This window comes from Streptomyces sp. NPDC048197, from assembly GCF_043202395.1.
GTDB classification, from domain to species: domain Bacteria; phylum Actinomycetota; class Actinomycetes; order Streptomycetales; family Streptomycetaceae; genus Streptomyces; species Streptomyces siderophoricus.
This window is the reverse complement of record NZ_JBIDAJ010000011.1, coordinates 111019-225099: the sequence shown is the minus strand read 5'-3', so window position 1 is coordinate 225099 and position 114081 is coordinate 111019. Positions and strand designations below refer to the sequence as shown.

The 114081-nt window shown below is 73.6% G+C and carries 94 protein-coding genes, 1 pseudogene and 1 riboswitch (2 of these 96 cut by a window edge); of the genes and pseudogenes, 41 read left to right on the top strand and 54 right to left on the bottom strand.

Going from position 1 to position 114081, the window contains the following annotated elements:
• Positions 1-467: the 5' portion of a universal stress protein gene (locus ACGF4C_RS17815; RefSeq protein WP_393567227.1), read on the bottom strand. Its footprint begins 415 nt before the window's first position; only the first 467 of its 882 coding nucleotides appear in the window; its start codon is at positions 465-467; the stop codon falls past the left edge of the window.
• A 179-nt stretch (positions 468-646) separates the two neighbouring features.
• Here ACGF4C_RS17815 and ACGF4C_RS17810 point away from each other — a divergent pair, with 179 nt between their 5' ends.
• Together ACGF4C_RS17810 and ACGF4C_RS17805 are read left to right on the top strand one after the other, a co-directional pair.
• Positions 647-1408, top strand: coding sequence for an HAD family hydrolase (locus tag ACGF4C_RS17810; RefSeq protein WP_393567225.1), 762 nt, complete (start codon positions 647-649; stop codon positions 1406-1408).
• Positions 1408-3810: a glycoside hydrolase family 65 protein gene (locus tag ACGF4C_RS17805; RefSeq protein ID WP_393567223.1), complete on the top strand. Its 2403-nt coding sequence runs from the start codon at positions 1408-1410 to the stop codon at positions 3808-3810. The genes ACGF4C_RS17810 and ACGF4C_RS17805 overlap by 1 nt, the downstream gene beginning before the upstream one ends.
• Positions 3811-3825: 15 nt before the next feature.
• On the opposite strand, the gene ACGF4C_RS17800 is transcribed toward ACGF4C_RS17805, so the two are convergent.
• The 11 genes from ACGF4C_RS17800 to ACGF4C_RS17750 form a co-directional block, all read right to left on the bottom strand.
• Positions 3826-5388: an AMP-binding protein gene (locus tag ACGF4C_RS17800; protein WP_393567221.1), complete on the bottom strand. Its 1563-nt coding sequence runs from the start codon at positions 5386-5388 to the stop codon at positions 3826-3828.
• Positions 5385-6038 (bottom strand): 4'-phosphopantetheinyl transferase family protein, encoded by a 654-nt coding sequence (locus ACGF4C_RS17795; protein WP_393567219.1) that lies wholly within the window; start codon positions 6036-6038, stop codon positions 5385-5387. Before ACGF4C_RS17795 ends, ACGF4C_RS17800 begins: the two co-directional genes overlap by 4 nt.
• A 32-nt stretch (positions 6039-6070) precedes the next feature.
• The gene (locus ACGF4C_RS17790; protein ID WP_393567217.1) at positions 6071-7177 is read right to left on the bottom strand and encodes an acyl-CoA dehydrogenase family protein; all 1107 of its coding nucleotides are present in this window, start codon (positions 7175-7177) and stop codon (positions 6071-6073) included.
• Positions 7170-8351, bottom strand: a complete 1182-nt coding sequence (locus tag ACGF4C_RS17785; protein WP_393567216.1) for an acyl-CoA dehydrogenase family protein — start codon at positions 8349-8351, stop codon at positions 7170-7172. Before ACGF4C_RS17785 ends, ACGF4C_RS17790 begins: the two co-directional genes overlap by 8 nt.
• Complete coding sequence (locus tag ACGF4C_RS17780) at positions 8348-8518, bottom strand: acyl carrier protein (protein WP_393567215.1); 171 nt, start codon at positions 8516-8518, stop codon at positions 8348-8350. The genes ACGF4C_RS17785 and ACGF4C_RS17780 overlap by 4 nt, the downstream gene beginning before the upstream one ends.
• A gap of 128 nt (positions 8519-8646) precedes the next feature.
• Entirely contained in the window at positions 8647-9804 is a 1158-nt protein-coding gene (locus ACGF4C_RS17775; RefSeq protein WP_393567214.1) for a hypothetical protein, read from the bottom strand.
• A gap of 32 nt (positions 9805-9836) precedes the next feature.
• Positions 9837-11108, bottom strand: a complete 1272-nt coding sequence (locus ACGF4C_RS17770) for a pyridoxal phosphate-dependent aminotransferase (RefSeq protein WP_393567213.1) — start codon at positions 11106-11108, stop codon at positions 9837-9839.
• Positions 11105-12487, bottom strand: a complete 1383-nt coding sequence (locus ACGF4C_RS17765; protein ID WP_393567212.1) for a KamA family radical SAM protein — start codon at positions 12485-12487, stop codon at positions 11105-11107. Before ACGF4C_RS17765 ends, ACGF4C_RS17770 begins: the two co-directional genes overlap by 4 nt.
• Positions 12487-14250, bottom strand: coding sequence for a carbamoyltransferase C-terminal domain-containing protein (locus tag ACGF4C_RS17760; RefSeq protein ID WP_393567211.1), 1764 nt, complete (start codon positions 14248-14250; stop codon positions 12487-12489). Before ACGF4C_RS17760 ends, ACGF4C_RS17765 begins: the two co-directional genes overlap by 1 nt.
• Positions 14247-16715 carry an ATP-grasp domain-containing protein gene (locus ACGF4C_RS17755; RefSeq protein ID WP_393567209.1) on the bottom strand — a complete coding sequence of 823 codons (2469 nt, stop codon included), beginning with the start codon at positions 16713-16715 and terminating at the stop codon, positions 14247-14249. Before ACGF4C_RS17755 ends, ACGF4C_RS17760 begins: the two co-directional genes overlap by 4 nt.
• A 192-nt stretch (positions 16716-16907) precedes the next feature.
• The gene (locus tag ACGF4C_RS17750) at positions 16908-18197 is read right to left on the bottom strand and encodes a condensation domain-containing protein (RefSeq protein ID WP_393567207.1); all 1290 of its coding nucleotides are present in this window, start codon (positions 18195-18197) and stop codon (positions 16908-16910) included.
• 337 nt (positions 18198-18534) lie between these two features.
• Between ACGF4C_RS17750 and ACGF4C_RS17745 the strand changes: the two genes are divergently transcribed.
• The 5 genes from ACGF4C_RS17745 (at position 18535) to ACGF4C_RS17725 (ending at position 24303) form a co-directional block, all read left to right on the top strand.
• Complete coding sequence (locus tag ACGF4C_RS17745) at positions 18535-20154, top strand: AMP-binding protein (RefSeq protein WP_393567205.1); 1620 nt, start codon at positions 18535-18537, stop codon at positions 20152-20154.
• Positions 20155-20177: 23 nt separating this feature from the next.
• A complete protein-coding gene (locus ACGF4C_RS17740; protein ID WP_393567203.1) occupies positions 20178-21413 on the top strand; it encodes an MFS transporter in 1236 nt (411 codons plus the stop codon).
• 40 nt (positions 21414-21453) lie between these two features.
• A complete protein-coding gene (locus ACGF4C_RS17735; RefSeq protein WP_393567202.1) occupies positions 21454-22695 on the top strand; it encodes an ATP-grasp domain-containing protein in 1242 nt (413 codons plus the stop codon).
• A 78-nt stretch (positions 22696-22773) separates the two neighbouring features.
• Complete coding sequence (locus ACGF4C_RS17730) at positions 22774-23481, top strand: pyridoxamine 5'-phosphate oxidase family protein (protein ID WP_393567201.1); 708 nt, start codon at positions 22774-22776, stop codon at positions 23479-23481.
• A gap of 21 nt (positions 23482-23502) precedes the next feature.
• Positions 23503-24303, top strand: coding sequence for a uracil-DNA glycosylase (locus tag ACGF4C_RS17725; protein WP_393567200.1), 801 nt, complete (start codon positions 23503-23505; stop codon positions 24301-24303).
• Positions 24304-24403: 100 nt separating this feature from the next.
• Here ACGF4C_RS17725 and ACGF4C_RS17720 read toward each other — a convergent pair whose 3' ends face one another.
• Together ACGF4C_RS17720 and ACGF4C_RS17715 are read right to left on the bottom strand one after the other, a co-directional pair.
• On the bottom strand, positions 24404-25897 hold the full coding sequence (locus ACGF4C_RS17720; RefSeq protein ID WP_393567198.1) for a DEAD/DEAH box helicase: 1494 nt from the start codon (positions 25895-25897) through the stop codon (positions 24404-24406).
• Between the two features lie 232 nt (positions 25898-26129).
• Complete coding sequence (locus tag ACGF4C_RS17715) at positions 26130-26744, bottom strand: PadR family transcriptional regulator (protein ID WP_393567252.1); 615 nt, start codon at positions 26742-26744, stop codon at positions 26130-26132.
• Positions 26745-26857: 113 nt separating this feature from the next.
• On the opposite strand from ACGF4C_RS17715, the gene ACGF4C_RS17710 reads away from it, so the two are divergent.
• Positions 26858-29050, top strand: coding sequence for an FUSC family protein (locus ACGF4C_RS17710; protein ID WP_393567196.1), 2193 nt, complete (start codon positions 26858-26860; stop codon positions 29048-29050).
• A 152-nt stretch (positions 29051-29202) separates the two neighbouring features.
• Here ACGF4C_RS17710 and ACGF4C_RS17705 read toward each other — a convergent pair whose 3' ends face one another.
• Together ACGF4C_RS17705 and ACGF4C_RS17700 are read right to left on the bottom strand one after the other, a co-directional pair.
• Entirely contained in the window at positions 29203-30684 is a 1482-nt protein-coding gene (locus ACGF4C_RS17705) for an aminotransferase class I/II-fold pyridoxal phosphate-dependent enzyme (RefSeq protein WP_393567194.1), read from the bottom strand.
• 13 nt (positions 30685-30697) lie between these two features.
• Positions 30698-31357 carry a UdgX family uracil-DNA binding protein gene (locus ACGF4C_RS17700; protein WP_310727864.1) on the bottom strand — a complete coding sequence of 220 codons (660 nt, stop codon included), beginning with the start codon at positions 31355-31357 and terminating at the stop codon, positions 30698-30700.
• A 313-nt stretch (positions 31358-31670) separates the two neighbouring features.
• On the opposite strand from ACGF4C_RS17700, the gene ACGF4C_RS17695 reads away from it, so the two are divergent.
• From ACGF4C_RS17695 to ACGF4C_RS17680, 4 genes are all read left to right on the top strand, one after another.
• Positions 31671-34235 (top strand): ATP-dependent Clp protease ATP-binding subunit, encoded by a 2565-nt coding sequence (locus ACGF4C_RS17695; protein WP_393567193.1) that lies wholly within the window; start codon positions 31671-31673, stop codon positions 34233-34235.
• A gap of 64 nt (positions 34236-34299) precedes the next feature.
• The gene (locus ACGF4C_RS17690) at positions 34300-34803 is read left to right on the top strand and encodes a DUF6328 family protein (protein ID WP_362149433.1); all 504 of its coding nucleotides are present in this window, start codon (positions 34300-34302) and stop codon (positions 34801-34803) included.
• Positions 34804-34887: 84 nt separating this feature from the next.
• Complete coding sequence (locus tag ACGF4C_RS17685; protein WP_393567190.1) at positions 34888-35058, top strand: hydrophobic protein; 171 nt, start codon at positions 34888-34890, stop codon at positions 35056-35058.
• A gap of 47 nt (positions 35059-35105) precedes the next feature.
• The gene (locus tag ACGF4C_RS17680; protein WP_393567189.1) at positions 35106-35456 is read left to right on the top strand and encodes a PRC-barrel domain containing protein; all 351 of its coding nucleotides are present in this window, start codon (positions 35106-35108) and stop codon (positions 35454-35456) included.
• Positions 35457-35541: 85 nt separating this feature from the next.
• Here the strand turns inward: ACGF4C_RS17680 and ACGF4C_RS17675 are convergent, their stop codons facing one another.
• Entirely contained in the window at positions 35542-36669 is a 1128-nt protein-coding gene (locus ACGF4C_RS17675) for a hypothetical protein (protein ID WP_393567187.1), read from the bottom strand.
• A 296-nt stretch (positions 36670-36965) separates the two neighbouring features.
• On the opposite strand from ACGF4C_RS17675, the gene ACGF4C_RS17670 reads away from it, so the two are divergent.
• Entirely contained in the window at positions 36966-37157 is a 192-nt protein-coding gene (locus tag ACGF4C_RS17670; RefSeq protein ID WP_393567185.1) for a DUF6381 family protein, read from the top strand.
• Between the two features lie 80 nt (positions 37158-37237).
• On the opposite strand, the gene ACGF4C_RS17665 is transcribed toward ACGF4C_RS17670, so the two are convergent.
• The gene (locus ACGF4C_RS17665) at positions 37238-38044 is read right to left on the bottom strand and encodes a caspase family protein (RefSeq protein WP_393567184.1); all 807 of its coding nucleotides are present in this window, start codon (positions 38042-38044) and stop codon (positions 37238-37240) included.
• A gap of 209 nt (positions 38045-38253) precedes the next feature.
• Here ACGF4C_RS17665 and ACGF4C_RS17660 point away from each other — a divergent pair, with 209 nt between their 5' ends.
• The 6 genes from ACGF4C_RS17660 to ACGF4C_RS17635 are packed head-to-tail and all read left to right on the top strand — an operon-like array spanning position 38254 to position 46494.
• Positions 38254-39150: a DNA/RNA non-specific endonuclease gene (locus tag ACGF4C_RS17660; protein WP_393567182.1), complete on the top strand. Its 897-nt coding sequence runs from the start codon at positions 38254-38256 to the stop codon at positions 39148-39150.
• A gap of 18 nt (positions 39151-39168) precedes the next feature.
• The gene (locus tag ACGF4C_RS17655; RefSeq protein WP_393567180.1) at positions 39169-40131 is read left to right on the top strand and encodes an alpha/beta fold hydrolase; all 963 of its coding nucleotides are present in this window, start codon (positions 39169-39171) and stop codon (positions 40129-40131) included.
• Between the two features lie 7 nt (positions 40132-40138).
• Positions 40139-41266 (top strand): hypothetical protein, encoded by a 1128-nt coding sequence (locus tag ACGF4C_RS17650; RefSeq protein WP_393567178.1) that lies wholly within the window; start codon positions 40139-40141, stop codon positions 41264-41266.
• Complete coding sequence (locus ACGF4C_RS17645) at positions 41247-44246, top strand: ATP-binding protein (RefSeq protein ID WP_393567177.1); 3000 nt, start codon at positions 41247-41249, stop codon at positions 44244-44246. The genes ACGF4C_RS17650 and ACGF4C_RS17645 overlap by 20 nt, the downstream gene beginning before the upstream one ends.
• Positions 44243-45373: a trypsin-like peptidase domain-containing protein gene (locus ACGF4C_RS17640; protein WP_307811067.1), complete on the top strand. Its 1131-nt coding sequence runs from the start codon at positions 44243-44245 to the stop codon at positions 45371-45373. The genes ACGF4C_RS17645 and ACGF4C_RS17640 overlap by 4 nt, the downstream gene beginning before the upstream one ends.
• A gap of 32 nt (positions 45374-45405) precedes the next feature.
• On the top strand, positions 45406-46494 hold the full coding sequence (locus tag ACGF4C_RS17635; protein ID WP_393567176.1) for a trypsin-like serine peptidase: 1089 nt from the start codon (positions 45406-45408) through the stop codon (positions 46492-46494).
• 42 nt (positions 46495-46536) lie between these two features.
• Here the strand turns inward: ACGF4C_RS17635 and ACGF4C_RS17630 are convergent.
• From ACGF4C_RS17630 to ACGF4C_RS17620, 3 genes and pseudogenes are all read right to left on the bottom strand, one after another.
• Positions 46537-47565: pseudogene (locus ACGF4C_RS17630) on the bottom strand (ABC transporter substrate-binding protein); the annotation flags it as partial.
• Positions 47566-47617: 52 nt separating this feature from the next.
• Positions 47618-48493 carry an ABC transporter permease gene (locus ACGF4C_RS17625; protein WP_393567174.1) on the bottom strand — a complete coding sequence of 292 codons (876 nt, stop codon included), beginning with the start codon at positions 48491-48493 and terminating at the stop codon, positions 47618-47620.
• Positions 48483-49298: an ABC transporter ATP-binding protein gene (locus tag ACGF4C_RS17620; protein WP_393567172.1), complete on the bottom strand. Its 816-nt coding sequence runs from the start codon at positions 49296-49298 to the stop codon at positions 48483-48485. Before ACGF4C_RS17620 ends, ACGF4C_RS17625 begins: the two co-directional genes overlap by 11 nt.
• 225 nt (positions 49299-49523) lie before the next feature.
• Between ACGF4C_RS17620 and ACGF4C_RS17615 the strand changes: the two genes are divergently transcribed.
• The 7 genes from ACGF4C_RS17615 to ACGF4C_RS17585 all read left to right on the top strand — a co-directional run bounded on the left by ACGF4C_RS17615 (position 49524) and on the right by ACGF4C_RS17585 (position 58055).
• Positions 49524-51239: an ATP-binding protein gene (locus tag ACGF4C_RS17615; RefSeq protein ID WP_393567170.1), complete on the top strand. Its 1716-nt coding sequence runs from the start codon at positions 49524-49526 to the stop codon at positions 51237-51239.
• 101 nt (positions 51240-51340) lie between these two features.
• Entirely contained in the window at positions 51341-52033 is a 693-nt protein-coding gene (locus ACGF4C_RS17610) for a response regulator (protein ID WP_030415036.1), read from the top strand.
• A gap of 277 nt (positions 52034-52310) precedes the next feature.
• Positions 52311-52946: a GNAT family N-acetyltransferase gene (locus tag ACGF4C_RS17605; RefSeq protein ID WP_393567168.1), complete on the top strand. Its 636-nt coding sequence runs from the start codon at positions 52311-52313 to the stop codon at positions 52944-52946.
• A gap of 208 nt (positions 52947-53154) precedes the next feature.
• Complete coding sequence (locus tag ACGF4C_RS17600; RefSeq protein WP_393567251.1) at positions 53155-53856, top strand: FadR/GntR family transcriptional regulator; 702 nt, start codon at positions 53155-53157, stop codon at positions 53854-53856.
• Positions 53857-54029: 173 nt separating this feature from the next.
• Entirely contained in the window at positions 54030-55262 is a 1233-nt protein-coding gene (locus ACGF4C_RS17595; RefSeq protein WP_393567166.1) for an asparaginase, read from the top strand.
• A 219-nt stretch (positions 55263-55481) separates the two neighbouring features.
• Positions 55482-56891, top strand: a complete 1410-nt coding sequence (aspA, locus tag ACGF4C_RS17590) for an aspartate ammonia-lyase (RefSeq protein WP_393567250.1) — start codon at positions 55482-55484, stop codon at positions 56889-56891.
• 369 nt (positions 56892-57260) lie between these two features.
• Positions 57261-58055: a carbon-nitrogen hydrolase family protein gene (locus ACGF4C_RS17585; RefSeq protein ID WP_393567165.1), complete on the top strand. Its 795-nt coding sequence runs from the start codon at positions 57261-57263 to the stop codon at positions 58053-58055.
• A 175-nt stretch (positions 58056-58230) separates the two neighbouring features.
• Here the strand turns inward: ACGF4C_RS17585 and ACGF4C_RS17580 are convergent, their stop codons facing one another.
• From ACGF4C_RS17580 to ACGF4C_RS17545, 8 genes are all read right to left on the bottom strand, one after another.
• Complete coding sequence (locus ACGF4C_RS17580; RefSeq protein WP_393567163.1) at positions 58231-58605, bottom strand: ArsR/SmtB family transcription factor; 375 nt, start codon at positions 58603-58605, stop codon at positions 58231-58233.
• Positions 58606-58687: 82 nt separating this feature from the next.
• A complete protein-coding gene (locus ACGF4C_RS17575) occupies positions 58688-60244 on the bottom strand; it encodes a GMC family oxidoreductase (RefSeq protein ID WP_393567161.1) in 1557 nt (518 codons plus the stop codon).
• A 28-nt stretch (positions 60245-60272) separates the two neighbouring features.
• Positions 60273-61901 carry an APC family permease gene (locus tag ACGF4C_RS17570; protein ID WP_393567160.1) on the bottom strand — a complete coding sequence of 543 codons (1629 nt, stop codon included), beginning with the start codon at positions 61899-61901 and terminating at the stop codon, positions 60273-60275.
• Between the two features lie 12 nt (positions 61902-61913).
• Positions 61914-63380, bottom strand: coding sequence for an aldehyde dehydrogenase family protein (locus tag ACGF4C_RS17565; protein ID WP_393567159.1), 1467 nt, complete (start codon positions 63378-63380; stop codon positions 61914-61916).
• Entirely contained in the window at positions 63373-64503 is a 1131-nt protein-coding gene (locus ACGF4C_RS17560; protein ID WP_393567157.1) for an aromatic ring-hydroxylating dioxygenase subunit alpha, read from the bottom strand. The genes ACGF4C_RS17565 and ACGF4C_RS17560 overlap by 8 nt, the downstream gene beginning before the upstream one ends.
• Before the next feature lie 128 nt (positions 64504-64631).
• On the bottom strand, positions 64632-67088 hold the full coding sequence (locus tag ACGF4C_RS17555; protein WP_393567155.1) for an FAD-dependent oxidoreductase: 2457 nt from the start codon (positions 67086-67088) through the stop codon (positions 64632-64634).
• A complete protein-coding gene (locus ACGF4C_RS17550) occupies positions 67085-68170 on the bottom strand; it encodes an S-(hydroxymethyl)mycothiol dehydrogenase (RefSeq protein ID WP_393567153.1) in 1086 nt (361 codons plus the stop codon). The genes ACGF4C_RS17555 and ACGF4C_RS17550 overlap by 4 nt, the downstream gene beginning before the upstream one ends.
• Before the next feature lie 187 nt (positions 68171-68357).
• The gene (locus ACGF4C_RS17545) at positions 68358-69161 is read right to left on the bottom strand and encodes an IclR family transcriptional regulator (protein ID WP_393567152.1); all 804 of its coding nucleotides are present in this window, start codon (positions 69159-69161) and stop codon (positions 68358-68360) included.
• A 168-nt stretch (positions 69162-69329) separates the two neighbouring features.
• On the opposite strand from ACGF4C_RS17545, the gene ACGF4C_RS17540 reads away from it, so the two are divergent.
• The 3 genes from ACGF4C_RS17540 to ACGF4C_RS17530 all read left to right on the top strand — a co-directional run bounded on the left by ACGF4C_RS17540 (position 69330) and on the right by ACGF4C_RS17530 (position 72321).
• Positions 69330-69650, top strand: a complete 321-nt coding sequence (locus tag ACGF4C_RS17540) for a bifunctional 3-phenylpropionate/cinnamic acid dioxygenase ferredoxin subunit (RefSeq protein WP_030411057.1) — start codon at positions 69330-69332, stop codon at positions 69648-69650.
• Positions 69647-70810: an NAD(P)/FAD-dependent oxidoreductase gene (locus tag ACGF4C_RS17535; protein ID WP_393567150.1), complete on the top strand. Its 1164-nt coding sequence runs from the start codon at positions 69647-69649 to the stop codon at positions 70808-70810. The genes ACGF4C_RS17540 and ACGF4C_RS17535 overlap by 4 nt, the downstream gene beginning before the upstream one ends.
• Positions 70811-70902: 92 nt before the next feature.
• Positions 70903-72321, top strand: a complete 1419-nt coding sequence (locus tag ACGF4C_RS17530) for an aldehyde dehydrogenase family protein (RefSeq protein ID WP_393567148.1) — start codon at positions 70903-70905, stop codon at positions 72319-72321.
• 123 nt (positions 72322-72444) lie between these two features.
• Here the strand turns inward: ACGF4C_RS17530 and ACGF4C_RS17525 are convergent, their stop codons facing one another.
• Both ACGF4C_RS17525 and ACGF4C_RS17520 read right to left on the bottom strand, forming a co-directional pair.
• The gene (locus ACGF4C_RS17525) at positions 72445-73299 is read right to left on the bottom strand and encodes a bifunctional 5,10-methylenetetrahydrofolate dehydrogenase/5,10-methenyltetrahydrofolate cyclohydrolase (protein WP_393567146.1); all 855 of its coding nucleotides are present in this window, start codon (positions 73297-73299) and stop codon (positions 72445-72447) included.
• A 21-nt stretch (positions 73300-73320) separates the two neighbouring features.
• Positions 73321-73408: riboswitch (ZMP/ZTP riboswitch) on the bottom strand.
• Positions 73409-73471: 63 nt separating this feature from the next.
• Positions 73472-74638 (bottom strand): hypothetical protein, encoded by a 1167-nt coding sequence (locus ACGF4C_RS17520; RefSeq protein WP_393567144.1) that lies wholly within the window; start codon positions 74636-74638, stop codon positions 73472-73474.
• A gap of 162 nt (positions 74639-74800) precedes the next feature.
• On the opposite strand from ACGF4C_RS17520, the gene ACGF4C_RS17515 reads away from it, so the two are divergent.
• The gene (locus tag ACGF4C_RS17515; protein WP_393567142.1) at positions 74801-75118 is read left to right on the top strand and encodes a hypothetical protein; all 318 of its coding nucleotides are present in this window, start codon (positions 74801-74803) and stop codon (positions 75116-75118) included.
• Between the two features lie 84 nt (positions 75119-75202).
• On the opposite strand, the gene ACGF4C_RS17510 is transcribed toward ACGF4C_RS17515, so the two are convergent.
• Positions 75203-75982: an SDR family oxidoreductase gene (locus ACGF4C_RS17510; RefSeq protein WP_393567140.1), complete on the bottom strand. Its 780-nt coding sequence runs from the start codon at positions 75980-75982 to the stop codon at positions 75203-75205.
• Positions 75983-76158: 176 nt separating this feature from the next.
• On the opposite strand from ACGF4C_RS17510, the gene ACGF4C_RS17505 reads away from it, so the two are divergent.
• A complete protein-coding gene (locus ACGF4C_RS17505) occupies positions 76159-76578 on the top strand; it encodes a PPOX class F420-dependent oxidoreductase (RefSeq protein WP_030411064.1) in 420 nt (139 codons plus the stop codon).
• Between the two features lie 37 nt (positions 76579-76615).
• Here ACGF4C_RS17505 and dacB read toward each other — a convergent pair whose 3' ends face one another.
• From dacB to ACGF4C_RS17490, 3 genes are all read right to left on the bottom strand, one after another.
• Positions 76616-78253, bottom strand: coding sequence for a D-alanyl-D-alanine carboxypeptidase/D-alanyl-D-alanine-endopeptidase (gene dacB, locus ACGF4C_RS17500; RefSeq protein ID WP_393567137.1), 1638 nt, complete (start codon positions 78251-78253; stop codon positions 76616-76618).
• A 102-nt stretch (positions 78254-78355) separates the two neighbouring features.
• Positions 78356-78796 carry a hypothetical protein gene (locus ACGF4C_RS17495; RefSeq protein ID WP_393567135.1) on the bottom strand — a complete coding sequence of 147 codons (441 nt, stop codon included), beginning with the start codon at positions 78794-78796 and terminating at the stop codon, positions 78356-78358.
• A gap of 243 nt (positions 78797-79039) precedes the next feature.
• Positions 79040-79645: a TetR/AcrR family transcriptional regulator gene (locus ACGF4C_RS17490; RefSeq protein ID WP_393567133.1), complete on the bottom strand. Its 606-nt coding sequence runs from the start codon at positions 79643-79645 to the stop codon at positions 79040-79042.
• Positions 79646-79762: 117 nt separating this feature from the next.
• Between ACGF4C_RS17490 and ACGF4C_RS17485 the strand changes: the two genes are divergently transcribed.
• Both ACGF4C_RS17485 and ACGF4C_RS17480 read left to right on the top strand, forming a co-directional pair.
• Positions 79763-80953 (top strand): cytochrome P450, encoded by a 1191-nt coding sequence (locus tag ACGF4C_RS17485; protein WP_393567132.1) that lies wholly within the window; start codon positions 79763-79765, stop codon positions 80951-80953.
• Between the two features lie 8 nt (positions 80954-80961).
• Positions 80962-81177 (top strand): ferredoxin, encoded by a 216-nt coding sequence (locus ACGF4C_RS17480; RefSeq protein ID WP_393567130.1) that lies wholly within the window; start codon positions 80962-80964, stop codon positions 81175-81177.
• Positions 81178-81249: 72 nt separating this feature from the next.
• On the opposite strand, the gene ACGF4C_RS17475 is transcribed toward ACGF4C_RS17480, so the two are convergent.
• Entirely contained in the window at positions 81250-82098 is an 849-nt protein-coding gene (locus ACGF4C_RS17475; RefSeq protein ID WP_393567248.1) for a virginiamycin B lyase, read from the bottom strand.
• Between the two features lie 301 nt (positions 82099-82399).
• Here ACGF4C_RS17475 and ACGF4C_RS17470 point away from each other — a divergent pair, with 301 nt between their 5' ends.
• Complete coding sequence (locus tag ACGF4C_RS17470; protein ID WP_393567128.1) at positions 82400-83155, top strand: PE-PGRS family protein; 756 nt, start codon at positions 82400-82402, stop codon at positions 83153-83155.
• Between the two features lie 185 nt (positions 83156-83340).
• On the opposite strand, the gene ACGF4C_RS17465 is transcribed toward ACGF4C_RS17470, so the two are convergent.
• Complete coding sequence (locus ACGF4C_RS17465; RefSeq protein ID WP_393567126.1) at positions 83341-83640, bottom strand: zf-HC2 domain-containing protein; 300 nt, start codon at positions 83638-83640, stop codon at positions 83341-83343.
• Positions 83641-83689: 49 nt separating this feature from the next.
• Here ACGF4C_RS17465 and ACGF4C_RS17460 point away from each other — a divergent pair, with 49 nt between their 5' ends.
• Entirely contained in the window at positions 83690-84283 is a 594-nt protein-coding gene (locus tag ACGF4C_RS17460) for a sigma-70 family RNA polymerase sigma factor (RefSeq protein ID WP_393567124.1), read from the top strand.
• A gap of 31 nt (positions 84284-84314) precedes the next feature.
• Here ACGF4C_RS17460 and ACGF4C_RS17455 read toward each other — a convergent pair whose 3' ends face one another.
• From ACGF4C_RS17455 to ACGF4C_RS17445, 3 genes are read right to left on the bottom strand one after another with little or no spacing between them, the layout of a single operon-like run.
• Positions 84315-84827, bottom strand: coding sequence for a copper chaperone PCu(A)C (locus tag ACGF4C_RS17455; RefSeq protein ID WP_393567122.1), 513 nt, complete (start codon positions 84825-84827; stop codon positions 84315-84317).
• Positions 84824-87124, bottom strand: coding sequence for a heavy metal translocating P-type ATPase (locus tag ACGF4C_RS17450; RefSeq protein WP_393567121.1), 2301 nt, complete (start codon positions 87122-87124; stop codon positions 84824-84826). The genes ACGF4C_RS17455 and ACGF4C_RS17450 overlap by 4 nt, the downstream gene beginning before the upstream one ends.
• Entirely contained in the window at positions 87121-87402 is a 282-nt protein-coding gene (locus tag ACGF4C_RS17445) for a hypothetical protein (RefSeq protein ID WP_393567119.1), read from the bottom strand. Before ACGF4C_RS17445 ends, ACGF4C_RS17450 begins: the two co-directional genes overlap by 4 nt.
• 269 nt (positions 87403-87671) lie before the next feature.
• On the opposite strand from ACGF4C_RS17445, the gene ACGF4C_RS17440 reads away from it, so the two are divergent.
• Both ACGF4C_RS17440 and ACGF4C_RS17435 read left to right on the top strand, forming a co-directional pair.
• Positions 87672-89003 (top strand): cytochrome P450, encoded by a 1332-nt coding sequence (locus ACGF4C_RS17440; RefSeq protein WP_393567117.1) that lies wholly within the window; start codon positions 87672-87674, stop codon positions 89001-89003.
• Positions 88997-89971 carry an L-tyrosine/L-tryptophan isonitrile synthase family protein gene (locus ACGF4C_RS17435; RefSeq protein ID WP_393567115.1) on the top strand — a complete coding sequence of 325 codons (975 nt, stop codon included), beginning with the start codon at positions 88997-88999 and terminating at the stop codon, positions 89969-89971. The genes ACGF4C_RS17440 and ACGF4C_RS17435 overlap by 7 nt, the downstream gene beginning before the upstream one ends.
• A gap of 56 nt (positions 89972-90027) precedes the next feature.
• Here ACGF4C_RS17435 and ACGF4C_RS17430 read toward each other — a convergent pair whose 3' ends face one another.
• The 8 genes from ACGF4C_RS17430 to ACGF4C_RS17395 form a co-directional block, all read right to left on the bottom strand.
• Positions 90028-90816, bottom strand: coding sequence for an ABC transporter ATP-binding protein (locus tag ACGF4C_RS17430; protein WP_393567113.1), 789 nt, complete (start codon positions 90814-90816; stop codon positions 90028-90030).
• The gene (locus tag ACGF4C_RS17425; protein WP_393567111.1) at positions 90813-91910 is read right to left on the bottom strand and encodes a FecCD family ABC transporter permease; all 1098 of its coding nucleotides are present in this window, start codon (positions 91908-91910) and stop codon (positions 90813-90815) included. The genes ACGF4C_RS17430 and ACGF4C_RS17425 overlap by 4 nt, the downstream gene beginning before the upstream one ends.
• Positions 91907-92974, bottom strand: coding sequence for an ABC transporter substrate-binding protein (locus tag ACGF4C_RS17420; protein WP_393567109.1), 1068 nt, complete (start codon positions 92972-92974; stop codon positions 91907-91909). Before ACGF4C_RS17420 ends, ACGF4C_RS17425 begins: the two co-directional genes overlap by 4 nt.
• A 156-nt stretch (positions 92975-93130) precedes the next feature.
• Positions 93131-93589 (bottom strand): cyclic nucleotide-binding domain-containing protein, encoded by a 459-nt coding sequence (locus ACGF4C_RS17415; RefSeq protein ID WP_393567107.1) that lies wholly within the window; start codon positions 93587-93589, stop codon positions 93131-93133.
• Positions 93590-93700: 111 nt separating this feature from the next.
• Positions 93701-96583 (bottom strand): NHLP bacteriocin export ABC transporter permease/ATPase subunit, encoded by a 2883-nt coding sequence (locus ACGF4C_RS17410; protein ID WP_393567105.1) that lies wholly within the window; start codon positions 96581-96583, stop codon positions 93701-93703.
• Complete coding sequence (locus tag ACGF4C_RS17405) at positions 96584-98866, bottom strand: NHLP family bacteriocin export ABC transporter peptidase/permease/ATPase subunit (protein WP_393567104.1); 2283 nt, start codon at positions 98864-98866, stop codon at positions 96584-96586.
• Positions 98863-99669 carry an HlyD family efflux transporter periplasmic adaptor subunit gene (locus ACGF4C_RS17400; RefSeq protein WP_393567102.1) on the bottom strand — a complete coding sequence of 269 codons (807 nt, stop codon included), beginning with the start codon at positions 99667-99669 and terminating at the stop codon, positions 98863-98865. Before ACGF4C_RS17400 ends, ACGF4C_RS17405 begins: the two co-directional genes overlap by 4 nt.
• 202 nt (positions 99670-99871) lie before the next feature.
• Positions 99872-100084 (bottom strand): hypothetical protein, encoded by a 213-nt coding sequence (locus tag ACGF4C_RS17395; RefSeq protein WP_030800074.1) that lies wholly within the window; start codon positions 100082-100084, stop codon positions 99872-99874.
• A gap of 775 nt (positions 100085-100859) precedes the next feature.
• Here ACGF4C_RS17395 and ACGF4C_RS17390 point away from each other — a divergent pair.
• The gene (locus tag ACGF4C_RS17390) at positions 100860-101888 is read left to right on the top strand and encodes a PHP domain-containing protein (RefSeq protein ID WP_393567101.1); all 1029 of its coding nucleotides are present in this window, start codon (positions 100860-100862) and stop codon (positions 101886-101888) included.
• A gap of 12 nt (positions 101889-101900) precedes the next feature.
• Here the strand turns inward: ACGF4C_RS17390 and ACGF4C_RS17385 are convergent, their stop codons facing one another.
• The 5 genes from ACGF4C_RS17385 to ACGF4C_RS17365 all read right to left on the bottom strand — a co-directional run bounded on the left by ACGF4C_RS17385 (position 101901) and on the right by ACGF4C_RS17365 (position 107111).
• Positions 101901-103298 carry a chloride channel protein gene (locus ACGF4C_RS17385; RefSeq protein WP_393567100.1) on the bottom strand — a complete coding sequence of 466 codons (1398 nt, stop codon included), beginning with the start codon at positions 103296-103298 and terminating at the stop codon, positions 101901-101903.
• A 100-nt stretch (positions 103299-103398) separates the two neighbouring features.
• Positions 103399-104307 (bottom strand): LysR family transcriptional regulator, encoded by a 909-nt coding sequence (locus tag ACGF4C_RS17380; RefSeq protein WP_030411089.1) that lies wholly within the window; start codon positions 104305-104307, stop codon positions 103399-103401.
• Between the two features lie 31 nt (positions 104308-104338).
• Positions 104339-105538 carry a glycine C-acetyltransferase gene (locus tag ACGF4C_RS17375; RefSeq protein ID WP_393567099.1) on the bottom strand — a complete coding sequence of 400 codons (1200 nt, stop codon included), beginning with the start codon at positions 105536-105538 and terminating at the stop codon, positions 104339-104341.
• Between the two features lie 56 nt (positions 105539-105594).
• The gene (gene tdh, locus ACGF4C_RS17370) at positions 105595-106623 is read right to left on the bottom strand and encodes an L-threonine 3-dehydrogenase (RefSeq protein WP_030411091.1); all 1029 of its coding nucleotides are present in this window, start codon (positions 106621-106623) and stop codon (positions 105595-105597) included.
• 188 nt (positions 106624-106811) lie between these two features.
• Complete coding sequence (locus tag ACGF4C_RS17365) at positions 106812-107111, bottom strand: DUF6506 family protein (RefSeq protein ID WP_030411092.1); 300 nt, start codon at positions 107109-107111, stop codon at positions 106812-106814.
• 302 nt (positions 107112-107413) lie between these two features.
• On the opposite strand from ACGF4C_RS17365, the gene ACGF4C_RS17360 reads away from it, so the two are divergent.
• Together ACGF4C_RS17360 and ACGF4C_RS17355 are read left to right on the top strand one after the other, a co-directional pair.
• Complete coding sequence (locus ACGF4C_RS17360) at positions 107414-108925, top strand: S1 family peptidase (protein WP_393567246.1); 1512 nt, start codon at positions 107414-107416, stop codon at positions 108923-108925.
• A gap of 273 nt (positions 108926-109198) precedes the next feature.
• Positions 109199-111985 carry a hypothetical protein gene (locus tag ACGF4C_RS17355; protein WP_393567098.1) on the top strand — a complete coding sequence of 929 codons (2787 nt, stop codon included), beginning with the start codon at positions 109199-109201 and terminating at the stop codon, positions 111983-111985.
• Positions 111986-112029: 44 nt separating this feature from the next.
• Here the strand turns inward: ACGF4C_RS17355 and ACGF4C_RS17350 are convergent, their stop codons facing one another.
• On the bottom strand, positions 112030-112818 hold the full coding sequence (locus ACGF4C_RS17350) for a VOC family protein (protein ID WP_393567096.1): 789 nt from the start codon (positions 112816-112818) through the stop codon (positions 112030-112032).
• 160 nt (positions 112819-112978) lie between these two features.
• Here ACGF4C_RS17350 and ACGF4C_RS17345 point away from each other — a divergent pair, with 160 nt between their 5' ends.
• Positions 112979-114081, top strand: the 5' end (the start) of a protein-coding gene (locus tag ACGF4C_RS17345; RefSeq protein WP_393567095.1) for a SpoIIE family protein phosphatase. It continues 1324 nt past the right edge of the window; 1103 of the gene's 2427 nt are visible here — the first part of the coding sequence; its start codon is at positions 112979-112981; its stop codon lies off the right edge, out of view.

Here is a 114081-nt window from a genome sequence, read left to right as displayed (position 1 = left end):
CCGAGCAGGATGCTGCGGTGACTTCCCGCGAGCCCCGCCCGGTCGCCGCGCACCACAACCACGGGGCAGCGGGCCCGGGCGGCGACCGCCACCCCGACGGAGCCCAGCAGCCGGCCGAGGATCTCGCCGCGCCCGCGGGAGCCCAGGACCAGGGCGTAGGCGTGGTGGGCCTCGCGCAGCAGGGCATCGACCGCCTCCTCGGGCAGCACCTCGGACACGGTCTCGACGTCCGCGTGGCGGCAGCGGGCGCGTTCCACGGCGGCGCCGGCGACGGCCTCGGCGAGCACCTGTTCACCGGGCGGTTCGCCGGCGTCCGGTCCGGACTCCGGGGGCTCGTAGTGCTCCCAGGTGGAGGCGTGCACGATCCGCAGCGGCAGCCCGTGGAGGGCGGCCTCGTCCACCGCCCAGTCCAGGGCCCGCAGGGCGGGGTCCGAACCGTCGACACCCACGACCAAGGGCCGTTCCATGGCCGCCACCGCCCTTCTCACGGTCGTCCGGCTCCCGGTGCGCCCTCCCATCGTCACCCCGCGTACGGGCGCCCGCCAGGTCCGGACGCGCCCGTGGCTGCCGGGCGTGGTGCCATGGAAAGGACACCGATGCCGGACCCGACAAGACCGGCGACGGACAGCGACGAACGGATGTCACGATGACCGGTGCGCCGTTGCTCGCCACGGCCCTGCGCTCGCTGCGGGCCGTGGTCCTCGACACCGACGGAGTGATCATCGACTCCGCCCGGTTGCACGCCGCGGCCTGGAAGGACGCCTTCGACCCGTTCCTGGAGGCCACCGGCGGCCAGCGCCCGTTCGACCTGGTGGAGGACTACCTCCGGCACGTCGACGGCCGGTCGCGGCTGGACGGGGCGAGTGCCTTCCTGGCGTCCCGGGGCCTGGACCTGCCGCCGGGCGACCCGGACGACGCCCCCGGCTCCGGCACGGTCCGGGCCCTGGCCGCCCGCAAGGAGCAGCTCTTCACCGCCGGCCTGAGGACCCACACCATCGAGGCCTGGCCCGGCTGTGTGCGGCTGCTGGACGCGCTGCGGCGGGCCCGGGTGCCGTGCGCGGCGGTCTCGGCGTCCCGGCACGCGACCGAGCTGCTGTCCGCGGCCGGGGTGCTGGCGCTGTTCCAGACCGTGGTGGACGGCAACGAGGTGCGCCGGCTGGGCCTGCCCGGCAAACCGGACCCGGCGCTGTTCGTGGAGGCGGCCCGGCGGCTGGACGTGCCGCCCCGGGACACCGCCGTGGTGGAGGACGCGCTGGCCGGTGTCGAGGCGGGCCGGCGGGGCGGGTTCGGGCTGGTGGTGGGGGTGGACCGGACCGGCGGGCGGATCAGCGCGGCGGCCCTGCGCCGGCACGGCGCCGACGTGGTCGTGGCCGACCCCGGCGAGCTGCTGGTGGCCGGGGAGGACTGATGGCGCGCCCCTGGACCTGGTCGTACGAGGGCTATGACCCGGCGGGCGAGCGGCTGCGGGAGACGCTGTGCGCGCTGGGCAACGGCTACTTCGTCACCCGTGGTGCGGCATGCGAGGTGCTGGGTGACCTCGTGCACTATCCGGGGACGTACGTGGCCGGCTGCTACAACCGGCTCACCTCGACCGTGGCGGGCCGGTCGGTGGACAACGAGGACATGGTCAACATGCCCAACTGGCTTCCGCTGCGGTACCGGATCTGCCCCGCCGACGCCGCTCCCGGCCCGTGGCTCTCGCCCGACCATCCCCATCTCGGCGAGCACCGGCAGACGCTGGACCTGCGCGGCGGCACGCTGACCCGCTCCTCGGCGTACACCGACGAGGCGGGGCGGCGGCTGGGGGTGGAGGAGCGCCGTCTGGTGCACATGGGCGAGCCACATCTGGCCGCGCAGCGCCTGTCGTTCACGGCCGACGGGTGGGCCGGTGCGGTCGAGGTGGAGGCGGCGCTCGACGGCGGGGTCCGCAATGCCGGTGTGGCGCGCTACCGGGGGCTGGCCGATCAGCATCTGCGCGGCTGGGAGTCGGGCTCGGAGCGGCCCGACACCATGTGGCTGACCTCGCGCACCACCGACTCGGACATCCTGGTGGCGCTGGCGGCTCGGCTGCGGGCCACGCCGGCCCGGGGCGTGGCGCACCAGACCCGGCTGACGGTGCTGCGGGCCTTCCAGACCGTGGTGCTGCCGGTCGGCCCGGGCAGCACCGCGGTCGTCGACAAGACCGTGGCGCTGTACACCTCCCGCGACCCGGCGATCGAGAGTCCCCGGCGCGCGGCGGTCGACTGTGTGATCCAGGCGCCGCACTTCCGGCAGTTGCTGGCGTCGCACCGCCGCGCCTGGGCGGACCTGTGGCGGCAGGCGAAGCTGGAGGTGCCCGGGGAGGCCGGCCAGATCCTGCGGCTGCACCTGTTCCATGTGCTGCAGACCCTGTCGCCGCACACCGCCGAACTCGACGTGGGGGTGCCGGCCCGCGGGCTGCACGGCGAGTCGTACCGGGGGCACGTCTTCTGGGACGAGCTGTTCGTGCTGCCGTTCTTGAACCTGCATCTGCCGCAGGTCTCCCGGGCGTTGCTGGAGTACCGCTACCGGCGGCTGCCGGCCGCCCTGCACGCGGCGCGGGAGACCGGCCGGAGCGGTGCGATGTATCCGTGGCAGAGCGCCGGGGACGGCCGGGAGGAGACCCAGCAGCTGCACCTCAATCCGCGCTCGGGCCGCTGGCTGCCCGACTACTCGCGGCTGCAGCACCACGTCGGCTCGGCCATCGCGTACAACGTCTGGCAGTACGGGCAGGCCAGCGGGGACAGCGACTTCCTGGGGACCAAGGGCGCGGAGATGCTGCTGCAGATCGCCCGTTTCTGGGCCTCGGCCACGGCCTGGGACACCCGGCTGGGCCGGTACCGGATCCGCGGGGTGGTCGGCCCCGACGAGTACCACGACGGGTATCCGGGGGCGGCGCAGCCGGGTGTGGACGACAACGCCTACACCAATGTGACCGCGGCCTGGGTGCTGATGCGGGCCCTGGAGCTGTGCGAGACGCTGCCCGAGGCGCACCGCCGGCAGCTCTTCGAACGGATCCAGCTCACCCCGGACGAGCCGGAGCGCTGGGAGGACATCGCGCACCGGCTGCACGTGCCGCACCACCGCGGCGTCATCAGCCAGTTCGCCGGGTACGGGGACCTCGCCGAACTGGACTGGGAGGGCTACCGGCGGCGCTACGGCGACATCCGGCGGCTGGACCGGATCCTGGAGGCGGAGGGCGACACCGTCAACCGCTACCAGGCGTCCAAGCAGGCGGATGTGCTGATGCTCGGCTATCTGTTCTCCCCTGCCGAACTCGTCGCGGTGTTCCGCCGGTTGGGGTATCCGCTGGACGAGGACCTCTGGCACGCCACCGTGGACTATTACCTGAGCCGGACCAGTCACGGCTCGACGCTGAGTGCGCTGGCCCATGCCTGGGTGCTGGCCCGGGTCCAGCGGCCCGACGCCTGGGCGTACTGCGAGGAGGCGCTGACCGGGGACGTGGCCGATGTCCAGGGCGGTACGACCGCGGAGGGCATCCACCTGGGCGCGATGGCCGGCACTCTGGATCTGGTGCAGCGCGGTCTGACCGGGCTGGAGACCCGGGAGGAGGCCCTCTGGCTGGATCCGGCCCCGCTGCCGCAGCTGTCGAAGTTCGCGGTGCGGATCCGTTACCGCCGGCACTGGGACGTCGATCTGCGGATCCGGGCCGAGCAGGTGGGCATCGCCGTGCCGGAGTCGGACCTGCCGCCGGTCCGGGTCCGGCTGCGGGACCGTTCCTTCCTCATCGCGCCCGGCACGGCCCGCCGCCTCGACCTGCCCGACCCTTGACGGCCGGGTGCCTGGTCACGGAGCGCGGTCCGGCGCCCCGGGGAGGAGCGCGTCGAGCGCGGCGCGGTCGGTCTTGCCGTTGGCGTTGAGCGGGAGAGTTTCGAGGGCGGTGAGGGTGGCCGGGACCATGTAGGCGGGGAGCCGGTCGCGCAGGGCCGCGTGGAGGGTGTCGGCGGTGGTGCCCGCGGTGCCGGTGTAGGCGGCGGTGAGTTCGACGCCGCCGGGCGTGGTCCGGGGCAGCACGGCGGCCTCCCGGACCCCGGGCAGGGCCCGCAGCGCGGCCTCGACCTCGCCGAGTTCGACGCGGTAGCCGTGCACCTGGACCTGCTGGTCGCCGCGGCCGAGGTGGACCAGCGGCCGGTGGTCGTCGCCGGCCGGGGCGGCGGACGCGTCCAGCGGGGTGACGCGGTCGCCGGTGCGGTACCAGTGGTCGTCGGTCAGCGGGGCGGCCGGGTCGTGGGGGGAGCCGTCGGGTGCCAGGAAGCGGCCGGTGTTGTCCGCCGGGTCGAGGTAGCCGGGGAAGCGCTGGGCGCCGCGGACGCACAACTCGCCGTGGTGGTCGCGACGTTGGAGGCCGGGGTAGAGGGTGCCGATGGGGACGGTGCCGTTGGCCGGGGACGGCCAGTCGGCGGGGTCGGGCGGCAGGCGGTAGGCGGTGCAGGTCACGGTCAGTTCGGTGGGGCCGTAGGCGTTCTCCAGCCGGCTGTGCGGGGCGGCGCGGTGCCAGGCCGCGGCCTGCTGGAGGGTCAGCGGTTCACCGCAGAACATGCTGTGCCGCAGGGTCGGCATGCTGTCCGGTTTCAGGGCGCGGAACCGCTGGGCGAGGGAGACCACCGACGGTACGGAGTTCCAGTGGGTGAGGGCGTGCCGGGCCACGAAGCGGACCGGGGCGAGCAGGTCGTCGCGGGACGGGACGACCAGGGTGGCGCCGCTCCCCCAGGTGGTGAACATGTCGTGCACGGACGGGTCGAAGGTGAGGTCGAAGGTCTGTGAGCAGCGGGCGCCGGGGCCGGCGGCGGCGCGCGGGACGGCGTGGGTGAGGTAGGCGCAGACGTTGCGGTGCCGGATGGGGACGCCCTTGGGGACGCCGGTGGAGCCGGAGGTGAAGAGGAGGTAGGCGAGGTCGTCGGGGCGGGCGGCGGGCAGGGCGGGGAGCGGTGCGGCGGGGAGCTGCGGCAGTTCGGCGTCGGTGCGGGTGACCAGGGGCACGTCCGGCGGTGTGGGCCGGGCGGCGGTCCCGTCGGAGAGTACGGCGTCGAGCCGGGCGGCGCGGACGATGCGGGCGTTGCGTTCGGCCGGGAAGGCGGGGCCGAGCGGGACGACGGTGGCGCCGAGGCGCAGTACGGCGAGGTATCCGGCGTAGGCGACGGCGGTACGGCCGGCCAGCAGGCCCACCCGGCGGGGCGGTGTCCCGCCGAGGCGGTCGAGCAGCGCGGCCGCGAGGGCGTCGGCGCGGGCGGCGAGACGGGCGTAGGTCAGCGTGGTGTCGCCGGTCTCCAGCGCGGGCCGGTCCGGGTGAGCGGCGGCCGTGGCCGCGAACCAGTCGAGGAGGGTGTGCCGTGCGGCGGGGATGCTCACCGTGCGCCTTTCCAAGGAGTGGGGCGGGGGGTTGGGGCCGGGGTGTCGGGCCTGCCTGCGGGCGGGTCCGGCGCGTCTGCGGCCAGGGCGAACGCGCAGCTCAGCGGGGTGCTGGAGTGGTCGCGCAGGCTCAGCCAGCGGTAGCCGCGCCAGCGGCCCGAGCGGGCGCCGGGCGGGACGTCGATGGTCCAGGGGCGCCCGGCGAGCCCCCGTCCGGCGGCCTTGACGCAGGCTTCCTGGGCGGTCCACACCCAGGCGACCTCCTCGGCGGCGAGGGCCGGCGGCAGTGCGGTGAGCCGTCCGGCGTGCGTACCGAGCAGCCGCCGGGCGAAGGAGGCGCGGACGGCGGGGTCCGGGCGCTGGACGTCCACGCCGACGGCGCGCCCCAGCGCCACCCCGGCGGCGAGCGCGCCCCGGCTGTGGGACACGCTGATGCCGAGGTCGGGGTGCCCGCGCAGCCACGGCTTGCCGCGCCGGTCGGGGACGATCTCGGCGCCGGCCGGGCCGGGCCCTACGGTGGCCAGCAGCTGCCGCAACAGCCCGCGGCCGGCGAGGAATTCACGGGCCCGCCATTCGGGCAGGGCGGCCGCGCGGCGCCGGTCGTCCCGGTGGGTGCTGGCGGCGGCGCGGTCCGCGGTCGTGAGGGTCACCCAGACTCCACCGGCCACCTCGATCGGGGCCGTCACGGCAGGGTGCCCGGCCGTTCGAGGGCGGCCAGCAGGTCCTCGGCGGCGTCCGCGAGGGTGCCGAGGACGACCTCGTCGGCGCCACCGCCGATGCCGAAGAGCGCGGCCTGGGCGCGGACTTCCTGGATTCCTCCGGTGGTGAAGCCGGCCGCGCCCCACAGCTGGGCGCAGTCGCCGAGGACGTGGTGGACGGTGGCGCCGGCGGCCGCTTTGAGGGTGGCGGCCGCCGTGGCGTCGTGCCGCAGCGCCACCTGGTCGGCCAACTCACCGCCGAGCGCGTGCAGTTCGCGGACCCTCAGCAGGCAGGACGCGAACCGCTGCCGGACCGGGTCAAGGTCCCACAGGGTGCCGTCGCCGTGCGGGCGGCCGGTGAGGTGGCGGTGGGTGTCGGCCAGCACCCGGCGGCACAGTGCCACGCCCCATTGGGCGCCGGCCAGCCGTTCGGTGCCGATGTGGCGGGCGAAGAGCGGCAGTCCGAAGCCGACGCGGCCGAGCACCTGGTCCCGGCCGAGCCGTACCCCGTCGAAGGTGACGTGGCCGGCGCCGGAGTCGGCGAACAGGGCGGAGTCGGCGGGGCGCACGGTGACGCCCGGTGCGTCGGCCGGTACCAGGACCCAGGTGAAGTGGGTGAAGTGCCGCCCCGGGCGGTGCCGGGCGAGGACGAGGAAGTGGGTGGCGGTGGTGGTGTTGGCGATCCAGTTCTTCTCGCCGGTCACCTCGAGGGCGTCATCCTCGATGCGCAGTTCCGTGCGGAGGGCGGTGAGGTCGGTGCCGGCGGTGACGTCGGTGGCGGCGAGGGCGAGGGTGGCCCGGCCTGTGAGCGCACCCGCAAGGGCCTGCCGGGCGGCCGGTGCCCGGCCGGTGGCGAGCAGGGGCAGCGCGGTGGCCAGCTGGACGCTGACCGACAGGGTGGCGGCGACGGAGAAGCGGGCGTCGACGGCGGTGAGCAGGTCGGCGAGGCCGGCCGGGTCGATGCCGGTGCCGGGCTGCCGGTCGCGGTAGGCGCCGGCGGTCAGGCCGGCGCCGCCGAGTGCGGCCCAGACCTGGGCGCCGGACGCGGTGCGGGGCAGTGCGTCGAGCGGGGCGTAGCGGGGGTCAGGCAAAGCTCACCGCCTGGTCGCGCAGTGCCAGTCGGCCGTCGGCGAGGTGCAGCCGGTCGTTGCTGTAGTTGAGCGGCGCGGAGCGCAGGTCGCGCAGGGCCTGTTCGAGCCGGGTGGGTGAGTCCTTGAGGTAGCCGTGGCGCAATCCGAGCGCGGTGATCAGGTCGTCGACGGCCGCCAGGCACTCCTCGGAGGCGGTGATCTTCAGCGCGTTGAGCTGGAGCTGGCGGGCCGGTGCGGACAGGTCGGCGCCGGACTCCACGGTGTGCAGGGATCGTTGGAGCAGGGCGTGCACGGTGTCGAGGCGCTGCCGGGACCGGGCGATCCGGGTGAGGAGGAGCTCGGAGGTGAGGTCGAAGCGGGCCCGGCCGGCGGGGCTGCGCAGCAGGCGCAGTACGCGGGAGAGCGCCCCGGCGGCGGTGCCGAGCCAGACCGCGGACCAGCCCAGGTGGGCCAGCGGTCCGAAGACCGTGGTGGCGATCCGGTGGAATTCCCCTGCGTCGCCGACGACTTGGTCACCGGGGACGCGTCCGGTCAGGGTGAGTGCGGCGCTGTGGCCGGCGCGCATGCCCATCGGCTGCCAGTCGCCGGAGGCGGTGAGCTCGAGCTGGTCGCGGTCGGCGTAGACCAGCGTCACCTCGTGGGCGGAGGCGTCGGCCCCGGGGCTGCGCATGGTGATCAGGAAGCCGTCGGCGTGGCCGCCGCCGGTGACGATGGGCGCGAACCGCTCCACCACCAACTCGCCTTCTTCGGCTTGTAGTTGGGCCTGGGCGCTGAGCAGATGGCCGCCCTTGCCGGCCTCCGTGGTGACGGAGGCGAGATAGCACTCGCCCGCCGCGATCCGCGGCAGCACCTCCTTGCGCAGCCGCTCGTTCCCGTACCGCACCAGGGCCGCCGCCTGCTGGCAGTGCATGGCGAAGATCATGCCGACGGACATGTCGCTGCGCCCGAGGGTCTGAGCGGCGGCCGCCAGGTCCCGTACGGTGCCGCCGAGGCCGCCGTGGGCTGCCGGTACGAGCAGTCCGAGCAGGCCGGTGCGGCGCAGCGCGTCCAGTGCGGCCACCGGGAATTGCGCGGCGCGGTCGGTGCGGGCCAGGTGTTCCTCGGTGGCCTCGGTGACGGCCGCCAGACGGTCGGTCAGGTCCAGCGGGGGGCGGGTGGCGGGCTCGGTGGTCATGCGGTCTCCTGGCCGGCCGGTACGTCGCCGGTGCCCTGGGGCAGCTGGGCGGCGATCACGTTCCAGAGGCTGCCGGCGGTGGCGAAGGTGGTGTCGTTGAGCTCCTCGTCCGGCAGCGAGATGCCGAAGGTGTCCTCGACGGCGAACAGCAGCTCGATGGCCTGCATGGAGTCGACGCCGAGTTTGCGCAGGTCGGTGTGGGGGGGTGAGGGCGGTGCCGCCGGGGCCGGCGGGCTTGAGGAAGGGCTGCAGCAGGGCGGTGAAGCGGGCGTCCATGGTGTCTCTTTCGGTGCGGTCAGCGGGCGATGCGGCACAGGTCGTCGACCCGGCGGAGGTTTTCCGGTACGAGCGCGTCGGCGTCGAGTTCCCGGCCCAGTGCCGTCTCCAGCCGCTCGATGATCTCGATCAGCCGGAAGGAGCTGAAGGAGGGGAAGGAGTCGAAGGGTGCGCCGCCCAGGAGGCCGGCCACCTCCACGCCGAGCACGTCCGCGGCGACCGCGGCCACCTGGTCGCGGAGCGCGTCGTCGGCGGGCGGGGCGGCCGCCGGGGCCGGGATGCCGGGCGGGGTGCCGAAGACGGTGAGGTCGGCGGTGAGCACGTCCCGCAGCCGGTCGACGATGCCCGGCGGCTCGGCGCGGCCGCGGGACAGCCGGCGGTGGGCGAGGTAGGTCTGCTCGACGACCTTGTCCCAGGCCCGCAGGTGCGCGGCCTCGGCCGCCCGCCGTGCGTCGTCGGCGTGGTCGGCGAAGAGTGCGCGGTAGGCGGCGTGCAGGGTGCGGGAGCGGGCCAGCAGCCAGGTCTCGACGGTGAGTTGACCGATCGCCCGGGCGCGGTCCGGGCAGGCGTCGTACGCGTCGAGGTAGCCGGCGACCGCGCTCTCGTCGACGGACACCAGCGGGGGCGGCCCGGCGGCCGGGCGGGCGGTGTCCGGGACGACCTCGACGACCTCGGCGGACGCGATGCCGGCCAGTTCGTCCTCGGTGAGCACCCAGGTGCCGGGGGCGGCGGTGCCCCAGGAGGTCTCGCTGCGGTAGGCGTCGGTGATGTGCCAGCCGCCGGGCCCGGCGGCGAGCAGGAAGCTGTGGTCCATGTGGGCCTGCCCGTGGTACGGCAGCCAGGGCAGGTGGAAGGCGTCGGCGACGACGTAGCGCGCGGCGTCGGCCCGGCGGACCGCGGCGAACATGGCGGTGCGGGTCATCCGCTCGCTCCGGACGACGCGGAGCCCCAGAAGGCCCGGTGCCAGCCGGAGTTGTTCGGCCAGCGGCGGATCGACGGTCGGCAGTCCGTCGGGGCGTGCCCAGGAGCGGAAGCCCAGGGGTGCGCCGAGCCGGAGGTGGGCCCCGGGTCCGTGGTGGTGGTCCGCGAGGACCGCCAGGTTGACCTGGATGCAGTCGAGCAGACCGCTGTGGACGGAACCGAACGCGAACTGCTCCGGTTCCCCTGTGACGGCCATGGCCGGTGTCCTTCCGTGCGGGGTGGTGGGGCTCATGCCGCTCCCGTCAGCCGGGCGAAGCCCTCGGCGATCCGGGTGAGTTCGGCGGTGATGTGCGGCAGGCGGGTGGGGTCGTCGGCGCCCAGCGCCTCGTGCTGCTGTCGTTCGTCGCCGTAGAGCAGGCTGGTGGCGGCCTTGAAGCGCAGTGCCTGCGGGTCGTCGCCGAGGAGGTGTCCGGCGAGGACGACGATGCCCGAGTCGTCCAGGAGGCGGGCGGCGAGCGCGGCTGCGTCGGTGATGCCGCGGGCGGCCAGCCGGTCGCGCAGCGGCGCGAAGTCCGGGTAGACGTAGAAGCCGCCGGTGGGCGGGCGGCAGACCGCGCCCGCCTCGATGGCGGTGCGGTGCACGGCCCGGGCCACCGCGCCGTGCAGGTGGGCGCTCGCCCGGATCCGTGCGGTGATCTCCGGCGGCTCGGCGTAGGCGTACTCGGCGACCTGCTGCATGGGCCCGGCGAGGGTGGACCAGATCTCGCTGGCCGCGGCGACGGTGGCGTCCCGGAGCAGGGCGCCGGTGTCGCCGGCGGGGAAGCGGGCCACGCCGATCCGCCAGCCGCCGAGGCCGAGGGTCTTGGACAGTCCGCTGGTGACGACGGTGCGTTCCGGGGCGACTTCGGCGGGGCTGAGGCAGGGGGTGGCAGCGGGGTCGTGGACGAGGTCGCGGTAGATCTCGTCGGAGACGATCAGCAGGTCCTCGGCGCGGGCCAGCGCACCCAGGTCGCGGATCAGCGCGGGCGGGGCCACGGTTCCGGTGGGGTTGTCGGGGAGGGTGAGGACCAGCAGCCGGGGGTCGGCGCCGGCCGCCCGGGCCCGGTGCAGGGTCGCGCGCAGCGCGTCGGGGGCCGGGACGCCGCCGCACTCGGCGGGGACGGGCACGCCGAAGACCTGCTTGCCGGCGTAGCGGGCCTGCGGGGCGTAGCTGTTCCAGGCGGGCCGGGGCAGCAACAGGTCGCCGGGGACGACGAGTTGGAGCGCCATCAGCAGCGGTTTGCTGCCGGGGGCGACCATCACGCGGTCGGGTTCGGTGGGCAGCCGGCGGCGGGTGAAGTAGCCGGCCACGGCGCGGCGTACGCTCTCGGCGCCGGCCACCGGCCCGTACGCGGCGCGGTTGGCGCCGGCCGCCAGCTGGGCGGCGAGTTCGGGCAGGACCGGCAGCCGGGCCTCGCCGAATGCCAGGTGGACCAGCGAGGCCCCTTCGGCGCGGCGCCGGTCGACGAGCTGGTTGAGCGCCAGGTTCGGGGAGGGCGGGGCGGCGGTGACGGCGGTCATGCGGGGTTCCTCTCCGCGCGGCCGGTGCGGCGGGCCGCGCCGGGGCCGGCCGGGGCGGGTCCGGCCGGTGCGCCGCCGCGCAGGGCGGCGGCCAGGTCGGCCGGGGTGGCGGGGTCGGGTTCGAGTTCGTCGAGCCAGGCGGCGTCGGCGGACCAGCGGGCCCGGAACGGCCGGCCGACCAGATCGGGGTTGCGGGCCTGGAGCATCCGCAGCCGGAAGTACGGCCCGTCGGGGGTCTCCTCGACGCCGTCCACCACGACCTTGCCGGGGGTGGCGGACATCACCGGGCCGCGCACGGTGCGGGCGAGGCCCGGCAGGGTGCGGTAGGCGTCGCTGAAGATCTCGACGGCCCTGGCCAGCGGCACCTTGAAGTAGTCGTGCGGGCCGGTGTCGCGCTCGACGAACAGGTAGTAGGGCACCGCGCCGGCCGCGAGTTCGGCCCGCCACAGTTCGCTCCAGACCCGGGCGTCGTCGTTGACGCGGGCGATCAGCGGCGCCTGGCAGTAGACCACCGCGCCGGTCGCGCGGATGCGGGCCAGCGCCTGCCGGGCGAGGCCGGTCGACAGTTCCCGCGGGTGGCTGAAGTGCGCCATCACCGCGAGCTGCCGCCCGGAGGCGATCACCCGCTCGAAGAGCCGCAGGACGCCGTCGGCGTCCGGGTCGGTGACGAAGCGCTGCGGCCAGTAGGCGACGGACTTGGTGCCGAGCCGGATCGTACGGACCGTGTCGACGCCGAGCAGCGGCTCCAGGTGGCCGCGCAGCCGCTCGGTGGACATCACCATCGGGTCGCCGCCGGTGACGAGGACGTCGTGGACCTCGGGGTGGTCGGCGAGGTAGCGGATCAGTCCGCCCGGGTCGGGGGCGGCGAACCTGAGGTCGGCGTCGCCGATGAACTGGGCCCAGCGGAAGCAGTAGGTGCAGTAGGCGTGGCAGGTCTGGCCCTGGCCGGGGAAGTAGAGCACCGTCTCGCGGTATTTGTGCTGCAGGCCGGGGAGCTGGACGCCGTCCTGGGTGGGGACGTTGAGCTGCTGCTGTCCGGAGGGGTGGGGGTTGAGCCGCCGGCGGATGTCCTGGACGGTCTCGCGCAGCAGCGGGGTGTCGGCGGGGTCGGCGGAGAGCTTGGCCAGACGGTCCTCGTCGGCGGGGGCGAGCATGCCGCGCTGCGGGAAGGTGAGCTGGAACATCGGGTCGTCGGGGACCCGGTCCCAGTCGATGAGTTCGCCGAGCACGTACTCGTTGACCCGGAACGGCAGCACCAGCGACACCCGGCGCACGGTGTCGCGGAGGTCGTCGGGCAGGTGGTGGCGGCGGGCGATCTCGTCGAGGTGGCGGGGGCCGAACGCCCGGAAGCGGGCGGTTTCCGGCAGGCCGGACGGCATCAGCGCGCACCTCCGGTCCGGTGCGGTTTGCGGTAGAGGTCGTCGCCGAGGACCAGGAAGTCGAGGTCCATGGCGCGGAAGGCGCGCAGCGCGTCGGCGGCGGTGTTGACGATGGGTTCGCCCTTGTCGTTGAAGGAGGTGTTGAGCAGGACCGGGGGCGCGCCGTGCCGTTCCAGGGCGTCCAGGGCGGCGCCGACCGCGGGCGCCTCGTCGCCGTGCAGGACCTGCGGCCGGGTGGTGCCGTCGACGTGGACGACGCCGGGCGCGACCCGCCGGCCGAGCTCGGTGGCCTTCGCGGCGCCGAGCATGTAGAGGCTCAAGTACTCCTGCCGTTCCCAGAGTCGGTCGCCGTAGCCGGGCCGGGTGACACCGGCGAAGGGCCGCCACTGCTCGCGGTTCTTGAGGGTGTTGACCCGTGTGTTGACGTCCGCGGTGTCCGGCACGGCGATGATCGAGCGCCGGCACAGCGCCCGCGGCCCCACCTCGGCCCGCCCCTGGGCGACCGCCCCCACCTGCCCGTCCAGCAGCAACCCGGCCAGCTCGTCGATGTCCAGATCCGCCCGCACCAGCCCCGAGAGATCCAGCCCCTCGGCCCCGCGCCGGCCCCGCCCCGGAACACCGCCCCCCGAAGCGCCCGCCCCGGAACCCCGAGCCCCCGGAATACCCTCCCCCGCCCCGCCGTTGAGGCGATCAGGGGCCCACACATCCACCCCCAGATAGGGCCGCAGCGCTCCCGCCCGCCTCCTGGGCGGCCGCACCGTCCAGGCCGCTCCGAGGGCGACGCCCGCGTCGTGCGGTACGGGCGGTACGTACAGCGGGCCGGGCAGGGTGCCGTTGGTGCTGCAGTTGAGGGCGACGCCGCCGCTGAGGCACAGCTCCTCGACGCCGGCCGCCTTGCGGGTCAGCGCGGCGAGATGGGTCACGGTCTGTTCGATGAGGCGCTGGGCGGTGTACGCGACGAGGACGGCGTTCGGGTCGTCGGTGAGCCGCTCCTCGGGTACGCGGGGCCCGTCGGCCCCGGCGATCTTGGTGTAGCGCTCCCGCCAGCGGCCGACGGTGTCGTCGTACTGCGCCTTGATCTCGTCGGCGGTGGCTCTCCCCCGGCTCTCCGCCAGCGGTTCGACGGCCAGGCCGAAGTCGTCGGCGGTGAGGTCCACCAGCGGCTCGACGGCCAGGTGGGCGGCGCGCCCGTAGGCGGCCAGGCCCATGGTCTTGCCGGCGTTGAGGAAGGAGAAGCCGAGCCAGGTGGAGGCGGCGTCGTAGGCGTAGCCGAGCGAGGCGGTGCGCTGCCAGCTGCGTTCCAGGCGTGGTTCGGCGCCGTCCTGGTAGGTCCAGATGGTGGAGGACTCGTTCTCGCCGTGGCCGTCGACGACCAGCACCCCGGCCTTGGGGAACGGCGAGGCGTAGAAGGCGGAGGCGGCGTGCGCCTGGTGGTGGGGGACGCGGACGACCTCGGGCGTGCGGGCGCCGAAGTCCAGTCCGACGGCGTAGGCGAGGAACTCGGCGTCGGTGGCGAAGCGCCGCGGGTAGAGCTGTTCGCTGTCCCAGCCGAGGGCGACCACGTCGATGTCGGCGGCGGTGATGCCGGCCTGTGCCAGGCAGAAGCGGGCGGCGCCGAACGGCTTGCGGTAGAGGGAGTGGCGGTGGCGGTTGACGCGCTCCTCTTCGGTGAAGGCGATGACCTCGCCGTCGCCGTTGACGAGGCAGGCGGCGCTGTCGTGCCAGCCGGTGGGCGGTGCGTTGACACCGAGGATCCAGGTCATGGGCGGTTGTCCTTGGTCGGGATGGACGGTCGGTGAAGCGGGGTGAGCCAGTGGCGTACGGCGTGCCGGGCGGCGGCCAGCGCGGTGGCGCACTCCTCGGGGGTGTCGCCGACGGCGATGAGGGCGGCGAGGCGGGGCACGATGCCGCGGGGCGGCAGCCGCAGTGTGGTGCCGGGCGCGGCGAGCGGCACGGCCCGGACGACGCCGGGCACGGCCCGGGCGGTGGTGAGGTCGAGGGAGCGGACGGTGCCGTCGTGCTCCGGGTAGACGAAGCTCACCTCGGCGCAGCGGTCGTGGTGCGGGGTGAGGTCCGGGGCCCGGCCGAGTGCGAGATCGGCGGCGGCCGCGACCGGGTCGACCCCGGTGGCGAGGGTGACGAGGAGCGGGATGAAGTCGCCGCCGAGCCGGCCGTTGACCTCGACGACGCGGGGCCCGGTGGGGGTGAGGCGGAGTTCGGTGTGGGTGAGGCCCGTGCGGACGCCGAGGGCGGTGTGCGCGTCGGCGACGACGGAGCGCACCTCGTCGGCCCACGGCTCGTGCCGCCAGGGCGCGACGAGGTGCCCGGTCTCCTCGAAGTACGGGGCGAAGCCGAGGCGTTTGCGGGCCACGCCCACGATCCGGGCGGTGCCGTCGGCGACCGCGCAGTCCACGCTGATCTCGGGTCCGGTCAGGTATTCCTCGACGATCGCGCCGGCGGTCGCGGGGATGCCGGGGAAGGCGGCGGTGCGTGCCTGGTCGAAGGCGTACCGGACCTGTTCGGGGTCGCCGGCGAGGGTGACGCCGATGCTGCCGGCCAGGGCCCGGGGTTTGACGACGACCGGCCGGCCGAGTTCCTCCGCGGCGGCGAGCGCCTCGTCGTGGGTGTGTACCTCGTGGAAGCGTGCGGAGGGCACTTGGGCGGCGGCGAGCAGCCGGCGGGTGGCGAGTTTGTCGCGGCAGCGGCGGGCGGCCTCGGGGCTCATGTGCACCTGGCCCAGCCGGCGGGCGGCCTCGGCGGTGGTCTCCAGCAGGGTCTCGTCCCAGGTGAGGACGGCGCCGGGGCCTCGGTGGCCGGCCAGCAGTGCGGCGATCGCGCGGGTGGTGTCGGTGGCGTCGGAGGTGTCCGCGGTTCGGAACCGGTCGGCGATGTGCCGGCGTTGCCAGTCCGGTTCGGTGCGCTGGACGAGGGCGGTGGTCACCCGGCCGGCGACGGTGTCCAGGGCGTAGGCGCGGTAGGGCGGGTTGCCGCAGCCGACGAGGACGAGCCGGGCGGGTGCCGCGGGGTCGACGGGGGTGCAGTCGAGCCGGGCGGCGCGCAGGGTGCGGTGGAGGGCGGCGGTCACCTCCGCGCTGCTGCGGCCGCGGAAGCGGAACCGCGCCCCGGCGTGTTCGTAGCCGCCACCCCGCATCAACGCGCCCCGTTCCGGGAGGACTTGGGCGTACGGTCCGTCGTCGCCAGGGTATCCGGTGGCGTGGTCCACGCGGCAGGGGGCCGGGACGGAGGGCGGGAGGAGCAGCCAGCCGGCCACCTCGGCCGGTGCGGGGTCCGCGGTGGGGGTCGGGTCGGGGGTGCCGGTCTGGTGGGCGAAGGCTGCGGCCATCAGGTCGATGCCGTGCACCTCGCGCCAGACGAAGGGGACTTCGGCGCCGCCGGGGCGGGCGCCGATCTCCAGGACGGTCAGTTCGCCGTGCTCGCTCTCGAAGAGTTCGAGGTGGAAGACGGACCGGCCGGTGAACAGGGCCCCGGTGGCGGCGGCGGTGATCTCGCCGATGCGGGCGAGGAGTGCGGGGTCGTCGATCTCCACCGAGCCGAGCGCCGCGCCGGTGGTGAATTCCAGGCAGGTGTGGAGGTAGCGGGAGGCCCGCCAGGGGCCGAGGCCGTCGCCGGTGTGCACGCCGTCGACGTGCAGGACCCGGTCGGGGCGCCACTGCTGGACGAGCATGCCGGTCTCCGCCGGGAAGGCGTGGCGCCCGAGGTCGTCCGGGGAGTCGAGGCGGGTGATGCCGGCGCTGGCGGTGCCGCGCCGTGGTTTGAGCAGGACCGGCCAGCCGTGCCGGGCGGCGAAGGCGGCCACCGCGTCGGGGCCGGTGGCCGCGGCGGTGGGCGGTACGGGGAGGCCGGCGGCTTCGAGCCGCTGGGCCATCAGCAGTTTGTCGCGCAGCGGCAGCAGGTCCTCGGCGCGCTGTCCGGGCAGGCCGAAGGCGTCCCGCAGGTCGGCGGCGAGGTCGAGGTCGGTTTCCTGGAGGGCGACGATCCGGGTGGGCGGGCCGAGCCGTTCGACCAGGGCGTCGAGGGCGGCGCGGACCTCTTTGACGTTCTCGGTGCTGTCCAGAAGCCGTACCGCGGCGGCCTGTTCGACGGGGAGGTGGCGGGCGGCCCGTTCGGTGGTGAGGTAGCTGACGCGGTGGACGGAGTGGTCGAGGTAGGCGGCGTAGTCGGCGTAGCGGTCGGTCCAGCGGTGCAGGACCAGGACGTGTTCGGGCACGGGCGGCCTCCTGGAGGCAGGAACGAGCGCGGTGGGGTGGGGCGGGCGGCGGGGCCGGCCGGGGTGCGGCCGCGCGGCGTCGGCGGCGCGCGGTGGGGTCCGGCCGGTCGGGCGCGGGGCCGGCCCGTGTGGCGGGCGGGATCCGCCGGGCCGCGGCGTCTGCCGGGGCCGGTGTGGGTGGGCGGTGCCGCCTCAGGGCCGCCCGGCGGCGGTGAGCAGGCCGTCGTGCAGGTCCAGGAGCAGTTCGGCGCACTGCTCGCGGCCGAGGTCCGTCGCGGCGAGCCGGATGGAGAGCCCGGTGTCGGTCTCCAGGGCGCGGGCGTAACAGCGCGGCCCGATGGTGGTGAAGGGCTCCTCCCAGGTGAGGGTGGGCGGGCGGGTGTCCTGCGGGTCCTGTGGGGGCAGGGCGTCGAGCGGCGAACCGCCGGGTACGGCCACGTAGTTGAAGGCGCAGGCCGGTTCGGCGGCGTCGGGTGTCCGGGCCCGTAGGGCGGCGACCGCGGTGACGTCGTGCATGCCGTGCCGGAAGGCGGTCAGGCCGCTCCAGTGCACCGCGTCCGCGAGGGTGACCAGGTCGTCGGTGCGGGCCTGTTCGACGAGCGCGGGGACCCACTGGTTCATCGAGGTGACCACGGTCTTCCAGCGGCCGGCGAAGCGGTTGGCGCTCATCAGGTGGACGAGCAGGGTGTCGGTGCCGCACCGTCGGGCGACGCTGCGGACGTAGGCGGCGAGGACGACGCTGGCGACGGAGACCCGGGCGCGTGCGGCGAGGGTGTGTGCGGCCGGGCGGGCGGCCGCGGAGTGCAGGGTGGCCTGGACGGTGCCGCCCGGCGCGCCGGTGTGGGGCAGGGCGGCCGGCGGGGCGTGCGAGAGCAGGTCGGCCCAGTGGTCGAGGGCGGCGGCCTGCCGGCGGAGTCCGGCGGGGCCGTACTGGTCCGCGGCGAGGTCGGCGGGGCCGGGCGGAGTGGGGCCGAGGCCGTCGGGGTCGGTGAGCGCCTGCCGGAATTCCCGGTGCAGGAGTTCCTGAGCCCAGGCGTCGGCGGTGATGTGGTGTTTGACGAACAGCAGGTGGGTGGGGGTGCCGTCGCGGGTCAGCAGCCGGGCCCGCCAGCCGTGTTGCCGGCCGAGGTCGAAGGGCTCGTGGGCCAGTTCGGCGGCGCGGCGGTCGGGTGGGGTGCCGTCGTCGGGTACGGCCGGCACGGTGTCGCCGATGTCGGTGTCGGCGTCGGCGTCGGCGTCGGGCGTCAACTGCCGTGGCGCTTCGGGGTCGTTGAGGTCGTAGCGGGTGCGCAGCGAGGGGTGCCGGGCGGCGAGGGTACGGAGCGCGGTGCGGACCTGAGCGGTGTCGGTGCCGCGGGGCAGCGGCCAGGCGGCGGCGTTGTTCGGCTCGTGCCGCCGGTGGGCCGGCAGGTCGCGGATGTCGTGCCACACCGAGAGCTGGCCGAGCGAGAGCGGTCCGGCCGCGAGCATATGTTCCCCCATTTGCTACACTTCCATCATGCGGAAGGTGAATTCCGTGCACGGCTGACGCTGCCACAAGCCGTTGAGGTCTGTCCAGGTTGATCGGGCAGCGAAGGCCGCCAAACGTGACCCACCTCACACGCCGACCCCGCCATGTGCATGAGAGCCTGAGTATCACTTCCCGAAAGTCAACTTCCGTTCTACGGAAGCCTGTAGGGCGCTCCGGCCGTCGGCCGGGCGCTTCCCGGGGCACCGCCAGGCACGCCCGTCCGCAGCCGACGGATCGTCAGATCCGTCCCGGCTGCCCCGGATTCACCGTTCCCGTACACCACGAGGGGTCTTCCGCACCGTGCGCACCGTGAGTCAGCCGCCGTCCTCCCCCGCCGGTCCGGCCGGGGAGTTCCTCCACGACTTCCTGCTCGCCGCCGCCCGGCACACCCCCGACGCCCCCGCCGTCATCGAGTCCGACCGGCCCGGTGCGACCACCGTGACCACCTACGCCGAACTCGCCGCCCTGGTGGACGCGTACGCGGACGGCCTCGGCGCGCTGGGCATCGAGACCGGCGCGCGGGTGGTCCTGGAGTCCGACACCACCGCCCGGGCCGTCGCGGCGCTCCTCGCCTGTTCCCGGACCGGCCTCACCTTCGTCCCGGTGAGCCCCGACACCCCGCGCCGGCGGCTGGAGTCGATCCTCGCCACCGCCCGGCCCGCGCTCCACCTCCAGACCGTGGACGGCTCCCGGACGAACCTCCCGCCGGCCCTCGGCACCGCCCGGTTCGGCCCGGACGGACTGACCGTCGAGCGTGCCCCCGCACCCCACCGGCCCCGCCGCCGGGTGCCCTGCGTCACCGACCCCGCGTACATCGTCTTCACCTCCGGCACCACGGGGCGGCCCAAGGGCGTGGTGATGAGCCATCGCGCGGTGCTCGCCTTCTACCGGGGCATGCTGGCGCACCGGATCGCCACGCCCGAGGACCGCATCGCCAGCACCTCACCGCTGCAGTTCGACTTCTCGCTGCTCAACATCGGTCTGGCGCTGGGCAGCGGCGCCGCCGTCGTCCCGGTCCCGCCGCACCTGGTGCGCTGGCCCCGGCATCTGCTGCGGGTGCTGCGGGAGACCGGCGCCACCCAGGTCAACGGCGTCCCGTCGATCTGGCGGCAGTCGCTGCGGTACGAGCCGGAGCGGCTGGCCGCCCTCGACCGGCTGCGTTCGGTCCTGTTCTGCGGTGAGGAGTTCCCGCTGCCCGAACTGCGCCGGCTCCAGGAACTGCTGCCCGCGGCCCGCATCATCAACTGCTACGGCGCCACCGAGTCGATGGCCTGCTCCTTCGAGGACGTCCCGCGCCCGCTGCCGGACGACGTGCAGCGGCTGTCCATCGGCGTCGCCCACCCCGGCGCGGAGATGCTGCTCGTCGACGCGTCGGGGGCGGTCGTCGACCGGCCGGGGGTGCCCGGCGAGATCCATCTGCGCAGTCCCGCGCTGTTCTCCGGGTACTGGGACGACCCGGAGGCCACCCGCGCCGCACTGGTCCCCGACCCGCTGTGCCCGGAGTCCGGCCAGGTGGTCCTGCGCACCGGCGACCTGGCCGTACGGGGCGAGCGCGGCGAGCACTACTTCTGCGGCCGGACCGACTCCCAGGTACAGATCAACGGCAACCGCGTCGAACTCGCCGAGGTGGAGCGGCGGTTGACGGAATTCCCCGGTGCCGCCGCCGCGACCGCACTGGCCCTGCCCCTCTCCGGCGGCGGCCTCGAACTCACCGCCTTCGTGGTCCCCGGCGCCGGCCGGACCCCGCCGGACGCCGGCGCGCTGCGGGAGTTCTGCGCCGAGGCCCTGCCGGCGTACATGGTCCCGCAGCAGATCCAGCTGCTGGACGCGCTGCCCGTCACGGCGAACGGCAAGGTCGACCGGGCGGCCCTGGCGGACGCCGCCGCCCGGGGCGCGGCCCCGGCCGTACCCGGCGGCGGCCCGCAGTGACCGACCACCCGCAGGAGAGAGCCGTGAGCGCAACCGACGCCCCCGCACCAGCGGCCGGTGCGCCCGCCCCCGGCCGGCTGCGCCGCTACGTCCGGGTGCGGGCGGGCGGCCTGCCCGGCGCGTTCTGGGTGCTGTGGGGCGGCTCGCTGGTCAACCGGCTGGGCTCGATGGTCAATCCGTTCCTCAGCCTCTATCTGACCGGCGTCCGCGGCGTCCCGCTCGCCGAAACGGGGCTGATCCTCGCGGTGGTCGGCATCGGCTCGGTGGTCTCCCAGCCGCTGGGCGGCTTCCTCGCCGACCGGTTCGGCCGCCGGGTGGCGCTGACCGGCGGGATGCTGGCGAACGGCGCGACCCTGCTCGCCCTCGGCCACGCCCAGGGCCTGACCGTGCTGATCGCCGCGTGCTTCACGCTCGGCGTCACCATCGACCTCTTCCGCCCCGCCGCCCAGGCCCTGGTCGCCGACGCGGTGCCCGCCGCCGACCGCACCCGCGCCTTCGGGCTGCTGCTCTGGGCGATCAACCTCGGCTTCTCCCTCGCCATGGTGCTGGGCGGCCATCTGGCCTCCCACGGCTACCGGTTGATCTTCTGGATCGACGCGGGCGCCTGCACGTTCTTCGGGGTGCTGGTGTGGCTGGCGGTGCCGGAGACCCGTCCGGCCGCCCGGGACCGCACCGCCGGCAGCTACCGCACCGTCCTCGCCGACCGCACCATGCTCGCCTTCGCCGGGATCATCGTGGTCTACGCGGTCGTCTTCCAGCAGGCGTTCGCCACCCTGCCGCTGGCGATGCGCGGCACCGGCCTGTCCAGCGGCGCGTACGGCCTGGTGATGGGCGTCAACGGCGCCGTCGTGATCGCCCTGCAGCCGCTGATCGGCCACCGGCTGGCCGCCCACGACAAGAGCCGGGTGCTGGCCGCCGGGTTCGCCCTGGCGGCGGGCGGCAACGCGGTGGCCGCGACCGCCTCCGCCACCGCCGGATACGCGCTGGCCGTCACGGTCTCCACGGTCGGCGAGATCCTGGTCTTCGCGGTCACCGCGGCGGTCGTCGCCGATCTGGCGCCGGCCCCGCTGCGCGGCCGCTACAACGGCGTGATCGGCATGGCCTGGGGCACCGGCTTCCTGATCGCCCCCGTCGCCGGCACCCACCTGCTCACCCTCGGCTCCCCCGTCCTCTGGCTGACCTGCGCCGCGCTGTGCCTGCTCGCCGCGGCCGGCCAGCTGGCCCTGGCACCGGCGCTGCGCCGCCGCGTCACCGGCTGACCGGCCGACCGGCCGACCGCGCACCGGAAGGAACCGCACCGTGAAGAAAGTCCTGCTGATCGAGCCCGACGTCGCCGCGGGCGAGGACCTGCTGACCGCGGCCGCCGGCCTGGGCCTCACGGCCTACGCCGCCACCCACGAGGACGTGTACGCGGGCTACCGCCCCGAGTTGAAGGCGCGGATCGCCGCGCCGGTCTTCACCGACTTCGCCGACCCCGCGGCCGCCCGCGCCCAACTGGCCGCCTTCTGCCGCGCCCACGGCGTGGCCGCCGTCGTCCCCTGCTGGGAGTTCCTCACCCCGCTCGCCACCCGGCTCGCCGCTGACCTGGGCCTGCCCGGCCACCGGCCCGAACTCGCCGACGCCGGGCGGAACAAGCGCCTGATGGCCGAGGCGTTCGCGGCCCGCGGCGTACCCGCCCCGCGCACGGTGGCGGCGCCGGACGCCGCGGCCCTGGCCCGCCGGATCGCGGACGCCGGGCTGACCTTCCCGCTCGTCGTCAAACCGGCCGGGAACGCCGCCTCGATCGGGGTGTCCGTCGTCCGGTCGGCCGCCGGCCTCCCGGCCGCCGTACGCCTCGCCCGCGCCGAGACGCACAAGCCCTCGCACGGCATCGCTCTGGACCGCACGCTGCTGGCGCAGGAGTACGTGCCCGGCGAGGAGTTCAGCGTCGAGACGATCCTGGCCGGCGGCGAGCCCCACCACCTCGCCGTCACCGAGAAGTTCACCACCGACGGCACCCACCGCGCCGAACTGGGCCACACGGTGCCCGCCGAACTCCCCCACGACGTCCGGGCGGCCGTCCTCGCGGCGGCCACCGCGGCCTGCACGGCACTGGGCCTGCGCCACGGTGTCGCGCACACCGAGGTGAAGATCGACCCCCGGGGCCGCCCGTACGTCCTCGAAGTGGGCGCCCGGCCCCCCGGCGACCACATCATGACGCTGGTCGAGGAGGCACTCGGCATCGACATGGCCCGCGCCTGCCTCCAGGCCGCGCTGGGCGAACGCCCCGATGTGACGCCGCGCCGGTCGGCGGCCGCCGCGATCCGCTTCCTCACCGCGCCGGAAGCCGGCACCCTGCGCTGGGTCAGCGCCCTCCCCCGCGGCGGGCAGATCGTCGCCACCGCCCTGTCGAAGCTGCCCGGCGAGGAGGTCGGCGGGCCGCACGACAACCTCGGCCGGATCGGCCGGATCATGCTCCGGGCGGACACCTCAGCCGAGGTCAACAAGGCGGCGGCCGCGGCGCTGGAGTCCGTCACGGTGGAGCTGGCGACCCGCTGGTGAGTGACCGTGCAGACCTACCGAATCCGTCGCCCCAAAAGATCTGGACAACGAATTCCACCGCCCTGTAGACAAGAGGCCATGGAATCAGAAGCCGATGACCCCATGACGGCCCAGCCCACCCGGGGCCTGTCGGGGACCGCGCGCACCCGCCACCGCCGGCTGCGCGAACAGGGCCGCACCGACCGCGCGGCGCTCGACGCCGTCCTGGCCGAGGGCTTCCTCTGCCACCTCGGCGTGCTGGTGGACGGTACCCCGCTGGTCGTCCCCACGGTCTACGGCACGGACGGCAGCACGCTCTACGTCCACGGCTCGGTCGCCAGCCGCAGCCTGATCGCCTCGCCCGGGGCCGAGGTCTGCGTCACCGTCACCCATGTCGACGGCCTGGTGCTGGCCCGTTCCGTCTTCGAACACGGCGTCAACTACCGCAGCGCGATGGTGTTCGGCACCCCGCGCCCGGTCACCGACCCCGAGGAGAAGCTGGCCGGGCTGCGCTGCCTGACCGAGCAGGCCGCGCCGGGCCAGTGGGACTACGCCCGCCGCCCGAACCGCAAGGAGCTCGCCGCGACCGCGCTGCTGGCGCTCTCCCTCGACGAGGCGTCGGTGAAGGTCCGTACCGGACCGCCGGACGACGGTGACGGGCCCGACGCGGCGCTCGGCCTGTGGGCGGGGGTGCTCCCGCTGCACACCACCTGGGGCCCGCCGGAGGCCGACCCGCTGCTGCCCGCCGGCCTCACCCCGCCCGCGCACCTCACCGCACGGGCCACCGGGGCGCCACGGAACGGGTGACGGGTCCTCTAGCGTGGAGGGATGGACGAGACGGGACCCGCCGGGCCGCCGCCGGACACCGGCGAGGTGAACTTCCCCGCCCATCAGGCGGCGCGGTGCCGCGGACTTGCCGAACTTGACGGCCAGATCGCCCGCTGCCGGGCCTGCCCCCGGCTGGTGGCCTGGCGCGAGCAGGTCGCCGCGCACCCCCGTGCGGCGTTCCGGGACTGGGAGTACTGGGGGCGGCCGGTCCCCGGCTTCGGGCCCGAGGACGCCGCGCTGGCGGTCGTCGGCCTGGCGCCGGCCGCGCACGGCGGGAACCGCACCGGCCGGATGTTCACCGGGGACGCCTCGGGGGACTTCCTGTTCGCCGCGCTCCACGCGGTGGGCCTCGCCTCACAGCCGACCGCCACGCACCGGGACGACGGCCTGGAGCTCTACGGGGTGCGGGTGACCGCGCCGGTGCACTGCGCCCCGCCGGAGAACAAGCCGACCCCGGCCGAGCGGGGGACCTGCCGGCCCTGGCTGGCCGCCGAACTGGAGCTGCTCGCCCCGACGTTGCGGGCGGTCCTGGCGCTCGGGGCCTTCGGCTGGCAGGCGCTGCTGCCCGTGCTCGGTGAGGCGGGCTGGCCGATCCCCCGCCCGCGCCCGGTGTTCGGGCACGGCGCCGAGCTGACCCTGCCCGCCACCGGCCGGCGCCCCGCACTGAAGGTCCTGGGGAGCTACCACCCCAGCCAGCGCAACACCTTCACCGGCAAGCTCACCTTCGACATGCTCGTCGACCTGCTCAGCCGCGCCGCCGAACTGGCCGAACTGCCCAGCTCCGCACCCCCGCGGCCCTGAGACCCGCCCAACTGCCCGCGGCCGTACCGGAGATGACGTCCCGTACGGCCGCGATGCTTCGAGGTGGGTGGCCCGGCGGTGCGGCCGTACCGTGCCGCGGCTACTGCGCGACCGGGCGGCGGCCCCCGCGGCCACGGCCCCGGCGCGGCGGGCGGCCCGCCCGGGACCGGGTGCGCGCGGCCGGCGCCTTCGCGGCCATGGCCTGGGCCGGAACCTCGATGGTGACCGCGACGCCGGACGGCTCGCGCGCACCCGTGAGGCGGACCAGCTCCTCGTCGCTGGACTTGAGGCGGGTGGTGGCCGGGGTGATCCCGGCGTCCCGCATCAGCCGGGTCATCTCGCGCTTCTGGTCGGGCAGCACCAGCGTGACCACCCGGCCGGACTCCCCGGCCCGGGCGGTGCGGCCGCCGCGGTGCAGATAGTCCTTGTGGTCGGCCGGCGGGTCGACGTTGACGACCAGGTCGAGCGCGTCGACGTGGATGCCGCGGGCCGCGACGTTGGTCGCCACCAGCGCGGTGACCTGGCCGTTCTTGAACTGGTCCAGGGTGCGGTTGCGCTGCGGCTGGGTGCGGCCGCCGTGCAGCGCCGCCGCGCGCACCCCGCTCGCCAGCAGGCGCTTGGCGAAACGGTCGGCGGCGCGCTTGGTGTCCACGAAGAGGATCACCCGGCCGTCGCGGGCCGCGATCCGCAGCGCGACGGCCTTCTTGTCGGTCTCGTCCGCGAGGTGCAGCACATGGTGTTCCATCGTGGCGACGGCGCCCGCCGACGGGTCGACGGAGTGCACCACCGGGTCGGTCAGGAACTGCCGGACGAGCCGGTCCACGTTCCGGTCCAGGGTGGCCGAGAACAGCATCCGCTGCCCGCCCGGCTCGACCTGCGCGAGGAGCGCCGTGACCTGCGGCAGGAAGCCCATGTCGGCCATCTGGTCGGCCTCGTCGAGAACGGTCAGGCGCACCTGTCCGAGCTCACAGTCGCCGCGCTCGATGAGGTCCTTGAGCCGCCCGGGGGTGGCGACCAGCACCTCCGCGCCGCGGCGCAGCGCGCCGGCCTGCTTGGTGATCGACATACCGCCCACCACGGTCGCGATGCGCAGCTGTACGGCGGTGGCGTACGGCAGCAGCGCGTCGGTGACCTGCTGGGCGAGTTCGCGGGTGGGCACCAGGACCAGGGCGAGCGGTGCGCGCGGGCCGGCCCGCAGCCCGGCGGTGCGGGCCAGCAGCGACAGCCCGAAGGCGAGCGTCTTGCCGGAGCCGGTGCGGCCGCGGCCGAGGAGGTCGCGGCCGGCGAGCGAGTTGGGCAGGGTCGCGGCCTGGATGGGGAACGGCTCGGTCACGCCCTGTGCGGTGAGCGTCTTCTGCAGGGCCGCCGGCAGGTCGAGCTCCGCGAAGGACGCGACGGCGGGCAGCGCGGGGACCACCGGCTCCGGCACGGTGAATTCCTGCGGCGGGGCGGCCTTGCGGGCCGTGGCCTTGCCACCCGCCGCCTTCCCGCCGGACGTGCCCGCGGCCTTGCCCGGGGAGTTCCTGCGCCGGGGGTTTCCGGATCCGGCGGGCCGGGGCGTACCGGTGCGGTGCGGGCGTGCGGAGCGAGCCAATGGGGTTCCTTTCCAGGGCCTGGGACAGTACGGGGCCGGGGCCCGACGAGCCCCCATCCGGAAAGGCGTGAACCGGCCGGAAAACAGCAAGTGCGCCTGCGGATCATTCCCGTCAGGCGCACATCATGATCATGGGTACCGAACTGCAACCCTGGCACCCTAGCACGCCGGCCGCTCACAGCAGTTCGGTGATCATGCCGGAGCCGTTCGGGCTCCCCTGCGCGCCGGGCCCCTACGTGTGCCCGCGGTCCCGTTCCTCCAGGTCGGCCAGCATCGCATCGGCGAGGTCGCGCTCGGCGGCGTAGAACCGCTCGGACCACTTCAGCACCAGCGCCGGCCCCGACCGGGCCTCCGCGTCGCGGGCGGCCGCCGCGTCGGCCTCGGCGCGCTGCCGCATCGTCTCGGCGAACTCCCGGTGCCGGCCCAGGACTTCCCGCATCCGGTCGTCCTCCAGCAGATGGCCGAGCCACAGCCGCAGCATCACGCCGTGTTTGAGGACCGGGGGTTCCACCGGCGCCTCGCGGGCCCAGCGGCGGACCGCCGCCATCCCCTCGTCGGTGATCACATAGACCCGTTTGTCGCGGTGGCCGGTCTCCTGGGCGACCGTCCGTGAACTGACGTAGCCGGCCTTCTCCAGGCGCTTGAGCTCGCCGTAGATCTGGCTGAAGGACGGGCTCCAGTAGAAGAAGCGCAGCGACCGGTCCGACCACTTCTTCAGGTCGTAGCCGGACAGCTCCTCGCCGAAGGAGAGCAGTCCGAGCACCGCCCAGCCGGTGGCCGGCAGCTCCGGCCGCTCCGCGTCGCCGGCGTCCGCCCCGTCCGGCTTCCTGTCCGTCACGTTCCGCAGTCTACGGTCCGGCGCCGCCACGGCCGGGTCCGGAAGGCGCCAACTCCCTTGCGCCGGGGCCCCCGGCCGCGGCGCGCGGTGCGGACCGCGGCCGGTCGGCCAATAGTGGAAAGGTGAGCATCCAGGGCCTGCGCGGGCACCGCTCGGTGGTCGGCAACGCGGTCCGTGTGACCACCGCGGCCTGCGTCGGCTTCTACCTCTGCCGCTACGGGCTCGGCCTGACCGCGATGGCGGTGTACGCGGCCTTCACCGCGGTGTCGCTGGGCGCGCTCGCCCGCATCCCCGGGTCCGGGCGGCAGCGCGCCGCGACCGTGCTCACCGCGGTCCCGGCCGGTCTCCTGCTGCTCACCCTGGGCACACTGCTGGCCGTACGGACCTGGGCCGCGGTCCTCGGCATGCTCGTCGTCGGCTTCGTCATCGCGTACGCGGGGACGACCGGGCCGCGGATCGCCGGGGCGGCTCCCGGTATGCAGCTGCTCTACATCCTGCCGTGCTTCCCGCCGTACGCCCCTGAGCTGCTGGGCCAGCGGCTGGCCGGTTTCCTGCTGGGTGCGGCCCTGCTCGCGGCCGCCCAGCGGTTCCTGCTGCCCGAACCGGACACCCCGCCGTTCCGCCGGCTGCTGGCCGGGGCCGCCGACGCGGCCGCGGACCTCGCCGAGCTGCACGGCGCCCCGGCTCCCGGGCCGCTGCTCGACCGGGCCCGGTCCGCCGCCGACGCGCTGCGGCCGTCCCGGGTCCCGCCGGCCGACCGGCCCGCGTCCCCCACCGTCGCCCACAAGGCCATGCAGCACGCCGCCGAGGCGGCCCGCACCCTGCTGGCCCGGCTCGACGCCCTGCACACCGCCGAGGGCGCGCACCGCGCCTACCGGCCCGAGACGGTCGCCCTGCTGACCGGCATCGGCGATGCCGCCCGCGGGGCGGCGCGGGCGCTCCGCGACGGCCGGCGGCTGCGGCCCGGGCAGGGGCCGCAGGCCACGGAACTGGAGCGTGAGCTGGGGCCCGTGCGCACCCACCAGGCCCTGGACACCCTGGAGCGGCTGGACGCCGACGACCGGCTGGTCTATCTGCGCCGCCGGTCGCTGGTGGTGCAGGCCGCGGACGCCACCGTCGTACTGGTGCTGGCCACCCGGCTGCTGTTCGGCGACCGCAGCGTCGACCGGGACACCGCCGGGCACGCCTTCGGCTACGCCCGGGCGCGTGCCCCCGCGCTGTGGTGGCTCCGGCTGACCAGCCATCTCACCCCGCGTTCGGTGATCTTCCAGAACGCCTGCCGGTTCGCGCTCGGGCTGGCCGCGGCCCGGGCGGTCGCCGGGGTGCTCGACCTCCAGCACGGCTTCTGGGTGCTGCTGGCGACCCTGACGCTCACCCGGACGACGAGCCTGGAGACCCGCTCCGCGATCCGGCAGGCGCTGCTGGGCACGCTGGCCGGCGCGGTGCTGGCCGGTGGGCTGCTGGCCCTGGTGGACGACCGGGCGGCGGTGTACGCGGTGCTGCTGCCGCCGGTGATGCTGCTGGCGTTCACGCTGGGGCCGCTGCGCGGGCTCGCCTGGGCGCAGGGCGGGTTCACCCTGGTCGTCGCCACGCTGTTCGCGCAGGTCTCCCGGGTCACCTGGCACCTCGCACCGGTCCGGCTGACCGACGTCCTGACGGGCAGCGTCATCGGGCTGATCTGCGGTCTGGTGGCCTGGCCGCGCGGGGCGGGGAGAGAGGTGCGGCGCAGCATGGCGGCGCTGGCCGCGGCGATCGCCGCGTCCATCGGGCGCACCGCCGCCCGGGTCGTGGACCGTACCGGTGCCGGCCGGGCGGGCGGCACGGCGGCGACGGGCGGGCCGGGCGGCGCGGGGCGCGACGCCGAGGCGGACCTCGGGGCGATCAACCGAGCGCTGGCGCTGGCGCGGGAGAGCCTGGCCCAGTACCAGTGCGAGCCGCGGGAGCGCACCGCCCGGCAGCCGGACTGGCCCGCGGTGCTGGTCGCCGCGGCGGACGCCCGGCGCGGCGAACGGCTGCTGCCCGGCCGCCCGGGCCGGATCACCCACCGGGAGACCGGGGACTGGCTGCGGCGGGCGGCGGACGACACCGCGGCCGGCTACCGGGCGCTCGCCCGGCGGCTGGACACCGACCACACCGCGCCGCCGGACCGCAGCCCGCCGCTGGACGTCCGCGGCCTGCTGGCGGTCGTCCAGCGGATCCCACGGGACAGCCCGGACCGGGACGCCCGGGCGCTGGCCGCGGCACTGCTGCTGGACTCGGTCATCTGGCTGGACGGGCTCACCACGGATCTGACCCGCATCCAGGAGGAGATCTGACACCGGCCCGGCCCCGCGGCCCGGCTCTGCCCGGATCTGCCCGGACAACGCGGAGCCCGCCCGCCGGGCGCTGCGGCAGCCGGCCCTCCCGATCGCCGAGGTCATCCCGGCTACGACGGACGCCGGGGGAAGTGGGTGGGGTTCCGGCCCGGTCAGCCGGCGGGGTCCGATGCGGCCAGCACGCGGACCGTGCCGAGGCCGGGGTCGGTGGCGTCGGGCAGGTTCATGCCCGCCTCGACACCGGAGCACAGATAGCGCAGGACGGGTTCGGTGAGCCGCTCGCCGGGCAGCACGGCCGGGATTCCGGGCGGGTACGGGGTGATCATCTCGGCCGCGACCCGGCCCGCGGCGTCCGCCGGCGGGATGTCCTCGGTGTCGCCGAAGAAGGCGTCCCGCGGCAGACAGGTCTGTTCCATGCGCAGCCCCGCCGGGTCCGGCACCTGGACGGTGGGCGCGGGCCGCAGGTCCGCCGCCGCGTGGGCGAGGTCCTTCAGCGCGGTCAGCAGGGCGCCGGTGGTCTCCGCGTCGTCGGCGTGGGTGAGCTGGGTGGAGATCCGGCGGTGGTCGGCGAGGTGGGCGTCGAGGTGACGGTGTTCGCGGAGCCAGTCGGCCGCGCGGTAGCCGGTCGTGCCCAGGCCGCTGACGTCGATGACGACGGGCAGCGGGTCGAAGTCGTCGGCCAGTCCGGGGCCGCACAGGTCCGCGCGGTCGTTGACGTGCAGGCCGTCGATCGCCTCGACGGCGGTGCGGACCTCGGCGGCCAGGTCCAGGGCGCGGCCCAGCAGTTCCCGGCCGTGCAGGGCCATCTGGCGGCGCCAGCCGTCCAGCCCGGCGTAGATCAGCACCGACGGGCTGGTGGTGCCCAGCAGATCGGCCCTGATCTTGAGCTTGGCCGGGTCGATCAGGTCGCCCTGGAGGTGGAAGACCGAGCCCTGTTCCAGACCGCTGCCCATCTTGTGGATGCTGGTGACGCAGACGTCGGCCCCGGCGTCCATCGCCCACGACGGCAGGCCCGGGTGGAACGGCAGGTGGGCGCCCCACGCCTCGTCCACGATCAGCGGGCGGGACCGGCGGTGGCAGACGTCGGCGAGGGCCCGCAGGTCGGTGCAGGTGCCGTACGGGGTGGGGCTGGTGACCAGCGCCCCGCGGGCGTCGGGGTGCGCGGCGAAGGCCCGCTCGTACTCCTCGGCCGACGGGGCGTGGGCCAGGTGCCGCTCGGCGTCCCAGCGGGGCTCCACCCACACCGGCCGGATGCCGGACAGGATCAGGCCGGACACCACGGATTTGTGGGCGTCCCGGCCGATCAGCAGTTTCTCGTGCGGGCCGGCGACGGTCAGCATCGCGGCCTTCACCGACAGGGAACTCCCGCAGGTGGAGAAGAAGGTGTGGGCGGCGTGCACCGCGTCGGCCATCAGCCGTTCGGCGCGCTCCAGCACCTCTCCCCTGGTGCGCCGGTCGTCGAGCCCACCGGAGGCGAGGACGTCGCCGAGGAAGACGGCGTCGCCGAGCACCGCCCGTACCTCCGGGTCGGCGCCGCGGGCCTGTTTGTGGCCGGGCGGCGTGAAGGGCACCCGGCCCTTGGTGTGGTGGTCGGCGAGGGCCTGCAGTACGGGGGCGCTGGTGTGGTCGGTCATTTCTGCTCCAGGTCTACTCCAGCAGCCCGGCCACCACGCGCAGGTCCGAGACCAGGCCGGCGTAGGCCTCGGCGCGGTCGTCGGAGCGCAGCACGGACGACGGGTGGACGGTGGCCACCACCAGCCCGCGCTCGCTCTCGATCGGTGCGCCCCGCTCCTTCGTCACCCTGAACGAAGAACCGAGGAGGGTCTTGGCCGCTGTGGCGCCGAGCACCACGATCACCTCCGGGTCGAGTTGGGCCAGTTCGGCATTGAGCCAGGGGCGGCAGGCGGTCATCTCCCGCAGGCTCGGGGCCTTGTGGATGCGGCGTTTGCCGCGCGCGGCGACGGTGAACTTGAAGTGCTTGACGGCGTTGGTGAAGTACGCCTGCCGCTCGTCGAGCCCGCCTTCGTTCATCGCCTTGCGCAGCAGCCGGCCGGCCGGGCCGACGAACGGCTCGCCCTGCCGGTCCTCCTGGTCGCCCGGCTGTTCCCCGACGAACACCGTCCGGGCCGAGGCGCTGCCGGCGCCGAAGACCGTCTGCGTGGCGTCGCGGAAGAGCGGGCAGCCCCGGCAGTCGGCCGCGGCCCGCCGCAGCGCCGCCAGACCGCCGCGGGCGGGCAGGTACGGCGTGGCGTCGTACCCCTCCCCCGCCTCCGTAGGCTCCTCCACGAGCGGCACCGCCTTCCCCATCGTGCGGCCGCCGTGCTTCCGGCGGCCCACCGCAACGGGTTCCCGGACCGGGGCGCGGTTAACGCCCGGGCAGCGGTTTTGCACCCGATGCGCGGTGGCCGGCGGGTGCCCGCCCGGGTGCGGATGGCCCGGCCGGAACCGATCCTGAAGCAGTGGAGTGGCGTGTCACGTGTGACCTCCCGCCGCTCGGGCACCCGCCGGGGCAGGAGCCCGAGGGCGACCGCAGCGGGCCCGGCCCCCGGGGCCGGGCCCAGGAACGAACCCGACCAAGGCAGCGTGTCGCGGTACGGCCGTGACAGCGGAACGGACACACATGAGCAATGGATTCATGGGTCCGGAGGGTTACGGCCCGGACCCGTTCGGTGAATTCCTCGCGCGCTTCTTCGGCAGCGCCGCGAAGTCGGCGGGCGGGGAGGCGGGGCAGCCACTGCCCCGGCAGGCGGACATCGCGCGCCTGATGAGCGGGCCCGCCCGGGACCTGGTGACCTCCGCCGCCTCGTACGCCGCCGAGCACGGCAGCACCGAGCTCGGCACCGAGCACCTGCTGCGGGCGGCGCTGTCCGCGGAGCCCACCCGGAGCCTGCTGCGGCAGTCGGGGGCGGACCCGGACGCGCTGGCGGCCGAGATCGACCGGAGCGCCGGCAGCGGGCCGCGGCAGTCCAGCGTGGCGGTGACGCCGGCGGTGAAGCGGGCGCTGCTGGGCGCGCACGACCTGGCCCGGGACCACGGCGCGTCGTACATCGGCCCGGAGCACGTGCTGGACGCGCTGGCCGCCAATCCGGACTCGGCGGCGGGCCGGATCCTCAACCTCGCCCACTTCGACCCCAACGCAGCCCCCCAGGGCGGTCACGGCCCGTCCTCGCACCACTCCGGGGGCGAGCACGGCGCCGCGCCCAAGCACGACACCCCGACCCTCGACAAGTACAGCCGTGACCTGACCGACATCGCCCGGGCCGGCCGGATCGATCCGGTGATCGGCCGCGAGGAGCAGATCGAGCAGACCATCGAGGTCCTCTGCCGCCGGGGGAAGAACAATCCGGTGCTGGTGGGCGACGCGGGCGTGGGCAAGACCGCGATCGTGGAGGGGCTGGCCCAGCGGCTGGCCGACGGCGACGTGCCGGACATCCTGGCGGGCCGCCGGGTGGTCGCCCTGGACCTGACCTCCGTGGTGGCCGGTACCCGCTACCGCGGGGACTTCGAGGAGCGGATGAACGGGATCATGGAGGAGGTCCGGGCCCACCCGGACTCGCTGATCATCTTCATCGACGAGCTGCACACGGTCGTCGGGGCCGGCGGCGGCAGCGGCGACGGCGGTTCGCTGGAGGCGAGCAACATGCTCAAGCCCGCCCTGGCCCGCGGTGAGCTGCACGTGATCGGCGCGACGACGCTGGAGGAGTACCGGCGGCACATCGAGAAGGACGCCGCGCTGGCCCGCCGCTTCCAGCCGATCCTGGTGCCCGAGCCGACGGTCGAGGACACGGTGGCCATCCTGCGCGGACTGCAGGACCGCTACGAGGCCCACCACCAGGTGCGGTACACCCCCGAGGCGCTGCGTGCCGCCGTCGAGCTCTCCGACCGCTACATCGCCCACCGCTTCCTGCCCGACAAGGCCATCGACCTGCTCGACCAGGCCGGTGCGCGGGTGCGGCTGCGCTCGGGCACCAAGACCACCGATGTGCGGGCGCTGGAGCGCGAGGTGGAGCAGCTGGCGGTGGACAAGGACCAGGCGGTGGCGTCGGAGCAGTACGAGCGGGCGACCGAACTGCGGGACCGGCTCGCGGAGCTGACCGCGCGGATCGAGGCCGCCCAGGGGTCGGCGCCGAGCGGGGACGGCCGGATCGTGTCGGTCACCGGCGAGGACATCGCCGAGATCGTGTCCCGGCAGACCGGGGTGCCGGTCAGCAGCCTGACCCAGGAGGAGAAGGAGCGGCTGCTGGGGCTGGAGGAGCGGCTGCACACCCGGGTGATCGGGCAGGACGACGCCGTCACGGCGGTCTCCGAGGCGATCCTGCGCTCGCGGGCCGGGCTCTCCGACCCGAACCGCCCGATCGGCAGTTTCCTCTTCCTGGGCCCCACCGGGGTGGGCAAGACGGAGCTGGCCCGGGCGCTCGCCCAGGCGCTGTTCGGCAGCGAGGACCGCATGGTGCGGCTGGACATGAGCGAGTACCAGGAGCGGCACACGGTCAGCCGGCTGGTGGGCGCGCCGCCCGGATACGTCGGCCACGAGGACGCCGGCCAGCTGACCGAGGCGGTGCGGCTGCACCCGTATTCGCTGCTGCTGCTCGACGAGGTGGAGAAGGCCCACCCGGACGTGTTCAACATGCTGCTGCAGGTCCTCGACGACGGGCATCTGACGGATTCCCAGGGCCGCACCGTCGACTTCAAGAACACCGTCATCGTGATGACCAGCAACCTGGGCTCGGAGGCGCTCAGCGGCGGGCGCGGGGTGCTGGGCTTCGGCCCGGACGTGGCGGGGCCGGAGGCCGGTGACGGGGCCCGGGAGCGGGCGCTGGCCAGTCTGCGCGAGCACTTCCGCCCGGAGTTCCTCAACCGGCTCGACGAGATCATCGTGTTCCGCCGGCTCACCGACGAGCAGCTGCGGCAGATCACCGGACTGCTGCTGGAGGGCACCCGGCGCCGGCTGCACGCGCAGGACATCTCCGTGGAGTTCCGCCCGGAGGCCGTGGACTGGCTCACCCACCGCGGCCACCAGCCCGAGTACGGGGCCCGGCCGCTGCGGCGCACCATCCAGCGCGAGGTCGACAACGCGCTGTCGCGGCTGCTGCTGGACGGTGCGCTGTCCGCGGGTGACGAGGTGTGCGTGGAGGTGGCGGACAAGGAGCTGAGGTTCCGCATCAACCAGCCCGAGAGGACGTAGCGGGGCGGGGCAGAAGCAGGAGAGGAGCCGTCGGGAACGGGCGGACGGACGAAAGGGAGGACCGGTGCGGGCACTGGGGCCGCGTCAGACGTCGTCGGGCCGCGACGAGTCGCCCGAGGAACGGGCCGACCGGCGCTGGATCGAACTGCTCCAGGAGGTGCGGGTCATCCAGACCGGGGTGCAGATCCTCTTCGGCTTCCTGCTCACCGTGGTCTTCACCCCGCGGTTCCCGACGCTCAGCCACACCGACCAGCTCATCTACGTGGTGACGGTGCTGCTGGGCGCGGCCACCACGGGCGCGCTGATCGGCACGGTGACGTTCCACCGGCTGGTCACCGGTCACCGCCTCAAGCCGGAGACGGTGGTGTGGGCGTCGCGGCTGGCGCTGGTGGGGCTCGTGCTGTTGCTGGCGACGGTGGCCTCGGCGCTGCTGCTGATCCTGCGGCTCGCGATGAGTGACGCGTTCGTGCCCTGGATCGTGGTGGGGATGGTCGTCTGGTTCGCGCTCTGCTGGTTCGCGCTGCCCGCATGGGCCCTGCGCCGGTACTCGTCGAAGGAGAAGGAGTGAGCCGCCGCTCCGGGCGCCCGTCCGGGCCGCCGGGGGCATGATGGTCACAAGGAGGGGAAGCCGCGAAGACGGAGGTCGAACGCCATGGTTCCGTTGCTTCTGGTCCTGCTCATCGTCCTGATCTTCTTCGGGCTGGGCTTCGTGCTGAAGGCACTGTGGATCGTCGCCCTGGTGGCGCTGGCGATCTGGCTGGTCGGCTTCCTCGTCCGCTCGTCCGGGCCGGGTGGCGGGCGCGGCCGCTGGTACCGCTGGTAGCGCCGGCCCGGCCGGCCGCCGTCCGGCAGGCGCAGGGGAGGTTTTCCGTGACGCAGAACATCTGGGGTTACCAGGACAGCGTGGGATACGTGTCCGGGACCGATCTCACCGGTTTCGCCGTCGAGGCGATCGACGGCACCGTCGGGTCGGTCGACGAGCACTCCGACGAGGCCGGGGCCAGCTATCTGGTCGTCGACACCGGAGTGTGGATCTTCGGCCGGGAGATCCTGCTGCCGGCCGGGCTCATCTCCTCGATCGACATCGGCCGCAGCACGATCTACCTCGCGTGCACGAAGAAGGACATCGAGGACGCCCCGGAGTTCGAGCGGGAGAAGCACATCGGGGACGACGAGTACCACCGGATGCTGGCCGGTCACTACGGCGCCCCGCACACCTGAGCCGGCCCCCGGCGGACGCCGACGGGCGCGGGCCGGGACCCGATCGGGGTCCCGGCCCGCGCCCGTGGCCGGCTTCTGCGGCCGGTTACGCTCCGGCCGGTGCCGGACCTACCCGGCGGGGACGGCTGAGCAGCGCCGCCCCGGCCAGTCCCGCACTGACGATCGCCAGGGCCACCGCCAGCAGTTCGGGCCACATCCCGGTCTCGCCGAGACCGCTGCCCAGGGGGGTCAGCACGCCCGCCCGGGACAGCGCGTGCAGCGCGATGATGACCATGGCCGCGGCGGCACTGACCGTCCAGACCAGAGCGGTGTCCCGCATCGCCAGCCAGCCGGCCAGCAGCAGGTAGACCACGGCGATGGCCATCGACAACCCGGCGGCCGCCTGGGCGCCCTGCATGTGCCCGGCGTGCACCGGCAGGTGGCTCAGCCCGCAGAGCGCCAGCGCGGCCGCGGCCGGCCAGCGCAGCGCGGACCGCAGCACACCGGGGAACGCGTAGCCCGGCTGCCGGGGCTCGTCGTGCCCGGCGTGCTGCTGGGCCCACGCCGGCTGCCCGCCCTGCTGCTGGTTGGCGGCGGGGCGGGACCAGGGGGTGTGCTGCGGCGGCTGCTGGTGCGGGGCGTTGTCGTACCGGCCGCCGGCGCCGACCGGCTGGCCGGTGGGGCCGAGGGGCCGGACGTCCGGGTCGAGGAACGGCATGGCGGCGGTGGGCTCGGGCTCCCCCGGGCCGCCGCCCGGACCGCCCGAGCCGCGCGGACCGCCGGAGCCGCCGGGACCGCCGGGGCCGGGGTCCGGCGGGAAGTGCGGGGGCATGCCGTACGGGTCGGTGCCGTCCGCCTTCGCCCGGTCGAACAGCTCGATGAGCTGCGCGACCTCCTCGACGGACCGGCCGACGGCCGCCGCGCGCAGCGCGTCGTGCCCGGCCTCCGCGGTGTGCGGGTCGGACCGGAGCAGGTCGAAGAGCTCCGCGACCTCGCTCACCGGACGGGAAACGACCGCCAGCCGGAGGGCTTCGTCGCCGGGATTGGGAACGTCGCCGCTCCGGCGGAGCAGTTCCACGAGGGCGGCGACTTCCTCCAAGGGCCGATGGGTGACTGCCTCCCACAGAATCGTGCGGGCCGAGTTCTTCTCAGGGGTGAGGGGCGGAATGTGCTCGCCGTGTTCTGTCGATGACAGTTCGGCGTCGCCCCCACAAATAGCTGGTTCGGATGTCATGGAGGACTCCACTGAACGATGGGAGCGTCAAACACCAGGAGCGCTGACACTCGGCGGACGTTGTGCTGCTGTGCTTCAGCCAACGTCCCTCTTCGGCGCGGTCGCCATTCAGGAAGGCCATCCGGTGGAGACACGCCGGGACGCCCGGGCGTGCCGCGTCCGCGGGCCAAGCCGTGGAGGGGCGTCGTGGTGGCCTTTCCGTTCCGCCGGGGCGGCGGGATTTTCGAGGTGCCGTGGGCCGCCGGGCCTGATTCGCTGGTATCGGGCAGCTTCCCTACACAGTGCGAGGACAGACCATGGACGCAAGCGGAGAATCCCGTGCACGCATTCAGCAGATGCGGGACAAGGCGAGGGAATTGCAGCAGACCGCGGAGCGCACCAACGATCCGGAGGAGCGGAAGCGGCTCCAGGAGAAGGCCCGCCGGCTGCAGTCGCAGAGCGAGCAGGAAAGCATGATGCGGGGCGGTGACATCTACCCCTCGGAGTGAGCGGGACGGCAACGAAGGGACGGGACGCGGCCGGCGGGCCGCGTCCCGTCCGCGTTTCCCCGGCAGGGCCGTGGGGGCCGTCACACGGTGAACGGCTGCTGGTCCAGGAATGCCGGGTCGGGATTTCCGGTCGTGTAGAGATTAGGGCTCTGGGTGGGCGGCATACCGCGCTGGATGTCGCGGTGGAACGTGCGGTAGCCGCCGCGGAAGGTGCCGCCGTTCCAGACGTCCAGGAGGGTCCCGGTGAATTTCCCGTTGGTGTCGCCGTCGGAGGCCAGCTGATTGTCCTGGCAGGCGGCGAGGAGCACGGCGTCGGCGGCCGGTTCGCGGCTCTTGCGGGCGCCGAGTTCCCGCTGGATCTCCTGGAAGAATTCCTGGTCGCGCCGGTAGATCTCGTACTGCCGGTCGGGCGGCATCAGCCGGGCGGCGTGTTCACCGTCGCCCTGGTCCGGCATTTCGACGGCGGTGCCGCTGTGGCAGCAGTCGAGGACGACGAGGAGGCGGACGCCGCGGGCGAACCGGCCGAATTCCCGGTGCAGCTCGTCGTCGAGGAATTCCCGGTCGTACAGCACCAGCGTTTCGTCGAACCGGTCCGCCTCGGCGTCGCCGCCGGTGGTGTTGGGGACCTGGCCGCCGTGGCCGGAGTAGGTGAGCAGCAGGATGTCGCCGCTCTTGAGCGTCTTGGCGGCCTTGCGCAGTTCGGCGGTGACCCGTTCGACGGTGCCGTCGGTGGTGAGCAGGGTCGTCGGGGCGAAGCCGGCGCCGCGGGCCAGCGCGGCCATGTCGTGGGCGTCGTTCTCGCAGGCGACGAGCCGGCCGTCCCAGCCGCCGTACCGGGCGGGATCGACCTGGTTGAGTCCGACGTGGAGGGAGAGGCCGGTGGGCATCGCGGGCTCCTTGGCAGCGGCAGGGGTCGGGGCAACGCCTGGATGCGTTCCGTGGCCGGCCGGCCGGTGAACTCGCCGGCCCGCCCAACCGCCTGAACGGTCCCCTGCGCGCACGCCGGCGAACGCCGCGGGCGGGTGCGGGCGGCTGTTGGAGTGGCTTCGCCGGGGACGCCGGTCGGCGGACCGTACCACCGGGAAGCGGTTGTCATATGACCACATCCGATGCGTCCCGGGCCGGCCGTGCCACCACCGGCCCGGCGTCCGGGGACGCCCTGGCGGGCCGCGCGGGCTACGACGAGCACTTCCTCGGCGTGCCCGTGCCGCTGCCGGTGCCGGCCCTGCCCGGGACGGAGACCGTGGTCCTGCCGTACACCCACTTCACGGTCCTGCTGCGCCCGGACCGGCGGCTGGCGGCGGCCACCGGCGTTTGCGTCGACGGCCGGCTGCTGCGGGAGCACGTACCGCGGGAGGGCGGCTGGCAGTTCGACCCCCGGCTGCCCGAGGACCTGCAGGCCGGCGACGCGGTCTACCGCGACAACTCCCTGGACAAGGGCCATCTGGTGCGCCGCCTCGACCCGGTGTGGGGCGACGTCGTGGAGGCCGGCCGGGCCAATGCCGACACCTTTCACTACACCAACGCCGCCCCGCAGGCCGATGTGTTCAACCAGGGCAAACGGCTCTGGGCCGGGCTGGAGGACCACCTGCTCGACCACGCCGACGCGCACGACCGCAAACTGGCCGTGCTGACCGGGCCGGTGCTGCACGACTCCGACCCGCCCTACCGGGGCATCCAGGTGCCGCTGCGCTTCTGGAAGGTGGCCGCGTTCGTCCAGGACGGTGCGCTCGCGGCCACCGCGTACGTCCTGGACCAGAGCCCGGACCTGACCCGGGACGCCGACCGGGCGCTGGCCGGCGCGGTGCCGGGCGCACCGCCGCCGCTGGGCACCTACCGCACGTTCCAGGTGCCGGTGTCGGACGTCGCCGAGCTGACCTCACTGGACCTGGGCCCGCTGCCGGCCGCCGATCTGATGCCGGTGACGCGCGCCCCGGAGGAACGCTGGAAACGACTCGCGTCGCACGACGACATCGTGCTGCGGCGCGACTGAACGGCGAGGGGACACACCATGCGACCGAGCGTCGTCTACGTCCACGGCAACGGCAACAAGGTCCGCCCGGACCTGCTCAAGTCCCAATGGGACACCGCCCTGTTCGGCCGGGACATGGGCGCGGCGTCGCGGATGGCCTACTGGGCGCCGGTGCGCTACCCCGCGCCGCTGCCCGACCACCGGCCGGACCCGCTGGACGGCGGCCCGGAGCCGGCCAAGGGCTCCCCGGCCGGCCTGGAGGGGCGCGCCACGAACGCCTCGGCCGCCGTCCCGCCCCCCGAGGAGTTCGTGGCGCGGACCCTCGACGAGGCCCGGCAGGAGACCGGCGGCACCGCACCGGAGCGGCGGGCGCGCCCCGACGAGGACGCCCTGGCCGACTGGCTGCGGGACATGACCTACCTCGCGGACACCCTCGCGCACACCGAGGCCGCCCCGGAGCCGGGGCCGGCCGACGCACTGCCGCTGGAGGTCGTGCCGCTGCCCCGGCCCGGCCGCACCGCGCTGTTCCGGGCGCTGGTGCAGCACGCGTTCAAGGACGTGTACGCCTACTTCTTCGGCGGTGCGGGGCCGGCGATGCGCGCCGTGATGCAGGAGGCGCTGGACGGCCTGGACGGCGGCCCGCTGGTCGTGGTCGGGCACAGCCTGGGCACGGTGATCGCCTACGAGGTGCTGCGGGAGCAGCAGCGCAACGTCGCGCTGCTGGTCACCGTCGGCTCACCGCTGGCGATCACCGAGATCCAGGACCGGCTGGCCCGCCCGCCGGCCGTACCGGACGGCGTGGCGGCCTGGCGCAACGCCTCCGACCTGCGGGACCTGGTGGCGCTAGACCACACCCTGCGCCCCGAGTACGCGCCCGAGGACCGGGTCACCGACGTGCTGGTCACCAACGACAGCCGCAACCACCACAGCATCGACGCGTACCTGTCGCAGCACCCGGTGCGCGAGCCGGTGCTGCGGATCTTCGGCGACGGTCCGGGGTAGGCCGGGCATGCCGCTGACCGAAACCGAGTGGGACCTGGTCACCACCTGGGTGCAGAACCATCTGGTCGACACCACCGAGCCGCACGACCGGCTCGCCGAGTACGGCTTCCCCGAGGACTTCGTCGCCGCGCTGCCGCTGACCCACATCAGCTCCGACAACGCCCGGGCCCTCGTGCACCGCTCGCGCACGGACATCGAGCGGCAGCTGCGGCTGGTGGAGGCGCTCACCGCGGTCGATGAACTGGCCGTGCTGCCCGACATCGTGAAGGTCCGGGAGTTCCGGGACCGGCTGTGGGAGGACTGCCGCGCGCACGCCGCGCAGGACACCTTCCGCACCTGCGTGCTGAAGAACGGCGCCGAGGCCTTCATCGACCGGCAGGGCCTGCGGGAGACGCTGCGCCGGTTCATCGCCGACCCCGACAAGTGCATCCTGCTGGTCGACGGCGAGCCGGACAGCGGCCGCTCGTACACCTACACCTTCCTGCGCCACATCGGTCAGCACAGCGGTTTCCGTCCCGTCCGGGTCACCCTGTCGCGGACCTCCACCGCGGCGAAGGTCGTCCGGCGGCTGGCCGACTTCGTCGCCGAACCGGGCACCGGCCCCGCCCCGATCGACCCCACCGGCCTCAACGACCCGCTGCCGTCCGTCGACGAGGCCGCGCACTGGGTCGCCGGCCGCGCCACCGCCGCCGAGGAACGGCTGTGGCTGGTGCTCGACGAGTGCGACCGGCTCGACCCCAGCTCCGACGTGTGGGACTTCATCGGGCAGCTCGCCATGGCCGTCTACGAGCACTCCGCGGTCCACGGCGACCAGGCACCCCGGCTGGTGCTGCTCGGCTACGGTCGGGCGATGCGCCAGCTCCCGTACGACCTGCGCGGCAGTGTCTCCTGGGACACCGCACGGGTCGTCGAACCGGGCGATCTGCGGTCCTTCTTCCACCAAGTCTTCCACGAATCGCCGCCACCGGCGCTGGCGGCCGGCGGCCCGCGCGAGTCCGCCATCGACGAACTCGTCGAGGTCGCCGTGGAAGAGGTGCTCTACGCCGCGGAGTCCGGCGGCGGGGCCGGCGAGAGCTATATGCGCCGGGTCAGTACGGCGGTGGAGGGAGCGGTCCGTGTCTACCGGTCCCTCTGAGCGTCCGGCCCCGTCGGGCCTGCGGGAGGTGTTCGCGGCCCGGCTGCGCGAGGCGCTGCACACCGGCGGGGAGCGCCGCGGCGGCGTCTCCCCCACCCGCCGCGCCTACCGCGAGGCGGCCTGCCTGCTGGCCCGTTTCGACCCCCGCGAGCTGCGGCTGCCCGACGAGAAGCACGCCACCGGCCGGGCGGTCCTGGAACTCGTCGACGACTGCACGACCCTGGGCATGCAGGACCAGGCCGGCTGGGCGCTGAAGGCCGAGGTCCGGGAGGAGGCGCTGGGCGGGCTGGCCGGGCCCGAGGCGGCCCGGCGCCTGCTCGCCGCCAACATCGGCCAGCTGCCGGCCGAGCCCGGGCCCGAACGGTTCGCGCTGGCCCAGCTGTTCGGCACACCGCTGGCGATCGACCGGCTGACCGCCGGTGAACTGGCCGACGCGCTGCAGGCGGTGCTGTGGCTGTCCCGGGTGCCGGGCATGACCGGCCTGCCGGACACCGGCCGGCTGCAGCGCGCCCTGGAGCGGGCCCGGCTGCTGGAGCCGCTGGAACGCCTGGTCCGCCGCCCGTTCCAGGGCCGGGCCGCCGAACTCGCCGAGCTGCGCGCCTACATCGCGCTGCCCGGGGCCGCCGCACCGCCCGGGCCGCCGGCGGCCCCTCCCGGCGGTCCCGGGTTGGTCCCCGCAATGGTCGTCCACGGGCCCGGCGGCATGGGCAAGAGCACCCTGCTCGCCAAGTTCCTGCTCGACAGCGTCCACGACCCGGCCGGCGGCATCCCGTTCGCCTACATCGACTTCGAGCGGCCCACCCTCTCCGTCCACGAGCCGATCACGCTGATCGCCGAGGCGGCCCGGCAGCTCGGTATCCAGTACCCCGCCCACCGCGCCGAGCTGGACGCGCTGGCGGAGGAGTGCCAGCAGGTCGCCCGCAGCCAGCGCGAGGGGCAGGAGCGGGTGACCCAGCTGCACGAACTCGCCGCCACCCGGGCGGTCCTCGGGCGCAGCTACTCGCAGCAGTTCCAGTCGGCGGCCACCGACCGGGAGACCGGGCTGGTCCGGCGGGTCGGCGAGGTCCTGAGGCGGGCGGTCGCGGAGGTGAAGTCCCGCCCGGACGAGCCGGACCCGCCGTTCGTGATGGCCGTCGACACCTTCGAGGAGGCGCAGTACCGCGGCTCACCGGCCCTGGGCCGGATGGTGGCGGTCTACGTGGCGCTCCAGAGCGCCTATCCGCGGCTGCGGGCCGTGTTCTCCGGGCGCGCACCGGTCGAACACCCGGCGAAGCGGGTGGAGTCGCTCGACATCGAACTCGGCGAACTCGACCCGCAGGCGGCGGTGAGCCTGCTCGCGTCCTGCGGCGTGGACGACCCCGAGGTGGCCCGGGAGCTGGCCGCCCGGGTCGGCGGGCATCCGCTCAGCCTGAAGCTGGCGGCGCGGGCCGCGACCCTCGCGGGTCTGGCGGGCGAACCGACCGGTGAGCTGATCCGCAGCCTGCCCGAACGCCGGCGGGAGGTCTTCCGCCGGGTCGACCAGCTGCTGGTGCAGGGCATCCTCTACGACCGGATCCTCAGCCACATCGCCGACGAGGACGTCCGCCGGCTCGCCCACCCCGGCCTGGTGCTGCGGGTCATCACCCCGGAGATCATCCGGGACGTGCTCGCCGGGCCGTGCGGCCTCGACGTACCGGGCCCGGAGCGGGCCCGGGAGCTGTTCGACGAGCTGAGCCGGCTGGACATGGTCGAGCCGGCCGCTCCCGACGCGGTGCGCTACCGCGGCGACGTCCGGGCCATCATGCTGCGGCTGCCCGGCGGCGACCGCACCGCGGTGATGCGGGAGGTCGAGCGGCGCGCGGTGGCGCACTACGCGGCCCGCGACGGGCTGGAGGCGCGCGCCGAGGAGATCTACCACCGGCTGCGGCTGGACGAGAACCCGCGCTCGGTGGAGGAGCGCTGGCTGCCGGGCGTCGAACGGTTCCTCGCCGGGGCCGGGCAGGAGATGTCGCCGCGGGCCGCGGGGCTGCTCACCGCCCGGCTCGGCGGCGGTGCGCCCGACCACGTGGCGGCCGGCGCGGACCAGGAGGACTGGGAGCGGATCGCCGCCCAGGAGGTCGAGGACCTGCTGGCGCAGGGCTTCGCGACGGCGGCCCTGGAGCGGATCGGCCGGCGCCGCCCCTGGACGCCGTGCAGTCCGCTGCACGCGCTGTACGCCGAGGCGCTCAGCCGCGTCGGGCGGCGGGACGAGGCCCGGCGGGCGGTCGCGGACGCCCTGGTCCCGGCCGGGCGCGCGGGGTGCGGGGAGCGCCGGCTGGAGCTGCTGCTGCTCTCCGCGCGGCTCGCGCAGGAGGACGGCGATCCGGTGCACGCCGACCGCGCGCTGCGGGCCGCGGAGGACGTCGCGGTGGGCCTCGGGCAGGACCTCGAAGCGATGGGCGCACTGCTGGCCCGGGCCCGGCTGACCGCCGACGAGGGGCGCGCGGAGCCGGCCACCGGCCGGCAACTCGCCGAGCGGCTCAAGAAGTTGCCCGACGACGTGCTGTCCGAGCGGCCGGTGCTGGTGCGCGCGGTCGCCTCGCAGATCTACGCCCAGGCCCCCGGCGCGCTGGAACACGCCGTGGAGGTGGTGGGGCTGCCGTCCGACGACGAGACGCTGGACGCGCTGGGCGCGGCGATGCGCCGGGCGACCCGCCGGCAGCCGGCGCTGCTGGGCAAGGTGATGGAGATCCTGGACGAGGCCGCCGGGCCGTCCCGCCCGGAGCCCGGGGCCGCACCGACCAGCATCGCCGGGATCCTGCGGCTGGCCCGGGACCGCGGCACCCTCGACGCGCTGGCCCGGCGCCTGCTGGCCGTACCGGACCGGAGCGGGGAGATCGTCGCCGGGGTGGCCGCGGCGATGGGAGTGGGCAGCGGCGCCCGGACCACCACCGGCGCGCACGTCCGCGCCGCCCCGGCCCCCGAGGAACGACACGCGCGCGAAAGGCGTGATGACCGGTGAACGGCTACCTCTCGCCGGACGAGATCCGGGCGGTGCTCGACGCCGCGGTGGAGACCGGGCTCGCCGACCCGTCGGTGCGGCCGCTGCTGATGGACGGGATCATGCCCCGCTACCGCGGCACGCTGCCGCTGCACCCCGCGCCGGGCCGCCAGGTGCACTCCGACCTCAGCCAGATGAACCGGGTGGAGCGGCTGGTCGACGGCTCGGTGCCGCTGGAGATCTGGCTGCGCAACGCCGTCGCCGAGACCACCGAGGCCGAGCCGCTCACCGTCTTCCAGCGGGCCCTGGACGACGTGGCGCGGCAGGCCGGCGGCGAGCCGGACGTCCTGGCCACGATGCCGGCACCCGGGGAGATCAAGGAGGAGATCGTCCACCGGGACGACACCGTGCCGATCGGGTTCCTGCGCGGCGGGGAGCTGGCCGGCGGGGCGGTGGCGCGCCTCAAGGTGCCGCCGTACCAAGGCGGTTCGCCGCTGCAGCCGAACGGCTTCCCGCACTCCGGCACCGGCTGGCTGATCGCCCCCGACCTGCTCGTCACCAATCACCACGTGGTCAACGCCCGGGCCGGGACCGGCGCCGGGCGGCCGGTGGCCGACCCGGAGGACCTGCACCTGCAGGCCCGGCACACCCGCGCCCGGTTCGACTACGACACCGACGACATCGAGACCGAGGAGGCCGCGGTCGCCGAACTCGTCGCGGCGGACGCGGCGTTGGACTACGCGCTGCTGCGGCTGGCCGAGGCGCCGGCCCGGCCGGTGCTGCGGCTGGCGGAACGGCCGCTGACGGTCGGCCGGGGCGACTACGTGGCGGTCAACATCATCCAGCACCCCGGCGGCCTGCCGAAGCGGGTCGCGCTGCGCAACAACCTCGTCTACGAGGCGGACGAGAACGACGTGCGCTACTTCACCGACACCCGCGGCGGGTCCTCGGGCTCACCGGTCCTCACGGACGACTGGAAGGTGGTGGCGCTCCACCGGGGCACCCGGCGCGTGGAGAACGTGCTGTTCCAGGGCCGGACCACGGCGTTCGTCAACGTCGGCACCCAGATGCGCAGCGTGCTGCGCCATCTGGAAACCACCAGTCCCGGTATCCATGCCGAGATCCAGGCGGCACAAGCGGCGCCGTAGCGCGAGGCGACGGCACCATCGAGGAGGACGAGATGCCACGGCGGAACAGAACACCGGTCGCGGCCGGCCCGGAGCAGGTCTTCTCGGACCTGCGCGAGGTCGCGGCGCGGGTGCGGGACGGACTGTCGTCCGAGATCCCCGAATCCCTGGAGGAGCTGCCGGCGGAGGAGCAACCGGCCGGCCAGATCGCGCAGTTCGCGCAGGCGGAGCGGGCCCGGGTGCTGACCGCGGGCGCGATCGGCCTGGAGAAGCTCGCCGAGGGACGCACCGACGAGATCAGCGACGACGAGTCGTTCGGCATGGAGGCGATCGTCCTGCTGGAGGGCCGGCCGGCGATCCTCGTCCAGAACCACGACTTCGCGCCGCAGCAGGGCGACTGGGCGGTGCTGGACGGGCACCGGGCGGCGATTCGGGAGTCGTTCGCGCGGGTCGGCCGGGTCGAACTGGCCGGCCACATCAGCCTGGACTGGCTGGGGACCGCGTTCCTGGTCGGCCCGGACACCGTCCTGACGAACCGTCATGTGGCGTTGGAGTTCGCCCGCGGCGACGGCCGCGGCTGGACCTTCCAGCAGGGCATCAGCGCCAACGTCGACACCGGCGAGGAGTACGTCGACCCGCTGTTCGCCGGCGGCGGCCCGGCACCCGGCGCGGCGAGCCCCTCGTTCGACGTCGTCGAGGTGGTGGGCGTCCACGAGGACGTCGACCTGGCCCTGCTGCGGGTCGCCCCGCCGCCCGGCGGCAGCGCGCTGCCCCCTCCCCTGGCGGTGGCCGCGGACGCCCCGGCCGATCTGCCCGGCCGTCCGGTGTACTGCGTGGGCTACCCGGCGTACGACGGCCGGCGCAACGAACCCGAGTCGATGCGCCGGATCTTCATGGACATCTACAACGTCAAACGGCTGCAGCCCGGCACCACCACGGGGCTGGCGCCGGACCGGAACGTCATCCGCCACGACTGCTCGACGCTGGGCGGCAACAGCGGCTCCCCCGTCATCGACCTCACCGACCACCGGGTGCTCGGCCTGCACTTCGGCGGCCGCTACGGCCTCGGCAACTACGCCGTGCCGCTGTGGCAGCTGGTCGAGGATCCGCTGCTGGCCCGGGCGGAGATCAACTTCGTCTGAGTCCGGCCCGGGCCGCGCCCCGCCGCGGGTCAGCCGCCGGTTCTTGACGAACTCGGTGGTGTAGGTCTTCTTCAGGTCCACCGACGCGTTCTTGAGGTTCGGGTTGAAGGACTTCAGCACCCGCTCCACGGTCGCCGGGCCGTCGGCCGGCATCACACCGTCCTTGGTGAACATCGGCAGGGTGTCCTTGATCGCCTGCACATAGAGCTCCTTGCCGCCCTGCGCGTAGTCGGCCGGCATCTTGTCGGCGATCTGCTCGGGCGTGTGCGTGGACATCCACTTCAGGGTCTTCACGAAAGCCTTGGCGAGCTTGCGCACGGTGTCCTTGTGACTGTTCACCCAGTCGGTGTTCATGTAGAGGCTGGACGACGGGTACGGGCCGCCGAGCGCCTCCTTCGACCCCTCCGGCGTGCGCATGTCGATGAGCACCTTGCCCAGGTTCTTGTCGAGGACCTGCGCGACGGTCGGGTCGGTGGTCATCCCGCCGTCGATCGAACCCTGCTTCATCGCCGAGAGGAAGGTCTGCCCGGCGCCGACCGCCACCGGGGTGAACTCGTTGGTCTGCACCCCGTTCTTCACCGCGAGGTACTTGGTCAGGAAGTCGGTGGACGAGCCGAGCCCGGTGACGCCGAGCTTCTTGCCCTTGAAGTCCTTGGCCGAGGTGAGGCCGGCGGCCGCCTTGCTGGAGACCACCTCCACCTCGCCCGGAGCGTGCGCGAACTGCACCACCGACTCCACCTGCTTGCCCTTCACCTGCAGGTCGAGGGTGTGGTCGTAGAAGCCCACGACGCCTTGGACGTCACCGGACAGGAGCGAGGTGGTGGCCTGCACACCGGCCGGTTCGGTGAGCAGCGTGACGTGCACGCCCTCGTCCTCGAAGTAGCCCAACTGCTGGGTGAGTCTGGCCGGCAGATAGATGACCTTGTCGAGACCGCCCACCATGATCTTGATCTTGCCGTTGTCGCCGCCGGCCGCGGCGTCCTGGGATCCGTTGTCACCACAGGCCGTGAGGGTCGTGAGGGCGAGCAGGGCGGAGGCCGCCGCGGCGGTCAGCTTGACGGACGTACGCATGATCAAATCCTTGAATTCATCAGTGGGTTGACGGGAAAAGGAGCACGGCCGGTCAGCGGCCGGCCGAGGTCTCGGCCGGCTTCCAGCGGAACAGCCGCTTCTCCAGGAACGCCAGCAGCCCCTCGGCGACCAGGGCGACCACGGCGAGGATCACCATCGCGGCATACACACCGGCCGCGTTGAACGTGCCCTGGGACGCCGAGACCAGCAGGCCGAGGCCCTTGGTCGCGCCGAGGTACTCGCCGACGATCGCGCCGATCAGCGCGAAACCGAAGCTGACGTGCAGGCTCGTGAAGATCCACGAGGTGGCCGACGGGATCACCACCTGCAGGGTCACCTGACGGTTGCTCGCCCCCAGGATCCGGGAGTTGGCCACCAGATTGCGGTCCACCTCCCGCGCACCCTGGAACGCGTTGAAGAACACCGGGAAGAACACCAGGACCACGGCGGACGCCACCTTGGACGCCGGGCCCAGACCGAACCCGATCAGGAAGATCGGCGCCAGCACGATCCGCGGCAGCGCATTGAGCACCTTGATGTACGGGCCGAGCACATCGGCCAGGAAACGCACCCGGCCCAGCGCGATGCCCAGCACCACCCCGGCGAGCACACCGATGACCCAGCCGAGCAGCGCCTCGTAGAGCGTGTACCAGATCTGCTCCCACAACGAGCCCTGCGGGGTGCCGTTCAGCGCCCACTGGCTCATCTGGTCCCAGATCCTCGACGGCATCGAGAAGTTGAACGGATCGATGACCGCGGCCCGGGCCAGCCCCTCCCACAGCCCGAGCAGTCCGACGAGCAGCACCACCCGGCTGCCGTACACCAGCAGCCGGCGCCGGCGCGCGGCCCGCGCCCGCTCCCGCGAACGGTCCGCGCGGGCACCGGACTTGACCACCGCGACGGGCGCGTGGACGGTCTCAGGCGGCATCGGCGGCACCCCTCTCGCGGGTGATGCGGACCTCTTCGCCGAGCGAGGACCAGATCTCCCGGTAGATCTCGATGAACCGCGGCTCCAGCCGCACCGACTCGACCCGCCGGGGCCGCGGCAGATCGATCTCGAAGACCTCCTTGACGGTCGCCGGCCCGGCCGTCATCACCACCACCTTGTCGGCCAGCGCGATCGACTCCTCCAGGTCGTGCGTGACGAACACGACGGACGCACCGGTGCCCGACCACAGCTCCAGCAGCTCGTCCGACATCAGCGCCCGGGTCTGCACATCGAGCGCCGAGAACGGCTCGTCCATCAGCAGGATCCCCGGATCGTTGACGAACGTCGCGGCCAGCGCGACCCGTTTGCGCTGGCCACCGGAGAGCTGATGCGGATAGCGGTCCTCGAAGGCCGCCAGCCCGACCCGGGCCAGCCACTCCCGCGCCCGCTGCCTGGCCTCCGCCTTCGGCACACCACGGAAACGCGGCCCGGCCATCACGTTCGACAACACGGTGCGCCAGGGGAAGACCGCGTCCTGCTGGAACACGAAGCCGACCGTGTCACCGATGCCGCGGACCGGCTCCCCGGCCACCAGCACCTCGCCCCGGGTGGGCTCCTCCAGCCCGCTGATCAGGGTGAGCGTGGTGGACTTCCCGCATCCCGTGGGGCCGACCACGGCGACGAACTCACCGCGCCCGACGACCAGATCCAGATCCCGTACGGCGGTGTGCAAGCCCCCCGACGGGGTCCGGAACGTCTTGCTGGTGCCCCGTAGTTCGATGGCGGGGCTCAGGTGGCTGTTCATGGGCCCGGACGCTAGGTGTGATCCGGCACACCGACACGCTTCTGGCCACAACCCGCCTTTGTGCGCGCAAACCCTGTTGTGCTCGTTTTGCTCACGCTAGAACAACAACAACATCACCAGGGGGTGCGCGGATGCTCACGCACGGCATACCGTTGCGACCATCACCCCGTAAAGAGAATGTGTCGGTTCCGCGCACACGCGGCAGGGGCCAAGGACGAGGAGAGCATGCGGATCCACTGGCCCCGGCGCGTCTTCGCCCAGGTGCTGACCGCCCAACTCACCCTCACCACCGGCGTGATGGTGCTCGCCACCAGCCTGTTCCTCGCCCCCCTCAGCTCCGAACTCGACGACCAGGCGATGCGCCGGGCCCAGTCCATCGCCCAGACCACCGCCGCCGACCCCGACCTCCCCCACGAGATCACCACCACCCCGCCCGACCGGCATGGACCGGTACAGACCGCCGCGGAACGAATCCGCCGGGCCACCGGCGCCCTGTACGTCGTCGTCATGGACACCCGCGGAGTGCGCTGGTCACACACCAACCCCGCCGAAATCGGCCGGCACGTCTCCACCGACCCCAGCCGCACCCTCGCCGGACGCGAGGTACGCCAGATCGACACCGGCACCCTCGGACGATCGGCCCGCGCCAAGGTCCCGCTGCGCGACCCCCGCGGCCGCATCGTCGGCGCCGTCTCCGTCGGCATCGCCTACGACAGCGTCCACAGCCGCCTGATCGGCACCCTCCCCGGCGTACTGCGCTACGCGGCCGCCGCGCTCGCCGTCGGCGTCCTGGCCGCGGTCGCCCTCGCCCGCCGGCTCCGCCGCCGCACCCACGGCGTCGCGTTCACCGACATCTCCGCACTGCTCGACGAACGCGAGGCGATGCTGCACGGCATCCGCGAAGGCGTGGTCGCCTTCGACCGGCACGGCCGGATCCGGCTGGTCAACGACGAGGCCGGACGACTGCTCGGACTCGGCGCCGGGGCCGCCGGACGCCCCCTGGAGGAGGTGCTGCCGCCGGGCAGGACCACGGAAGTCCTCGCCGGACGGGTGGCGGGCACGGACCTGCTGGCCGTCTGCGGCGGCCGGGTACTGGTCGCCAACCGCGTACCCACCCGGGACGGCGGAGCCGTGGTCACCCTCCGCGACCGCACCGAACTCGAACTGCTCGGCCGCGAACTCGACGGAACCCAGGGCCTGTTGGACGCCCTCCGCGCCCAGGACCACGAACACGCCAACCAACTGCACACGGTACGCGGCCTGCTCGAACTCGGCCGGTACGACAAGGCCGTCGAATTCGTCACCGAAGTGGCCAGCGCCCACCGCGCCTCCGCGGAACAGATCGCCGAGCGGGTGCACGACCCACTGCTGTCCGCACTGCTCGTCGGCAAGGCCGCCATCGCCGCCGAACGCGGGGTCTCCCTGCGGATCTCCGACGCCACCCTGCTGCCGCACGCCGTGGTCGACCCCCGCGACCTGGTGACCGTCCTCGGCAACCTGATCGACAACGCACTCGACGCCACCGCCGAACGCCACCGCCAACGACCCTTCGTCGAGGTCGAGTTGCGGGCCGAACACCGCACCGTCGTCCTACGGGTCGCCGACACCGGCCCCGGAGTCCCGCCCGCCCTGCGCGAGCAGATCTTCGCCGAGGGCTGGTCCACCAAAACCCCCCACCCGCCGGCCACCGGCCGGCCGACCACGGCCCCGGTGACCTTCCACCGCGGCCGCGGCATCGGCCTGGCACTGGTGCGCCGGCTCGCCGAACGCTACGGCGGAATGGCCCGCGTCACCGCCCGCGCCGGCGGCGGCGCGGTCTTCACCGTCGTCCTGCCCGAAGCACTCCAGGAAGAACGCCCCACCACGGCGCCCACCACATCACCCACGCCCACCACGTCGCCCACCACATCGCCCACCACGTCGATCGGAGAATCACGGTGACCGCCGGAGAACCACGGGGACCGTCGGAGCGGCACGATGAATGACGGCCGGTGCGTCCCGATGACCGACCGTCGGAGCGTCCCCATGACCGGAGGCCCCCGGTGATCGACGTCCTCGTCGTGGACGACGACTTCCACGTCGCCGAGATCAACGCCGCCTACGTCTCCCAGGTACCCGGCTTCCGGGTCACCGGCTGCGCCCACACCGCCGCCCAGGCACTCGCCGCCCTGGAACGCACCCACGCCGACCTGGTGCTGCTCGACCACTACCTGCCGGACGAGAACGGGCTGTCACTGCTCCGGCGGCTGCGGCAACTCGGCCACCGCACCGACGTGATCATGGTGACCGCGGCCCGCGACGTGACGACCATCCAGGACGCGATGCGGTCCGGCGCGCTGCAGTACCTCGTCAAACCGTTCGGCTTCTCCGGACTGCGCGCCAAGCTCGACGGCTATGTCGCGCTGCGCCGCACCGTCGAGGGGGTGAGCGGCCGCGGCGAGGCAGGCCAGGAACAGGTCGACCGGATATTCGGCGCCTTCCGCACCGCCGAATCCCCGCACACCGAACTCCCCAAGGGCCACTCCGCGGCCACCGTCGGGCTGATCCGCCGCGTCCTGGACGCGGCCCGGGTACCGCTGTCCGCCCACGAGGTCGCCACCCGCGCCGGCGTCAGCCGCTCCACCGCCCAGCGCTACCTCAAACACCTGGAACGCAGCGGCCACATCATCCTGACCCTCAAATACGGCGACACCGGCCGCCCGGAACACCGCTACCGCTGGGCGGCAGCGGGCTGACCCGGGCCCACGGCGCCCCTGGCTGCCGGGAACACCACCACCGCCGGACGGCGGCGGGCTGACCCGGGCCCCCGGCGCCCCTGGGTGCCAGGCCCCCGCCGGGCAGCTACGGGCCGGCCCCGGACCACGGCCGTCCCACCGATGATCCCGAAACCTGGCGAAACCGCAGTCCACCCCCGGGCGGCTACGGGCTTCGGTTCCCCGGTCCGGAGCGCCTCCCTGGGCATTTCTCCCGTCCGGGCCCCGGCGGGGAGGCGCACCCCCTAGCCTCCTGATCATGGACATCTCGACGACCGGCAGGGGTGACACGGACCCCACCCCCGTCCTGCTCGACGCAGCGCAACTGACCGCCGACCCGGACCTGGCGGCCCGCTTCCCCGCCGAGGCCCACCGCGTGCTGGCCGACCTCGTACGCGCCGGCGCGCCCCTCGGCTGGGACGACCCGCCTGCGCCGGACGAGGTGGCCGACCTCATCACCCGCGTACTGCAAGCCGCACGGCACGGGGACGCGGCACTGCGCGCCGCCTACCTCGGCCGCCGGCTGATCGGGCTGGGGTACTGGCTGCGCTACACCCAGGCGACCAACCGCCAGCACGCCGATCTGGTCAAGATCGCGGTGTCGGCCGAGGCGCACGGCCACGGCATCGGCAGGTCGCTGACCAGCACTTTGGTCGCCGATGCCCGCGGGGCGAAGATCGAGGTCCTCACCCTCGACGCCCGCGCCGACAACACCCGCGCACTCCGCCTCTACCGCTCCCTCGGCTTCCGCGAATACGGCCGCCTGCCCGCCTTCGTCGCCATGGGCGGCCGCCGCTACGACAAGGTCTTCTACATGCTCGACCTCCGCACGTACACGCTCGACCTCAGCACGGAAAACCCCGCCGCCCACCCTCCGCCTCCCCCCACGCCTTGACATCCCCTCCCCCAGGACTCAGGATCCCTCCGTGACGTCCAACCTGTCAGACAGCCAGACAGCCTCCACCGGTCCCGGCGCTTCCGGTGACCCCGGTGCCGGTGGTCCCGGCGCCTCCGCCACTCCTGCCGCCTCCGTCACTTCCGCTGCCTCCGTCACTTCCGCCGCGTCCGTCACGTCCGGGGGTGTGCCCCGCCGCGTCAGCGCGATGGAAGCGGTCCTGCACCATCTCCGCGGCGCCATCGAACGGGGCGAGTACGCGGTCGGCGACAAGCTGCCCTCGGAGGCGGAACTCTGCCGCCGCCTGGAGGTGAGCCGACCCGTACTCCGCGAGGCCCTGCGCGCCCTGCAGACCATGGGGCTCACCGTCTCGCGCACCGGCAAGGGCACCTTCGTCGTCTCCGACGGCGCGGTGGCCGACCCCACCTTCGGCGACTACGCGGCGAGCGACCTCCTGGAGGTCCGCCGCCACGTGGAGATCCCGGTCGCCGGGTACGCGGCGCAGCGCCGTACCCCGGAGGACCTCGACCACCTCACCCACCTGCTGGAGCGGATGGAACGGGAGACCGACACCACCGCCTGGGTGGCCATGGACACCCTCTTCCACCTGGCGGTCGCCCAGGCCGCCCGCAACCCGGTCTTCCGCCGCGTCATCGAGGAGATCCGCGACGCCCTGGCCCGCCAGTCCGCGTTCCTCAACGAGCTCGGCGGCCGCCGCGAACAGTCCAACCGCGAGCACCGCGCCATCGTCGAGGCCCTCATCGACAATTCCGCCCCCGACGCCGAACAAGCCATGGCCCACCACCTCACCCGCGTGGAAACCACCCTCACCCAAATCGTCGCCGCCGCCCCGGGCCCCTCCCCCGCCCCCGGCGCGACCCCCACCCCGAATCCCGAGCCCCAGCCGTGACCCAGCACCCCCTCCACCGGCCGTCCCCCGTCAGCGAGTCCTCAAAGGACCGCCAACCGCCCGCCAGCTCCTCACCCACCAGCCCCTCACCCGCCGGTTCCTCATCCACCGGCGAACCGTCACCCTCCGGCGACATGGCGCCGCCGGTGGGGGCCCTGAGGTCGATGAGGGCAATGAGCGCGACAAGGGACAGCGCGGTTCCCAACCCGCCCGAGGTATCGAACCCGCCGCAGGTGTCGAACCCGGCCGAGGTATCGAACCCGGCCGAGGTATCGAACCCGGCCGAGGTGTCGAACCCGCCTGAGGTGGCGAACCCGGCCGAGGTGTCACCCCCGCCCGAGATCCGTGAACCCGCCCACGCCCCCCTCGCCCACGTGGTGCGCGGCGACATCATCGAGGGCGTCCACCACGGCTCGGTCGTGGTGCTGGCCGCCGACGGGAGCGTGCAGTTCCAGGCCGGCGACATCGAGGCCGCTTTCTACCCGCGCTCGGCCCTCAAGCCGCTCCAGGCCGTCGGCCTGCTCCGCGCGGGCCTGCCGCCCCTGGACGACGAGGCACTGGCCCTCGCCGCGGCCAGCCACTCCGGCGACGAACGCCACCTGGCCACCGCCCGTCGCATGCTCGCCACCGCCGGCCTGACCGACGACGCCCTGCGCAACGTCCCCGACCTGCCGTACGGGCCCGCCGAACGCGACGAGTGGCTCCGTCGCGGCCTGGGCCCCACCCGCCTCACCCAGAACTGCTCGGGCAAGCACGCCGCAATGGTGCTGACGACCCTGGCCCGGGGCTGGCGACCGGACACCTACCTCGACCCGGACCACCCGCTACAGCGGGAGATCGCCGCGACGGTCGAGGACCTCACCGGCCAGCGCATCGCCCGCGTCACCGTCGACGGCTGCGGCGCCCCGCTCTTCGCGGTCTCCCTGCACGGCCTGACCCGGGCCGCCGCCCGGCTCGGGACGGCAGCCCCCGACACCTACGAGGGCCGGGTCGCGCACGCCATGCGTACCCACCCCGAGATGGTCTCCGGCGTCGACCGGGACACCGCCCGGCTGGTGCGCGCGGTCCCCGGGTTGCTCGCCAAGGACGGCTTCGAGGGCGTTCAAATCGCGGCCCTCCCGGACGGGCGGGCGGTCGGCGTGAAGATAGCCGACGGCGCCGACCGCGCCCGGATGCCCGTGACGGCGGCTGCCCTGGCGCGCTGCGGTGTCGATCCGGACGTCCTCGCCGACTTCGCCGCCACACCGGTCATCGGGGGCGGCGCACCGGTCGGAGCGCTGCGGGCGGCGGGTGCCCTGTCCATGCCCGCTTCGTCCATGCCCGCTTCGCCCATGCACGCTCCGGTTTCCGCTCCTGCTTCCACTTCCCCCGCCAGCCCCAACTCCCTGTCTCCTGCTGCCTCCTGACGCCTCCTCATACCCCGGCAACGATTACGGAGCGTGATTCGTTCCCGGATCGGTCACTCTCTGTGATGAAATCCTCCCCCGCTCCTGCCCGGTTTACGCCCACGGCGGCCTGGGTGCCTGGGTGTCTGGGTCCGTACATCCCCTGCTCCCCTGCTCCCCCGCTCCCCCTCTCCTGTTCCCCTTGCTCCACTCCCCCGAAGGACGTTTTTCGTGACTGCCGTGACTGCTGCTACTGATCACCGTTGGGAACACGATCTGTTGGGGGATCGGGAGATACCCGCTGAGGCCTACTGGGGTGTGCATACGTTGCGGGCCGTGGAGAACTTTCCGATCAGTGGGATGGCGATCTCTGCCTATCCGCATCTGATCAATGCGCTGGCTGCCGTCAAGGAGGCTGCGGCGCGGGCCAACCAGGATCTGGGGCTGCTCGATCGGGAGCGGGCGGAGGCGATTGTTGCTGCCTGCCGCGAGATCCGGGTGGAGGGGCGGCTGCATGAGCAGTTCGTGGTTGACGTGGTTCAGGGGGGTGCCGGTACCTCGACGAACATGAACGCCAATGAGGTGATCGCCAATCGGGCGTTGGAGATCCTCGGGCATGCGAAGGGCGACTATGTCCAGCTGCACCCGAACGAGCATGTCAATCTTGGGCAGTCGACGAACGATGTGTATCCGACCGCGGTCAAGGTCGCCACGATCATGGCGGTGCGGGAGCTGGTCGATGCGATGGGTGTGTTGCGGGCGAGCTTTGCCGCCAAGGCGGAGGAGTTCCGCGAGGTGCTGAAGATGGGGCGGACGCAGCTCCAGGATGCGGTGCCGATGACGCTGGGGCAGGAGTTCTCCGCGTACGCGGTGATGCTGGAGGAGGACCAGAGCCGGCTGGCGGAGGCCGTGCTGCTCATCCACGAGATCAACCTCGGTGCGACGGCCATCGGTACCGGCCTCAATGCGCCCCGGGGGTACGCCGAGGCGGCCCGTGGGCATCTTTCCGCCATCACCGGGCTGCCACTGGTGACCGCGGCCAATCTCGTCGAGGCGACGCAGGACTGCGGGGCGTTCGTCCACCTCTCCGGTGTGCTGAAGCGGATCGCCGTCAAGCTCTCCAAGAGCTGCAACGACCTGCGGCTGCTGTCGTCCGGGCCGCGGGCGGGCCTGGCGGAGATCAACCTCCCGCCGGTACAGGCCGGTTCGAGCATCATGCCGGGCAAGGTCAACCCGGTGATCCCGGAGGTCGTCAACCAGGTCGCCTTCGAGGTGATCGGGAACGACGTCACCATCACGATGGCCGCCGAGGCCGGGCAGCTCCAGCTCAACGCCTTCGAGCCGATCATCCTGCACTCGCTCTCCGAAAGCATCACCCACCTCGGGGCCGCCTGCCGGACGCTGGCCGAGCGGTGCGTGGACGGGATCACCGCGAACACCGAAACGCTCCGGGCGAGCGTGGAGAATTCGATCGGGCTGGTCACCGCGCTCAACCCGCACATCGGGTACACGGCGGCGACCGCGATCGCCCAGGAAGCCCTCGCCACCGGGCGTGGGGTTGCCGAACTCGTGCTGGAGCAGGGCCTGTTGCCGGCCGAGCGGCTTGCCGCTCTGCTGCGGCCGGAGGAAGTGGCGGGCACGGGAAGATGACTGTGAGGCGCAGCACACGTCGACGGTGACGATGACGGCGACGGGGATGGCGACGGGGACGGGGACGGGGACCAGTACGGCTCAGCCCGGCCCGGCTCAGCCCGGACCGGCTCAGCCCGGACCGGCTCGGCCTGGCCCGGCCCGGCTCGGCCCGTCGTCGTCGGCGGCGCCCGTACAGTCGCTCCCGGCCGCGGCCACATCACCGGCCGGCCCGCCCGGCGCCCGGAACCCCGCAACCGAAATGGCCCCACACCCGGAATAACCCCGTCCCGGAACCGCGCTCCCCCGGTAAGTGGATCAGAATCGTGTACAGGGGTCCTGCGGGGCTCCGTACACGAGATGCTTCGGAGAGTCGGAGAGAGGGATCGCATGCGTATCGCGCTGTGCCAGATGACGGCGTCTACCGAGCCGAAGGAGAACCTCGCGGCGGTGCAGGACCACGTGCGGCGGGCGGCGCGGGAGGGGGCGCGGCTGGCGGTGTTGCCCGAGGCGTCCATGGTGCGGTTCGGGGTGCCGTTGGGGCCGGTGGCGGAGCCGCTGGACGGGCCGTGGGCCGAGGGCGTGCGTGCGGTGGCCCGGGAGACGGGGGTGACGGTGGTGGTGGGCATGTTCACCCCGGCGCCTGAGGGGCGGGTCGCCAATACGTTGCTGGCGACCGGGCCCGGGGTCGAGGAGTCGTACGACAAGATCCATCTGTATGACGCGTTCGGGTTCCGGGAGTCCGACACGGTGGCCGCGGGCAGCCGGGTGGTGACCATCGACATGGAGGGCGTCCGGGTGGGCCTGGCGACCTGCTACGACCTGCGGTTCCCGGAGCTGTTCCGGGCGCATGCGGATGCCGGGGCGACGGTGTCGGTGCTGCCCGCTTCCTGGGGTGCGGGTCCCGGCAAGCGTGCGCAGTGGGATCTGCTGGTACGGGCCCGCGCGCTGGATGCGACGGTGTGGCTGGCGGCCGTCGGCCAGGCCGCGCCGGACCCGCAGGCCGACCCGGAGGTGCCGACGAAGGCGCCGACCGGTGTCGGGCGCAGTGCGCTGGTCGGTCCGGACGGTACGGTACGGGCCCAACTGGGCGGTGCACCCGAGCTGTTGGTGGCGCAGCTGGATACGGAGGAGACGGCGCGGGTGCGGCGGGCGGTCGCGGTGCTGGACAACCGCCGGCTGTAGCGCGGATCGGAAGCAGGTACGTAGCAGGTCCGTAGCCGTCGGCAGGTGTGGCAGCCGCCTCCCACCCACGCGCCGGGGGGCGACTGTCACGCCAAAGGCCCACGGCCCCCACCCCCTCACCCGCCCCCTCGCACCCGCCCCTCCGTCACCCGAAAGCACTCAGGAGCCCATCTCCTCACCCCACACCAGCAGTTGACGGCCCGTCATGCAGACCCAGTCGGAGGTGTTCGACGTGATAGAGGGCTTGGTCGAGGAGTTCGGCGACGTGGTGGTCGTAGAGGGCGTAGACGATGGAGCGGCCGTTGCGTTCGCCGGTGACGAGGCCGAGGTTGCGGAGCAGGCGGAGTTGGTGGGAGCAGGCGGACTGTTCCATGCCGACGGCGGTGGCGAGGTCGCCGACGGCGCAGGGGCCTTCCTGGAGGCGGGCGAGGATGCGTAGCCGGGAGGGGGTGGAGAGGGCCTGGAGGGTGGCGGCGACGTCGGCGGCGCCTACGGCGTCGAGTCGTTCGCGGGTGGTTGTGGTGCTTTTGTCGTCCATTCCGTGACCCATGGGGTCATCCTAGCGATGAGATATGAAGACCTCTTCATTCGTTCGTGGGCTTGTCAAGGGATTCAGCCGGCCGTCCGGGGTTTCAGCCCCCGTCCTCGCGCACCATGTCCGCGCACTTCTCGCCGATCATCATGGTGGTGATGCAGGGGTTGACGGTGACGAGTTCGGGCATGACCGAGCCGTCCGCGACCCTGAGGCCCGTGACGCCCTTGACCCGCAGTCGGGCGTCGAGGGGTGCCATGGCGTCGTCGGCGGCGCCCATCTTCACCGTGCAGGAGGGGTGGTAGACGGTGTTGTGGGTGGTGCGGATGTAGTCGAGGAGTTCGTCGTCGGTGCGGAGGTCGGGGCCGGGGGCGAGTTCGGCGCCGGTCCAGTCGGCGAGTGCGGGACGGGCGGCGATCTCCCGGGCCAGCCGCAGGCCGTGTGTCATGACCCGGATGTCGTGCTCGTGGGTGAAGTAGCGCGGGTCGACCCGGGGCTTGTCGCGGAAGTCGCGGGTGCGGAGCCGGACGGTGCCGCGGGAGCGGGCGCGGGTGACGTTCGGGGTGAGGCAGAAGGCGTTCTCGGAGGTCGGGTAGCCGTGCCGGGCGGTGTTCAGGTCGAAGGGCACCGAGCCGTAGTGGAACATCAGGTCCGGGCGGTCCAGGCCGGGTTCGGTGTCGGCGAAGATGCCGATCTCCCACCACTGGTTGGAGGCGGTGACCATGGGCTGCTTGGCCTGCCACATGATGACGCCCTCGGGGTGGTCCTGGAGGTTCTCGCCGACGCCGGGTGAGTGGACGCGGACGTCGATGCCGAGGTCGCGGAGGTGGTCGGCGGGGCCGATGCCGGAGAGCATCAGCAGTTTGGGGGTGTCGATGGAGCCGCAGGAGACGATGGTTTCGCGGCGGGCGCGGACCGTGCGGGTGTGGATCAGGTCGGGGTCGAGGTAGGCGACGCCGGTGCAGCGCCGGTCGTCGTCGATGAGGAGGTGTTTGGCGCGGATGCCGGTGCGTACGGCGAGGTTGGGGCGGTTGCCCATGACGGGGTGCAGGTAGGCGACCGAGGAGGACTGGCGGATGTTGTTCTCGTCGGAGTTGATCTGGAACCAGTGGGCGCCGCGGAGGACGGTCCGGCCGGTGTTGAAGGGGGTGGTGGGGATGCCGCTCTGGGCGCAGGCTTCGAGGAGGGCGGTGCCGCAGGGGTCGGTGGGTTTGATGGTGCGCAGGGTGACGGGGCCGGTGCGGCCGTGGTGGTCGCCGGGTGCGTCGTTGTTCTCCAGGCGCCGGTAGAGCGGAAAGGTGTCGCGGGCGCCCCAGCCGGTGCATCCGTTCGCCTCCCAGCCGTCGAGGTCCTCGGCGGGTGCCCAGAAGGCGATGCAGGAGTTGTGCGAGGAGCAGCCGCCGAGGACCTTGGCGCGGGCGTGCCGCATGTAGCTGTTGCCGTTCTCCTGGGGTTCGACCGGGTAGTCCCAGTCGTAGCCGGATTCCAGCAGTGCCATCCAGCGTTCCAGGCGCAGGATGTTGTCGTCGCCGACGTCGCTGGGTCCGGCCTCCAGGACGCAGACGGTGACGGTGGGGTCCTCGCTGAGGCGGGCGGCGACGACGTTTCCCGCGGTGCCGCCGCCGACGACGACGTAGTCGAACTCCTCGTGTTCCATGGGGTGTTGTCCTCCCGGGGCAGGGCGGTCAGTCGGTGGCGGTGACGGTGAGGTGGGGGTCGGTGGTGCCGGTGGTGCCGGTCGCGGTGGGGTCGGTGGTGGCGGCGTGTTCGGCGAGGACGCCGGTGCGGTGGCGTTGGACGCACCAGTAGTAGGCGAAGCCGCCGGCAGCTACGGCGCCGACGAACAGCACGGCTCCGTAGCGCAGGTACCAGTGGTGCGGCGGGGTGGCGTTGTAGACGGCGTCGCGGGGCCAGGCGAGGTTGACGATCATGCCGGCGCCCCAGAGGACGGCGAGGACGTTGACCGGCAGGCCCCAGCGGCCGAGGGTGAACCGTCCGCCGCCGGCCGGCGTCCAGCGGCCGCGGAGCCTGGCGATCAGCATCGGGCCGGTGACCAGCAGATAGGCCAGGTAGATCATGATGATGCCGATGCTGGTGACGACGGAGAAGATCTGCGGCTGGCGGATGTTGAGGAGCAGTACGCCGAGGGAGAGCACCCCGACGATGACCGCGGGCAGGACCGGTGTCCGGAAGCGCGGGCTGACCTTGGCCATGAGGGAGGCGGCGGGGAGGTTGTTGTCGCGGGCCATGGCGAACGCCAGGCGGATGGCGGCGGTGTGCACGGCGAGCGCGCAGACGGTGACCGCGATGAGGACGCACCACAGCATGGCCTTGCCGCCGGTGTCGCCCAGGACGTCGAGGACGACGTACTGGAGCCCGTCGGTGGTCAGTCCCTTACCGTTCAGGCTGCTCACGCTCATCATGGCGAGCAGCAGGATGAGTCCGCCGAGCACGAACGAGGCGATCAGGGCGCGGAGGATGGCGCGGGGTGCGTTGCGGGACGGGTCGAGTGATTCCTCGCCGAGTGAGGCGGCGGTGTCGAAGCCGTACATGACGTAGGCGGAGGCCAGCGAGGCGGTGAGGAAGGCGCCGAGGTAGCCGAGGGGCTGGCCGGCGCCGGCGTGGTGGGTCTGGAGGACGACGTCCGGGCCGCGGACGACGTGGACGGCGAACAGCACGATCAGCACGACGGTGGCGATGAGTTCGATGAAGACGCCGGCGGTGTTGATGCGGGCCATGAGTTTGACGCCGAAGGCGTTGACGAGGGTGGTGAAGAGGATCAGTACGGCGGCGAGGAGGACGCCGTTGGTGGCGGTGTCGTAGGTGCCGGTGCCGTCGCCGATGAACTGGAAGGCGGTGGAGATCTTCGGCAGGGTGAGCTGGTAGGCGAGTGCCACGGCGGAGAGCGAGACGATGGAGGCGACCAGCATCATCCAGCCGGCCAGCCAGCCGATGTGCGGGTTGCCGAGTTTCTTCGCCCAGTTGTAGACGGAGCCGGCGACGGGGTGGCGGGCGGCGAGTTCGGCGAAGGACAGGGCGATCATCAGCTGGCCGGCGAAGACGAGGGGCCAGGACCACCAGTAGGCGGGTCCGCCGATGCCGTAGCCGAAGTAGAAGAGCTGGAAGGTGCCGGTGAGGATGGAGATGTAGCTGATGCCGGCGGCGAAGGTGTGGAAGTTGCCGAGGGTGCGTTGGAGTTCGGGGCGGTAGCCGAATTCGGTGAGTCCGGTGTCGTCCGGTTCGGTGCCGGTGGCCTGGGGGGCGTTTGGCGGTTGTGCGGTGGTTCTTGCCGATGGTGCGTCGGGTGAGCTCAAGGGCCTTCCTCCTCAGTCGAACCAGTGCACCGGCGCGGGTGCCGTGTTGCGCCAGATGTGTTTGGTTTCCCGGTACTCCGCCAGGCCGCCGGGGCCGAGTTCGCGGCCGGTGCCGGACTGTTTGAAGCCGCCCCATTCCGCCTGCGGGAGGTAGGGGTGGTAGTCGTTGATCCATACGGTGCCGAGGCGCAGTGCGGCGGCGACGCGGTCGGCGCGGGCCTGGTCGGTGGTCCAGACGGCGCCGGCGAGTCCGTAGACGGTGTCGTTGGCGAGTCGTACGGCTTCGTCCTCGTCGGTGAAGCGTTCGACGGTCAGCACGGGGCCGAAGGACTCCTCGCGGACCACGGTCATGGTGGACCGGCAGTCGTCCAGGACGGTGGGCAGGTAGTAGTGGCCGTCGGTGAGGTGGGGGTCGTCGGGGCGGGTGCCGCCGCAGCGGAGCACCGCGCCTTCGGCGATTCCGGTGGCGACGTAGGCCTCGACCTTGGCGCGGTGGGCGGCGGAGATCAGCGGTCCGGTGCGGGCGTGGGCGTCGAAGGGGCCGCCGGGCCGGATCAGCCGGGCCCGGCGCACGATCTCGTCGACGAAGCGGTCGTGCAGGGTGTCTTCGACGAGCAGCCGGGCGCCGGCCGAGCAGACCTGTCCGGAGTGCAGGAAGACGGCCGTCAGGGCGTGGTCGACGGCGGTGTCGAAGTCGGCGTCGGCGAAGACGATGTTGGGGTTCTTGCCGCCGAGTTCGAGGGCGACGCGTTTGACGGTGCCGGCCGCGGCGGCCATGATCCGCCGGCCGGTGAGCAGTCCGCCGGTGAAGGAGACCATGTCGACGTCGGGGTGGTCGGTGAGCGGGGCGCCGGCCTCGGGGCCGGTGCCCAGGACGAGGTTGGCGACGCCGTCGGGGAGCTGGGCCTCCTGGAGCAGCCGCATCAGGTGGAGGGCGGTGTGGGGGGTGAGTTCGCTGGGTTTCAGCACGAAGGTGTTGCCGGCGGCCAGGGCCGGTGCGACCTTCCAACTGGTCTGCAGCAGGGGGTAGTTCCAGGGGGTGATCAGGGCGCAGATGCCGATGGGTTCGTGGACGATGCGGCTGTCGATGGCGGGGGTGCCGGGGTCGGGCAGCCGGCCGTCGTCGGTGCCGGCCAGCCGGCCGTAGTAGCGGAAGCAGGCGGCGACGTCGTCGATGTCGGTTTCGCTCTCGGCCAGGCGTTTTCCGGTGTCGAGGGATTCGGCGCGGGCGAGCGCGGCCCGGTCGCGTGCGAGGAGGCCGGCGACGCGGAGCAGCAGGTCGCCGCGGGTGGCGGCCGGGGTGGTGGGCCAGGGGCCGTGGTCGAAGGCGTGGCGGGCGGCGGCGATCGCGTCGGCGGTGTCCTTGCCGCCGCCCTCGTCGACGACGGCGACGAGGCTGCCGTCGGCGGGGCAGCGGATCTCGCGGGTCCGCTCGTCCCGGGGGGTGGTCCAGCGGCCGCCGATGAACAGGTCAGGCACCGTCGGCTCCCAACTGTTCGAGGAGCCAGCTGTGGAAGATGCCGATGTGGTGTTCGGTGGGGACGAGGACGCCGCCGGAGCGGTAGGCGCGGGACGACATGGCGGGCTGGGTGCGTTCGCAGGCGGCGAAGTCCTGGGCGTTGACGCGGTGGAAGAGTTCGACGGACCGGGACACGTCGGCGCCGGAGGCGATGACGTCGGGTGCGTAGAGCCAGTCGCATTCGACGACCGTGCGGTCCTCGGCCAGCGGGAACATGCGGTGCACGATGACGTGGTCGGGCACGAGGTTCACGAAGACCGTGGGTTTGACGGTGAGGGCGTAGTAGCGGCGGTCCTGGTCGTCGGAGACGTCGGGGAGTTTGCCGAAGCCCTCGCTGCCGTCGACGGTGAAGCCCTTGACGCCGTCGCCGAACTCCGCGCCGTGGCCGACGTAGTACTGGGCGGCGTAGCCGTCGGCGAACTCCGGGAGGACTTCGGTGAGTTCGGGGTGGATGGTGGCGCAGTGGTAGCACTCCATGAAGTTCTCGACGATGAGTTTCCAGTTGGCCCGTACGTCGTAGGTGAGGCGTTTGCCGAGGGCGAGGCGTTCGGTGCCGTAGTGGTCGATGGCGGCGGTGTCGCCGAGTCGTTCGACGGCCGCGCCGATCACGGTGTCCTCGAAGGAGGGGGGTTCGTCGGCCAGGCACACCCAGGCGTAGCCGAGCCATTCGCGCAGGGCGACCGTGACGAGGCCGTAGGTGGTGCGGTCGACGTCGGGCATCTTGGTGAGGTTGGGGGCGGCGATCAGCTTGCCGTCGAGGTCGTAGGTCCAGGCGTGGTAGGGGCATTGGAGGGTGCGGCGGACCTGGCCTTCGGTTTCGGTGCACAGGCGGGCGCCGCGGTGCCGGCAGACGTTGAGGAAGGCGCGCAGTTCGCCGGTGCGGGAGCGGGTGATCAGGACGTTCTCGCGGCCGACCTGGACGGTGCGGAAGGCTCCGGGCCGGTCGAGGTCGGCGGAGCGGACGGCGCAGAACCACATGCGTTCGAAGATCCGCTCCTGTTCGGTGCGGAAGAGCGCGGGGTCGGTGTAGTAGTGGCCGGGGAGCGTGGCGATGAGGCTCGGTGGCAGGGGGAGCGTCGTCACGGGCGGACTCCTCAGACGGCGGGCGCGGCGGGATGGCGGCGCGGGTCGAACGGCTCGGTGGGGTTCGTGGTGGTGCGGTCGAGGATGCGGGCGTGGTGCGCGGGAGGCGCTGCGGGCAGCGGGGTCTCCTAGCGGCGGATGCGGGTCATCTTCGGGTCGAACAGCGGCTCTTCGGCGACGGTGGCGGGGAGTTTCTCGCCGAAGTACTCGATGTGTACGCCGGTGCCGGTGGTGAGGTGGGCCGGGAGCCAGGCGTAGGCGACGCAGCGGCCGAGGGTGTGGCCGTAGGCGGCGCTGGTGACGTAGCCGGCGGGTGTGCCGTCGACGTGGACGGGTTCCTTGCCGAGGACGACGGCGGCCGGGTCGTCGAGGAGCAGGGCCGTCAATTTCCTTTGTGGGGGCGGGAGTTGTTCGAGAGCGGTGCGGCCGAGGAAGTCGCCGCGGTCCATCCGGACGGCGAAGCCGAGGCCGGCTTCGTACGGGGTGTGCTCCTCGGTCATGTCGTGGCCCCAGGAGCGGTAGCCCTTCTCCAGGCGCAGGCTGTTGAACGCCGCCCGGCCGGCCGCGATGACGCCGTGCTGCGCTCCGGCTTCCCAGAGGGTGTCCCAGAGGCGGAGGCCGAGGTCGGCGGTGGTGTAGAGCTCCCAGCCGAGTTCGCCGACGTAGCTGAGGCGCAGGGCCGTGACGGGGACGTGGCCGAGGTAGGTCTGCTTGGCGCGGAAGTAGCCGAACGCCTCGTGGGAGAAGTCGTCGCGGGTCAGCGGCTGGACCAGGTCGCGGGCGAGCGGGCCCCATACGCCGATGCAGCAGGTGCCGGAGGTGATGTCACGCAGGTGTACGTCGGTGGGTGCGTGGCGCTGCAACCAGGCGAGGTCGGCGGGTGAGTTGGCGCCGATCTGGAAGCGGTCGGGGGCGAGCCGGGCCACGGTGAGGTCCGAGCGGATGCCGCCCTTCTCGTCGAGGAGCAGGGTGTAGGTCACCGCGCCCGGTTTCTTCGCGAGGTTGTTGGTGGTCATGCGCTGGAGGAAGGCGAGCGCGCCGGGCCCGGTGACCTCCAGGCGGCGCAGGGGGGTCATGTCGTACAGGGCGACCCGCTCGCGGGTGGCCCTGGCCTCGGCGGCGGCGATGGGTGACCAGTGGCGGGCCGACCAGGGGTCGCGTTCCGGGGTGTCGGTGACGAGGTGGGCGTTGGCCTCGAACCAGTGCGGGCGTTCCCAGCCGCCGCCTTCCAGGAAGTGTGCGCCGAGTTCCTGCTGGCGGGTGTGGAAGGGGCTGACGCGCAGCGGGCGTGGCTGTTCCAGGGGCTGGAGGGGGTGGATGACGTCGTAGACCTCGATGAACTGCCGGGAGCCGCGGTCGTGGACGTAGGCGGGGGAACGCTGGGCGTCCTCGAAGCGGTGCAGGTCGCATTCGTGCAGGTCGGTCTTGGCGTGGCCGTCGACCATCCATTCGGCGACCGCTTTGGCGACGCCGGCGGAGTGGGTGACCCATACCGCTTCGGCGAGCCAGAAGCCGCCGAGTGTGCCGGATTCGCCCAGGAGCGGCATGCCGTCGGGGGTGAAGGAGAAGACGCCGTTGAAGCCCTCCTCGATGTCGGTGTTGCGCAGGGCGGGCATCAGCCGGCGGCTGTCCTCCCAGCTCGGGGCCCAGTCCTCGGTGGTGAACGGGAACGAGGACGGCATGGCCATGTTGCGGGCGCGGGCCTCGTCGTAGGGGAGGACGGTGAAGGCGTCGACGGGCAGTGGTCGGTGGGCGTAGCTGCCGATGCCGAGGCGGTCGGTGTGCTCGCGGAAGTACAGGTCGCGGTCCTGGAAGCGGAGGATGGGCTTCGAGGCTTCGGTGCGGGGGTCGTTGGCGCCGGCGAGTTCCGGCAGCGGCTTGGTCCTCGCGTACTGGTGGGCGAGTGGGAGCAGGGGGACGTCGACGCCGGCCATGCGGCCGATGACCGGGCCCCAGAAGCCGGCGGCGGAGACGACGTGGGTGGCGGGGAAGGTGCCGCGGTCCGTGACCACGCCGGTGACGCGGCCGTCGGCCTGCTCGATGCCGGTGACGGTGTGGCGGTCGAGGAAGCGGGCGCCGTGCTGCTGTGCGCGTTCCATCTGGGCGCGGGCGGCGAGGACGGCGCGGGCCAGGCCGTCGTCGGGGGTGTGGAAGCCGCCGAGGATCATGGCTTCGTCGAGGAGGGGCCAGAGTTCCTTGCAGCGGCGGGGGGAGACCAGTTCGCCGCGGATGCCCCAGGAGGCGGCCCAGCCGGCCTTGCGGTGCAGGTCGGCCCAGCGTTCGGGGGTGGTGGCGAGTTCCAGGCCGCCGACCGGGTGGAAGCAGGACAGGCCGTCCATCTGGAGGGCGGAGAACTTCTCGACCGTGTAGCGGGCGAAGGCGGTCAGGGTCTTGGAGGGGCCGGTTTGGAAGACCAGGCCGGGGGCGTGGGAGGTGGAGCCGCCGGGGGCGGGCAGCGGGCCCTGGTCGAGGACGGTGACGTCGGTCCAGCCGCGGGCGGTGAGTTCGTCGGCGAGGGAGCAGCCGACGATGCCGGCGCCGATGATGACGACGCGGGCGTCGGTGGTGGGGTGGGCCGGGGTCACAGGACCACCACCGATCGCAGGACCTCGCCGCGGTGCATCTTCTCGAAGGCGGACTCGACCTCGTCGAGGGTGATCCGCTCGGTGACGAAGCCGTCGAGGTCGAGGCGTCCGCCGAGGTGGCGGTCGATGAGGACGGGGAAGTCGCGGCTGGGCAGGCAGTCGCCGTACCAGGAGGACTTCAGGGCGCCGCCGCGGCCGAAGAGGTCGATGAGCGGCAGTTCGATGGTCATGTCCGGTGTGGGGACGCCGACTTGGACCAGGGTGCCGGCCAGGTCGCGCATGTAGAAGGCCTGCCGGTAGGTCTCGGGGCGGCCGACGGCGTCGATCACGACGTCCGCGCCGTGACCGCCGGTGAGTTCCCGTACGGCCTCGACGGGGTCGGTGCGGCGGGAGTTGACGGTGTGGGTGGCGCCGAAGCGGGTGGCGCCGTCGAGTTTGCGTTCGTCGATGTCGACGGCGATGACCCGGCGGGCTCCGGCGATGGAGGCGCCGGCGATCGCGGCGTTGCCGACGCCGCCGCAGCCGATGACGGCGACGGTGTCGCCGCTGCCCACCTGCCCGGTGTGGACGGCGGCGCCGTAGCCGGCCATCACGCCGCAGCCGATGAGTCCGGCGGCTTCGGGCCGGGCGGCGGGGTCGACCTTGACCGCCTGTCCGGCGGCGACCAGGGTCTTCTCGGCGAAGGCGCCGATGCCGAGGGCGGGGGTGAGCGGGGTCCCGTCCGTGAGGGTCATGGGCTGGGTGGCGTTGCGGGAGTCGAAGCAGTACCAGGGGCGGCCGCGGCGGCAGGACCGGCAGGTGCCGCAGGGGGCGCGCCAGGCGAGTACGACGAAGTCGCCCGGGGCAAGATCGGTGACGCCGGGACCGACGGCTTCGACGATTCCGGCGGCCTCGTGGCCCAGGAGGAAGGGGAATTCGTCGTTGATCGCGCCGTCCCGGTAGTGCAGGTCGGTGTGGCAGACTCCGCAGGCCTGTACGGCGACGAGTGCCTCGCCGGGGCCGGGATCCGGCACCAGGATCGTCCGGAGCTCGACGGGTGCGCCTTGTTTCGCCGCGACGACGGCATGGACTTCGTGTGGCATGCCCTACCCCTCAGTGTTGCGCAGTGCACGACTGGTTGCGCGATGAGAGACATAGTGGGAACGCCGTCTCGGCACCGTCAAGGGGTGCGGGCCAGCTGTTCGTAAAAGGCTCCTCAGGCGTCCGGAAACGGCGGCGGGGCCGGAGCTGTGCGCTCCGCCCCCGCCGCCGTCCTTGCCCGTCAGCGGCTCAACAGGCGTATCCCATACGGCGGGAGAGCTCCTCGGCCGCGGAGACGGTGCCCTTGACGACCTCGGGCAGCCGCTCGTCGTCCAGCCGGTAGGCGGGCACGGACACGCTGATCGCCCCGATCACCGAGCCGTCGTGCGCGCGCACCGGTGCCGCGACCGCGCGCAGTCCCAGCTCCAGTTCCTCGACCGCCGTCGCGAAACCACGCTCGACGACCTCCTTGAGCTCGCGGCGCAGTTCCTCGGCCGAGGTGACCGTGCGCTCGGTGAGCCGGGGCAGTTTCCGGCCCAGGACGGCGTCCTGGACCGGTGCCGGCTGGTAGGCCAGCAGGGCCTTGCCGCTGGAGGTGGCGTGCAGCGGGGTGCGCCGGCCGAGCCAGTTCTGCGCGGTGACCGAGGCCGGGCCGCGCGCCTGCATGATGTTCACCGCGGCGTCGCTCTCCAGCACCGCGATGTTGACGGTCTCCCCGAGCTCGTCGGCCAGTTGCCGGCAGACCGCCGCGCCCTCCTGGGAAATGTCCAGCCGGACGGCGGCCGCGCCGGCCAGCCGCAGCACCCCGGCCGCGAGGAAGTACTTGCCGCGCTCCTGCTCCTGCCCGACCAGGCCGCGGCTCTCCAGCACGCCGAGCAGCCGGAACGCGGTCGATTTGTGGACGCCCAGTTCGTCGGCGACCTCGGTCACCCCGGCCTCGCCGTGCCGGGCGAGGATCTCCAGAACGGTCACCGCGCGGTCCACCGACTGCACGGCGCTGGCGGGTCCCCTCGACGGCTTGCCGTCCGTCTGCCCCTCCACGATGTCCGTCATGTGTTGGTTCTCACCACCTGGCCACCCGCTCGCGGGTCCGAAATTGAACGGTCGGCAATTCCGGGGAGCGCTTGACGCGCCCGTCCCCGGTCTGGATTCTGTTGCGCATAGCGCTCCATCGTGCGCAACACGAAACTCGATGATACCGAAGAGTAACAGGGGGGTCCTGTGATTCCTGTCTGCCACCTTGCCGACCTGCCCGCAGGCGAGTCCGTACGCATCGACACCGCACCTCCGATAGCCGTCTTCAACGCCGACGGGCAGCTGTACGCCATCGACGACACCTGCACCCACCAGGACGCCTCGCTCGCCGACGGCTGGCTGGAGGGGTGTCTGGTCGAATGCCCGCTGCACGCCGCTTCATTCGATCTCCGCACCGGTGCGCCCACCTGCCTGCCCGCCCGCCGGGCCGTACGGACCCATCCGGTGACCGTCGAGGACGGCATGATCTACGTGCACCACGTCGCCGAGGAGGGCACCGCCGCATGAAGTCGGTCGCTGTCATCGGGGCCTCGCTGGCGGGTCTGTACACCGCCCGGGCCCTGCGCGCCGAGGGGTTCGACGGCCGGCTGGTCATCGTCGGGGACGAGCACCACCGCCCCTACGACCGGCCGCCGCTGTCCAAGGACTTCCTCACCGGCACCACCGGCCAGGACCAGCTCGCCCTGACCGACGCCGAGGAGAACGCCGAACTCGACGCCGAGTGGCTGCTCGGCACCCGGGCCACCGGCCTGGACACCGCCGCCGGCCAGGTGCTCCTGGACCACGGCCGGCCGCTGACCACCGACGGCGTGGTCCTGGCCACCGGCGCCGGCCCGCGCCGCCTCCCCGGCCCGGCGCCCGCCGGAACCCACACCCTGCGCACCCTCGACGACGCCCGCGCGCTGCGCGCCGACCTGACCCGGGGCCCGGTCCGCGTCGTCGTCATCGGCGCCGGATTCATCGGGGCCGAGGTCGCCTCCTCCTGCGCCGCCCTCGGCCATGACGTCACCGTGGTCGAGGCCGCCCCGCTCCCGCTCCTGCCGCAACTCGGCGCGGAGATGGCCCGGCTCTGCACCGCACTGCACGCGGACCACGGCGTCACCCTGCTGACCGGCACGGGCGTGGCCGGTCTGCACGGCGCCGGCACCGACCCCCGCGTCACCTCGGTCGAGCTGTCCGACGGCCGCCGGCTGCCCGCCGACGTGGTGGTGGTCGGCATCGGCGTCCGACCGCACACCGACTGGCTCGCCTCGTCCACACTGCCCCTCGACGACGGTGTGGTCTGCGACGCCGGCTGCGTGACCGCGCTGCCCAACGTCGTCGCGGTCGGCGACGTCGCCAGGGTGGCCGGCGTCCGGGCCGAGCACTGGACCAGCGCGACCGAACAGGCCGCGGTCGCCGCCCGCAACCTCCTCGCCGGCCGCACGGTCACCACCCACCGGGCCCTCCCCTACTTCTGGTCCGACCAGTACGGCGTCCGCCTCCAGTTCGCCGGCCGCCGCGGTCCCCAGGACACCCCGCGGATCCTCGAAGGCTCCCCCGACGACCGCAGCTTCCTCGCCTGCTACGAACGCGACGGCCGCACCACCGCGGTGCTCGCCCTCAACCGCCCGCGCCCCTTCATGCGGCACCGCCGCGAACTCGCCCGCGCCGCCCAGCCGCTGTGACACCGGCGCGAACTCCCTGGTCGCGCTGGTGCGCCTGTGGCGCACGAGGTTAGGTTTCCCCTACCAACCGTGACGTATGGAGGAGCAGGCCTGTGATCGCGCACGACGAGGTGTTCATCCAAGGACGCTGGCGACCTGCCGTCGGGACGGATTCCATCGAGGTCGTCAACCCCGCCGACGAGCAGGTCATCGCAGCCGTTCCGGCCGGTTCCGCGGCCGACGTCGACGCCGCGGTCGACGCCGCCCGTTCGGCCCTTCCCGGGTGGGCGGCCACCGCACCCGCCCGCCGTGCCGCCTTACTGACCGCGCTGTCCGACGAACTCGCCGCCCGGCAGGACGAGATGGCCGCGCTCATCACCGCTGAAGTGGGTACCACCATCGGCTTCTCGCGGAGGGTGCAGGCCGGTCTTCCCGTCACCGTGACGCGCCTGCACGCCGAGCTGGTGGCCGACTTCGCCTTCGAGGAGCAGGTGGGCAACTCCCTTGTCCTGCTGGAGCCCGTCGGGGTCGTCGGCGCCATCACCCCGTGGAACTACCCGCTGCACCAGATCGTCTGCAAGGTCGTGCCCGCCCTCGCCGCCGGCTGCACGGTCGTGCTGAAACCCGCGGAACTCACCCCGCTGTCGGCCCAGATGTTCACCGAGTGCGTCGCGGCCGCGGGCTTCCCCGAGGGGGTTTTCAACCTCGTCACGGGCACGGGGACCCAAGCCGGCGAGGCACTGGTGCGCCACCCCGGGGTCGACATGATCTCGTTCACCGGTTCCACGGCTGTCGGCAAGCACATCGGGTCCGTCGCCGGCGCCGCGGTGAAACCCGTCGCTCTTGAGCTCGGCGGGAAGTCCGCCAACGTCATCCTCCCCGGGGCCGACCTCGCCCGGGCCGTCCGCGCCAACGTCGCCGACGTCATGCGCAACGCCGGGCAGTCCTGCAACGCCCTGACGCGCACGCTGGTGTGCGCCGATGACTACGAAGAGGCGGTGCGCATCGCCGTCAAGGAACTCGCCGCCTACCGACCCGGTGATCCGGCCGATCCCGATTGCCGCCTGGGCCCGGTGGTGAGCGGCGCCCAGCGGGAAAGGGTGCGCGACCATATCCGCAGGGGCCTGGCGGAAGGCGCCCGCCTTGTCGCGGGTGGCCCCGATGCCCCCGAAGACCTCGACCAGGGTTTCTACGTCCGTCCCACCGTCTTCGCCGACGTCACTGCCGACATGAGCCTCGCGCGGGAGGAGATCTTCGGCCCCGTGCTCTCGTTCATGAAGTACGAGGACGAGGAGGAGGCACTGCGCCTCGCCAACGACTCCGACTTCGGCCTCGCGGGGTCCGTCTGGGCGGCCGATCAGCAGCAGGCGATCGCCTTCGCGCGCGCGATGCAGTGTGGCCAGGTGACCGTCAACGGCGGCGCGTACAACCCCCTCGCCCCCTTCGGCGGATACCGGCAGTCAGGCGTCGGGCGAGAACTCGGCACGCACGGCCTGAGGGAATTCCTGCAGACGAAGTCGCTCCAGCTCTAGCACCGTTGACCGGGCGAACGCCTGCCTCGTACGGCGCACGGAGCGCCGTGGGCGACTGCGAGGCAGGCGGTTCGGAGGAATCACCTCGGGCCGGGCGGACCGGCCCCCGGGAGGTTCCCGCGGTCAGGCGTCCTTGAGTTGGCGGGTGGCGGCGTCGACGGTCTGGGTCAGGAGGGTGGCGATGGTCATGGGGCCGACGCCGCCGGGGACCGGGGTGATCAGGGAGGCGCGGGTGGCGGCCGAGTCGAAGTCGACGTCGCCGATGTTGCCGGGGTTGTAGCCGGCGTCGATGACGACCGCGCCGGGCTTGATGTGGTCGGCGGTGAGGAGGCGGGGCCGGCCGACCGCGGCGATCAGGACGTCGGCCTGGCGGGTGAGGGCGGCGAGGTCGGTGGTGCGGGAGTGGCAGTACGTGACGGTGGCGTTGCGGCCGAGCAGCAGCATCCCGACCGGCTTGCCGAGGATCGCGCTGCGGCCGACCACGACGGCGTGCCTGCCGGCCAGTTCGACGCCGTAGTGGTCGAGCAGCCGGAGGATCCCGCCGGGTGTGCAGGAGGCGAAGCCCTCGGCGCCGAAGCTCATGGTGGCGAAGGAGTGGTAGGTGACGCCGTCGACGTCCTTCTCGGGGGCGATGGCCTCGAAGGCGGCGCGCTCGTCGATGTGCGGTCCGACCGGGTGCTGGAGCAGGATGCCGTGCACGTCGGGGTCCTGGGAGAGCGCGGTGAGGGTGTCGACCAGTTCGCCGGTCGTGGTGGTGGCCGGCAGGGCCACGTGCCGGGAGCGGATGCCGGCCTTCTCGCAGCGGTTGCGCTTCATCCGGACGTACGTCACCGAGGCGGGGTCCTCGCCCACCAGGACGGTCGCCAGGCACGGGGTCCGGCCGGTCTGCTCGGTGAGGGCGGCGGCACGCTCGGCGGCCTGCTCGACGATCCGGCGGGCCGGCACGGTGCCGTCCATGAGGCGGGCGGTCGGGGACATCGGGTACTCCTGGGCGTCGTCGTGGATCGCCCAGGCGCGCGGCAGTGGCCGTGGTGGCCGGGCCGCTCCCCGGTGGTACTCCACCCAAGCGCCAGTCACGGCCCGCCGTCCACTCTAGACGACGGCCCACCCGTACGGGTGAGGAGCCGCGGAGGTGCCGGGGGCCGGCGGGTCAGGTGGCTCCGTGCCCCGGTGCGGACAGGGGCGGGGTGGTGGGGGTGGTGGCCTCCCACTGGCTGAGGATGCCGTCCCAGTCGTGCTGGGCGGCGGTGATGGCGTTGGCGTCCCAGGTGGGGGGTGCACAGGACGCCGGCGGGGGCTCGTACCCGGGGTACTCCTGGACGTCCTGGTACCCGGCGTAGTGCTCGTGCCCGTGCTGGAGCTGCTGACCGTGCTGACCGTTCTGCAGGGTCTGCACGGTCTGGCCGGTCTGGGTGTCGTGCGGGTGCTGATGGGCTTGGTGGCTGTGGTGATTCTGGTGGGGCTGGTGGGTGGGGTACTGGTGGTAGCCGGTGGACGTGGCCGGGGCGGCGTACTGGGCGGGGTGGGGGTGGGCCGTCGCGTAGGACTGGTACTGCTGGTACGGCTGCTGTTTCCAGGTGTCGTGTTCGTACTGCTCCCACGCGGGCCGGTCGGCGCGTTCGCGCCAGGCGGTCGGGCCGGTGTCGGCCGGTGGGGAGGGCTGGAGGGTGGCCATTCTCCGGTGCCGGCCGGTGCGGTCGGGCGGCGGGGCCGGGGTGGGGCGGGTCTCCGTGGACAGTTGCTGGGCGCGGGCGACCAGGAGCCGTACGTCCAGGCCGAGTTCGGTGGCGAGGGCGGTGAGGTCGACGCCGGTGTGCCAGCTGGTCATCAGGACCGCGTCGAGGGCCGGCGCCCAGGCCGGGTCGTGGGTGACCGGGGACGCGCCGGTCTGTCCGGCGGTGGTGCCGGGCGTGGTCCCGGTGGGTGCGGGCCGGTCCGCCGCGGGCCGGTCCGTGGCGGCCTGCGCCGGGGCGGGGCGGGTGGCGGTCGGCGCGGCGGCCGGCCGGTCGGGGGACGGCTCGCGTACCGTGGTCTGCTCCCGCGCCGGGGTCTGTTCGGCGAGCAGGCTCTTGGCGACCGCGCGGGCGTCGTCCTTGCCCACCGTGCGGCGGGCCAGCCGCACTTCGCGCTCGTCCAGGCCGAGCAGGTCCGCCACCACCGCGTCGCTGCCGACGGTCACGGCGAAGGCGGCCAGCGTCCGGGACCGGCGGGCCTCGGCCTCGTCGAGGAGTCCCTGCGTCCGGCGGACCTCGTCATCGCTGCTGCAAAACGCCTGTGCGAGTACCGCGTGGCGCTCCCACAACTCCCTCGGTTCCATGACAGCGACAACGTTTTTTCGTCCGGATTGGACCGCTTCCCAGGCATAGATCACTGCATGAGGTGATATTCGCGGGGTTTAACCCCATGCCTGCGGGACTCCTGTGCGGGCAGCCGCAAAAATACGCAGTGACCCCAGGCCGGAAGAATCGTTTCTACGGCCATGAGCGCACCCACCTCCGGCACCGTCGCAGGTCACGGTCACACGTTCCTCCCCCGTCCCGCGGCCACGCCACGCTGGATCACCGCGGAAATCGCCCGGCAGACCCCCGTCTACGCATCGCTGGTGCGCCTGTGGACGGAGCGCGCGGCCACGGTACCCGGAGTCGCCGATCCGGAGTGGCAGCGGCTGGTCTCCTACCGGGCCCTGATGGAGGAGACCGAGACCGCGCTCACCGCGCTGCGGCCGCACCGGGCGCCCGACGTGCTGCCGCCCCGGCGGGCGGTGCCGGCGGCCCGGCCCGCGCACCAGGACGCCTGAGCCGCGGCGGGCGGGACGCCGGGCGGACGCCAGCGCGCGGGCGATCCGCGGTGTTGACGCCGGATCCCGCGCGGCCGCCGGGCCTCACCGCAGGGTGTAGCCCCCGTCCGGGTAGAGCGTCGAGCCGGTCATGTAGCGGTTGGTGAAGAGGAACAGCACCGCGTGCGCGATCTCGTCCTCGGTGCCGAGCCGGTGCAGCAGGGTGTCCCTGGTGTACTGCGCGAAGGCGGCCTCGCGGTCCTGGGCCGGGCGCCCGGCCCAGAGGTTGCCGTCGACGGTGCCGGGCGAGACGACGTTGACGCGGACCGGGGCGAGTTCGACGGCCAGGCCCCGGGCGAGTCCCTCGATCGCGGCGTTGCACGCGGCGTAGGCGGGCGCGGGCACCGGGGGCCGGGCACCCGCGGCGCCGGACATCAGCACCACCGAGCCGTCCTGGGACAGCAGCGGCGCCGCGTGCTTGGCGACGTGGTACTGGCCCCAGAACTTTGAGGTGAAGGGGCTCGCCGCGTCCTCGTCGCTGAGCTCGCGCATCGGGCCGACGCGGTAGTCCGCGGCGGTGGTGAAGACGTGGTCGACGCGGTCGAGCGGGCCGAAGAAGGCGGCGACGGAACCGGGGTCGGTCACCTCGACCGGGTGCCAGTCGGCGGCGTCGCCGAGCGCGTCGGCCGCGGCCGCGAGCTTGCCGGGCGTACGGCCGCCGAGGACGACCCGGGCGCCGGCCGCGACGGCCCGGTGGGCGACGTGCAGTCCGATGCCGCTGGCGCCGCCTATGAGGACGACGACCCGGCCGCGCAGCTCGTCGCCCCGCGGCGGCTCTCCCGGGGGCGGCGGTGCGGCGCCGGGTGTGGTGGTCGGGAGCGGCATGGGCGGTCCTTTCCTCATCGGGTCCTGGGCCGGACCGGGCAGACGCATGATCAGGAATCCGAACGCCGCCCGCCTCCGGAACATTCCGCTCCGCTCACGTCATGATTCCGCCAGGAGCCGGAGCGCCGCTGCCCGGCGTCCGGGACGGCAGCCACCACGAACTGATGAGGGCTCACATGTCGAAACCACCGCTTCCCGCATCCGCCACCACGATGCTCGCCAAGCCCAACCCCTCGGTGATCACCACCCTGCGGTCCGACGGCCAGCCGGTGTCCACCGCGACCTGGTACCTCTGGGACGACGGCCGGGTGCTGGTCAACATGGACGAGGGCCGCAAGCGGCTCCAGCACCTGCGCGACGATCCGCGGGTGACGCTGACCGTGCTCGACGAGGGCAACTGGTACACCCATCTGACCCTGATCGGGCGGGTGGCCGAGCTCCGGGACGACGAGCAGCTGACCGACATCGACCGGCTGGCACAGCGCTATCTGGGCAAGCCGTATCCGCAGCGGGACCGGCGCCGGGTCAGTGCCTGGATCGAGGTCGAGCGCTGGCACGGCTGGGGCAGTCTGAAGGACAGCAGTCAGGCCGGTTGAGGGCGCGGCCGGTCGGCCGGCCCGGTGGGTCCGGCCGTCAGCCGGTGCGCTGCTGCTGGAGCCGGGCGGCGACGGTGGCGACGTCGTCGCCGATGGTCAGGACGCCGTTGATGTCCGGTGCCGAGGCGCCGTTGACGCCGGCGAAGAAGACGTCGAACCGGCCCTTGCCGCGGTCCAGATAGCCGGCGATGGTCTCGGCCCCCACGGCGATCCGGTTGTTGAGGTCGTCGGCGCCGGCCACGGTGCCGGTCTTGGCGAAGACCTTGCCGCGGGCGGGGCAGTGCCGGCAGTTGTCCGCGAGGGAGCCGTCGACACCCAGGACGGGCAGCGCCTCGCGGAAGCGCCGCGCCTCGGGGGTGCGCTGCCAGTACGTCAGGATCTGGGCCAGGGCGCGGGGGGTGGTCCGGTCGGCCGGATTGCCGCCCCGGCCGTCGGCGAGCTGGACGGCCCGGCGGTCGACCCCGGCCCGGTCGAGGAACGCGGCGAGCACGGGGAACCCGTCCTGGCAGTCGGTGCTCCCCTTGTGGGTGGCCATCAGGCAGATCGCGAGGTTCGCGCCGAGGTTGTGGCTGACCTTGAGGATGAGTTGGGCGTACTCGGCGTAGGGCGGGGAGGTGTAGCGGGCGACCGTGGTGGCGCCCCGGTAGGAACGGGGCAGCCGGGCGGCCGGGTTGGGGCCGACGGACGGCGCGGTGACCTGGACGCCGGCCCGGGCCAGCGCCTCGATCAGGGCGGTGCGGCCGAAGGCGTTGGGGTCCTTGACCGGGGCGATGCGCAGGACGGGCGCGGAGCCGGCGGGGATGGTACCGGTCAGCCGGATGCGGGTGCCGTCGGGGGAGGTCGTGACGGTGATGTCGGCGGGCCGGCCGGCCGCGACGGTGCGGACGGCGGAGGTGACCCGGTAGGGCGCGACCTTGGGGCGCACCTCCAGGCCGGCGGGGGCGCCCGGGCCGCTGCCGGGGGTGGTCAGCAGGTCGATGACGTTGTCGTTGACGATGAGCGGGGTGGGCACGGGGTCGAGTGCGGGGTCGGGGCGGAACAGCCGCGGGTCGATGACCACGTCGCCGACGACCCGCCGGATGCCCGATGCCCTTACCTGCCGGGCGAGTTGGTCGAGGCCGGCCAGCGGGTTCTGCGGGGTGAGGGTGGCTCCGGGGATGTCGTTGGCGTAGGTGTGGTCGATGGTGGTGTAGGCGACGGTGCCGTTCTTGCGGGTCCGGCCGCCGAGGGTCAGATCGCCCTGGGCGACCAGGTCGAGGTCGCCCCTGAGGGTGCCGTTGCGGCGCTGTCCGACGGCGTACACCGAGGTGACGAAGCGGTGGCCGCTGCCGAGGGTGTGCCAGGCTCCGCTGACGCCGAATAGCTTCGCGGTGGATCCGGGCAGGAAGAACTGGTCGGCGTAGCGGGACCGGATCACCTTGCCGGTGCGCGGGTCCTGCTGGAACAGGCCCCACTGGGCGTGCCGGTAGGGGGGTTTACGCAGGACGTCGGCGGCGCGCGGGTCGAGTCCGCCCTGGTCGGCGGGGGTGCCGGTGGCGGCGCCGGTGGGCCTGCCCGTGGGCGGCGGCGGTGTCTCCCGGACGAGACCGGTGAGGACGATGCCGGCGGACAGCAGGAGGGCGGTGGCGACGAGGGTGCGCCGGCGGTTCCTGCTGCGGATGGCGGATGGTGACATGCAGACTCCGTGGACAGGGGCGCGGACCGCCGCCGGTTGGGCATGCAGGAGGCCCGGGAGGTGTGTTTCCCGGGCCTCCTGCGCGTGACTGCCTGACGGGGATCAGAGGAGCCCGAGCAGACCGAGGCCCAGCAGGCCGCCGCGGCCGTAGCCGTCGCGACCGTAACCGTCGCGGCCGTAACCGTCGTGGCCGTAGCCACGGTCGAAGCCGTCGTACCCGTCGTTGCGGCCGTAGCCGTAGCCGTCGCGGCGGCCGTCGCGGCCGTAACCGTCGTAGCCGTCGTGGCCACCGTGCCCGAGGCGGCCCTTGCCCTTGTGGTGGCCGCCCTTGTGGACGCCCTTGTGCCCGCCGTGGTGTCGGTTGTGGTGCCGGTCGTGCCGGTTGCCGTGGTGGCCCTCCTCGCAGCGCTGCGGGGAGCACAGGGGGCTCTGGGTGCTGCTGGGGGGCGCGGTCATGGCGGTGGCGGCGCCGGCCGTCGGTACCACGAGGGCAGCCGCGGTCAGGCCGGCCACTGCGAGGCCGCGAGGGATCGAACGGAGCATGTTTCCACCTTCACTCGACTCTGCAGAAAATGAATATTCTCTGCATACGCGACGATAAGGAGGGTTTTGCCCCTTGACCTGCGACTCGCCGAGGAATCACCGGAACGCCGTACAAAATGGGGCAAACGACACGACCAACTTCGGGTGCATTCCGGGCGCGCCCCTCGCGTCCGCGCCCTCACCCCTGGCCCCCTCCCGGCCACCTCCCCCTTCAGCCGGTCGCCCCGTCAATCCGTCACCCCGTCAGTCCGTCTCCCCGTCAGCCGGCAGGTGCTCCAGCAGATTCCGCAGCGCTCCGGCGGTGAGCGTGCAGACCGTGTCGGGGTCGGCGCTCGCCAGCGGCTCCTTGCCGACCACCACCCGCATCAGGCCGATGCCCAGCAGCCAGGACAGCGCCAGATCGCCGCGCAGTCCGCCGTCGTCGGACGCCGAGAGGGTGGCCAGCACCTCGGCGTACTCCTCCCCCAGGCCGCGCAGCGCGTCCGCGATCTCGTCGCTGCCGCCGATGGAGCGCAGGCACACCTCCAGGGAACGGTCGGCGCCCGGCCCGCCGCCGCCGGCGAGCATGCCGCGCAGCGCGACCTCGAACAGCCGGTCGGCGGGGGTGGTCCGCAGCTGCTCCTGTCCGCCGCGCGCCATCACCTCGCCGAACAGCGCCTTCTTCGTGCCGAAGTAACGGAACAGCAGGGCCTGGTTGGCACCCGCGCGGGCAGCGATGTCCCGTACCGTCGCCCGCTCGTACCCCCGCTCCGCGAACAGCTCCGCCGCGGCGTCCAGCAGTCGCCGCCGGGTGCCCTGGGCGTCCCGGCGGCAGGTGCCGTCCGTGCCGTGCTGGGAGGTCTCCCCCATCGTCGTGTCACGCTCCTTTCCGTCGGCCCGTCACGATGACGGCGCCGATGCGTCGTTGACCGCTCCGGAGGAGCGGCATACCTTGTGTAAGCAGGTGCTTACACAAGGGAGGTCACCTTGACCACAGCCGACACAGCACCCCTTTCCTACCCCTTCAATGTCGCCGAGAGCCTCGACCTCTCGGACGTGTACGAGCAGGTCCGCGACCGCCCGGGGCTGCTGAAGGTGCAGCTGGCCCACGGCGAGCCGGCCTGGCTCGTCACCCGTTACGCGGAGGCCCGGTTCGTCCTCGGCGACCAGCGTTTCAGCCGTGCGGAGAGCGCCAAGCACGACGAGCCCCGGCAGTCCGAGGGCCGCCGGGACAGCGGCATCCTGGGCATGGACCCGCCGGACCACACCCGGCTGCGCACCCTGGTCGCGAAGGCCTTCACAGTCCGTCAGGTCGAGAAACTCCGGCCGCAGGTCCAGCAGTTGACCCGGGAACTGCTCGACGGGCTGGAGGCCGCCGGGCCGCCGGCCGACCTCGTGGACCGCTATGCGCTGCCCATTCCCGTCGCGGTGATCTGCCGCCTGCTGGGCGTACCGGAGCAGGACCGCCCGAAGTTCCGGGTGTGGAGCGATGCCGCGCTGTCGACCAGCTCGCTGACGACCGAGGAGTTCGACGCCAATCAGGAAGAACTCCGCGCCTATATGCGGCAGTTGATCGAGGAGCACCGGCGCGCTCCGCGGGACGACCTGATGACCGCGCTGATCGACGCCCGGGACACCGGCGACCGGCTCTCGGAGCTGGAACTCGTCGACCTGTGCATCGGGATCCTGGTCGCCGGGCACGAGACCACCGCCACCCAGATCCCCAACTTCGTGCTGACGCTGCTGGACCACCCGGACCAGCTGGCCCTGCTGCGCGAGCGGCCCGAGCTGATCGGCGGCGCCGTCGAGGAGTTACTGCGGTTCGTCCCGCTCGGCAGCGGCGCCGGCCAGGCCCGCTACGCGACGGAGGACATCGATGTCGGCGGCACGCTGGTGCGGGCCGGCACACCCGTGCTGGTCGCGGTCGGCGCCGCCAACCGCGACGCGCTGCGCTTCGACGCGCCCGGCACGCTGAACATCACCCGTACCGGCAACCAGCACCTCGGCTTCGGGCACGGCGTCCACCACTGCCTCGGTGCCCCGCTGGCCCGGCTGGAACTCCAGGAAGCGATCGGCGCCCTGATCACCCGCTTCCCCGGGCTCCATGTGGCCGGCGACGTCGAGTGGAAGACCCAGATGCTGGTGCGCGGCCCCCGGGTCCTGCCGGTGGGGTGGTGAGTGCGCCGATGACGTGGGAGATCGAGATCGATCCGCAGCTGTGCATGGCGTCGGGCTCGTGCGCCGCCATCGCACCGGACCTCTTCGCCCTCGACGGTGCGCACGCCCGGCCGCTGCGCGACCGGATCGAGGAGGACGAACGCGCCCTCGACGCCGCCGACGTCTGCCCCGCCATGGCGATCACCGTGCGGGCCGCCGGAAAGGTCCTCGGCCCGCGCCCCTGAGGCGGTGGCCGCCGTTCGGCACCGGTGGGGCATGGCCGGCCGCCACGCCCCACCGGGCCGTACGGACGTGCCTCAGCGGGCCGGCGTCCACGTCGGCTCGATCCGGGCTATCTGCCCGGTTTCCAGGGCCACATGGAGCGCACCGTCGGGGCCGAACGCCAGGCCGTGCGGCTCGGCCTTGCGGTCCGGCAGGTCGTACTCCTCGATACGGCCGTCCGGGGTGAGGTGGCCGATGCGGCCGGCGGCCCATTCGGTGAACCAGCAGCCGCCCGCGGGGCCGGCGGTGATGGCATGCGGCCGGGCCGCGCGGTCCGGGAGGGGGAACTCGTCGATCCTGCCGTCCGTCGTGATGCGGCCGATCTGCCCCGCACCGATCTCGACGAACCAGAGGGCGCCGTCCGTACCGCAGGTGATGCCGACCGGTCCGGCAGCCTCGGTCGGCAGCGGGTGGAGGGTGATCGCACCGTCGAGGCCGATCCGGCCGATGGCGTTGGCCTGGTGGAGCGTGAACCACAGCGCCTCGTCCGGCCCGGCGGCGAGCGCCGACGGGAACGCCCCGGTCACCGGCAGCGGGAACTCGGTCACCCGGCCGTCGTCCGGGGTGAGGCGGCCTATGCGGTCGCCGTGCATCTGCGTGAACCACAGCGCGCCGTCGGACGCGGCCGCGATGCCGAACGGGCCGCTGTCCGGGGCGGGTACGGCGAACGACGTGGCCTCGCCGGTGACCGTGATCCGCCCGATCCGGTGGTCCCGGGCCCGGGTGAACCACAGGGCGCCGTCGGGTCCGGGCGTGATGAGCGACGGCCCGCAGTCCGGTGCGTCGAGGGCGTACTCGTCGAGCCGGCCGTCGGGCGTCAGCCGCCCGATCCGGCCCGCGTGGACCAGCGTGAACCACAGCGCACCGTCGGGGCCGGCGGTGATCGCGTACGGACCGGCGGTGGCGTCGGAGACGGAGGCGACGACCGAGACGCGAGGGAGGGAGGGGGCCGGGAGGTGGGGGCTGGGGGTGGAACGTGGGGGCACAGGTCTCCTGTTGTTGCTCATTGCTGCATGACCGCCTAGCACTTACTGCTACTTCAGTTGCGTTAACGGCAGGATGTCATGAAGCGGCCCGGCCGGCAAGGCATTTCGAGAGAGGGATCCGGGGGCGAGCTTCTGACGGACCGTCATATCGTTGACCCAGGCGTTCCGTGCCGAAGGCGGGGTGCGACGATGGGCCGTCATGGTTGCGGGGCAGGTACTCAGGGGGCTTCGGGCCGCGGTGTTCGCCGTGGTCTGTGTGCTGCTCGCCGCGCTGGGTCACTCGGTGATGTCCGGTACGGCGGTGCCCGGGTGGATGCTGCTCACCGCCGGCGCGGCCACCACGGCCGGCGCCTGGTGCGTCGCGGGCCGGGAGCGCGGGCCGTTGCTCGTCGGCCTGCTGACCGTCGGCACCCAGGCCGCCCTGCACAGTGCCTTCTCGTTCGGCCAGGCGATGGCCGGTTCGGGCGCGGGGCAGCTGCCGCTGGTCCGGCAGTGGGCGGACCGCTTGCTGTGCGGCGCCGAGGAACTTCCGGTCTCCGGGGGCGATTCCGCGGAGATGCTGCGCTTGATGCACCGCCAGATGGCCGCGGCGCCCGGGATGTCCGGCGGAACGCACGACATGGCCGGGATGGCGGGCATGCCGGGGATGCCGGGCATGGCACATCCGGGCGGTGCAGGGCACGGCAGTGCGGCCGGCATGCTGGCGGCCCACCTCCTCGTGGCGCTGCTCAGCGCCTGGTGGCTGTGGGGCAGTGAACGGGCCGCCTTCCGTCTCGTCCGGAGCGTGTCGGCCCGTTTGTTCGCGCCGCTGGCGCTGGTGCTGCGGGTCGTGCTGCCCGACGCGCCGCCCGCCGTACGTGCCGCGCGTCAGGAGCCGCGCCGGGCCGTGCGCACGCTCCTGCTGGCCCACGCGATGTCGCTGCGGGGCCCGCCGCATGAGCCGGCTGTCCGCTGACAGCACGGTCGAATTCCCGAGCCGGGGACGGGCGCCGGGCGCTCAGGTCCCCGCTCCGACTTCACCGGTCACCGCCGCGTGCGGGGGCCGGGTCATGCGAAGGACTCCAGATGATCAATCGTGTCCGGATGCCGGTGGCGACGCCGCCCGTGTCCATGGCCGCCGCACGGGGCGCCCAGGTGGCCTCAGCAGCCCGCGGCCGCTTCTCCTGTGTTTCCCTCCTGGTGGGCGCGGGCGGCCCCGCCCGGCCGTACGGGCCGCGTCCGCAGCGCGGCGAGCAGCGTCTCGACGGTCGCCGGGTCGCCCCCGGCCGCCGCGCTCGCGTGCGCGACCCGCACCGACAGGGCACGCGCCTGTGCCTCGAAGCGCCGGCAGTCGGCGCAGCCGGCGAGATGCTCGTCGAGCAGGCGTGGCGTCAGGCCGGGTGGCAGCTCCTCCCCGTCGAGACGGGCGGAGAGGGCCGTACGGAGGGGCGCGCAGTGCATACCGCCATCCTCTCCGAAGCGCGGACCGGCGGCGAGGGGCGGTCGCGGAATGCGGGATGACGAGGCGGTGACCGGCTGGGCGCTGGCCGCCCGGACCGGTGACGAGCGGGCCGTCGAGCAGTTCGTCCGGGCCACCCAGCTCGACGTGCGGCGCTATGTGACGCATCTCAGCGGCGATCCGCAGGCCACCGACGACCTGGTGCAGGACACCTATGTGCGGGCGTTGCGCAGTCTGCCGCGGTTCGAGGGCCGGTCGTCGGCCCGGACCTGGCTGCTGACCATCGCCCGGCGGGTGGTGGCGGACCGGTTCCGGTCGCATGCGGCGCGGCCCCGGCTGGCCGCGACCGACGACTGGCAGGCGGCGGCCGAGCGGGCGCAGCCGCGCGGGGTGCCCGGCTTCGACGAGGGCATCGCGCTGACCGGGCTGCTGGCGGCGCTGGCACCGGAGCGTCGGGAGGCGTTCCTGCTCACCCAGGTGCTGGGGCTGCCGTATGCGGCGGCCGCCGGGGTGATGGGCTGTCCGGTCGGGACCGTGCGGTCCCGGGTGGCGCGGGCCCGGGAGACGCTGGTGGCGCTGCTGGCGGAGGCGGAACGGCCGGAGCCGGCCGAACGGCCGGGGGCGCTCGCGGGCGCGGTGGCCTGAGGCCGGGCCGCGCCCGCCACGCCGAGGGGGCTCAGGGACGGGCGCGGCCGGTCCCCGGGCCCCCTTCCGTGCGGAGTTCACCGGGGCGTACGGCGGTGGCCCGTACGGTCCGTGGGGGGCTGTCCCGGAAGTGCAGGGTGAGGGTGAGCCGGTCGCCGGGGGTGAGCCGCGGCGGCGGGCTGATCATGATGTCCAGGGTGGTCGGCGTCATCCGCAGGGTGCCGCCGGCCGGGACGGCGGCGGTGGGGACCATGGCCATGCTGCGGGCGTTGTGGCCGATGTCGACGGAGCGGCCGAGCATCGCCCGGTGCCCCTCGGGGCCGGTGACTCCGGTCAGGACGTCGTCCGCGCCGCCGGTGTTGCGGACGGTGACGAACGCGGCGGTGGCCTCGGGGCCGGACGGGACCAGGACCCGGCCGTCGGTGACCGTCATCCGGGCCGGGGTGCCGGCCCGGCCCGCCGCCGTCCAGGCGGTGAGGGCGCCGAGGGTCGCCAGGCAGGTGAGCAGCGGTACGGCGACGGTGGCCGCGGGCAGCCGTGTCATGTGGTCTCCCGGTGTGCGGTGGGGGTGCGGCGGCCGGTGCCGGGGCCCGGCCGGGCCGGTCCGCCGCCGGGCCGCCAGGCGCGCAGCCTGAGGCTGTTGCCGACGACGAGCAGGGAGCTGGCGGACATCGCCGCGGCGGCGAGCATCGGATTGAGCAGGCCGACGGCGGCGAGCGGCACGGTGACCAGGTTGTAGCCGAAGGCCCAGACGAGGTTGGCCCGGATGGTGCCCAGGGTGCGCCGGGCCAGGCGTACCGCGTCGGCGACGGCCTGGAGGTCCTCGCGGACGAGGGTGACGTCCGCGGCGCCGATCGCGACGTCGGTGCCGCTGCCCATGGCGATGCCGAGGTCGGCCAGGGCCAGGGCGGCCGCGTCGTTGACGCCGTCGCCGACCACCGCGACCCGGGCGCCCTGCTGCTGGAGGGTGGTGACGAGGGCGGCCTTGTCCTCGGGCGTCACGTCGGCGTGCAGTTCGGTGATGGCGAGGTGGCCGGCGACCGCGCGGGCGGTGGCGGCGCGGTCGCCGGTGGCCAGGACCGGGCGCAGGCCCAGCCGGCGCAGGTGGTCAACGGCGCGGTAGCTGTCGGGGCGCAGCGCGTCGCCGACCGCGAGGACGGCCTCGGGGGTGCCGTCGACGGTGACCAGGACGGCGGTGTGGCCGGCGGTTCCGGCGTCGCGTACCGCGTCCGGGAGCGGGGCCGGCAGGCCTGCCGGGTCGCCGGGCCGGGCGACCTCCACCCGGTGCCCGTCCGTGGTGCCGCGTACGCCGTGGCCGGGCAGGGCGGTGAACTCGCGGACGGCGGGCAGGGGTTGGGCGGGGTCCCGGTTGCGGGCGCAGGCGGTGACGGCGCGGGCCAGCGGGTGTTCCGAGCCCTGTTCGACGCCGGCCGCCAGCCGCAGCGCGGTGTCCTGGCCGAGGCCGTCGGTGCGGGCGGTGACGGCGGTGACGGTCATCCGGCCGGTGGTCAGGGTGCCGGTCTTGTCGAGGACGACGGTGTCGATCCGGCGCAGCCGTTCCAGCGCCTGCGGGCCGCGGACCAGGATGCCGAGCTGGGCGCCGCGGCCGGTGGCCGCGAGCAGGGCGGTCGGGGTGGCCAGGCCCAGGGCGCACGGGCAGGCCACGACGAGGACGGCGACCGCGGCGGTGACCGCGGCCTGCGGGTCGGCCCCGGCGCCGAGCCAGAAGCCCAGGACGCTGACCGAGACGGTCAGCACCGCGGGGACGAAGACCGCGGCCACCGCGTCGGCCAGCCGCTGGATCCGGGTCTTGCCGGTCTGGGCGTCCTCGACGAGCCGGGTGATCCGGGCGAGCTGGGTGTCGGCGCCGACCGCGTCGGCCCGTACCTCCAGCAGGCCGCCGGAGTTGACCGCGCCGCCGACCACCGTCGAGCCCGGTCCGACCTCGACCGGGCGGCTCTCGCCGGTGATCAGGGCCAGGTCCAGGGCGGAACCGCCCTCGACGACGGTGCCGTCGGTGGCGACCCGCTCCCCGGGCCGGACCAGGAAGTGGTCGCCGGCCCGCAGGTGCTCCACCGGGATGCGCCGCTCCTCCCCCGCGACCCGTACCGCGACGTCCTTGGCGGCGAGTTCGGCCAGCGCCCGCAGCGCGGCGCCGGTGCCGCGCCGGGCCCTGGCCTCCATGTGCCGCCCGGCCAGCACGAACAGCGGTACGCCGACGGCGGCTTCGAGGTAGAGGTGCGCCTGGCCGTCACCGGCGGCGGGCAGCAGGCTGAACGGCATCGTCATGCCGGGCGCGCCCGCCCCGCCGAGGAACAGCGCCCAGGTCGACCAGCCGAAGGACGCGGCGACGCCGAGCGAGACCAGGGTGTCCATGGTGGCGGCGCCGTGCCGCAGTCCGCGCAGCGCACGGGCGTGGAAGGGGGCGGCGCCCCATACGGCGACCGGGGCGGCGAGCACGAAGCACAGCCACTGCCAGTGGCGGAACTGCCAGCCGGGCACCATCGACAGGACGAGAACGGGCAGCGAGAGCAGGGCGGTGACCAGCAGCCGGTGGCGGGCGCCGGGGGTGTCGACGTCCGGCGTGGTCGGCCGGTGCTCGCCGTCCGGGGGTTGCGGCACCTCCGGTTCCGGTGGCTGCGCGGTGAAACCGGCCGCCTCGACGGTGGTGACGAGGTCGTCGACGGACACCGCTTCCGGGTGCCGGACGGTGGCCCGGCCGGTCGCCAGGTTGACCGAGGCCGCGACGCCGTCCAGCCGGCCGAGTTTCCGCTCGACCCGGCCCACGCAGGCGGCGCAGGTCATCCCGCCGATGGTGAGGGTGGTCGTACGGGCGGTCATCGCGGTGCCCCCACGAGGAGCGGGCGGGGCGCGGGGGCGCCCATCCCGGGCATCTGGCCCATGTCTCCGTGGTCGGCGGGAGCCCGGTCGCCGCCGCGGGTGCCGCCGGCCGGGTGCAGACCCGGCGCGACCGGGCCGGCGAGCGTACCGGCCGCGTAGGACAGCGCGAAGAGGACAGCCAGCAGGGCGATGAATCCGAGCACCGGCCGGGCGGGCAGCAAACGGGCGGCGGCGGTGCGGTGCGGGGGCCGACGGCGGTCGGCCGGAGAACGGGACATCGCGTCATCGTGGCAGGTGGACACGGGGTGCAGCGGCCGATCGGGGGGCCTTTGGCACGTGAGGTTCATCCTGTCCCGGCTCCGGAACCCGGTGGTGTCACCGGCCGACTAACTGGGTTTGCGCGCACCCCCGTTCGCCCTCCGTCGCTCCCCGCTTCCGCCGGATTCTTCGGCACCCGGCGGGAACTCGACGCGCCCGGCGACCGACCTCTCCCACGCCGTGCCGTTCGCGCACGGCGGTCACCGGTCAGTGCCGTGGAGGAACACCCATGTCCAGATTGCCCGAGCCCGTCGAGCTCTACGGGGCGGACCACACCCGGGATCCGTATCCGCTCTACGCCGAGCTGCGGGAGCGCGGCCCGGTGCACCGGGTGCGGTTCCCCAGCGGGGTGTGCGCCTGGCTCGTCACCGGGTACGAGGCCGCCCATCAGGCGCTGACCGACCCGCGGTTGGGCAAACACCACTCCCGGGGCAACGCGGCCTGGCGGGCCCGCGCCTCGATCATGCCCGAGCCGCAGCACTCACAGCTCCAGGTGCATCTGCTGCACCAGGACCCGCCCCGGCACACCGCGCTGCGCCGGCTGCTCACCGACACCTTCGCCCCCTCCCGCGTCGAGGCGCTCCGGCCCCGGTTCCAGGAGCGGGCCGAGGCCCTGCTCGACGGGCTGCCGGAGAGCGGCACCGCGGACCTCGTCGAGACCTTCGCGGCCCGTTTCCCCTTCCAGGTGCTCGCCGAAGTGATCGGCCTGCCCGAGGAGTTGGCGAACGGCTTCGACCGGGACTGGGGGAAGGTGGTCCAGCCGGTGGGGCCCACGGACCCGGGCCGGCCGGCCTACGAGGCGCGGCTGCGCGGGCTGCAGCGGTACATCGCCGGCCTGGTCGCGCACAAGCGCCGGGAGCGGGGCACGGATCTGCTGTCCCGGCTGGTGGCCGCGTGCGACGACGGCCGGATCGAGCCGGCGGAGCTGGATTCGATGATCTTCCAGCTGCTGGTGGCCGGGCAGGAACCGGTCACGAACCAGATCACCACGGCCCTGGTCGCCCTGCTGCGCCATCCGCGGCAGCTCGCCGAACTGGCCGCCCGTCCGGAGCTGCTGCCGCGTGCGGTCGAGGAACTGCTGCGGTACGACAGTGCCTTCGAGCTGACGACCTGGCGGTTCTTCGCCGAGGACGCCGATCTGCACGGGACCCGGGTGCCGGCCGGCGACTCGGTCATCGTGTCGCTGTGCGCGGCGAACCGGGATCCGCGCCGGTTCGCCGACGCCGACCGCCTCGACCTCGACCGCTCCCCCCGGTCGCATCTGGCCTTCGGCCACGGCATCCACTTCTGCCCCGGTGCCGCGCTCGCCCGGATCGAGCTCGCGATCGCCCTGGAGACGCTGCTGCGACGGCTGCCCGGGCTCCGGCTCGCCACCTCGGACGACCAACTGGCCTGGATCCCGGCGGTGTTGGCGCGGGGCGTCGACCGGCTGCCGGTGACGTACGGGGCCGGAGAGAACACCGGTGGGGACACCGGTGGGGACACCGGCGGGGCGGCCTCCGGGGGCGGCTGCCCGTTCACCGCGGGGCGGTTCGCGGGCGGGGCGGCCGCCGCGTGCTGACCCACCCCGACGGTGTGCTGCCCGCCCGTCCCGCCGCCGCCCCGCCGCCCGCCGACCCCGGGGCGGTGTGCGCGGCGGTGCCCGCCGTCCTCCTGCCGTACCGGCGGATGCTGGACGCCGCGGGAGGGGACGGGCCGGAGGCGTTCCCCGAGCAGCACCGGCAGCTCATGGGCCCGGTGGCGGCGGGCCGGCCGATCGTGTTCACGCTCCCGGGCTTCCCCTGCAAGTCGCCGAACCCGGCCAAGGTGCTCGGCCCACTCCCCGACGAGGGCGAGCGACTGGCCCTGCGCTTCCTGGACGCGCTCTGCGCCCGGATCGAGGCCGTCCACCCGCCCGGCGCACGGGTGATCATCTGCTCCGACGGGCATGTCTTCAGCGACCTCATCCACGTCCCCGACCGCACCGTCGACGCCTACGGTGACGCGCTGCGCGCCCTGATCCGGGCCGAGGGGCTGACCCGGCTGGACGTGTTCGACCTGCGGGCGGTGTACGGCCCCGGGCTGTCGTACGACGCCCTGCGGGCGCTGGTCGACGAACGGCACGCCCCCACGCTGGAGGCGCTGCGCGCCCAGGCCCGCAGTCACGAGCCGACCCGCCGGCTGTACCGGGGCACCACCCGGTTCCTCTTCGAGGACACCGCCGCGTTCGCCGGCACCCGTTCGGCCCTGCAGCGTGACTGCCGCCGGCGCGCGTACGGCGTGATGCGGCGCAGCCGGGCCTGGGGCGAGCTGGTCGGCCGCCATCACCCGGGCGCGGTCCGGCTGTCGATCCATCCGCAGCCGCGCGGCTCGGCGAAGTTCGGGATCCGGCTGCTGGCGGCGCCGGACGTCTGGCTGACGCCCTGGCACTCGTGCGTGCTGGAACACCCGGACGGCAGGCGGGAGTTGCGGCACCGGGCGGAGGCCGAGCGGCTCGGGCGGCCGGTGCTCCGGGACGGCCGGCCGAGCCACTTCGTGGCGGCGGGGTGAGGAGAGGGGAGGGCGGTCGGTGTGACCTCCCTCCCCCGTCGGTTGACCCTGCCCCGTCAGCCGCACTCCGCGGGCAGCGGCGCCCGGTGGTCGTAGGCGATCAACAGGTCGCCGGTGAGGGGGTGTGCGGTCACCGCGGCGCGTACGCCGAAGACCTCGGCCAGCAGGTCCGGGGTGAGCACCGCGCGCGGGGTGCCGGAGGCCACCACCCGGCCGCCGTGCAGCACGTGCAGCCGGTCGCAGAGAGAGGCCGCGGCGTTGAGGTCGTGCAGCGAGATCAGCGTGGTGCGGCGGCGGTCGCGCAGCAGGGTGAGCAGTTCGACCTGGTGGCGGATGTCGAGGTGGTTGGTGGGTTCGTCCAGCACCAGCACCTCCGGGTCCTGGGCGAACGCCCGGGCCAGCAGGGCGCGTTGGCGTTCGCCGCCGGAGAGGGCGGAGAACCTCCGGGCCTCCTGCCCGGCGAGTCCGACGGCGGCCAGCGCGTGCGCCGCCCGTTCCCGGTCCGCGCCGTCGTCCCCCTCGAAGGCCCGCTTGTAGGGGGTCCGCCCCATCATCACGACCTCGCGGACGGTCAGTTCGAAGTCGCTGCCGCGTTCCTGGGGCAGCGCGGCGACCTGCCGTGCGGTCCGGCCGGGCGTGAGCGTGCGCAGGTCGGTGCCGGCCAGCAGGACGCGACCGGAGGTGGGCCGCAGATGGCGGTAGACGGTCCGCAGGACGGTCGACTTGCCGCTGCCGTTGGGGCCGACGAGCCCGGCGATCTCGCCGGCGGCGGCCATCAGGTGCACCCCGGCGACGACGTTGCGGCCCGCGTAGCCGACGTGCAGGTCCTCGATGGCGACGTTCACCGGTCGGCCGCCGTCCGCCGGTCCAGCACGAACAGCAGGGCGGGCGCGCCGATCAGCGCGGTGACCACCCCGACCGGCAGTTCCTGGGTGTCCATGGCCGTACGGCACACCAGGTCCACCACGACCAGCAGCAGCGCCCCGGTCAGCGCGGACAGCGGCAGCAGCCGGCGGTGGTCGCCGCCGATGACCAGCCGGCACAGGTGCGGCACCATCAGGCCGACGAAGCCGACGGCGCCGGAGACCGCGACCAGGACGCCGGTCAGCAGGCTGGTGACCACGAACAACTCGCGGCGCAGCCGGGTCACCGGCACGCCCACGCCGGCGGCGGTCTCGTCGCCCATGAGCAGGGCGTTCATGGCGCGGGCCCGGGCCTGGAGGGCCAGCAGCCCGGTCGCGACGGCGAGCAGCGGCAGCCCCAGCAGGCTCCAGGTGGCCCCGCTGAGGCTGCCCATCAGCCAGAACAGCACGCTGCGGGTCTGCTGCTCGTCGCCGGTCTGCAGGACCAGGTAGCTGGTGAACCCGGAGAGGAACTGGCCGACGCCCACCCCGGCCAGCACCAGCCGCAGCGGCGAGAAGCCCCCGGGGGAGGTACCACCGCGCCGGGCCAGGCACCACACCAGCGCGAACGCGGCCAGTGCGCCGGCGAAGGCGGCCGCGGACAGCCCCAGGCCGAGCAGTCCGCCGGTGCTCGCGCCCAGCACGATCGCGGCGACCGCGCCGAGCGAGGCGCCGTTGGAGATGCCCAGCAGGTACGGGTCGGCCAGCGGGTTGCGGACCAGCGCCTGGGTCGCGGTTCCCACCAGACCGAGGCCGGCGCCCACCAGGGCGGCCAACAGGGCGCGGGGGACGCGGAGTTGCCAGACGATGAGGTCGTCGGTGCCCGGCCTGGGCGGCGCGCCGCCCAGGCGTCGCAGGACGACCGACCAGACCTCCGCGGGCAGGATGGCGGTGGCGCCGACGGAGACCGCGGTGGTCAGGGCCGCCAGCAGCGTGATGCCCAGGGCGAGGGCGAGCAGCCCGGCGCGCGGGGTCCGGCGCGCGGTCCGGTCGTCCGCCTCCGTGCGGCCGGGGGCGTCGGCGAGGACGGATGTCACCGGTGGGCCCCCCGGAACCGTTCCGGGTAGAGCGTGTGCGCGATCTCCTCGACCGTGTCGGCGGTGCCGACCCCGGCGATCGTGGTCCGCTCCGAACCGATCCGCAGGAAGTGCCCCTTCTTCACCGCGGTCAGTCCCTTGGTGGCGGGGAAGCTCTTCAGGAACGCCGCCGCGTCGTCGAAGGCGCGGGAGGTGGCCGCGGCGTCGCCCCGGTTGCGCACCCCGAGCTGGATCCAGTCCGGGTCCTTGGCGACCACGTCCTCCCAGGAGACCGGCCGGAAGTCGCCGTCGCAGCCGGCGAAGACGTTGCGGGCGCCGGCCTGGGTGAGGACGGCGTGGGCGACCTGCTTGCGGCAGACCGCGAGGGGCTGTTTGGTGCCGGCGTCGTAGTCGAAGAAGAAGTACGTCGGCCGCTGCTGCTCGGGGACGGTGCCGACGGCCTTCCGCACGGCGGCGACCTTGGCCCGCATGCCCGCGACGAGCTGCTCGGCCCGGTCGGCCGTACCGGTGACCGCGCCGAGCCGCCGGATGTCGCCCGCCACCCCGGTGAGGTCCCGCTGCGGCTGCTTCGCCATGGGCGCGCAGGCGGTGGAGGCGAGGTAGAGGTGCTTGATGCCGGCCGCCGCGAACTCGTCGTCGGTGGGTGCGTCCCCGGCGCCGCCCATGTGGCCCATCGAGGCGAAGGTGTCGATGTAGAGGTCGGCTCCCGAGCCGAGCAGCTTCTCCTTGGGGATGAGGTGCTTGCCGAGGACGGGCACCTTGCGGGCGCGGGCGTCGAGGTCCGCGGGCAGGGTGCCCTTGCCCGGGGGGAAGCCGGTGCCGATGACGCGGTCGCCGGCGCCCAGCCGGAGCAGCATCTCCAGGGCGGCGGCGTTGCTGGTGACGATTCTGCGCGGCGGGGCGGTGAAGGTGGTCTTCGTGCCCTTGCAGTCGGCGATCCGCACCGGGAATCCGGCGCCGCCGCGGCCGGCGGCGTCCGGGCCGGTGTCCGCTCCCCCGCCGCCGCACGCGGTGGCGGTCAGTGCCACGACCACGGCCAGACCGCACAACTTCCCAGGACGCATGGTGCTTCTCCCCTACGCTTTTGCGGCCGGTCCGCCCGGCCGGGGGGCCGTGGACCCGGCCCGGCACAGGTAGTCGGCCGGTTCCGGGGTGCGGTTCCGGGACGCGGGGGCTTTTCGCGCGGGGTGGGTGGGTGCGTCTCGTGCGGTCCGGCCCGTTCAGTCGTCGAAGCCGCTGCCCTGGGGGCCGTAGAGGTCGAGCAGCCGGGTGCGGGTGCCGTGCAGCCGGCGGGAGAGGGTCTCGGCGACGTAGCGGTACACTGCGCGGCCGAGGACCGGATCGCGTTCGCACAGCTCACGGACCGCGGCGGCGTCGAACTCGACCGCCTCCACCGGGCCGACGGTCCGTGCGCCGAGGTGCCACAGGTAGGGCGGGAACAGCCAGGACCAGCCGAGGAGTTCGTCCCGGCCGAGGGTTTCCACGACGGCCGGCTGGCGGCCGGGGACGTGCTGGTCGAGCGCGACCTGGCCGCTGCGGACGATCCAGAACCGGTCCGCCCGCCGGCCCTCCTCGAAGATCCGGGTGGCGCGGGGCAGCGCCACCTCGCGGGCGAGCTCGGTCAGCATCCGCCGCTGCTCGGGGGGCATCGCGTCGAACAGGTTGCGCGCCGTGGCCATCTCATCCTCCGTCCGATGGTTGGCACGATATGCCGTGGACGGCGGGGAGAGCGGGAACGGCTCGTCCGGCGGTGCGGCCGTTCCCGGACGGGCGGTGCGGTCCCGGGTGGGTCAGGTCAGCTGGCGGCGCACCAGGTCGTGCAGATGGCCGCCGGTGTCGGCGAGGAGTTCGGCCGGGGCGCCCTGCTCGACGATCCGGCCGTCCGCCATGACGATCACCCGGTCGGCGTCCATGACGGTGGAGAGCCGGTGGGCGATCACCAGGCGGCTGGCGCTGAGCTTGCGGGTGCTGTCGATGACGATGCGCTGGGTCTCGTTGTCCAGGGCGCTGGTGGCCTCGTCGAAGAAGAGGATCCGCGGCCGCCGGACCAGGGCCTGGGCGATCATCAGGCGCTGCCGCTGTCCGCCGGAGATCGCGCCGCCGCCGGAGATCATGGTGTGCAGGCCCATCGGCATCCGCTTGATGTCCTCGGCCAGGCCCGCCATCTCGGCGGCCGCCCAGGCCTCCTCCTGGGTGAAGGACTCGGCGCCGCAGATGCAGTCCAGGATGGAGCCGGTGAGCGGCTGGGCGTTCTGCAGGACGACGCCGCACTGGCGGCGGACCGCGGCCTGGTCCAGGGCGCCGAGGTCCTGGCCGTCGTAGAGGACGCTGCCGGAGGTGGGCCGGTCGAAGCCGATCAGCAGCCGCAGCAGGGTGGACTTGCCGCAGCCGCTGGGGCCGACGACGGCGACGAATTCGCCGGGGCGGACCTGGAGGGAGATGTCGTCGAGGACCAGCGGGCCGTCGTCGGTGTAGCGGAAGGAGAGCTTCTTGGCCTCGATGGCGCCGGTGAGGGTGCCGGGCTGGGCGCTGGCGCCGCGTACCTCCGGTGCCTCGTCCAGCACCGGCCGGATCTCTTCGAACATCGGCAGGGCGGCGGCGGCCGAGACGAAGGCGCCGGTGATCTGGGTGACCGAGGTCAGCAGCATGGTGACCGAGGTGTTGAAGGTGAGGAACGAGCCGGCCGACATGGTGCCGCGGGCCGGGCCGGCCAGCAGCATGAACAGGGTCAGCGAGCACAGCGGCAGGTAGACGGCGTTGAGGACGGTGGTGAGGTTCTTGATCCGGCCGGCCTTCTGCTGGAGCTCCCGGGACCGGGCGAACTCCCGGGCCCACGCGGCGTAGGCGAAGCTCTCGGCCGCGGCGACCCGCAGCTTGGGCAGTCCGCGCAGGGTCTGGAACGCCTGGTTGTTGAGCTTGTTGGACAGCTTGATCAGCCGTCGTTGCCAGCGCAGCTCCCACAGCCCCATGGTGAGGAACACCGCTCCGATGACGAGCAGCATGCCGAGCGCGGCGAGCGCCAGCGGCACGCTGTAGACGAGGAGCAGGACGAGGTTCATCGCGCCGATGGTGGTGGACTGCACGGCGACCGGGCCGATGCCGGACAGCACCCGGCGGATGGCGCTGATGCCCATCGCGGCACTGGCCAGTTCGCCGGTGGAGCGTTCGGTGAAGAACCTGGTCGGCAGGCGCAGCAGCCGGTCCCAGACGGCCGGTTGCAGGGCGCTCTCGATGCGGCCCTCCATGCGCAGCACGGTGAGGCTCTGCAGCAGCATGAAGGCGGCGGAGACCACGCTGCTGATGATGACGGCCAGCGCCACCTGCACGATCAGGCCCTTGTCGGCGGCCGGGACGTACACCCCGAGGACCTTGCCGGTGGCGATCGGGACGAGGGCGCCGAGGGCGACCGTCACCAGTCCGCTGAGGGCCAGGTTGCGTACGTCGGTGCGGGTGCCGCGCAGGCTGAAGCGCATCAGCCGCCACAGGTTCATCGGCCGCTCGGGCAGCGGGCGGTAGAACATGACGGCGCGGGCCTCGAACTCGTCGGCGTTGTCCTTGCCGATCCGCATCCGCAGGCCGGAGACGGGGTTGACCGCCTCGTAGCGTCCGCGGCGCCACAGCAGCGCCACGGGGGCGCCGGACTTGGCGCGGTGGCCGACCAGGGGGCCGGTGTCGGTCCGCCACCAGGTGCCGGTGAGCCGGACCGCGCGGGTGCGGACCCGGGAGCTGACCGCGATCCGTTCGACGGGGCTGATGCGGTCGTTGACGGCGCCGCCCCTGGGGGGTTCGGTCAGGGTGATCCCGGCGGCCTCGGCGACCGTGCGGCAGACCGCGAAGGTGGTGTCGTCGCCGGCCCGGTCCGTCCCGGCGCCGCCCCGCCCGGCGCGGTCCTGGCGGCCGATGGAGGCCAGCAGCGCCTGGTCGGCGCGTTCGCGGACGGCCTCACCGGCCTTGATGCCGGCCGCCGTACGGTCCTCGTGGGCGCGCTCCAGCTGCTCGATCCAGCGGTCGACGGCGGACAGCAGCCGGTACTGCTGGTTGACCATCCGCTGCCACAGCTCGGGGTCGACGAGCAGGTCGGCGGCGGCCTCCGCGCTGTAGGAGGCGCCGTACTGGACGCTGCCGGGCGGGACCGGCATCCACAGGACGTCGTCGTCGGCCACCGCCTCGTCACCGGGCCGGCCGTCCAGCGGGGCCTCGAAGAGCACGCCCAGGCTGCGGGCCGTGCCCAGCGCGAAGGCGTGCTCCAGCGGGCCGTACGCCGCGGGGTGGCCGTAGCCGCCGGGCGCGCCGTACAGGGGCTGCGCGCCGGTGTCGGTCTGCTCGCCGTACCCGCCGTAGTCCCAACGGGGCAGCTCGCGCAGCGGTATTCGGCGTACCGCGCAGTCCTGCGAGGGGCGGCCGAGCAGGGTGTGCTGGGGGCCGTCGACCGGGCCGAGGAGCAGGGCGCCGGGTTCGAGCCGGCCGAGGAAGTGCCAGTGGCCCTCGGCCGCGGCGTCGACCGCGAACAGGTCGAGCGCGCCGGCGGTGACCAGCCACAGCACGTGCGGCCCTTCGAGGGGGACGCTGCGCAGTCCGGCGCAGTCGACGTGCGTGCCGAGGCCGCCCAGGGCCTGGGTCACCGCGTCGGTCTCGCCGGGTCCCGCGTGCGGGAACGGAGGCAGGGCTGACACTCAGTGCTCCTTGACCAGCTCGGCGTACGCGCCTCCGGCGGCGACCAGGTCCTCGTGCCGGCCGCGTTCGACGACCACGCCGTGGTCGAGGACGACGATCTCGTCGCTGTCGCGGACGGTGCTGAGCCGGTGGGCGATGACGACGCAGGCGCAGCCGCGCCGCCGCAGGTTGTCCATGATGACCTGTTCGGTCTGCGCGTCGAGGGCGCTGGTGACCTCGTCGAGGACGAGGATGCTGGGGCGCCGGACCAGGGCGCGGGCGATCTCCAGGCGCTGCCGCTGGCCGCCGGAGAAGTTGCGGCCGTCCTGTTCGACCCGGCTGTGGATGCCGTCCGGGCGGCGGGCGATGACGTCGTCGTAGAGGGCGGCGTCCTTGAGGGCGGTGATGACGGCGTCGTCGGGGATGGAGGGGTCCCACAGCGCCACGTTGTCCCGGACCGTTCCCTCGAAGAGGAAGACGTCCTGGTCGACGAAGGAGACGGAGCCGGCGAGCGCGCTGCGGGAGAGGTCCTCCAGGCGCTGTCCGTCGATGCGGATGGTGCCTTCCCAGGGGCTGTAGAGGCCGGATATGAGGCGGGAGACGGTGGACTTGCCGCTGCCGGAGCCGCCGACCAGGGCGACCTGGCGGCCCGGGCCGACGGCCAGGGAGAAGCCGGTGAGCAGCGGTTTGTCCAGCGGGCTGTAGCCGAAGGTGATGTTCTCCAGCGTCACATGGCCCTTGAGCCGGCGGGTGTCGCCGTCCGGGCCCGGCCGGGTGTAGAGGCTGTCGGCGGGGAAGGACTCGACGTCCTTGAGGCGGGCCACGTCGGCGGCGAAGTCCTGGATGCGGCCGGCGACGCCGTTGAGCCGGGTGATGGGCGCGGTGAAGCGGGTGACCAGTGCCTGGAAGGCGACCAGCAGGCCGATGGAGATGTGGCCCTCGACGGCGCGCAGTCCGCCGATCCAGAGGATCAGGGCGCTGTTGAGGGTGGCGAGGGTGGGCGCGACGACGGCCAGCCAGGCGCTGGGGACGCCGAGCCGCTGTTGTTCCTCCAGGGTGGCGGCGTGCTGGCCGGCCCAGCGGCGGAAGTAGCCGTTCTCCCCGCCGGTGGCCTTCATGGTCTCGATGAGCTGCAGGCCGGTGTAGGCGGTGTTGGTGAGCCGGGCGGTGTCGGCGCGGAGTTTGGCGGTGTGGGTGGCGCGCAGCCGGATCACGATCCGCATGGCGACGACGTTGAGCAGGGCGATGCCGACGCCGATGACGGTGAGCTGGGGGTCGTAGGTCCACAGCAGCACGGCATAGAGGATGACGACGATGCCGTCCACGCCGGCGGCGGCGAGGTCGCGGGCGAGAGTTTCGGCGACCGCGTCGTTGGACTGCAGGCGCTGGACCAGGTCGGCGGGGCTGCGCTGGGCGAAGAAGGTGACCGGGAGCCGGAGCAGGTGGCGCAGGAAGCGGGCGCTGGTGAGGGTGGAGGAGATGATCCGGCCGCGCAGCAGGTTGGCCTGTTGCAGTCCGGTGAGGACGGCGGTGAGCGCGACCATCGCGGCCATCGACGCGAAGAGCGGCCCGAGCAGCGAGGTCTGGTTGCCGATCAGGAACATGTCGATGTACGTGCGGCTGAGCGCGGGCACCGCCGCGCCGACCGCGACCAGCAGCAGGCTGGCGAGGAGGGCGGCGAGCAGGGTGCCGGTGGTGCCGCGCATCCGGGCGGGCACGGCGCCGAGGACGCCGGGCCTGCGGCCGCCCTTGCGGAAGGACTCGGACGGTTCGAAGACCAGGGCGACGCCGGTGAAGCTGGTGTCGAAGTCCTCCGTGGGCACGAAGCGGCGGCCCTTGTCGGGGTCGTTGATGTGCACGCCGCGGCGGCCCATCCGGCGGCCCATGCCGTCGTAGACGACGTAGTGGTTGAACTCCCAGAAGAGGATGGCCGGGGCCTGGACCTCGGCGAGCGCGGCGGTTTCCATCTGCATGCCCTTGGCCTGCAGGCCGTAACTGCGGGCGGCCTTGAGCAGGTTGCTGGCGCGGGAGCCGTCGCGGGAGACGCCGCAGGCGATCCGCAGCTCCTCCAGGGGGACGTGGCGTCCGTAGTGGGCGAGCACCATCGCCAGGGAGGCGGCGCCGCATTCCACGGCCTCCATCTGGAGGACGGTGGGGGTGCGGACGGCCTTGACCTTCTTGGGCGGCGGGGGCGGGGCGGCGCGGCGGCGGCGCGCGCCGGGTGCGGCCTCGGGGCGGTGCCGGCCGCGGCCGGGCGGCGGCAGCCGGTCCTGCGGGGGTGCGGAGTCCTGGGATGCGGTCACGGCAGCAGCCAATCGATCGGGTGCTGCGCGGCGAGGTGGACGGCGCCGCTGGCCAGCGTCATGGAGTCGACGGTGTAGGGCGGGCCGTCGGAGGTGGACCAGGCGTAGCCGGACCTGTTCCCGGGGGCGCGGTCGAGCTGTACCAGGACGGCGACCGGCGGGCCGGCCTTGGAGAACTGCTCGCCGAGCTGGCTGCTGCCCAGGTAGGCGCCGATCCGCTGGCGGGTCTGGGCGGTCCGGCCGACGGCCTTGACCCGGCCGCGCAGCACGCCGTACTGCTGGTTCGGCACGGACTGGACGGTGAGGTCGACGGAGGCGCCGACGGGGACGCTCGCGCCGTTCTCGGCCGGTACGTACAGCGTCGCCGTCAGGGGGTCGCCGGCGTGTGCCACGCGTTCGACGGAGGCCACGTCCGCGCCGGTGGTGACGACCGAGCCGATGGTGGCGACCATCGAGGTCAGCCGGCCGGCGGCGATCGCGCGGACGACGGCGGTGCCCCGTGCGGTGCGGACCTTGAGGACCGGGGCGCCCGCGGCCACCTGCCGGCCTTCCTGGGCGAGTACGGCGGTGACCTGTCCCGCCACGGGGCTCTGCAGGACGTAGCTGCCCTGGCCGTGGGTGAGGATCCCGGGTGCGGTGAGGGTGGAGGAGACGGTGCCGGTGACCGCCCATACGGCGGCGGCGAGCAGGCAGAGGACCGTGACGATCAGGACGAGCAGTCCCTGTGGCCGGGCGAAGCGCACCGGCAGATCGATCTCCTCGGGCGACTGCAGCTTGGAAAGGGCCTGTTGGCGGAACTGCACGACACTCTTCCCTCAACTGCAAAGGACTGTCAGGACGTAACGGGCACGGCGCCCGTCGGGGCCGCCGCGGTGGGGCCGAGCGTACGGTGTCCGGTCCGGGGCTCGACAGCCGGGTGCCCCGGAACCCGGCGAAGGCCTGGCGGTTCCGGGGCATCCGGCCGGCATGTCGGCAAGGAGGGGACGCCGACCTGCCGTTCGGTCTTTAGAGACCGGCGACGAGGCCCGTGACCTGGCCGGTGTTGACGCCGGTCAGACCCTCGACGGTGCCGGTGACGGTGCCCAGGGTGCCGCCGACGTTGAGGCCCGTGGCGCCGTCAACGGTGGAGGTGGCGGTGCCGGCCAGGCTGCCCACGAGGCCACCGGCCACGTTGTCCAGCTCGCTGTCGGCGATTTCCTGGGTCTGAATCTCGCGCATGATGATTCCTTTCGGATACATATCTCAAATAGCTGCGGCCGAGCCGTCCGCAGGGCGGTCCGGCCGCGGTAGCGGTCGCCGGGGCCCTCGAAATCGAGAACCTCTGCGCGACTTCCGCAGTGCGAAGGATCAAAGCATGCAGGTGGGTTGTGCTGCTAATCGGACTACGGCCGATCCGGACCGCTTCGAACCTCTCAATTACCTGACGTGGACGCCCGTCCATGAATTAGTGGCAGCTTCTTCACAACCTCTGCGGTTTGCGTTCGCCCAGCCTGCCGACGACCCGTCAGGCGAACAGGACATTCCCCCATCAAACCGCTTACGTGCAGGTCAGCGCCGGGGAGGGCAGCGGGAGGCGGTGTGCCGGCTGCGCAATCGGTGTGCAGATTCCTTGGAGACACACAGTTTTTACGGCACCGATCGGCGGGTGCCCGCAGAACTCCGGCGAGCACCCGGGGAGCCCTCCGCCGAATGTTGCGCAAGCTTTAACGTCGCCCGATTTACCCGGAGTTACGGGGGTGGTATCGCGCCCCTTGAACACCTTGCACGGATTCTTCGGCACTATCCGTACGGCATTCCCATGGAATCGGATCGACCGCCCCGAGAACGGACATAGCCGCATAACGGCACGCCGTCCGACTCGGCGGGAATGGGCGTTTTGGAGCCGTACCGCCCCCGGGCGGCGGACGGCCGGCGGGCCCGGTGGCAGCCGGTGTCCGGTTGCGGCACGGTGAAAGGGACCCGCGGGGACCGGCGCACCCGGAAGGAGCCGTACGTGGAGCCCGTCGACGCGCTGGAGCGGATCGCGTTCCTGCTGGAACGGCAGGGCGCGGCGACCTACCGGGTACAGGCGTTCCGCGGGGCGGCAGCCGCCCTGGGCGCGCTGTCGGACGACGAGGTGCGCGACCGGGCGCGGCAGGGCACGCTGGTCCGTCTCAAGGGGCTGGGGCCCAAGACCACCCGGGTGGTCGAAGAGGCGCTGGCGGGCGTGCGGCCCACCTATCTGGCGCATCTGGAGGACGAGGCCGGCGCCCCGCTGGTCGAGGGGGAGCAGGGGCAGCGGCTGCGGCGGGCCCTGCGCGGCGACTGCCATCTGCACTCGGACTGGTCGGACGGCGGCAGCCCGGTGGACGTGATGGCCCGGGCCGCCCGCGACCTGGGGCACGAGTGGTGCGTGCTGACCGACCACTCCCCCCGGCTCACCGTCGCCCGCGGGCTGTCCCCGCAACGGCTGCGGGAGCAGCTGGAGCTGGTGGCAGAGGTGAACGCGCAGCTGGCGCCGTTCCGGCTGCTGACCGGGATCGAGTGCGACATCCTCGACGACGGCTCCCTGGACCAGGAACCGGAGCTGCTGGAGCGGCTCGACGTGGTGGTGGCCTCGGTGCACTCCAAGCTCCGGATGGACAGGGCGCCGATGACCCGGCGGATGGTGGCCGCGGTGCGCAATCCCCTGGTGGACGTCCTCGGGCACTGCACCGGGCGGCTGCTGACCGGGCGGGGCCGCCCGGAGTCGGAGTTCGACGCCGACGAGGTCTTCGCGGCCTGTGCCGAACACCGCACCGCGGTGGAGATCAACTGCCGCCCCGAGCGGCTGGATCCGCCGCGCCGGCTGCTGCGCCGGGCGGTCGCGGCCGGGACGCTGTTCTCCGTCGACACCGACGCGCACGCCCCGGGCCAGCTGGACTGGCAGATCTACGGCTGCGCCCGCGCCGAGGAGTGCGGCGTACCGGCGGACCGGGTCATCAACACCTGGACCGAGCGCCAGTTGACCACCTGGACGGCCACCGGACGCACCCCGCGCTGAACGGCCCGCTCCTCAGGCCGCCGACGGCGCCGGGGCGGTGCGGCCGGGCGCGGCGGGGGCCGGGGTGAGCCGCAGCGTCACCACGTAACCGACCACGACGGCGACGATCACCAGCGGCATCACGGTGAGTCCGCTGCGGCCCATCAGCAGCGTCGCCATCAGCACCGACGTCATCGGCAGCCGGAGCATGGCCACCGCCATCGCCCCGACGCCCATCGCGAACGCCGGTGTGAGCGACAGGCCCGGCAGGTGCGACAGCACCACCCCGCCGGCCGCGCCGAGGAACAGCGCCGGGAAGATCGGCCCGCCCCGGAAGGCGCTCAGCGACACGCAGTACGCCAGGCCCTTGCCCAGGAGGAGCAGCAGCAGCGCCGCCATCGAGTATCCGGCGCTGTCGTGGAACAGCGTCCCCAGCGCCGACTGGCCCGAGAAGAGCAGCTCTTGGGCGGGCTTGCCGGTGGCGGCGGAGAAGCCCACCGCCAGCGCGCCCACCACCAGCCCCATCAGCACCGTGGCCGGTACCCGGTGGCGGGCCACCCGCTGCTTGAGCCGGAGCGCCAGCCGCCGGACCCCGGTGCCGGCGAACCCGGCGGCCACCCCGAGGACCAGGGCCCAGCCGAATTCCGGGAGGGTGGGCCCGGTGGCCCGCGGGACGTCGTGCAGCGCGAGGGAGTACGTGCCGAGCCCGGTCCAGTCCCCCAGCCCGGTGAAGACCAGCGCCCCGATGCCCGACGCGAGCAGGCCGGGCACCAGCATCATGCCCAGCATCGGGCCGGCCAGCCCGGAGACCTCCATCAGCAGGAACGCGCCCAGCAGCGGCGACCCGAGCAGCGCGCTGATCGCGGCGAAGCTGCCGGCCGCACCCACCGCGGCCACCGTCCCGGCGTCCGTCCGCCGCCCGGTCAGCCGGGCGGCGCCCGCGGCCAGCCCGCCGCCCAGGGCGATCAGCGGTGCCTCCGGGCCGAGCACCGCGCCGAAGGCGAGCGAGGCCAGCGCGGCGAGCGCGACGCCGGGCAGTGCGGACAGCGCGGGCGGGCCGCCGAGCGCCAGTCCGTCGGCCGGTTCGTGGCCGCCGTTGCCGGGCAGGTGGCGGACGGCCAGCCCGGTCACCAGCCCGGCGAGCGCGAGCAGCGGCAGTGGCCACCACAGCGGCGCGCCGGCGAAGCCCAGTGCCCGCGGCAGGTCGTCGTAGAGCAGCGGTTCCAGGGCGTGGACGACGGCGAGGAAGCCGAACGCGACCAGGCAGACCGGGAACCCGATCACCGCCGAGGTCAGCAGCAGCTTCGGATAGCCGCGGGTGCGCACCGGTGCGTAGGGATCGGGGGGCGCGGCGGCCGGCGGTGTGCCGTCCGGGCCGGTGGGGCCGCCCGGGCCGGTGGGACCGCTCTGGCCGGTGGGGCCGACCGACATCGCCTCGCCTCCTCGCCGCAGCCGGGACGAGCCTGCCACGGCCGGACCGGGCGGCCCGGAAGGACGCCGTCCGGATCAGCCCGAAGCACCCGAACGCCGGTCAGCCCTGCGCGGCCGCCGCCTCCCGGAGCGCGGTCAGGACGGGGTGGAACAGGGGATGGTCCTCGGCCCCGCGGCGTACCGCGGCGAAGACCCGGCGGGTGGGGGCGACATCGTCGAGGGGGCGGACGACGACGCCGGTCAGGTCCATGTCGCGCAGCGCCGAGCGGGGCACGAGCGCCACCCCGGCCGCGGCCGAGGCGAGCGCGACCACCGCCCGGAAGTCGTCGGAGGAGTGTTCCAGCCGGGGCTGGAAACCGGCGTACTCGCAGGCCAGGACGACCACGTCGTGGCAGGGGTTGCCGGGGTAGGGGCCGATCCAGGGGTCGCCGGCGAGGTCGGCGACGGCGACCCGGTCGGCCTCGGCCAGGCGGTGGCCGGGCGGGAGGACCGCGTCGAAGGGTTCGGCGTAGAGCGGGACCCGGGTGAGCCGGGGATCGTCCGCGCGGGGCGCGCCCCGGTATTCGACGGCCACCGCGACGTCGACCTGCCGGTCGAGGACCATCCGCAGGCTGGCGTCGCCCTCGGCGTCCTGGACGCGGACCCGTATGCCCGGCGCGCAGCCGGCCAGCGCGGTCAGCGCGGGCGCGACGACCAGGCCGATGCCGGTGGCGAAGGACGCGACGGTGACCGTGCCGGCCTCGCCCGAGCCGTACGCGGCGAGCTCGGACTCGGCGCGTTCCAGCTGGGCGAGGACGGCGTTGGCGTGGCTGAGCAGGATGTCGCCCGCGGGGGTCAGCCGGACGCCGCGGGCGCTGCGCTCCACCAGGCGGTGGCCGGTCTCCTGCTCCAGCGCGGCCAGTTGCTGGGACACCGCCGAGGGCGTGAGGTAGAGCGCGGCGGCCGCGGCGGTGACCGTGCGGTGGTCGGCCACCGCACGGAGGATGTGCAGCCGGCGTGCTTCGATCATGCGGTCAATTATCCCAAGCCGGACGCGCCGGTCAGGACTCCAGTTCCGCCCGGGCGGCCACGAAGGCGTCCACGGCACGGTTGACATCGTCCGTCGAGTGCGCGGCGGACAGCTGGACGCGGATCCGGGCCTGGCCCTGCGGCACGACCGGGTACGAGAAGCCGATCACGTACACCCCGCGCTCCAGCAGCAGCTCCGCCAGCCGGGCCGCCCGGGCGGCGTCGCCGATCATGACGGGCGCGATGGCGTGGTCGCCGGGGAGGACGTCGAAGCCCTCCTCGGTCATCCGGGAGCGGAACAGCGCGGTGTTGGCGTGCAGCCGCTCGCGCAGGTCACCGGCCGACTCCAGCAGGTCGAGCACCTTGAGCGAGGCCGCGGCGATCACCGGGGCGAGCGAGTTGGAGAAGAGGTACGGCCGCGAGCGCTGGCGCAGCAGGGCGACGATCTCCGCGCGGGCCGCGACGTAGCCGCCGGAGGCGCCGCCGAGCGCCTTGCCGAGGGTGCCGGTGATGATGTCGACGCGGTCCATGACCCCGTGGAGTTCGGGGGTGCCGCGGCCGCCGGCGCCGACGAAGCCGACCGCGTGCGAGTCGTCGACCATCACCATCGCGTCGTAGGCGTCGGCCAGGTCGCAGATCTCGCGCAGCGGCGCCACATAGCCGTCCATGGAGAAGACGCCGTCGGTGACGATCAGCTTGCGGCCCGCGCCGCCCTCGGTGGCCTCCTTCAACTGCCGTTCCAGATCGGCCAGGTCACGGTTGGCGTAGCGGAAGCGGCGGGCCTTGCACAGCCGGATGCCGTCGATGATGGAGGCGTGGTTGAGGGCGTCGGAGATGACCGCGTCGTCCGGGCCGAGCAGGGTCTCGAAGACGCCGCCGTTGGCGTCGAAGCAGGAGGAGTACAGGATGGTGTCCTCCTGGCCGAGGAACGCGGACAGCCGCGCCTCCAGCTCCTTGTGCACCTCCTGCGTGCCGCAGATGAAGCGCACGGACGCCATGCCGTAGCCCCAGCGGTCCAACGCCTCGTGGGCGGCCGCGACGACCTCGGGGTGGTCGGCGAGACCGAGGTAGTTGTTGGCGCAGAAGTTGAGGACCTCACCGGGGTTGCCCCCGGCGGTGACGCCGACGGTCGCCGACTGGGGCGTGCCGATGACCCGCTCGGGCTTGTGCAGGCCGGCGGCGACGATCTCGTCGAGGGTGCCGCGCAGTTCGTCGCGTACGGAGTGGAACATCAGGGGTTCTCCAGGAGGGTGGGGGTGGTGACGGGGCGGGCGCGGTCCGGCCGTGCTCAGGCGGTCCAGTCCAGGATGATCTTGCCGCTGCGGCCGCTCGCGGCGTCGTCGAAGGCGGCCTCGAAGTCGGTGTACGCGTACCGGCCGGTGATCACGGGGGCGAGGTCCAGCCCGCCTTCGAGCAGGACGGACATCGCGTACCAGGTCTCGAACATCTCCCGGCCGTAGATGCCCTTGATCGTGATCATGGAGGTGACGATCCGCGACCAGTCGACGGGGAAGTCCTGGGCGGGCAGGCCGAGCATGGCGATCCGGCCGCCGTGCGTCATGTTGGCGATCATGTCGCGCACCGCCTCGGGCCGCCCGGACATCTCCAGCCCGATGTCGAAGCCCTCGCGCAGACCGAGCGCACGCTGCCCGTCGGCGATGTCCGCCTCGGCGACGTTGAGCGCCAGGCTGACGCCGATCTTGCGGGCGAGGGCCAGCCGTTCCTCGCTGACGTCGGTGATCATGACGTTGCGGGCGCCGGCGTGCCGGGCCACCGCCGCCGCCATCAGGCCGATCGGCCCCGCGCCGGTGATCAGGACGTCCTCGCCGACCAGCGGGAACGACAGCGCGGTGTGCACGGCGTTGCCGAACGGGTCGAAGACCGCGGCGATGTCGAGGTCCACCGGGACGCGGTGCACCCACACGTTCGTCGCGGGCAGTGCCACGTACTCGGCGAAGGCGCCGTCCCGGCCGACGCCGAGCCCGACCGTGGCGCGGCACAGGTGACGGCGGCCGGCGAGGCAGTTGCGGCACTTGCCGCAGACCAGGTGGCCCTCGCCGCTGACCAGGTCGCCGGCCGCGATGTCGGCCACGTCGCGGCCGGTGGCGACCACCTCGCCGACGAATTCGTGGCCGATCGTCAGCGGGGTGGCGAGTGCCTGCTGCGCCCAGCCGTCCCAGGCGCGGATGTGCAGGTCGGTGCCGCAGATGCCGGTGCGGAGCACCTTGATCAGTACGTCGCCCGGGCCGATGGCCGGTTCCGGCACCTCCGTGAGCCAGAGGCCCGGCTCCGCCTTCTGCTTGACCAGTGCCTTCACCGCGACGGCTCCCGTACGTAAGAGTGCATGACGTGTCGGGGGCAGTGATGTTCCGGCCACCCGATCTCCGCCGGAAAATCTTCCGTACGACGGGCGCCGGGTCCATCGAGGTTTTCTTAAGCGCGGTGACAGCTGATCTTCACGCCCCGCCGCGGGCCCGCGGCGGGGCGGACGGGCCACGGCCCGGGTCAGGAGAAGATCGCGTGGACCTGGTCGACCGCCTCGGGCCCGTACCCGACCGTGCCGACCGGGACCGCGCCGTCGATCGCGTCGATGATCCGGCCGGCCCAGACCGGCCCGAAACCGCCGCACAGCTCGATCAGTTGGACCCCGTCGGCCACCAGCTTGCGGGCGGCCTCGACGCCCTCCTCGGGCTTGGTCACCCCGATGAACACGCTGCGGCAGGCGCCGGTGTCCACGACGTTGACCTCGCCGCCGGCGGCGCTGCCGGCCGCCGTGTAGATGAACCCCCAGTGGGTGAGTGCCATGCCGTGGACCTCCCGTGGTCGTGGCGATCGCCCGGTCGTGGTGATCGCCGAGGGCACCAGCCAAGCAGAGCCGGGGCGCCGAGGGCACGGATTCGGTCACGCCCCGCCGGTCACACCCCGCCGGTCCCGCGCGGGCCGGGCGCGGGAGTGTAGGGCGCCGGGGACGCGGCCGGCGGAATTCATCACAGGTTGAGCGGGCCTGAGCCGGGGGTGCGGCGGACTCCGTAGGACTGGATGCAACCACACACGGGGCGCGCCGCGCCGCACCACGGCGCTCCGTGTGCTCCGTTCCTGTGCGGCCCCTGGAGGTCAGTGAAGTGAGCCACCGACATGTGAACAAGCGGACCGGCGTCGTCATCGGTGCCGCCGCGGCCGCCGTCATGGGCGCGGCGATCCTGCTCCCCAACGCCAACGCGAGCACCGACCGGCCGCCGGCCCCGCGCACCTTCAGCGCCTCCGCGGCGACACAGCTGGCGACGGCCCTGAAGTCGGACCTCGGCGGTGACAACGCCGGCTGGTACCTGGACGGCGCCAACGGCCACCTGGTGATGAACGTGCTGTCGCAGGACGCCGCCGAGCGGGTGCAGGCCAAGGGGGCGGTCGCCAGGGTCGTGCACAACAGCATGACCGCGCTGAAGGCGGGGACGAAGACGCTGCGCGAGACCGCCTCGGTCCCCGGCACCGCCTGGTCGATCGACCCGCGGACCAACAAGATCGTGGTGGTCGCCGACAAGACGGTCACCGGCGCGAAGATGGCCACGCTCTCCAAGGCCACCCGCGGGATGGGCGCGGGCATGGTCACCGTCAAGCGGTCGCAGGGCGAGTTCCGGCGGTTCGACGGCGGGGCGACGGGCGAGGACCCCGGGACCCCGCCGGGCGGCGACGGACAGAACGGGGGCCAGGGGGCCGACGGGGGCCAGGGAGCCAACGGCGGCCAGGCGAACGGAGGACAGCAGAGCGGCGGTCAGGGCAACGGCGGACAGGGCGGTGGGCAGGGCGACGGCGGACAGGGCAACGGCGGGCAGCAGGGCGGCGGTTCGGCCGCGGGGCCGATCGGCGGCAGCGCCATCTTCGGCGGCAACGCCCGCTGTTCGCTGGGGTTCAACGTCACGGTGAAGGGGGCGCCCGCCTTCCTGACGGCGGGCCACTGCGGCAACGACTCCCCCACCTGGTCCGCGGACCAGGGCGGCAGCCAGCCGCTCGGCAGCGTGCAGGACTCGCAGTTCCCCAAGACCGACTTCGCGATCGTCACCTACGACGACAAGAGCGCCCAGCCGCAGAGCGCGGTGGACCTGGGCAACGGCTCCACCCAGCAGATCACCAAGGCCGCGGAGGCCGCCGTCGGCATGAAGGTGCAGCGCTCGGGGTCCACCACCGGGGTGCACGACGGCACCGTCACCGGGCTGGACGCCACGGTCAACTACGGCAACGGCGACATCGTCAACGGCCTCATACAGACGGACGTCTGCGCCGAGCCGGGCGACAGCGGCGGCTCGATGTTCGCCGGTGACGCCGCCGTCGGACTGACCTCGGGCGGCAGCGGCGACTGCACCCAGGGCGGCGAGACCTTCTTCCAGCCGGTCACCGACGCGCTCAAGGCCACCGGAGCGGAGATCGGCGCCGGCGGAGGCGACGGCAGCGGAGGCGCCGCCGCGGGCGGCGCGGGCGGCGCGGGCGGCGACCAGGGCGCCGGTGGCGATCAGAGTGCCGGCGGGGACCAGAGCGCCGGTGGTGACCAGAGTGCGGGTGCCGACCAGGGTGCCGGCAGTGCCCAGAGTGCCGGGGGTGATTCGCTGACCGATTCGCTGAACTGATCCCGACGTCCGGCCAGGACGTCCGACCACAGCATCCGAGAGCACCATCGGACAACGACATCCGACAACGCCATCCGACAGCGACGTCTGACGGCAACGTCTGACGGCAACACCCGGCAGTAACGGCGCAGTTGACGCCCCGCCCGCCCCCATCCCCAGGGCGGGCGGGGACGTTGGTGGCGACGGGATCCTTGAGTGCGGCGGAACCATAGCGACCGCCTGGGACGCGGTGTCAGAATACCGGCCCTACTCCGACCCGTCCTCAGGGGCACCATGGCGTCGAACGAACTCGATTCCCAGATCCCCGTCTTCCGCGGAGCAGGCCATCTGCTCCGTCTGATCGCCGACCTGACCCGCAGGCCACGCCGGCGGGAGTGTCCGGAACCGGTGCGGCACCGCGGCGTGGCGCAGGGCCGGGAGGGCCTGCCGGTGCTCTGCCTGGTGGCCGGTCCGGACCACACCGCACTCGCCAAGGGCATCGGCTACTTCCTCAGCCACGCCGATCCGCGCCGGGTGCCGCACGTGCTCCACGACCTCGCGGCCGGCGCGCCACGGTCCGAGCCGGAGTCCGTCGAGGCGGTGCGGCGGACCCTGGAACGGCTGGCGCAGGGCTTCGCCCGAAGCGTCAACGGCAGTGACGGCCGGGTCCGCTTCCGCCGGTTCGGCCTGGTCAACTGGCTGACCCAGGTGGGCACCGGCAACCGCCCGGACGACCTGGGCGACATGGAGGGCACCGACCACACCCTGTTACAGGGGCTGCGGGAGCGGGAGTTCCGGCGGCGGCGGATGTTCGGGCTGCTGCGCTCCCCGGAGACCGAGCTGGCGGTCGACGGCAAGGTGCCCTGGTGGGTGTGGCTGTTCGCGGTGCACGTCTTCCCGCTCGCCTGGTTCCGGGTCCGCCGCGGCCTGGGCCGGGAGTACCGCTGGCTGCTCAACCAGCCCTACCTCGCCCCGCGCGACCCGGGCACCTTCATCGGCTTCGCCGAGCGGCTGACCGCACCGCACAACCAGGTCGAGGACCCGGAGCAGTTGCGGAAGCTGATGGTCAACGCGTTCCTGGAGGATCTGCGGGTCGCCTTCCGCCGCCGTCCGTGGCGGCCCCGTACGGCCCGGCGCACCGCGTACTGCGTCGCGCTGCTCGACGGGGTGGGCCCGGACACCTGCGGTCATGCGCTGCTCCAGGCCGTCATCGACGTCCGCAACGAGACCGGCGCCTTCGACCCGCTGCTGATCATCGCCTGCGGTGCCGAGCCGCCGGCCGAGGGCAGCCGGGCCCGGGCGGACTGGGGCCGCAGCGAGCTGTGGGAGCTGACCGACCGGCTCTACGGCGGCTGGCGGGACACCTTCCTGCACCAGGGCCGGGCCCGCAACCGCGCCCCCTGGTACCTGCCGGTCAGCGTGCCGCGGCTGATGCCGCCGTCCGAGGAGAGCTACGAGCTGACCCGGCGGCTGGAGGTGGCGCAGGATGCACGGCTGCGGATCCCCGAACCACCGTTGTGGGCGCGCCGGGTGGTGTCCGTCGTGGCGGTCTGCGCGGTCACCGTCGCCCTCCTGGGCGCGGGCGGCCTGGTGCTGGGCGCGGAGCGCCGGTACCGGCAGGCGCACTGCGGGCTCGGCCGGTTCAACGCCGACGCGGAGACCCTGCGCACCGCGGAGACCGGTGAGTGCATCGGGGTGGCCCGGCACGGTTTCACCTTCCACTCCCCCGATCCGTCGCTGGACCGGACCCTGCAGAAGATCTACGACCAGAACGCCCTCGCCGAGCAGGCGCATGCGGCGTCCCCGGAGCGGCCCTTCGTCACGCTGGTGCATCTGTCCGCGCTGCTCAGCGTCTCGGGCAAGCTCACCGGACAACTCGCCTACGGGCGCGAGGCGTTGCAGGGGGCGGCGAGCGCGCAGTCCCGGCAGCTGCGCAGCAGCGGGGCCACCGAGCCGATCCTGCGGATCTTCCCCGCGAACGCCGGGTCGGGGATGCGGTTCGGCACGCGGGTGGTGGAGATCCTGGACCGCCTCAAGCAGCAGGACGCGTCCCTGGTGGGGGTCACCGGGCTGGACCAGAGCCGGGAGGCGACCAACCGGACGATCCGGAAGCTGACCGCGGTGGGGCTGCCGATGGTGGCGACCACGCTGTCCGCGGACTCGCTGGTGCGCCAGTCCCCGATGTACTTCCAGGTGTCGCCGCAGAACACCCGGGAGGCGGAGGTCGCCGCGGCCTACGCCGACCACGTGGTGCGGACCGGTGCGGGCAGACCGGCCCGGCGGGTGCGGATCATCGCGTCCGCCGATCCCAGCGACACCTACAGCCGGACGCTCAGCGACGACGTCGAACGGCGTTTCCGGGCGCGGGAGTTCGCGGTGGAGCGGACGTCGTTCACGCCGCCCCCGCCGCCCGGCCAGGAGCCCTCGTCGGACGCCCCGGGCCCCGGCACGGTGGGGCAGCGGAGCTGTTCGTACCCGGGGGTGGTGTTCTTCGCGGGGCGCTCGGAGGACTTCGAGTCGCTGCTCGGCGGGATCAACGAGTCCTGCAACTCCGCTCCGCCGGTGCTGATCGGCGGTGACGACGTGGCCCGGCTGGCGGCGGACGCGGACCGCCGGGGGCACTATCCGGGGATCCCGTACGACTTCCTGGACTTCACGCTCGGATCGGCGCACTGCGACGGCACCAGCGAGCTGTACGCGGAGCTGAGCCGGCTGTTCCCCGAGGACTGCGCGAAGGTCCCCAACTCCTCGCTCGACGGGCATGCGGCGCTCGGGTTCGACGCGGTGAAGCTGTACGTCAACGCGGTCAAGCAGCTGCGGGAGGAGGCCGCGCAGATGCCGCTGACACCGCCCGCGGTGTGGCATGCGATCAGCGGGGTGCACGGGGACGGGGCGCTCGACGGGGCGAGCGGGATCATCAGCTTCGGCGGTGAGGTGGACCGCCAGGTGCCGCTGGACAAGCTGCTGTCGGTGCAGCACATCGACAAGAGCGGGCGGCCCGTCCAGGCGGGATTCTGCGGCCGGGTCGGCGGGCGCAAGCAGGCGGCGTGGTGTCCCGCGCTGGAACGGGAGGAGGGCTGAGGCGGGCTGACGCACCGGCCGGCCGGGGCGCGGTCCGGCGCGGGTCAGGGGGCTTCGGACGAGGTGACGGTGAACAGGCCGCCGTCGGGGTCGCGGACGACGGCCTGGCTGCCGTTGCCGTCGGCGGTCGCGGTCACCGGGGTGACGGTCCCGCCGGCGGCGACCGCGGCGGCGGTCACCTTCTCGATGTCCTCGACCGGGAAGTGCACGTGCCAGCGCGGCCGCACCCGCGGGTCCGGGGCGGCCTCCACCCCGCCGCCGCGCAGGGTGGCCACGGTGTGGGTGCCGTCGTGCACGATGACCTGGTCGTGTTCGTAGGTGACGTCGCAGCCGCCGGGCCGGCCGGAGGCCCATTCGAAGACCTCGGCGTAGAAGATGGCGGCCTCGAAGGCGTCGCGGGTGCGCAGTTCCAGGCAGGCGGGGGCGCGGCCCTGCCCGACCGACCAGGCGAGGGTCTGGCCCTCCCAGAAGCCGAAGGTGGCGCCGTCCCGGTCGGCGGCCAGCGCGGCCCGTCCGGGGCCGAGCTTGAGCGGGCCGACCGCGACGGTCGCGCCGCGCTCGCGGATCCGGTCGGCGGTCACATCGGCGTCCTCCACCGCGAAGTACGACGTCCAGGCCACCGCGACCTGGAAGCTCTGGGCGAGGGCGCCCATGCCGGCCACCGGCTGCCCGTCGGCCATCGCGACGGAGAACTCCTGGCCGAGGCTGGCCGGGCGGAACCGCCAGCCGAGGACGGCGGAGTAGAACTCCTGCGCCGATTCGAGATCGCGGGCCATCAGGCTCACCCAGCACGGAGCGCCGCGCACCGGGGTCGTGGGGCCATGGGCCGACATGACATCTGCCTCCTGTCGCTTCGCACCCCCACCGGACCCCCTCCCACTGTGCCAGCGACGCAGCGGGGCCGCACCGGGGCGCCCCGCGCGGGGCAGCGCAGTTGTGCCGGTCTTGATCAGGCTCGATGCTGTAGGTACTGAACCGGGCTGGGTTGATGCCATGAACGCATGGAACGCGGCGGAGATCGCCGACTTCCGTGGTCCCCTCGACGTCACCAGGGCGGCCACAGCGGTGCTCGACGCCCGGGACCTGGTCATCGGGTGGAGTCCGGCGGCCCAGCGGCTGCTCGGCTACCGGCCGGAGGAAGTCATCGGGCGCCCCTGCGAGACGTTCTTCCCCGGCGCCGAGGCGGCCGGGAGCGCGTGGCCCGGGCAGTCGGCACCCACCTCGCTGAGCATCGACCGGCCGGGGACGGCACGGCACCGGGACGGCCGGCTGCTGCGGGTGGCGGTCACCACCTGTGCGCTGGAGACCGCGCCCGGCGGCTCCGCGCCCGGAGCGCCGGCCTGCATCCTGGTGGCGACCGCTCTGGACGCGCAGCAGGAGTGGGAGTCCCGGCAGGCGATGCTGCACGGGCTGGCCACCCAGTCGCCGGTGGGGCTGGGCATCTACGACACCGATCTGCGGGTGACCTGGGGGAACTCCGCGTTCGTGCGGGAGATCGGGCTGCCGCTGCGGGAGTTCCTCGGCACCCGGGCCGAGGCGCTGTACCCGGGCGGCGAGTTCGTGACGGAGGGGTACCCGCGCACGCTCGACGCGGTGATGCAGCAGGTCCTGGAGACCGGTGAGCCGGTCCTCGACCTGCACTTCGTCGGCCAGCAGCCGTCCGAGCCGGGCCCGGACCACGTGTGGTCGTGCTCCTACTACCGGCTGCAGGACGCCCACGGGCAGGTCCTCGGGGTGTGCGAGGACGCCTTCGACATCACCGACCGCTACCAGGCGCAACGCCGGCTGAACCTGCTGGTGGCGGCCGGCACCCGGATCGGGACGACGCTCGACATGACGGTCACGGCCCGGGAGATCACCGAGGTCGCGGTCCCGGACTTCGCCCGGACGGTCACCGTGGACCTGGTGCGCCCGGTGCTGGAGGGCGAGGAGCCGGCGCCGGGGGACGGTACGGTGCCGCCGCTGGTGCGGGTGGCCACGCGCAGCGCCGGTGACCCGCCGGACGCCGTGCCGCACGGCCCGTACGGCATCGAGTATCCGCCGGGGTCGCTGCCGTACCGCAGTCTGTCCTCCGGGGGGATGGTGCGGGCGGAGAA

Bases quoted from the DNA above. Each gene is read 5' to 3' on its own strand.
- ACGF4C_RS17810 (WP_393567225.1), top strand. From the start codon at position 647: ATGACCGGTGCGCCGTTGCTCGCCACGGCCCTGCGCTCGCTGCGGGCC.
- ACGF4C_RS17805 (WP_393567223.1), top strand. From the start codon at position 1,408: ATGGCGCGCCCCTGGACCTGGTCGTACGAGGGCTATGACCCGGCGGGC.
- ACGF4C_RS17785 (WP_393567216.1), bottom strand. From the start codon at position 8,351: ATGACCACCGAGCCCGCCACCCGCCCCCCGCTGGACCTGACCGACCGT.
- ACGF4C_RS17780 (WP_393567215.1), bottom strand. From the start codon at position 8,518: ATGCAGGCCATCGAGCTGCTGTTCGCCGTCGAGGACACCTTCGGCATC.
- ACGF4C_RS17775 (WP_393567214.1), bottom strand. From the start codon at position 9,804: ATGGCCGTCACAGGGGAACCGGAGCAGTTCGCGTTCGGTTCCGTCCAC.
- ACGF4C_RS17770 (WP_393567213.1), bottom strand. From the start codon at position 11,108: ATGACCGCCGTCACCGCCGCCCCGCCCTCCCCGAACCTGGCGCTCAAC.
- ACGF4C_RS17765 (WP_393567212.1), bottom strand. From the start codon at position 12,487: ATGCCGTCCGGCCTGCCGGAAACCGCCCGCTTCCGGGCGTTCGGCCCC.
- ACGF4C_RS17760 (WP_393567211.1), bottom strand. From the start codon at position 14,250: ATGACCTGGATCCTCGGTGTCAACGCACCGCCCACCGGCTGGCACGAC.
- ACGF4C_RS17750 (WP_393567207.1), bottom strand. From the start codon at position 18,197: ATGGGGGAACATATGCTCGCGGCCGGACCGCTCTCGCTCGGCCAGCTC.
- ACGF4C_RS17730 (WP_393567201.1), top strand. From the start codon at position 22,774: ATGGAATCAGAAGCCGATGACCCCATGACGGCCCAGCCCACCCGGGGC.
- ACGF4C_RS17725 (WP_393567200.1), top strand. From the start codon at position 23,503: ATGGACGAGACGGGACCCGCCGGGCCGCCGCCGGACACCGGCGAGGTG.
- ACGF4C_RS17705 (WP_393567194.1), bottom strand. From the start codon at position 30,684: ATGACCGACCACACCAGCGCCCCCGTACTGCAGGCCCTCGCCGACCAC.
- ACGF4C_RS17700 (WP_310727864.1), bottom strand. From the start codon at position 31,357: ATGGGGAAGGCGGTGCCGCTCGTGGAGGAGCCTACGGAGGCGGGGGAG.
- ACGF4C_RS17695 (WP_393567193.1), top strand. From the start codon at position 31,671: ATGAGCAATGGATTCATGGGTCCGGAGGGTTACGGCCCGGACCCGTTC.
- ACGF4C_RS17685 (WP_393567190.1), top strand. From the start codon at position 34,888: ATGGTTCCGTTGCTTCTGGTCCTGCTCATCGTCCTGATCTTCTTCGGG.
- ACGF4C_RS17675 (WP_393567187.1), bottom strand. From the start codon at position 36,669: ATGACATCCGAACCAGCTATTTGTGGGGGCGACGCCGAACTGTCATCG.
- ACGF4C_RS17670 (WP_393567185.1), top strand. From the start codon at position 36,966: ATGGACGCAAGCGGAGAATCCCGTGCACGCATTCAGCAGATGCGGGAC.
- ACGF4C_RS17665 (WP_393567184.1), bottom strand. From the start codon at position 38,044: ATGCCCACCGGCCTCTCCCTCCACGTCGGACTCAACCAGGTCGATCCC.
- ACGF4C_RS17660 (WP_393567182.1), top strand. From the start codon at position 38,254: ATGACCACATCCGATGCGTCCCGGGCCGGCCGTGCCACCACCGGCCCG.
- ACGF4C_RS17655 (WP_393567180.1), top strand. From the start codon at position 39,169: ATGCGACCGAGCGTCGTCTACGTCCACGGCAACGGCAACAAGGTCCGC.
- ACGF4C_RS17650 (WP_393567178.1), top strand. From the start codon at position 40,139: ATGCCGCTGACCGAAACCGAGTGGGACCTGGTCACCACCTGGGTGCAG.
- ACGF4C_RS17635 (WP_393567176.1), top strand. From the start codon at position 45,406: ATGCCACGGCGGAACAGAACACCGGTCGCGGCCGGCCCGGAGCAGGTC.
- ACGF4C_RS17625 (WP_393567174.1), bottom strand. From the start codon at position 48,493: ATGCCGCCTGAGACCGTCCACGCGCCCGTCGCGGTGGTCAAGTCCGGT.
- ACGF4C_RS17620 (WP_393567172.1), bottom strand. From the start codon at position 49,298: ATGAACAGCCACCTGAGCCCCGCCATCGAACTACGGGGCACCAGCAAG.
- ACGF4C_RS17615 (WP_393567170.1), top strand. From the start codon at position 49,524: ATGCGGATCCACTGGCCCCGGCGCGTCTTCGCCCAGGTGCTGACCGCC.
- ACGF4C_RS17605 (WP_393567168.1), top strand. From the start codon at position 52,311: ATGGACATCTCGACGACCGGCAGGGGTGACACGGACCCCACCCCCGTC.
- ACGF4C_RS17600 (WP_393567251.1), top strand. From the start codon at position 53,155: ATGGAAGCGGTCCTGCACCATCTCCGCGGCGCCATCGAACGGGGCGAG.
- ACGF4C_RS17595 (WP_393567166.1), top strand. From the start codon at position 54,030: ATGAGCGCGACAAGGGACAGCGCGGTTCCCAACCCGCCCGAGGTATCG.
- ACGF4C_RS17585 (WP_393567165.1), top strand. From the start codon at position 57,261: ATGCGTATCGCGCTGTGCCAGATGACGGCGTCTACCGAGCCGAAGGAG.
- ACGF4C_RS17580 (WP_393567163.1), bottom strand. From the start codon at position 58,605: ATGGGTCACGGAATGGACGACAAAAGCACCACAACCACCCGCGAACGA.
- ACGF4C_RS17575 (WP_393567161.1), bottom strand. From the start codon at position 60,244: ATGGAACACGAGGAGTTCGACTACGTCGTCGTCGGCGGCGGCACCGCG.
- ACGF4C_RS17550 (WP_393567153.1), bottom strand. From the start codon at position 68,170: ATGCCACACGAAGTCCATGCCGTCGTCGCGGCGAAACAAGGCGCACCC.
- ACGF4C_RS17545 (WP_393567152.1), bottom strand. From the start codon at position 69,161: ATGACGGACATCGTGGAGGGGCAGACGGACGGCAAGCCGTCGAGGGGA.
- ACGF4C_RS17535 (WP_393567150.1), top strand. From the start codon at position 69,647: ATGAAGTCGGTCGCTGTCATCGGGGCCTCGCTGGCGGGTCTGTACACC.
- ACGF4C_RS17525 (WP_393567146.1), bottom strand. From the start codon at position 73,299: ATGTCCCCGACCGCCCGCCTCATGGACGGCACCGTGCCGGCCCGCCGG.
- ACGF4C_RS17520 (WP_393567144.1), bottom strand. From the start codon at position 74,638: ATGGAACCGAGGGAGTTGTGGGAGCGCCACGCGGTACTCGCACAGGCG.
- ACGF4C_RS17515 (WP_393567142.1), top strand. From the start codon at position 74,801: ATGAGCGCACCCACCTCCGGCACCGTCGCAGGTCACGGTCACACGTTC.
- ACGF4C_RS17510 (WP_393567140.1), bottom strand. From the start codon at position 75,982: ATGCCGCTCCCGACCACCACACCCGGCGCCGCACCGCCGCCCCCGGGA.
- ACGF4C_RS17505 (WP_030411064.1), top strand. From the start codon at position 76,159: ATGTCGAAACCACCGCTTCCCGCATCCGCCACCACGATGCTCGCCAAG.
- dacB (WP_393567137.1), bottom strand. From the start codon at position 78,253: ATGTCACCATCCGCCATCCGCAGCAGGAACCGCCGGCGCACCCTCGTC.
- ACGF4C_RS17495 (WP_393567135.1), bottom strand. From the start codon at position 78,796: ATGCTCCGTTCGATCCCTCGCGGCCTCGCAGTGGCCGGCCTGACCGCG.
- ACGF4C_RS17490 (WP_393567133.1), bottom strand. From the start codon at position 79,645: ATGGGGGAGACCTCCCAGCACGGCACGGACGGCACCTGCCGCCGGGAC.
- ACGF4C_RS17480 (WP_393567130.1), top strand. From the start codon at position 80,962: ATGACGTGGGAGATCGAGATCGATCCGCAGCTGTGCATGGCGTCGGGC.
- ACGF4C_RS17470 (WP_393567128.1), top strand. From the start codon at position 82,400: ATGGTTGCGGGGCAGGTACTCAGGGGGCTTCGGGCCGCGGTGTTCGCC.
- ACGF4C_RS17465 (WP_393567126.1), bottom strand. From the start codon at position 83,640: ATGCACTGCGCGCCCCTCCGTACGGCCCTCTCCGCCCGTCTCGACGGG.
- ACGF4C_RS17460 (WP_393567124.1), top strand. From the start codon at position 83,690: ATGCGGGATGACGAGGCGGTGACCGGCTGGGCGCTGGCCGCCCGGACC.
- ACGF4C_RS17455 (WP_393567122.1), bottom strand. From the start codon at position 84,827: ATGACACGGCTGCCCGCGGCCACCGTCGCCGTACCGCTGCTCACCTGC.
- ACGF4C_RS17450 (WP_393567121.1), bottom strand. From the start codon at position 87,124: ATGACCGCCCGTACGACCACCCTCACCATCGGCGGGATGACCTGCGCC.
- ACGF4C_RS17445 (WP_393567119.1), bottom strand. From the start codon at position 87,402: ATGTCCCGTTCTCCGGCCGACCGCCGTCGGCCCCCGCACCGCACCGCC.
- ACGF4C_RS17440 (WP_393567117.1), top strand. From the start codon at position 87,672: ATGTCCAGATTGCCCGAGCCCGTCGAGCTCTACGGGGCGGACCACACC.
- ACGF4C_RS17420 (WP_393567109.1), bottom strand. From the start codon at position 92,974: ATGCGTCCTGGGAAGTTGTGCGGTCTGGCCGTGGTCGTGGCACTGACC.
- ACGF4C_RS17415 (WP_393567107.1), bottom strand. From the start codon at position 93,589: ATGGCCACGGCGCGCAACCTGTTCGACGCGATGCCCCCCGAGCAGCGG.
- ACGF4C_RS17395 (WP_030800074.1), bottom strand. From the start codon at position 100,084: ATGCGCGAGATTCAGACCCAGGAAATCGCCGACAGCGAGCTGGACAAC.
- ACGF4C_RS17385 (WP_393567100.1), bottom strand. From the start codon at position 103,298: ATGTCGGTCGGCCCCACCGGCCAGAGCGGTCCCACCGGCCCGGGCGGC.
- ACGF4C_RS17380 (WP_030411089.1), bottom strand. From the start codon at position 104,307: ATGATCGAAGCACGCCGGCTGCACATCCTCCGTGCGGTGGCCGACCAC.
- ACGF4C_RS17375 (WP_393567099.1), bottom strand. From the start codon at position 105,538: ATGTTCCACTCCGTACGCGACGAACTGCGCGGCACCCTCGACGAGATC.
- ACGF4C_RS17365 (WP_030411092.1), bottom strand. From the start codon at position 107,111: ATGGCACTCACCCACTGGGGGTTCATCTACACGGCGGCCGGCAGCGCC.
- ACGF4C_RS17355 (WP_393567098.1), top strand. From the start codon at position 109,199: ATGGCGTCGAACGAACTCGATTCCCAGATCCCCGTCTTCCGCGGAGCA.
- ACGF4C_RS17350 (WP_393567096.1), bottom strand. From the start codon at position 112,818: ATGTCGGCCCATGGCCCCACGACCCCGGTGCGCGGCGCTCCGTGCTGG.